The sequence below is a fragment of the Algibacter marinivivus genome (genome assembly GCF_003143755.1).
In the GTDB taxonomy this organism is placed as follows: domain Bacteria; phylum Bacteroidota; class Bacteroidia; order Flavobacteriales; family Flavobacteriaceae; genus Algibacter_B; species Algibacter_B marinivivus.
Map to the genome: position 1 here is coordinate 173,015 of NZ_QFRI01000002.1, position 115,343 is coordinate 288,357.

Below are 115,343 nucleotides of genomic sequence, written 5' to 3' on the forward strand. Positions count from 1 at the left end.
TAAAAATAATATTGAAGATGTTGAAATAAATGATGAAAGAATTACAAGAATTACATCTGTAAATTCAAAAGAGGGTCATGATTTATTAAAGGAATTAAATCCAGATATAGTTGTTATAGTTAGTCACAGAATAATTTCTAAAAAAACTTTAGATTTAACTAGAGCAAAATTTATTAATATACATGCTGGTATTACACCATTATACAGAGGTTTACATGGCGGTTATTGGTCTTTAATAAATAATGACAAAACAAATTGCGGAGTTACAGTTCACTTAGTAGACGAAGGCATTGATACTGGTGGAATTCTTTATCAAGATACTATTACAGATATTATAACTCCTAAAGATAACTTTATAAGTTATACTTATTTACAATTAGCAAAAGCATTACCTCTATTAAAAAAGGCTATTAGAGATGTGCAATCAAACAATATAAAAATACAAAAACCTAAATGCAAAATGGGTAAAGATTTATATTACCAACCCACATTTTGGTTTTATCTTTACAATAGGTGGATAAGGAATATAAAGTAATCTCAGTAAAATAAATTGAGTTGATTAATCAATTTAGATTTTATAAATTGTAGAATATATATTACCAAACGAATTTTTCATGAATAATCTAACAGAAGATTTCTTAGAATCTGTATTCTCATTTAACAAGCTTCCAGACTTTTATAAAACTTCAAATAGTAATTTCACAGAAAAATTAAATTATACTAACGCATACAATGATTTTCCTGATATAAAAAACAATCTTGTTTTAGTAAAAGATATTCCTTCATATATTTCGCTGGAAACAAAAGCTTTACCCAAAAACATTAAACACTTAAGTATAGATTACTACAAAGGTTTTGCTATTAAATTAGATGATGTTGACAACTTACAAGGCTATTTAAAAACTCGTTTTGGGAGCTCTAGTAGATACAAACTACGCAGATCTATCAAAAAATTGGAAAGTGCATTTGATATTAGTTACAAAATGTATTTTGGTGAAATTGATGATATTGAATATAGATTTGTTTTTGATGAATTCTTTGAATTATTAAAAATAAGATCTATTGAAAAAGGGATTCCAAATAATGGGAATTTAAATAGAAAAGAATATTATCAAAACTTAGTATTGCCTCTAATAAAACAAAAGAAAGCATCCTTATTTGTAATTTATAATGGAAAAAAACCAATAGATATTTGTTTAAATTTTCATGCAGATACTCTTGTTTTTCAACTCATCAGAACTTACGATATTTGCTATTCAAAATTTAATACAGGCTATATAGACTTGATGAAGCAAATAGAATGGTGTTTAGATAATAATGTTCGATTTATTACTTTTTCATATGGAGATTTCTATTGGAAAAGACGTTGGTGTAATTTTATTTATCCATATAGTTTTGATGTTTTTTATAATAAAAACTCTATAAAGTCTATAATAAAAGCACTGAAACTAATCTCAAACTTAAAGCTTAGACATAAATTACGAGAACGAGGTATAATCGATAAATTTCATGAAATAAAAGCCAAAATTGATAATAAAATCACAGCTTCAAAAGAGCCAAATGTAGAAATTAGTGATATCGATTTTAATGTAAAAATAAATGTTGGAGAAAAATTAAATTTATACGATTCAAAATATAGTATTATTCGAAAGCTTGCATTTGATTTTCTTTTTAATTTCAATGAAAAAGAAAAAGACATTAAATTTTATAATATCGAAAATAAACAAAATGAATATTTAATTATGGGGCTTAAAAATAAAATTTCAATCAGCACCAAATAAATCTTCCTTCTCTACTAATTTTTTTCATATAAAGCTGAAATGCATATACAGCAAAAAGAAAGGATAGTATCACTTCAAAGTGTTCCATATTATACCAAGAAATGAATGGCAAAAAAACTGCAATTGTAATAAATCGCCTTGAAGGAAGATAATCCTTATGAATCCAAAATAAAGATTCAAATTTCTTATTATTCGTGAAAGAAAAAAAGATTAAACACAATATTGAGATTACTAAATATATTTGAGGATGATAATCTGGTGCAACCAAATTATGTACCGTAAGCTCATCTTGATAATTAATTTCCTTTAATGATTCTGGTGTTTCTACACCAAAAATTCGTTGTCCCCAACTTATCTCTTCCATACCAACAAAAAAACATGCAGAAGCTAAAATAAAAATGTAGGTGTTTATGAAAAATATTTTCTTTCTTGATAAGCTTAAAATGAAAAAAACAGAAGCAAAAAGAAAGAAAAAGGTTGTTAAATATTCAAAAACACCATCTTCATCAAATAATGTTTGAAAAATAGTCTTTGGAAATAAAAGTCTAGTAATAATATAAATAATATAGAATGAAAATAAAACCACAATGAAAGTGATATTTCTTCTAATATAATTATTGGATAACTTCCTAAAAGACTCATTAAATAAATAAAATAATATCCCTGTCAAGAATATAATACATATAATAATAATATAGAGTCTTATTTGACTTTCAGATTTTATTTGCAAAAACATGATCAAAGTAATTAAAGTTAGTTTGCTATTAACTATTCTTAAATTATAACTATTTCTCTAAAACATAATTACCAATAACTAGTGCATCAAGTCCTGTTGAATAAAAACATCTTAAAGCGTCTTTAGGGGACTCAACTACAGGTTCCCCTTGTATATTAAAACTTGTATTCAATACTACAGGAACACCAGTTTTCTCAGCAAGTTTTTTTATTACTCCATAATACAAAGGATGATATTTTCCATCAACGGTTTGTAATCTAGCACTACCATCAACATGAGTAACTGCAGGTATTACTTTCTGCTTATCTTCATGTACATTACAAACTTTTAACATGAAAGGGGCTTCAACTTCTAAATCAAAATAATCCTTGTATGAATCAATTAAGGCAGATGGAGCAAAAGGTCTATAAGCTTCTCTATGCTTTACTTCAGCGTTAATCTTATCTTTCATATCAGGAAATGCCGGATTAGCTAGTATACTTCTACTTCCTAATGCACGTGGACCAATTTCCATAGGGCCTTGAAACCAACCTATTATTTTTCCTTCTGAGAGTAATGATGCTGCCTTTTCACAAATGTCTTCAAAATAATCTGGTTTCATCTTAGCCTCTTTAATTGTTTGCATTATCTGTTCATTACTATATTGAGTACCCAAATATGGGTTGTCATGAACAAAATTCCTAGGTTGCTCAAGTATACCATTATATAAATAATAAGCTGCTCCTATTGCTGTACCATTATCACCAGCAGCTGGCATTACATAAACATCTTTAAAAGGTGTTTCTCTAACTATACGTCCATTCATAACACTATTTAATGACACACCTCCAGAAATAACCAAATAATCTGACTTAGTTTTCTTATGTAATATTTTACACATTTCTAAAACTTTATCTTCTAAAACACGTTGAAAAGCTGCGGCAACGTTAATATGATTATCTTTAAACTCTCCTTTTGGGTCTCGAGGTTCTCCAAAAATTTTAACGAATTTATCAGAATATCTATTCTTTATTAGATGTTGGTAATTGAAATATGATAAATCTATCTTTAATTCTCCATTTTTATTTACTCTTATAATTTTATCTACTTCATCCTTGAAAACATTAGGGTCTCCCATAGGAGCTAAACCCATGGTTTTACCTTCATCATAATTAGGAATAAAACCACAAAATTGTGTAACCGTTTCATAAAAAGAGCCTAATGAATCTGGGAAAAAACTTTCCCCCATTTTTGTAACTTTATTATCAATACCATGACCCAACCATGTCGTTGCCCATTCTCCCGAACCGTCAATACCAAGAAGCGCAGCTTCCTTATAAGGGGACACATAAAAAGTACCTGCAACATGTGTCAAATGATGTTCAATAAAATGAATTTTTGGTCCTTCTCCTTTTTTAAATGTTCTGTGATACCATAATTTGAAGCGTCTTTGTTTTGCATAAGCATGCACCAAATGATGTCCAAAAAAAGGCATAAAGCTTTTTAGATGCTTAACAATATATACTACTTTTTTAAACCAATTCGTTTGTGGCTTTATTGATACAGCTATATGATCTATATCTGAATAGCTCAATCCTGAGATTTCTAGACATTTTTTTATTGCTAATTCAGGAAAAGCTTGTGTATGCTTATCTCTATTAAGCCTTTCCTCTTCAATAGCACACAAAAGTTTCCCGTCTTTTACAATACATGCCGTAGAATCATGAAAGTAATAGTTTAATCCTAAAATAATCATACTTAATTTTTAAATGATTTTAAAAGTAAATTCAAAAAATAGCTATAAATGCAATTAAAATTTAAACTATAATCTATAAAATGCTCATAAAACAAATTATCTAATTATAATTAAATTCATTACATAAAAAATCATTTACAAAAAATGACTTAAAATAATTAATTCAAGGGGGAATTTTAATACTTGTTAATTTTGAATAGTTTGCTATTACTAACTAGCATAAACATATGCTTAAACAAATATCAATGACTAAATATTAAAAACTTCTAGCTTAAATAAAAATTAAACGAATAATTGATTAAAAAACTCGTTGAACTGTAATATTAATAGATTGTTTTTTGAAAAAAGTATCTAGATCAAAATAAGATTTAATTTTTAATTTCTTTTTTAACTACGTTAATTAAATCACCAACATTTTCCATAGACATTAAATCCATCAATTTAAATTTAATATTAAAGGATTTTTCAACTTCATTCATTATTAGTAAGTGAGTAATAGATTCCCAACCATCTACATCTTTAGCAGTAGTTGAATCGTCTAACACAAAGTTTTCATGTTCAAGTATTTTAACAAATGACTTTCTTATAATTACTAAAATATCTTCTTTATTCATTTTTAACTTTTTACCAAATCTCTTAATTGCTTTCTATCTATTTTTCCATTTTTATTATGAGGAAAATTATCTACAAAAAACACCTTTTTTGGAACCATGTAATCTGTTAGCTTTTCGCTCATGTATTCCATTAATTCTTTGGCGTCAAATTTAATACTTTCTATAACAAGTACAATCTCATCATTATTACTAGAATTTTTAACATCTATTACCAAAATATTTTTTGATTTTGTAGACTCATGATTTCTAGCATGATACTCCACCTCTCCTAATTCAACTCTATAACCGCCAATTTTTACTTGAAAATCTTTTCTTCCAACATACATATAGTAGCCATTTTCATCCTTAAAACATAAGTCTCCAGTTTTATAAAACCGTTTTACTTCTCCGGATTCTGTTTTATGCATAAAAAATGACGATGTATTTAATGCTTCATTATTCCAATAACCAGGTGTTAGTTGATCTCCAGATAAACATAGTTCGCCTTCATTGTTTTCAGGAACTACATTACCTTCATTATTTAAAATAATGCATTCTACATTTTTAAAAGGCTTACCAATTGAAAGTACTCCATTATGAGATTTGTTTTCTGACTTAGCTTTATACTTATAATACGTACTACATACAGTAAATTCAGTTGGTCCGTAATGATTTAATACTGTACTGTTTGGTATACATTTCACCCATTCTTTAACAATATCTTCATATAACTTTTCACCACCAAAAATTGAATAACGAACAGATGGTGCATTAATTTCTTCAAAATAAGGTCTTAAATAATAAATAATTGATGGCACCATTTTTAAAACAGTAAGCTTATACTTTTCTAAAAGCTTATAAGTATAAAAGTATTTTATAGCATCGGATGGAACTGTATACAAGCAAGCACCAACTAAAAGTGCTGGCAAAATAGCTGTAAGAGATGCATCAAACGTTAAATCATACATTTGAAGGCACCTATCTGATGAGTTTAACTTATACTCATCATCAATATCAAGCTCTGTTATTAAAGCATTTAAATTTTTAAAACTAATAGGAATACCCTTAGGAGCACCAGTACTTCCACTAGTAAATAGTACATATGCTACGTTATTTTCATTAAACTTTATCTCCTCAAACTTGTCTGTAGTATTATCATTAATTTGGGTTGCATTAATTATTTTAAATAAAGAAAAGTTAGAATTTTCAGAAGAATCAAAAACAACTTTGACGTTTATCGAATTTAATATTTCAAGATTTCTTGTTAAAGGCGCTGAAGGACTAATAGGTATATATGCCTTACCCTCCATCCATAATGCAAACATTGTTGCATAAGTTTCTAAATCATTGTTTGCAATTAAACCAACATACTTTTCATCTGAACTTATTTGACTAACAATTGCTGAACGAATTTTAATAACACGTTCTAATAAATCTTGATATGTAAAAAAAGAATCGTTAATACAAAATGCTTGGTTTTTTGAATTTTGTTTAAAAGATTTGTGTAGGCTGTATATAAGATTCATCTGTATAAATTAGAAAAAATTACCGTCTTGATCAGTTACAACAGCATTCTGTAAATTAATATCTACATCATTATGAACTAAAGAAACTAGTTCTTTTACATCTGCATAAACTTTGAAGTATTTATTTATTATGCTATCCCCTAGTTCGCTATTTTCTGTTTGCAGTAAAGTACACTTAGAGTCTATTAAACTTTTAATCAAAACATTTAAACAATCATCATAATACGTCTTATTCGTAATAAAATATCTAATTATAAATCTATTTCCTGAAACAAACCCAGAAACAAAACCAACAATTTCATTTTTGTTTTTTATAACAAAATTAGAATTGTGTATTTTCTTTGCAATAGTACCTAACAAACATTTATAATCAGGCTCTTTACTATCTGTTAAATTATGATATTGGCTATTGCTAATTTGCCAATTTATAAATTCTTTACTCTTTGGCACAATGTCAGTACTACTATGCTTTTCAATAAAATCCCATGTATCTGTATCAATTTGTGATACGTGTTTACTAGTTATATGTTTCCCTTTTTTATTACTTTTTATATTATTTACAATAGCAACTATTCGTCTAGAAAAGCTATCTAGCAATTTCAACAATGGTTTAAAAAACTTAAGACTAGCCTTTCTGTAAATTAAAAGTTGGCTATCTAAACTAAAAATGATTATGTATCTTTTTCTTTTGGAAAACTCTGTAAAAGGTTGCTTCTTATAATAGGCTTTAGTTTTGTCTCCCAAAAACTTTATTATTGCCTGATTATTACAAGCATTTAAAGAGTGTTTTTTTATATAAGTTGATAATACTGTTTCTTTATATTTATCAGATACCCACCACCTTTGACTCCAGAAAACTTTCACTAAACTTCCATCAGCACTTTTAACTAAATCTGGAACAAAATAAATAAATGCTATAATAGTATGCTTTTCATAACCTAATACAGCTAAAACATCGTCATCATTAGCTCGAGTATTTTCGAGCATCCATTTAGCCTTATTTTTAGAAAAAGCTGGCTCATAAGTACCAGCCCAATATTTATTTTCAGCAATAGCGTCTCTAAGATTACTTTTAGTTAAAGAAATTATTTCTAGGTTGCTCATTAAACTTGGGTATATACTGTGTTAAATAACAATTGTAAATTTATATGATTATAAATTATTTTCAATTTAAAACTGGAAATAAATAAACGATCTATCAATTTCACTATCATAAAACAGAAGAATTAATAAAATCACTAATGTGTATAGAACAAACCTTACTATTCCAGATTTAAAATTAAATGGTGAGCGCTCATCTTTTCTAATTATATATTCATAAATAATAAAGCCTCCCAATAAAATTAAATAATCCTTCACCCTGTATCCCTTAGGATGCAAATAGGTTTCAAAAGAAAAATTTGTAAAAATTCTACCTATATAACTAAAAGCATCTGCTATAGATTCAGATCTAAAAAAAATCCAAGAAAATGTAACTAAAGCAAACACCATTAGTACACGAAATGCTTCAGGCAATGAGGGGAATAAAGTTTGCTCACCAATAACAGTATTTTTAAAAGATAAATTCTTTCCTAATAAAAATATAGGTATAAATGCCAAAGCATGTAAACCTCCCCAGAAAACAAAAGTCCAATTAGCCCCATGCCATAAGCCACTAATCAAGAAAACAATAGTAATATTTCTTACTGATATTAATTTTGTACTTCTAGAACCGCCCAATGGAATGTATACATAATATCTAAACCAGGTGGATAATGAAATGTGCCAACGTCTCCAAAATTCGGCTATATTCCTTGAAAAATATGGGAATTTAAAATTAGACATTAATTCAATTCCAAAAAGCTTAGCAGTACCTATTGCTATATCGGAATAACCACTAAAATCTCCATAAATTTGAAAACTAAAAAGGACAACACCTAAAATGAGTGTTGATGCAGGATACGTGTGATAATTTGCAAAAATATCATCTACAATTGGCCCTAAAGAATCTGCAATTACAATTTTTTTAAATAAACCCCATAAAATAAGTTTTAAGCCTCCTACGGATTGGTTATAATTAAAAACTCTTTTATTTGCGATTTGATGGAGTAAATTTGATGCTCGTTCTATTGGTCCTGCAACCAATTGCGGAAAGAAACTAACAAAGGCTGCAAAAGACAGAAAATCTTTAGTGGGTTTGATTTTCTTATGATAAATGTCAAATGAATATGACATGGTTTGAAACGTATAAAACGATATTCCTACTGGTAAAATAACACTAAGTGTCCATGTGCTTTTTATGTTATACCCAAGTACAGAAGACATATCTACCCAAGAATCAACAAAAAAGTTATAATATTTAAAGAAACCTAAAAGACCAACATTAAATAAAACACTAAACCATAACCATCGTTTTTTTTGAGATTTTTTATCACTTGAATGTATAGCAATACCAACAAAATAATCGACAATAGTACTTAACAGTATTAAAGAAAGAAACCTCCAATCCCACCAGCCATAGAATACATAACTAGCAATTAGCAATAAAACATTCTGAGCTTTAAGACTCTTTTTCAGAAAAACCCAATACAGCACAAATACTATAAAAAGAAATATAAAAAACTCTAAAGAATTAAATATCATACTATTTGCTTATATCAGCTAAATTAATTTTTACAAATATTAAAGAACTGGTATCTAAAAGCAAAAAATTTCTTTAAACTACCCAAATTCTAATACAACTTACATATTTAAATTATTGCTCATAAAAAAAGCCCTTAGATAAGGGCTTTTATATAAATATTATGCTTTTATTTTACATATCATTAAAGATAGAATGCATCAGACGTTTTTTATCATTGATGCTCTCCTCAAGAGAAATCATTGTTTCTGTTCTATAAACACCATCAATATCATCCAATAAGAAAATAACTTCTTTGGCATGCTCAGTACTTCTTGCTCTAATTTTACAGAAAATATTAAACTTACCAGTAGTAATATGTGCTACGGTTACATAAGGAATTTCATTAATGCGCTCTAAAACAAATTTTGTTTGTGAGGTATTGTTCAAATATACACCTACATAAGCTATAAAAGAATATCCTAGTTTTTTATAATCCAACATCAATGAAGAACCTTTAATAATACCAGCTTCTTCCATTTTTTTAACACGTACGTGAACTGTACCTGCAGAGATTAATAATTTTTTTGCAATATCAGTAAATGGAATTCTTGTGTTATCAATTAACATGTCAAGAATTTGATGATCGATTTCGTCTAATTTAATTTTTCCCATAATTAATTATTCTTAAATATGAAGCAAAATTAATACATTTTTATTAAAAATATAGCAATATTGGTATGTTTTATTTCGATAAAAGCAATATTTTTTCATTATTCAATATTACGCAAACGTTTTCGTAACCTAATTTCAACGGATTACCCGAAGCATTAAATACTTCAAATCCTTTGGCGTCAATCTCTTTATGCCCAAAAAAGTCTTTTAATTTTTCAATTTTTTCAATTTTAGGCACAAATTCAACTTTATTGCTATTTAAGCGTTCTTGAAACTGAATTCCAATATCAACAAATTCACCGTTAACTCGGGCATTTCTAATAATTATATCTAAAAAACACTTATCGTTCTCAGGAATATCCAGATATGATTTATATTGGTCTCCAATTACATCATTTTTTGATATATAATCTAATGATGTTATATATGAAGTATAAATTAACTCTCGAGTAATGTCTCTAGCATAATCATTAGCAAAATGCCCTGCCTCAAACAAAATAGTTGGTACATTTTCACTCTGAAACGTATCCCCTACACAATTCAAATTAAACGCATCATCATAAACGCCAACTTGGTTTGGAATTATAGTTTGTAATGCTTGGTTCATAACATCAATAACCTCCATAGCAATCTTCCTATTTGGTGTTATAGTACATTCTTTGTCTTGAGCTGGAGCCAGAAAAGAAACTGTAGCTGAATTACTTGTAGTACCAGCACTAAAAATAGTGCGTTGCCCATGCAAGTTGTAGCAAAAATGAGGCTTAAACGATTCAAAAACATTGCGTAACACATTGCTTTCTGGCTGTGTTAAGTCTTGAGCATCTCTATTTAAATCCACTTCATTTGCATTTATTCTTGTATAAGCTAATGCTCCATCAGGGTTTAATATTGGGATGATGAAAAGTGTACAAGCTTCTAAAATGTAATTGAGTTCTGAGTCTGAAGATAAAAAAGTATTAAAAAGATCAAATAATGCTTTAGTAGTTGTCGATTCATTTCCGTGCATTTGAGACCACATCAAAATTCTTTTGTCACCATTTCCAATTTTCAAACTATATATAGGATTACTCAAAACAGATTTACCAATAGTTTCAACACGAAAATTAACTGGCAATTTTTCAAGTAATGGCTCTATATGTTTGTTCGTAATATATCGATGTGATAAGGCATTTTCTTTATGCCTCAAAAACAATTTTTTTATATCTTCTAATTGCATGACAAATATTAATTTACAAAAGTAAACATTTACTCATTTACATCTGTAAACATTAAAATATGATGATTTGTTTACAATATTATACATAAATCTTATATAATCAACTTAACTTTTAATAAAAAATAGTAATTTGTGATTTTAAATATTTAATTGATTTAAAATCAATAATTTAATACATTTTAAATAAAGTAAAAGTACAATAAAATATAATTGTTTTAAACAATAAAATTCTGTTTTCAAGGTTATATTGTTACATTTGTAACCTAAATAAGCCACAAATCATATTTTACATTGATAAACACTGAAGATTTCATTAAAAGACTACAAAAAGTGATTGACTACTATGGTGAATCCGCCTCATCTTTTGCTGAAAAAATTGGAGTACAACGCTCTAGTATTTCGCATATTTTATCAGGGAGAAATAAACCAAGTCTCGACTTTATTTTAAAGATCCTTTCTACCTACCCTGAAGTAGATTTATATTGGTTGTTTAATGGGAAAGGAAAATTTCCTTCAACAGAAAAAACAAAAAATCACAACCAAGACACGCTTCCAATTACAAAAAACCAAGAAAAAGCTATATCAGAAATAAAAAAAGACAAAACTATAGATCGTATTGTTATTTTTTATTCAGATGGAAGTTTCAAAAACTACGACAATTAATAGCGCAGTTTCTTAAATTTGCATTTCAATTTTCTTTTATGAAGTCTTTCTTTTTTTTTATAATTCTTTGTTTAACACTAACTAGCTGTTACAAAACAACAAGAAACTGCAACGATTACAAAACTGGCACGTTTCGCTTTGACTATACAATAGACGGAATATCCAAAACCGGAAACTTTAAAAGAACTGAGCGTTATAGCATTAATTTTTATGACGGTAAAACTGATAGTTCTGAAGTAAAATGGATAAATAATTGTGAATTTGTATTGTACAAAATCAATCCTAAGTCTATTTCAGAAAAAGACCCAATTCATATGAAAATACTAACTACCACAGATAGTTCTTATGCATTTGAATACTCCAAAGCCTCTTTTAACGAAGGCGAAAAGAAAAGAAAAGAAAAAGGATTAGCTATAAAAATTGACTAATCAAAAGGATATAGAAATGATTCTAATAAGGTGAATTTTAACTGCCTATCTTCAGTTATTTCATATGCTAACAGAATTTCTCCCCAAAATTCTCCATCTGAAAAATCAGCTATTACCCATTTATGATTTAACATTTTTACAGTATTAATCAATATCTTCCTACCCTCACTTGACGCATAAGGAACTATTGGGTGCTCGCCCTTTACTTCATTCAATTTATAAAGCTCATCCTTTATAAAAGGAATCAATTCATCAATTTTATAACCATCATCCTCAAAATAACTAATAGCATCTTCATTTCTATCTAAATTAAAATGAGAAACTTCTAAAAAATTATTTTGCAATACAGAAAGAGAGTCTTTATACGTTTCAATCTCAGATTTACTCACTTCAAGCTTATTATTTAAGTCTTCAAAAATACGTTTTGAATTTACATATTGAAATAAAACCAAAAGTGCTGCAAACACAAATAAATACATAAAAATTCTTTGCTTCATTCTTATAAAATTAAATAGTTATTTTAAGTTCATCATAAGCCAAAAACACGTTTTTAGGTAATGATTTTTCTACATCTTCATGAAAACCTAACATATGACTAATATGCGTTAAATAAGCCTTTTTTGGCTTTACCTTCTCAATAAAAGCCAACGCTTCATCCAAATTAAAATGCGACTGATGTGGTTTTATTCGTAAAGCATTTACAACCAAAACTTTTACATTTTTTATTTTTTCAATTTCCTTATCAGAAACCGTTTTCATATCTGTTAAATATGCAAAATCTTTAAATCTAAAACCAAAAACTTGAAGTTTAGCATGTTTACCATTAATTGGAACAACTTCTAAATTCCCCAATTTAAAAGCGGTGTTCTTTTTTATTCGATTAGTTTTTACCTCTGGAGCACCAGGATATCTATTTTTTTTAGCAAAAACATAATCAAAACGCGTTTTTAAAGATTTAAGAACTCGTTTATGTGCATAAATAGGAACACCTCCCTGCCTAAAATAAAATGGACGTATATCATCAAAACCAACAATATGGTCTGAATGCTCATGAGTAAACAAAATCCCATCTATACGCTTCACATTCTCCCTTAGCATTTGATAACGAAAATCTGGCCCGCAATCAACAACATACGTATAACCATCCCATTCAACTAAAACAGAAACACGCAAACGTTTATCTTTAAAATCATTACTTAAACACACAGGATGATCGCTTCCAATTATCGGAATACCTTGCGATGTACCAGTACCAAGAAAAGTAATTTTCAATTGCTGAGATTTTAAACAAAAATAAGTTTATTTTTTTGTTTGCTATACATATTTGATACCTTTGTAAATACAAGACGTAACCTATACACAACATGGAAATTACCATAACTGGAGATAAAGAATTTGATGATATTCCATCATTAAAATCAAAAGCACTTCGCATAAACTTAAACGAAAATATTTACGGAACCTTTGCTGAAATTGGTGCAGGACAAGAAACTTGTCGTCATTTTTTCAGGGCTGGTGGAGCATCTGGAACTATTGCAAAAGCAATGTCTGCTTATGATAAAGACTTTAGTGACGCCATTTATGGAGCAGAAGACGACGGACGTTATGTAACCGAAGCACGTTTAAGAAAAATGCTTGCTCATGAAATGGACCTCATGGAAAATAGGTTAACTCGTGAAAAAAACCCTAACAAAATATTCTTTACTTACGCCAACACTGTTGCTACTATTGATTTTGCTAAACAATTTAAAGGTCATGGATGGGTAGGAATAAAATACCAAGTTGAAGCTGGCGCTAACTACAATGAGATTATTCTTCACGTAAGATTCAAAGAAACTGATGCTAGGTTACAACAAGAAACATTAGGTATATTAGGAACAAACTTAATTTACGGAGCATTTTACAAGTACAATGAGCCCAAAAAATTACTTCGCTATTTATATGATCATTTAGATAAAGATCAAATAGAGATTGATACTATAAATTTCTCAGGACCTGTTTTTGAAAATATAGACAACAGATTGATGAGTTTGCAATTAGTTAAAAACGGCATGACGGATGCTGTAATGTTTGGACCTGACGGAACAAACGTTCTTCCTGCTAGAATTTTTTACAAGAAAAATATTTTGGCATTACGTGGAAGCTTTAGACCAGTAACTAAAGTAAACATGGCTATGTATGAGAAATCATATAAAATGTTTATCAAAGAAAATAAAGTTGACGAAAAGAAAACCGTTGTAGTTTTTGAAATTACACTCTCTAATTTAAGAGCTGAAGGTGAAATTGACGAACAAGATTTTATAGATAGAGCAGATTTATTATGCTCTCTGGGACAATCTGTTATGATATCCAACTTTCAAGAATACTTTAAGGTAGTTGAATACTTCTCAAACTACACAAAAGCAAGAATGGGGTTAGCCATGGGAGTTAGTAATTTAGTTGATATTTTTGATGAAAAATATTATCGTCATATTAGTGGTGGTATACTTGAAGCCTTTGGAAAATTATTCTTCAAAGATTTAAAAGTATACTTATACCCTATGAAGGATCCTGAAACAGGAGAGCTTATTAACAGCGAAAACCTAAAAGTATATCCTCGTATGAAAGAATTATACAAATTCTTTAAATACAACGGAAAAGTTATAGATATTACTGATTACGATGAAAGTATTATGAGTATTTTCTCTAGAGAAATATTACAAATGATATCTGAAGGTGAAAAAGGTTGGGAAAACATGGTCCCTGATGGAACCGCCGAATTAATTAAAGATTATAGATTATTTGGCTACACTAGAAGACCTTTAACTCTGAGCAGAAATATAAAACGGAAAAAAAAGTAAATAAAATTAAAAACGGCTATTAATAATAGCCGTTTTTTTTATGCCAATATTTGTGCAGCGTGGTCTTTTGTCTTTACTTTTTCAATAACACGATCAACAATACCTTCTTCATTAATTAAAAAGGTCATTCTATGAATTCCATCATACTCTCTACCCATAAATTTCTTTGGTCCCCAAACACCAAAAGCATTAATAACAGCTTTGTCTTCATCTGCCAAAAGTGGAAAAGGAAATTCGTATTTATTTTTGAAATTAGATTGTCGCTTTGCTGAATCAGCGCTTACACCCAACAACTCATAACCTTGTTCTTGAAGGACTTCATAATTATCTCTTAAATTACAAGCCTCAACAGTACAACCTGGAGTACTTGCTTTTGGATAAAAGAACACCACTAGCTTTTTTCCTTTATAATCACTTAAAGAAATTGAGTTTCCTTGTTCATCTTTTGCTGTGAAATTAGGAACAGCATCACCTTGTTTTAATGTATTCATTTATGATTTCATTTTTATAAATTGGTCAAATGTAATTCACACAACAATAATTTTTATTACGATTAAAAATTATTAGTTATGCTCATTTCATAGTCTTAACTTTGATTTTTTATCAAAAATACAACTTATGACTAAACAAGAAAAGGTAAAATTTGTTATAAACACACTATACAAACTCTACCCGGAAATCCCTATCCCTTTAGATCATAAAGACCCTTATACTTTATTAGTAGCTGTATTACTATCTGCACAATGCACTGATGTTAGGGTGAATAAAATAACACCAATTCTTTTTGAAGTAGCAGATAACCCTTATGAAATGATTAAACTATCAGTAGACGAAATAAAACAAATCATTAAACCTTGTGGGCTTTCTCCAATGAAAAGTAAAGGTATTTACGGTTTATCAAAAATTCTTATAGAAAAACATAATGGAAAAGTTCCGCAAAGTTTTGATGCTCTAGAAGAACTACCAGCGGTGGGACACAAAACTGCCAGTGTTGTTATGTCACAAGCTTTTGGAGTACCTGCATTTCCCGTAGATACACACATTCACAGACTAATGTATCGATGGAATTTAAGTAATGGTAAAAACGTTATTCAAACCGAAAAAGATGCTAAGCGTTTATTCCCAAAGGATTTATGGAACGATTTACATTTGCAGATTATTTGGTATGGTCGTGAATACTCCCCAGCACGTGGGTGGGATTTAGAGAAAGACATTATCACTAAAACAATTGGAAGACAATCTGTTTTAAACGATTACTATAAAACAAAAAAGTCCTAATTTTAAAAAATCAGGACTTTTAGAAACTTAATTCAGAAGCGCTTCAAACTTCATTTTATTACAATTTATAACACTTAAAGCCTTAGAATAATTTAGAAGAAAATTAACCGTTTCTTCTCGCGGTTCAAGATTTTCTATGTTTTTAATAGAATTTTCAGAGTAAATTTTTGCCATGTTTTAAAGTTAAGGGTTTATTTATACCGATAACGCAACAAAATTTACTTTATTGTATTAATTAGTTAAAACAATATTATGTTTATCTATAATCTTACGTAAATTAATTAACGCATAACGCATTCTCCCTAGAGCAGTATTAATACTAACACCTGTTCTGTCTGATATTTCTTTAAAACTCATATCATTATAAATACGTAACATTAAAACTTCTTTTTGATCATCTGGAAGCTCATCTACTAAACGTCTCACATCATTTTCAACCTGTTCCTTTATAATTGTTTTTTCTGCATTTAGACTTGTATCGCTTAAAACAGAAAAAATACTAAATTCTCCTGTATTATCGAATTTAGGCATTCGGCTATTTTTCCTGAAGTAATCAATAACTAAATTATGCGAAATACGCATTACCCAAGGCAAAAATTTTCCTTCTTCATTATAAGCACCACGCTTAAGAGTACGTATTACTTTAATAAATGTGTCCTGAAAAATATCCTCAGCAACATCTCTATCGTATACTTTGGAATAAATAAAACTGTAAATTCTTTGTTTGTGTCTCTTAATTAGAGTTTCTAAAGCGCCTTCGTTTCCTTTGATGTAATTACTAACTAATGTAGCATCTGTAATAATTTCTCGTTGCATAATCTTTACTTTTAACGCACGAAGTAAGGGCTTCGTTGCTTGGGGTTATTAAGTTTAAAAGTAATTTTATGCTATAGATAGGCGTATTTTAAGTTATTATAATTTCAAATATAACAACAATCATTCCTAAAAAGCAAAGATTCATATCTTTTTTTAACAATTTATTCGACGAACGGTCATTTCAAAACCTCGATTAGTTGTCTTATCTTTGCTAGATTATTCTCTTAAAAAACCTATGAACACTACTATTTCTGAAGTAAATCCTAAAGAAAACATCATAATAAAAGGTGCAAAACTGCATAATCTTAAAAATATTGATGTTGTAATCCCTAGAAACAAGTTAGTAGTTATTACTGGGTTATCTGGATCTGGCAAGTCAAGTTTGGCTTTTGACACGCTTTATGCTGAAGGACAAAGACGCTATGTAGAAAGCTTATCAAGTTATGCTCGCCAATTTCTAGGAAGATTAAACAAACCAAAAGTTGATTACATTAAAGGCATTGCCCCTGCAATAGCTATTGAACAAAAAGTAAATTCAACAAATCCTCGATCAACAGTCGGAACAACTACAGAAATTTACGACTACTTAAAGCTATTATTTGCAAGAATTGGAAAAACCTATTCCCCAGTCTCTGGGTTAGAAGTTAAAAAAGATATCGTTTCAGATGTTATTAATTACATAAAAACATTTGCTGATGGTGAAAAAATGCTACTCCTTGCCCCTATTTATTTAGAAGAAGGACGTACTATTGAAGACAAACTAAAAACACTTCAACAACAAGGGTACGCCAGAATAAAAGTTAATAAAGATGTTTTAAGAATTGATGAAGCAACATCATTCTCTAAAAAGGATACTATTTTATTAGTTGTAGACCGAATTATAACCAAAAATGATGAAGATTTTTTTAATAGACTAGCAGACGCAGCTCAAACTGCATTCTTTGAGGGTAAAGGAGAATGCCTCATAGAAACTCTAAGCAACAACAAACAGCGTCATTTTAGTAATAACTTTGAATTAGATGGTATTACCTTTTTAGAGCCAAACGTTCATTTATTCAGTTTCAACAATCCTTATGGTGCTTGCCCTAAATGTGAAGGTTATGGTGACATAATAGGAATAGACGAAGATTTAGTTATTCCTAACACAGGTCTTTCAGTTTATGACAGCGCTATTTTTCCTTGGCGTGGAGAAAGCATGAGTTGGTACAAAGACCAATTAGTTAATAACTCTCACAAATTTGATTTTCCTATTCATAAACCATATTTTGAGTTAACAGAAGCTCAAAAAAAATTAGTTTGGACAGGTAATAAACATTTTGAAGGTTTAAATTCATTTTTTTCTGAATTAGAATCAAAAGCATACAAAATCCAAAATCGTGTTATGCTTTCGCGTTACCGCGGAAAAACTAAATGCAAAACTTGTAATGGCAAACGCTTACGAGTTGAAACTAATTATGTAAAAATAGCTGAATCTACTCTAACCGATTTGGTAGAAATGCCTCTAGATAAGCTTAACAACTTTTTTAAACAACTTGAATTAAACGATTACGATACACAAATAGCAAACCGCTTATTAAAGGAAATTAACAATAGATTATCTTTTTTATCCAATGTTGGTTTAGACTATTTAACGCTTAACAGAAAATCAAATACCTTATCAGGAGGAGAAAGTCAACGTATTAACCTAGCAACGTCTCTTGGAAGTAGCTTAGTAGGTTCTATGTATATATTAGACGAACCTAGCATTGGCTTACACCCAAAAGATACAGAGCGTTTAATATCTGTTTTAAAATCACTACGCAATTTAGGAAACACAGTTATTGTTGTAGAACATGATGAGGATATTATGAAAGCCGCAGATACCATTATAGATATTGGTCCAGAAGCAGGTACTTTTGGAGGTCATGTAGTTGCAGAAGGTACTTTTACTGATATTTTAGCCTCAGAATCCTTAACTGCTAAATACTTAAACGAAGATTTAAAAATTGAAATTCCAAAAATAAGAAGAACTTCAAAGTATCATGTAGATATTATTGGTGCACGAGAAAACAATTTAAAAAATATTGATGTTAGTTTCCCATTGGGTATGCTAACTATTGTTACTGGTGTTTCAGGAAGCGGGAAAAGCACATTAGTTAAGAAAATATTATTTCCAGCACTACAAAAAAAGCTAACAGATTTTGGAGATAAACCAGGGCAATTCTCATCACTAGAAGGCAATTTTAGCAATATCAATCATATAGAGTTTGTAGACCAAAATCCAATTGGGAGATCTTCTAGATCCAATCCTGTAACCTATATAAAGGCCTATGATGATATTCGTGCGTTGTTTTCAAAACAAAAACTGAGTAAAATCAGAAACTACCAAGCAAAACATTTTTCTTTCAATGTAGATGGTGGTCGCTGTGAAACTTGTAAAGGTGAAGGTCAAGTAACTATAGAGATGCAATTTATGGCTGATGTGCATCTAGAATGTGAAACCTGCAAAGGCAAACGCTTTAAAAAAGAAGTATTAGAAGTCACTTTTTCAGGCAAAAACATAGACGATATTCTCAACTCAACAATAGATGATGCTATTGCTTTTTTTGAAGAAACTGAGCAGGCTAAAATTAAAAACAAACTCCAACCATTACAAGATGTTGGATTAGGCTATGTTACCCTAGGTCAAAGTTCCTCAACCCTTTCTGGCGGTGAAGCGCAACGTATAAAACTAGCATCATTTTTAGGAAAAGGAAATAATAAGGAAAAGGCACTTTTTATTTTTGATGAACCAACAACCGGACTACATTTTCATGATATTCAAAAACTATTAAAGTCTTTTAATGCGCTAATTGAAAAAGGGCATTCTATTATAGTAGTTGAACATAATATAGATTTAATAAAATGTGCTGATTATATTATAGACTTAGGGCCAACTGGAGGTGAAAAAGGCGGTAATCTTGTTGCTTCTGGAACCCCAGAAGACATTATAAAAGTAAAAGCTTCTGAAACGGGAAAATATTTAGTAGAAAAATTATAAATCTTGTCTGAGGAAGAATTAAAGAATTTAAAAGAAAAAATTGCTATTAAACCTCTTGTAAAGGGAGGTTCAAATTTTGACACCAATGTACTAGTTGAAGTTTCAAGTAACAGACTTCAGTTTAAACCTACTACAGGTTATGCTTTATTTTGTGGTGCTTTCTCATTAGTTCCTGCTATATTTTTAAGTATTGGGATTTATAATTATTCAGAAAATAGGAATTTCAATTTTCTATATGACAATATTTTTACTGTTATTATCGCTTCTATCTTCTCTGTAGCAGTCTTTTTTTTACTTCGGGAATTCTTTAAACCAATAGTATTTGATAAGTCAATTAATAGGTATTATAAAGGTTTTTACAGAAATAAAGTCGAAAAATCAAAAAATAACATAGCACTTTCAAGAATTTGTGCTTTACAAATTATTGGAGAAATTGTAAAAGGTGATGACCATACTTATAAAAGCTATGAATTAAATATAGTTTTAGATGACGCTACACGCTTAAACGTAATAGACCATGGCAATCTCAAAGGCATTATTCAAGATGCTAAATGGCTCAGTGAGTTTTTAAATATTCCAATTTGGCATGCTGGCTCAAATAAAAAAGAGAAGTAGAATAACTACCTCTCTTTTTAAAATCATATCTAAGACATTCTAATTAAACTTATAACCCACTCCTATTTGGATGTTATTAAGTTTTACTGAACTTCCTCCAACACTGTTTTCTTGTAAGTTACTTAAGCCTTTATTATATCTAGCAGAAACAAGAATTTTTTCAGTAATATCATAAGTAGCACCCAAATCAAAGCCAATATTAAATGATTTAATACCATCAGGTGCATCTAATAAGAAACCAAGATTTGGTCCTGCTACAAGATTTAACTTGTCTGCAACTTCATACTTAGCTAAAATAGGGGCCTGAAGTTGATTTAAATCATCTTTAATTGCTAAAAAATTTAGCTCAGGCTGTAATTCAAACTTCTCACTTAAATTAATATCAGTAAAAAATACGCCTAAATAGAAACCAGACCTGTTGGTTCTATTTTTACTATTATTTAAATTACTGGTGGTTACTGCTTCAGATTTTGCAGCAGTAGCAGATTTAGAAGCAACAACAGATGTTGAGGACGACCTTGGATAATCAAAAACATCTGAGTTACCAACATAACCAAAACCTAAAGCGGCACAGGAACTTAATAAAATAGCGGCAAAACAAAATGAAATAAGGGTAATGAAATTTTTCATAATTTGGTTGTTTTTAGGATTAATACCTTTCAATATACTAAAAATCAAACACTTAACGAAAAATCACCGTTCAAATCAAATAATAAACTTCAAAAATCAATAAAACAGAAACGCAAACATTCCCAATATAAATGCTGTTAAAGGCGCCACAAACAATAAAAACAAAAAGGACACTACACTAGCTTTTATAAAAGTTTTAAACTTCCCTTGCTGATAAAAACGTCTAAGTGCTAAAAACAAGTAGAAAAACGTTGAAAATGCTACTAGCCAATCAATAGAATCATGGATATCTACAATAAAGTTAATTCCTATAATTAGACTAAACACGGTAAATAGAAACGAAAAATAATAAAAACTGAACACCAAATGATGCGCATACAAGCCACTTTTTCTGTAAAATAGCTTTAATAAAAACGCAAAGATTGGCAAGAGAAAAAACATGGCAATAGGTATGGTGTCATAAAATGTTTGCAGGATACTTCCACCCTTCCTTGATTTATAAAATTTTAGTGATTGTTTATAAAGTTGTCTTTTTATTAAACCAGCATCTTCATCCATTCCCATTTCTTTATAAAGTCTATCATCTGAAGCTCCTAAATCAATTAATGAATCAACAGATTTAGTGTTAAAATCAAAACTTGTCATATCATTTTTTCTAAAATCTTCTGCATTAACTAAAGAATCCATTTGCTCCTCAGATAATCCATGAATAAATTTGTTGTCTTCCAAAGCTTTTCTGATTTCTGCTCTAGCAATAGAGTCGTCTTCCTTTTTTTGAATTAATTGAGCAGCATTAATCGAATCTTTAACACCTTTATCAGTTATCGTATCAACTACAGTTTCTTTTTTTAAAGTTTGAGCTAATTTTTCATCCAAAGTTTGTACTTGACTGCGTTGAATAAATGAAAACAAAAAGAAAAACACCACAGCTATAAACAAATACATTTGTGCGGGATGTAAATACAACAGACGCTTACCTTCAATAAACTTACTTGCTAAATACCCTGGCTTAATTAACAAAGGAATAAAACTCTTAAAAAAGCGCGCATCAAAAGAAAAATAATTGCTAATGGTGTTATAAAATAACACTTTTACAGTAAGTTCATCTTTTGCCTGTTGCCCGCAATGTGGACAAAACTTAAAACTATCTTTAAACTGCTTTTCGCAATTTTTACAAGTTTCCTTTTGCTTTTTCATTTAAAATGATTGGTCTCATAAAAATATAAAAAAGATTTCACACAAGCAGATTATTATAAAACTGAAAGACAACCACTTACATCTTTGGCACGTAAATTGAAAACTAATAAACAATAGCGAAAGCCGAAAAGCTAAAGAGTAGGCAAAATGAAAATCCTAAGATTATGAAAAGAGTATTACTAGTATTTGCAAGTTTGTTGATAGGATTAACAACTGCATCCGCAACTGAATTAAACCACACCAAATCAAAAATAAAATTAGATAAAAAAACAAATTATCGCTATGCACAACCCATTATGTTCATTGAGCGTGGTGTTGAGTTTATAATTTTTCCTGACGGAAGTTTCGATTTTAACACCAATATTAATAATGGATATTATGATGATGTTTACTACAGAAGTAATTCTAGAAGAAGTAATGTAAATGTGTCTTATCGAGGACCAAATTCAAGAATCAAATACAGTTCTTCTCGTTACCCAAATAGAGGCGTTTCAATATCTCGCGATAGAGACGGAACAGTAAGGCGCATTGGGAATGTATATCTAAATTACGATAGATATGGTAGAATTACTCGTGCAGGATCAATTTTTATGAGATATGAAAGAGGAAGACATTCTCAACTATCAAGAGTTGGCGGTTTGCAAGTTGAATACAACAGATGGGGAGAAATTAAATATACTCGCGGTCAAGTAAACCGTTTTTATAACGACTATTGCAATTTTTGTGGTGTGAATTCTTGTGGTGTAACACATGATTTTAGAAAAAACAGAGGTAACGGTTATGGACACAGACATGGCAACCATAACAACCATGACGATGACTGGTTTGACAATAATAATGACTGGTACAACAACGACGATGGTGTATACGATGACAGCTATTACTACTATAAGCAAAATGGTAAAGTGAAAAAACACAAGAAGAACAAAAAATATAAAAGATAATTTTTGAAATTAGTAATTAGTCAAAAACTAAAACCTCAAAGTTATAATAGCTTTGAGGTTTTTATTATCCTTAAATCAAGTGTGCTTATATGGTAAATCCAACTGATACTCCAAAATAGGCACTATCAACTTCTCCTATTACTTCTCCGTTTGGTATTTCAATATCAGTTTTTGGTATAAAATTATATTCTAACCCAACTCTTGTTTTTCCCGACTCAAAACCTCCTCTTAAAAGTATACCAATTTTATTTTTCATGTTGCCTTCCAATACGTCTCCAGATCCGTTTCTGCGAATAGCATCAACATAACTAAATATATAATATCCTATTCCCAAACCTAAATAAGGGCTATATTTTTCATTATTTAGATAATAGTCAAAAGTTGGTGTAAACGAAATAATTGCATTATCAGATTCATTATCAATAAAGAAATTATTACTAATATTTTTAAACCTCAGAGCATTTAATGCTACCCCAAATCGCATTCCGATAGTTTTATTATCTGAAATTTCAATTTTAGGCTCAACATTAAATAATAATTCTAAATTTTCAGTATTAGAAAGTAAAAGTACTCCAGGTTCTATTCTCAGTTTTATACCCTGACTTTGCTGCGCAGTTAAATTTAACAAACTGAATAATACTATTAAAAAGGATAATATTCTTTTAAATATAGACAATGTGATACAGAAGATTTATACCTAAACGAAATTCGATTGTTTTTCTTGTAAAAATCAAATTAATCTTTTACACTCAAATGGAAGTTCAATTATTTCTTCAATAAAAACAAGGCTTTAGACCAACTCTATATTTTTTGGCACGCTGTTTGTAAATACATAATCGTAACCCTTAAAATTTACAATTATGAAAAAGATAGCATTTTTATTAGCAAGTTTACTCCTAGCAGGATTTACTGTTAATGCAGACACAAACAACGCAGAATTAAATTCTACAGCTACATATTATGGAGGCTATAGCAATTCTTTCATATTTGTAGAAGATGGTATTGAATTTTCTGTTTTCAGAGATGGTCAATTTGATTTTAATATTTTAAGAGGTAACTCTCGAATAGGTGTTAATATTAATACTCGAAATACAAATATTAGTTTTAACTCTGGTTTTGATTATAGCGCTTATGTACAGTATGATGAGTTTGGAGCTATTATCCAAATAGAAAATATTCCCATTTTTTATGATTTTTACGGACGTGTAAATCAAGTTGGCAACGTAAATATATATTATAACAACTTTGGTTATATAAACCGTATTGGTGGGTTGAATGTTTATTATAGAAACAACGTGTATTCACATTACACAGGTTTTATAAACGTATTTAACAGAGGTTATGTTTACAGACCTTGGCACCGTTTTTATAGCATACCAGCTTACGATTACTGTGTAGTGTATAATAGGCCTTATAGACAATTTTACAACCCAGTTCGCTATACATATAGAAGACCGTTTTATAACAACTATAGACCTAGAACTGCTATTGCAACTAGAAGAGGTAACACAATAAACAGAAATAGAAGTTATGCAACTGTAAATAGAAGCAAAAGAAATGTTACGCAAGTAAATAGACGTGCTACTTCTACAAGAAGATCTGTTGCAAGTAATAACACAAATTCTAGACTTAATAACAGCTCAGTTAATAAAAATACAAGAAGAGCAGCATCTCCTAATGTTAATAGAGAAGTTACTAGAAGAGAAAATACAGTTTCAAGAAGATCTAATTCTGAAAATAATTCTCAAGTAAATAATACTAGAAGAACACGTGAAAGCGTTAATAGAACTAATAATAGAACGAGTACAAGAGCTAATGAGGTAAAACGTGAACAAAAAACTAGAACGGTTCAAAAACCAAAAAGCACAAATACTCGTACATATAAAAGAAGCAGTAATAATACTAGAAATACGCAAGTAGCTCAACGTAGAACAGTTAGTAAACCAAGAACAACGCAACAACGCACCGTTTCAAGGTCTACACAAACTAGAACACCAAGAGCAACACAAAGTAGAAGTAGTTCTAGTAAAAATACAAGATCGACATCTACAAGAAGACGATCATAAAAATTTTGGTTGGTTAGTTTGGAAAGCCCTACGAGTAGTTCGCCTCAAAGCAACATCGTGGGGTTTTTCGTTTTCAATTAATTCCTATTTCAGTTTCAAATACTTCTTTATAAGTATTGATATATCTTCAGAAAAATTATACCTATATACTACATAAACATAAAGTATTGCAACAAGCAAAGACTTTAAAGCAATATTAATTATTGGGTTAAACGGAAATTCCCAAAAATAAAAGAGCAACAAACTAATTAATAAGAGTACTACTATTTTTAAAGTAGAACTTGTAAAAGGAAAGATTTTAAACTTCTTATAAACAAAGAATAGCTTAATGGTATTATACAGAAAAATAGCTATAAATGTTGCTATACCAGCTCCATTGATTCCTAAAATTGGTATAAAAATAATGTTTAAGAGTATCATGATGATTACTAAGAATACCCCTAAAACAAGTACTATTCGGTAATAATCGCTATTAAATAAAATGGCGTTATTACTACCCATTGCATTGTCGTAAAGCTTTGACATGCTTATTAAGAACACCACAATTAATCCGCCACTAAACTCTTTAGGAATAACAAGGTATAACTGATTTATATTTAACACAATCAATAAAAAGATAAAACCACCAACAATAAATAAATTTAAAGAGCTTCGTTTGTATAAATCTTCTAAAGCATCAAAATCCTTTTCATTAAGGAATTTTGCAGATAATGGTAATAAAATTTGATGCATAGAACGTTGTGGCACTGCAATTACTGTTGCTATAAAAATGGCCACATTATAATATGCAATCTCTTTAATATCAATATAATAACCAAGCATAACTTTATCCACATCTAAAAGAATTGTAGCTATAGAACCTGCTATAATAATTAAAAAAGAATATTTTAATATACTCTTTAATCCTGGAACACGTTTAAAAATAATTACTGGCAACTTAACACTAAACGCATAAACACTCATCACTAACATCCTCAAAACATATACTACCACCAAACCAATCATAAATTGCTCTAGATCTATAGCTTTAAAATACAGCAAAAACAGTAATGTCATGGTTCCTACCCTATGAAACACTTCTTTCATAAAATTTCCAAAAACGGTTTGCATTTGCACTTTTGCCCAAGCAAAAAACACCTCAAAATACGCTAAAGCTATAGCAATAATTACTGTGTGCCATAAATAACCCTTTATAATTTCATTCTTCTTTGATAGAAAGCTTGCAAACGTATCATGGCTTACGTAAATAATTAATATCAAAGGTATTATGATACAAAAAGGCAACACCAGCATAAGCGTCAAAAAACTATTTAAAGATACTCTAGTTTTAAAAGTAGAATAGAATTTCACTAACGTATTATGCATGCCAAAAGCCATCAAAGGCATAATTACATAAGCCAGAGATAACATATATCCTACCATTCCATAATAAGAATCGCTTAAAAATTCTGTGTAAAGAAATAAAGTATTAATAGCGCCTATAAAAAACCCTAAATAGGTAGAAATAATGTTTTTAAAGGATTGTGACGCTACGACTCCCATTAGATTAAGTTAGCTAGAGATTTTGTAAGTGCTTTTCTGTGATATTTTTGCAAGCCTATTGGGTGTGATTGCAAAGTGTTATTTTGAAACGCTTTATAATGTTCTAAGATAATTCTTTTTAACGATTCGTAATCTGAGTAATTAAAATAGTGTCCCGTATTGGTTTCTTTGATGATTTTTTCAACATCAGAACCATTTGGTCCAATAGCAACCATTGGTCTATTTGAAACCATGTACTCAAATAATTTTCCAGGAATAATGCATTTGGTATCTTCAGAATCTATCTCAATAAGCAAAAGTAATTGTGACTTTTTCTGGTATTTAATTGCCTCTTTATGTGAAATATAACCTAATTCATTTATATAATCACTTAAATCATAATATTTAAGTGATTTCAATACATTTTTACTTACTGAACCAATAAGATTAAGCTGAAAATCTTTTGAGAAATCAACATTTTCATTCACCAATTCATTCAAAACTCGCCAAAGTATTTCTGGATTTCGTTTTGATAATAAAGAACCTATATGCGATAATGTGAACTTAGAATCCATTTCAAAATCTACAGTAGATTCATTATCATAACCGTTTGTAATAACTTCAATTGGCTTATTAGTAATATTTTGAAACTCAGTTTTAGTTACAGAACTTGTAACTATAATTTGATCGGAAGTATTTAAAACTTGCTTTTCAAGTGATTTATGTTTTGCTTTTGAAGCTGAAGTTAATTTAAGTTGTTTATGATAACCAATGGTTGTCCATGGGTCTCTAAAATCCACTAGCCACTTTACACCTAGTTTCTGCTTTAATTGTAGCCCAATCAAATGCACACTGTGTGGCGGACCTGTAGTAATAATTTTTTCAATGCTTTCTTTTTTAATATAATCTATAAGAAAAGACACCGAAGGTTTTACCCAACCTACTCTGGCATCAGGAATAAAAAAATTTCCTCGAATATAAAGCATCAATTTTTCAATAAGAGATTGCTCTTTTTCATCTGCAATAATACCTTTACTTATGGTTTTTGACGATTTATTTGAAAAGAATCCAGCCCATTTATAGGGCTCATTTATTGGATGATTAATAATAGTAACATCTTTTGAAACTTCAGACACTAAACTATCATCTACAATAGGGTAATTAGGGTTTTTAGGAACAAAAACAATGGGCTCAACATCAAATTCTGGCAAATACTTTACAAATTTTAACCAGCGTTGTACTCCAGGACCTCCTGCTGGTGGCCAATAATACGTTATGATGAGTACTTTTTTTTTATTCATCCTTTCTTTTGAACTCATAAAACAATCCACCAATCACTAATAATCCTAATAAAATAGAACTCGCTAAAGATATTTTAATACCTGTTTTAACAACATCTGGATCAAATTTAAATTCTATAGTGTGATTCCCTGCTGGAATTTGCATGCCTCTTAAAATATAATTAACTCGTATATGATTGGTTTCTTTACCATTTATAAACGTTTTCCAACCTTTTGGATAGTAAATCTCTGAAAAGACCGCAAATCCATCTTTAGTATTGTTTGATTTGTATTTTAAATAGTTAGGTTTAACTTCTGTAAGTTTTATTGTTGCAAGTGAATCAACCTTATAACTACTCTTTAAATTAGACTTAGAAAATAAAGGCTTCATAAAAATTGCCTTATTAGCAGAATCTAGACTATCTAAAGCTTTTATTTCAGCATCAGCAGTATTTACTTCTTCTAAAGACTTTACAAACCAAGCATTTCCATTGGCGCTTTCATTTTCATAAGGAAACGGATTTCCTTTTTCATCTTGAGCTACAATATATTTTGTATTCAACATATTCAATACATTGATATTGTTTTGAGTAACATAGAAATTATACACTTCACTATAACGTCTTAACTCTGCTGCATTGTAGCCATTTAAAGAATTATGATAATACGATGGTTTTGAGGGTCCAGAAATCAAATCATAAACACGATAATGACTCTTATCATTTAAAATATACTTATCAACATCGCTTGCTTGAAAAGGTTTGCTCATTTTCGCACCAGAAACAAAATCATCGTTATTAACATAACGTCTATCAACACCAACTAAATCGAATAAGATTAAAGCAGCAAAAGCCACAATAAGCCATTTTTCTTTTAGTTTTTCTTTCAAAAAGAAATAGATAACTCCAGCAGATAATAGCACTAAAACTAAAGTCCGGATAGTATCTTGAGTGAATATTGATTTTCTATCTGTTTTTAAAGCATCAACAAAGTCCTGTCCATAATTTTGGCGGTAAAACCCGTCATTAACACCAACAAAATCAAATAAAGAGCTCTTAAAAAGAAGGAAGACTAATGCTATACCACCAGTGATGATTGTTGAATATTTCAGCGCATTAAGCTTATCTTCTTTCTGTTCAAAATCATTAAAAAGTCTTACTAACCCGAAAATAGCTAAAGCTGGAATACATAATTCTAAAATAACTTGGAAAGAGCTTACTGCTCTAAACTTGTTATATAATGGCACATAATCAATAAAAAAATCGGTTAAAAAACCTAAGTTCTTTCCGTAAGACAGTAATAACGACAAAATTGTCCCACCCAAGAGCCACCATTTCAATCGTCCTTTAACCAAAAGCAAAGCAAAAACAAATAAGAATAAAATAACCGCTCCAACATAAGCAGGCGCTTCTACAATAGGCTGTTTTCCCCAATAGGTTGGCGCACGTTTTGCTTCTTGAGCTGCTTGTGTTGTGGTTGCACCTAATTTCCTGTAGGCTTCATAAGTAGCAGACTCTTTACCTACATTTTCAGCATTACCACCTCCAGTAAATCGAGGTATAAATAAGTTAAAGGTTTCCAATATACCATAGCTATACTGTGTAATATACTCTCTATCTAAACCATCAGTAACTTCTTTTGGAGTACCATCAGGGTTTATAGTAAGTTCGCTTTTACCTCTCTTACTCTCTTTAACGTATTCATTTGTAGCTAAAAAATTAGTTGCATTTAAAGCTATTGATAAAATTACAGCTACTACCAAAACACCAATAGACTTAAAATAATGCGGGAGCATCTGTTTTCTATATGCATCAATGAAATAGGCTATTCCTAAAACAATAACTAAAAACATGAGATAGTAGGTCATTTGGAAATGATTAGCCACTAATTCAAGTCCCATAGCCACCGTAGTAAGTAAAAACCCAATAATATACCGCTTCTGAAAAACCAATAGAATTCCACTTAAAACCAAGGGCATATAAGCAATAGCATGTGCTTTACTATTATGGCCTACACCAAGTATGATTATTAAATAAGTTGAAAACCCAAAGGCCAATGCACCAAGAGCAGCCAATTTTAAATCTACCTTAAGCACTAATAAAAAAAAGTAAAAACTTAATAAATAGAGAAATAGATAATCTGCAGGTCTTGGTAAAAAGCGTAAAGCTGAATCAAGTTTTTTAACGTAATTGTGTGGATAACGTGCTCCTAATTGATAGGTTGGCATGCCTCCAAACGCACTGTTAGTCCAATAGGTCTCTTCTCCTGTTTCAGCTTTAAAATCCTTTTGCTGCTTACTCATACCAATATACTGCACAATATCGTGTTGGTATATCGCTTTCCCTTTTAAAACAGGATTAAAATAAGCTAAAGAAATTATTATAAAACCTAGTAAAACTAATACGTGAGGTAATAATTTTTTAATTGAAAATTGCATGAAACAGTTTTAAGAAAAATGATTTCGGAAATTAATCAATTTCTTCGTAATCTACATAATCCCCAACATCTTTATTTGAAGCTTTTGTGTTTGGAATTTTATCAATAGTAACTTCACCCTCTTTTTTTGGAGCTTCTTTCCTATGTTGGCTACCAAATTGACCAAACTGTTCACCAAAACGTTGTTCCGCTTTTTTTGCTGCGAATTTAATCAGAAAAGGAGCAAAAATTCTTGAAAGTACTTTAATTCCGTAGTATACTAATGCTATTATAAGTATGGTTTTTAATAAACCCATTTTTTAATTTTTATTAATAATATTAACAAAAATACAATTCTATTGGCTTAAAAAACGTTGAAGAATGATAAAAAAAGCATAAAATATCTATATTTGAAAAAGCCTTCAGTATGTTTTATTGAAGAACTAATTAAACTTATGATTATGACCCCATTTAAATCTATTTTGTTTTTACTATTAACTTTAACAACTACTCAAGTCTTTTGCCAATACACTGATGTTATAAACTCTAACAGACCCGGTGTGTCTAGAAGCGCATTTTCAGTTGGTACTAATGTTGCGCAACTTGAAGTAGGCCCTTATATTATAAAAGAAGAACGTACACCCGCAGCAGCTTACGAAGTATCAGGATTTGGAGTTGACTTTGCATTACGCTACGGATTACTACTAGAAGAACTTGAATTAAACATAGAGGGAAACTATCAAAATGACACAAAAACCTTCTCATCAAATTTTTCTTCTGAAGAAAATAGAGCTAATTTCAAGTTTTTAGCTATTGGAGCAAAATATCTGGTTTTTGACCCTTACAAGAATGCAGAAGAAGACAAGCCAAATCTTTACAGTTGGAAAGCTAATAGACAGTTTAAATGGAAATCTTTAATTCCAGCTGTTTCAGTATATGTTGGTGCTAATTATGACACAAAGCCTAATCCTTACACGTTTACAGGCATTGAAGGACTGAGTCCAAAAGTAATGATTGCTACACAAAACAATTTTGCTGGCGGTTGGGTTTTTGTAATGAACTTAATTAAAGACAGGATAGGTACAGATCAATCAGATTTTCAATACATCTTAACCTTAACACATTCTTTCAGCCCTAAGTGGGTTATTTTTGGAGAAACACAAGGTATACAAAGTGATTTTTATGCAGACAATCTTTTTAGATTTGGTGGCGCATATTTAATGGGGAAAGATTTTCAATTAGACACAGCAATTACATTTAACACTAAAGACACGCCTTCTGTTTTTAGCGTGAATCTTGGAGCTTCTTACAGATTAGATTTTCACAAAGACAAAGAAATAGATAACGGAACTTCAGCTGAAGATGAAGGTGAAAGAAGAGCTAACAAAAAAGGAAAGAATAAAAAGAAAAAGAAGAAGAAAAACGAAGACGTTACAGGTAAAAAAAACAACAAACAAAAAAAGAAAGATATCGATTTTGATTAATAAAACTAATCAAATTGCAAGCAATAGCCAATGATTAAACTTAAAGAAGTACAAACCAAAAAAGACCTAAAAAACTTCGTAAAGTTTCCTTTTAAACTCTACAAAGATTCTAAATATTGGGTTCCTCCTATCATAAATCAAGAAATAAAAACATTTAGTAAAAAAGAAAATCCAGTATTTAATGATGCAGATGCTAGACTCTTTCTTGCCTATAAAAATGGAGAAATAGTAGGAAGAATTGCATGTATAGTTAATTGGCTTGAGGTAAAAGAACAAAGTCAAAAAAAAATGCGCTTTGGATGGTTTGATTTTATTGATGATTTTGAAGTTTCACAAACTCTACTAAATGAAGTTGAAAAAATAGGTAAATCACACAACTTAGAGTATAGTGAAGGTCCGGTTGGTTTTTCAAACTTAGACAAGGTTGGTGTTATGACAGAAGGATTTGAATCTATAGCCCCAATGATAACTTGGTATAATCATGCTTATTATGTAAAACATTATGAATCCGCAGGTTATCAAGTGGAAAAATCATATTCTGAAAGTAAATTTCCTTTTGAAAATGTAAAACCAGAGTTTTTCAAAAAAGCACAAGAACTTATTAAAAGACGCTATCATCTAACCCCTTTAAAGCTAACTAAGACGGAAGAGGTTATGCCTTATGCAGATAAAATGTTTGACTTGTTTAATGAGAGTTACGCTTCCCTCTCATCTTTTGTTGCTATTAATGATGTTCAAAAAGAATATTTCAAAAAAAAGTTTATCAGCTTTGTAAACCCTGAATACATCAAATTTGTAGTTGATAAAGATGATAATATGGTAGGTTTTGCTATTGTAATGCCAGCATTTGCAAAGGCTTTACAAAAAATGAATGGTAAATTATTTCCATTTGAATTTAGGCATATTATAAATGCAAAAAAGAACAGTAAGGATGTTATCTTTTATTTAATAGGTATTCATCCAGATTATCAAAATAAAGGTGTCCATGCCGTAATATTTAACGAATACTACGAAACATTTAAAGAAAAAGGGATTGAAACGTGTTATAGAACACCTGAGCTTGAAGACAACGAAGCTATCCATAAAATATGGAAGCACTTCTCCCCAGAAGTATATAAGCGTAGAAAAACATTTAGAAAGAATATAGCATAAAAAAATCCGATTCAAAATTGAATCGGATTTTTTATATCAAATAGTAATATTTTTATTCGCCCATAGCCGCCATTAAAGCTGCTGATAAGCGCTTGTATGTTCCGTTATCTAAACGCGCTCTAATTGCATCAAAAGCATCTAGAGTTTCTTCAACATCTTGTAGAGTATGTGTAGCAGTAGGAATCATTCTTAGTAAAATTAACCCTTTAGGTATTACAGGATAAACCACTATAGAACAGAATATTCCATAATTTTCACGTAAGTCTTTCACTAAAGCCATAGCTTCTGGAATACTACCTTTTAAGTATACTGGAGTTACACAACTTTGAGTTGTACCAATATCAAACCCACGAGATTTTAATCCTGATTGTAATGCATCAACAACTGTCCATAAATTTTTCTTTAATTCAGGCATTGTTTTAAGCATCTCTAAACGCTTAAGCGCTCCAACTACAAGTTGCATTTGCAAAGATTTTGCAAACATTTGAGAACGTAAGTTGTATTTTAAATAATCAATTATTTCTTTATCTCCAGCAATAAAAGCGCCAGTACTTGCCATGGATTTAGCAAATGTTGCAAAATACACATCAATATCATCTTGAACACCTTGCTCTTCTCCTGCTCCTGCTCCAGTTGCTCCTAAAGTTCCAAAACCATGAGCATCATCGACAAATAATCTGAAATTAAATTCCTTCTTAAGCTCAACAATTTCTTTTAAACGTCCTTGTTCTCCTCGCATTCCAAAAACACCTTCAGAAATAACAAGAATTCCTCCTCCGGTTTGTTCTGCCATTTTTGTGGCACGCTCTAAGTTTTTTTCTAAACTTTCAACGTCATTATGCTTATATGTAAAACGTTTACCCATATGTAAACGTACACCATCAATAATACATGCGTGAGCATCAACATCGTAAACAATAATATCATCCTTAGCAACCAAAGCATCAATTGTAGACACCATACCTTGGTAACCAAAATTTAAAAGATAAGATGCTTCTTTACTAACAAAATCTGCTAATTCATTTTGAAGCTTTTCATGTAAGTCTGTATGACCAGACATCATTCTTGCTCCCATTGGATAAGCAGAGCCGTATTTAGCTGCAGCTTCAGCATCAACTTTACGAACTTCTGGGTGATTTGCAAGCCCTAAATAATCATTAATACTCCACGTAATAACATCCTTTCCTTGAAATTTCATGCGATTAGAAATCTCTCCTTCTAACTTAGGAAACACAAAGTAACCTTCGGCTTGGGAAGCCCATTTACCTAAAGGTCCTTTATCTTTATAAATTTTTTCGAATAAATCTTTCATTTATATAATAATCTTATTGCTATTAATTTAAGACATAACTAAAGTTGGAAATGCTTTTCAGGAAATTAACTCACATCCTTTTTGAGGATTTGAAGAAGCTCTTAATTTTTAGTTAGTTTGGTGCAAAATTAAATATTTATCTGGTTTGAACATAATTTTTAATGCTCTATTATCAACAAAACAAAAAAAGAGGTAAAATTTTAACCACAAAGTCAAATTTCACCTCTATTATATTGAGTTTTATAGTATTATTTTATGTATTGTATGTTTTCAGCAGCAGCTTCATTTATACTATCAAAGAAACCTTGATCGTTCATCCATTTATCACTATAGACTTTACTCATATACCTTGCTCCATGATCTGGATATATAACAACTACATAGTCATCTTTTTTAAACCTTCCTTCATCTCCAAGTTGCAACAAAGCCTGAGTAACAGCGCCAGAAGTGTACCCTACAAACATACCTTCAGTTTTTGCAATTAATCTAGCAGTATGAGCACTATCTTCATCTGTAACTTTAACAAACTCATCAATAACATCAAAATCTGTAGCTGTAGGTATTAAGTTTTTTCCTAAACCTTCAATTCTGTATGGATATATTTCTTTTTCATCAAACTCTCTCGTTTCATGATATTTTTTTATAACAGATCCAAAAGCATCAACACCAATAACTTTAATATCTGGGTTTTGCTCTTTTAAATATTTAGCTGTACCAGAAATAGTACCACCAGTACCACTACAAGCTACCAAATGTGTTATTTTACCTTTAGTTTGTTCCCAAATTTCAGGTCCGGTAGATTTATAATGTGCATCAATGTTTAATTGATTGAAATACTGATTTATATAAACTGAGCCTTTAATTTCGCTATGTAGTCGCTTAGCTACTTCATAATAAGATCTTGGATCATCTGCACTAACATGAGCTGGACAAACATAAACCTTTGCCCCCATTGTTTTGAGCATATCTATCTTATCCGGAGATGATTTAGAACTTACAGCTAAAACACAATCATATCCTTTAATGATACTTACCATAGCAATACTAAATCCCGTATTACCAGAAGTAGTTTCAATAATAGTATCACCAGGAGAAAGAATACCTTTTCTTTCGGCTTCTTCAATTATATAAAGTGCTATTCTATCTTTGGATGAGTGCCCAGGATTAAAAGATTCTACTTTTGCGTAAAAATCTCCTTTAAACTTAGAAGCTATTCTATTAAGTTTAACAAGCGGAGTATTGCCTACTAAATCTAATACATTATCAAATACTTGATTTCTGTGTTTCATATAAGCTTTTTATAAACCAATGATTATATCAAATATAATCATGATTTAAACCGCACAAAAATAAAACATTTTTTTTTATTAACCATGAATTCCTTCCAAATCTAGTAAAAACGCATATTCAAGAGCAACTTCTTTTAAACTTTCAAAACGCCCTGAAGCACCACCATGACCAGAATCCATATCAGTATGAAGCAATAATTTATTAGAGTCTGTCTTTAATTCTCTTAATTTTGCTACCCATTTCGCAGGCTCCCAATATTGTACTTGAGAATCGTGTAAACCTGTTGTAACAAGCATATTTGGATAATCTTTAGCTTCTACATTATCATAAGGTGAATACGATTTCATGTATTTATAATACATAATCTCGTTTGGGTTACCCCATTCATCATACTCACCAGTGGTTAAAGGGATAGAATCATCTAACATTGTAGTAACCACGTCAACAAATGGAACTGCTGCCAGAATACCTTTATAGAGTTCTGGGTTCATATTAATAATAGCACCCATAAGCAAGCCTCCTGCCGAACCTCCATAGGCATATAAATGCTGATTTGATGTGTACTTTTGCTCAATTAAATACTTTGAACAATCAATAAAATCTGTAAATGTGTTTGTTTTAGTTAAAAGCTTTCCATTCTCATACCATTCACGTCCTAAATACTCTCCACCTCTTATATGAGAAATTGCGTAAATAAAACCTCTATCCAATAAACTTAAACGAATACTAGAAAATGATGGGTCTACGGTTGATCCGTAAGAACCATAAGCATATTGAAGTAATGGATTAGAGCCATCTAGTTTGATTCCTTTTTTATAAACTAATGATATGGGAACTTTTACTCCATCTCTAGCAATTGCCCAAATACGCTTAGATTCATAATTTTCTTTTAAAAATTTTCCTCCAAGTACCTCCTGCTCCTTCTTAACCTCACTTTGTTTGGTTTTTAGGTTGTAATCAATAATTGAACTTGGTGACGTTAATGAGTTGTAACCATAACGTAACCACTCACTTTCAAAATCTGGATTGTTTCCTATAAAGGTTGTATATGTCTCAGAATCAAATAGCAAATAATAGTCATCACTTCCATCCCAACTTATAATTCTAAGTCGGTTTAATCCGTTTTCACGTTCATTAACTACCAAATAGTCTTTAAATATCTCAATATCTTCAATTAAAACAGATTTTCTATGCGCTATAACATCTTTCCAATTTTCTTTAGAAGTACTATTCTCTTGAGTTTTTGAAACTTTAAAGTTTGTAGATTCATCTATATTAGAAACAATATAGAAGCTATCATTATAATGCGCAATGTTGTATTCTAAGTCTTGAGTTCTTTCTTGAAAAACTTTAAAATTTCCATCAGGTGAATCAGCTTTTAAAATACGATACTCAGAAGATAATGTACTCGAAGATCCAATTATAAGGTATTTCTTGGATTTAGATTTATACACAAAAGTGTTAAAGGTCTCATCTTCTTCATGATAAACCTCTTCATCAGCATTAGGTTTAGAATGCAATTTATGCTTAAATATTTTATGAGAACGCAATGTAACTTCGTCCTTCATAGCATAAAACAACGTTTTGTTATCATTTGCCCAAGTAGCACTTCCAGTTGTATTTAATATTTTATCTGAATAAATTTCTCCTGTAACTAAATTTTTTATTTGGACAGTATACTGTCTTCTACTAACAGTATCTGTTGAAAAAGCTGCTAGTGTATTATCAGGACTTATTGAAATACCACCCAAATTAAAATATGAATGATTTTTTGCTAGTTCATTACAATCAAATAATATTTCTTCTTCTGCATCTAATGTTTCTTTTTTACGAACATAAATTGGATAATCTTTTCCTGATTTATATTTAGTTAAATACCAATAGCCATTTAATTTATATGGCACAGAAGTATCATCTTCTTTAATTCTTCCCTTCATTTCTTCGAATAATACTTTCTGAAAACTTTCAGTATGCTGCATCATTTGCTTTGTATGAGCGTTTTCAGCATTTAAATAATCTATTACCTCTGCATTTTCTCTATCATTTAACCAGTAATAGTTATCTATTCTAACATCGTTATGAATTTTTAATTCTTTAAAAACTTGTTTAGCTTTTGGTATTGAGGAAGTTGTTTTCAATTAAAGTGTATTTATTCTTAAAATTTAAGCCTTCAAAAATAGAAAAATTAAATAGCTTTGTATTGTAATAATTAAATTTAAAATTATGTTTGGAGATATGATGAATATGATGGGAAAGCTAAAAGAAACCCAAAAAAAAGTTGAAGAAACTAAAAAACGTTTAGATACTGTTTTAATTGATGAGGCAAGTAACGATAGCAAACTTAAAATTACATTAACAGCAAACAGAACTATAAAAGCTATTGAAATTGATACTGAACTTCTTCAAGACAAAGAACAACTAGAAGACTATCTAATAATCACTTTAAACAAAGCCATAGAAAAAGCAACAAAAGTTAATGAAGCAGAATTAGGAGCAGTTGCAAAAGAGGGCATGCCAAATATTCCAGGAATGGATTTATTTAAATGAAAATTAAAAAAAGACGTCCTTAATATATATTCAAACTAAAACTCATTTGAATAAAAAGTCTTCATTAAAAACAAGAAATACTGTGAATTTTATCGTTTTTCGATTTAAATCCTGGTTTTAAAATCAAAATTCAATTATCAAAATCTTATCAAATGTAAATAAAATCGACAAAAAGCAATTAGAGTTTCATAAATCTAATAGTTTGGTATTTAATCTAAAAAAACAGATGTCAAATGACTCTTCCGATATATTTGTATCTGTAAATTGTAAAAAACTAATTTTATATTATGAAAAATCTTACCAAACTTTTTTTATTGGCAATGCTTGTTGTATTTGCTTCGTGTCAAAATGAGACACTAACAGAGGGAGCTTCTTCAAGAGTTGAAGAAGAACTATCTATGGAAGACGAAATCTTAGTCTCTGACGGGGAAGAAGATGAAACATTTATTTTAAATAATGACCTAGAAGGTGAAATGCCAGCTCAACCGCTTACATTTTCAATGTCTAGTGCTTTAACTAGTGCTCCTGAAGCAGACCTTGAAGGATTTGAATTAAGCTTACCAGATGTTGTTAGCATTCAAACTACTGAAAAACCAACTGATGCAGCTTACTTTGCATTAGATGTTTTAAACACAAACTTAGCTGGGACAAACCTTGAGGGATGGTGTGTTGATGTTGATTTAAGCTTAGGTGTTGAAGGACCTTTAGACTTTGATGTGTACTCAAGCTACGAAGAATTACCTGCAGGTAAATTTGAAAATCCACAAAACTTTGATTTAGTTAACTATATAATGAATCAAAACTATGTTGGTAAAGCTAGTCCAAGTGGAGGTGCTTATACTTTTGGCCATGTACAATGGGCAATCTGGGAACTTATTGATGACAGAAACTGTCAATCATGTACTTATTTAACTAATCCTACTGGAGATTGGAGAGATGATGCAAGCAACATTACCAAAGGACAAGAAATTGTTGATGCTGCTCTTGCTAACGGAGAAGGCTTTACTCCTGCTGTTGGCCAAAAAATAGCTGTAGTTTTAATTCCTGAAGGAAAGCAATCTATAATCATTATGAAAGATGTTCCTGCTAAGGAAGTACCTTGTAGTGATTGTGAAGGAGAAGTTACAAAGTTAGAATTAGAATTTGACTGGGGTTGTGCTAAAAAGATTGATATTTTACAAAGAGACGAAGATACCTGCTACGGTAAATGGATATACTGTAACAGAAATGCTCAACCTGGTGAAATAATCAATATCTCTGGTGGAAATCATGATGGAACTTTTGGAAGATATATCTATATCTACATAAACAACTGTTACTACACTAAAATTAAAACTAACTGTTACTTAAAAATTGGTCCTGGGTATACTAAAGGAGTATTTAATGTAATTAGTGGTGAGAGTAGTCATGGTGGTGAATTATGTGAATATGTAAAACCAGACACAAAATGTTACAGACACTGGAATTGTTATAATTACTATAACTACTGTATATATGGCTATTATTAAAAATGACTATACATAAAATTATAAAAAAGAGAAGCAAATTTTGCTTCTCTTTTTTTTATTAAAATATATACATTTTCTATAAAGATTTCAATTCTTTAATTAGTTTCTCGTGCATAACGTTAGTATAATCTAAATGAGTAACCATTCTAAGCTTACCGCCTCCCATGCTTATAATATGAATATCTTTATTTGCTAACTGTTCAACAAACAATTTTTCATCAACATCATTATTAACTTCAAAAATCACAATATTTGTTTCAATAGGCTCCACAGATTTTATAAAAGATAATCTTTCCATCACCTCTCCTATTTCATTTGCTTTTATATGATCTTCTTTTAGTCTATCCATATTATTATCTAAAGCATATAACCCAGCAGCAGCTAAATAACCAGCTTGTCTCATATTACCTCCAAAGATTTTTCTAATTCGTAAAGCATCTTCCATAATTTTAGAATCGCCCACTAAAACAGAACCAACAGGACAACCTAAACCTTTACTTAAGCATATAGAAATTGTGTCAAAAACTTCACCATACTGTTCAGTAGTTTCATTTTTTGAAACTAATGTATTCCATAAACGTGCACCATCTAAATGAAACCCTAAATTGTTTTCATTACAAACTCCTTTTATCTTTAAAATTTCATCAAAGTCCCAACAAGCCCCACCTCCTTTATTAGTTGTATTTTCAATCTCAACTAAGCTTGTTTTACTATAATAATATGCCTCAGGGTTTATAGCCTCTTCAACTTGTTTAGCAGTAAACATACCTCTATCCCCATCAATCAGTTTACAAGATACACCACTATTAAATGAAGCACCACCAGACTCATAATTATAAATATGCGCATACTTATCACATATAACTTGATCTCCGGTGTTAGTATGTAACTTTAATGCAGTTTGGTTAGCCATAGTACCGCTAGGAAAAAACAATGCTTGGTCTTTACCAAACATTTTTGCTATTTTTTTCTCTAATTGATTAACGGTTTCATCTTCTCTAAAAACATCATCTCCAACTTTAGCCTGCATCATTGCTTCTAACATATTTTCGGATGGTTTTGTTATAGTATCACTTCTAAGGTCTATTATCATATCTTAAATTACTTAATAACAAATCTATATATTTTATTCAAAATATGTTATTTATCACATCAAATCATTATGAAAACAATTCAATTCAAAAAAATAATAAGCATAAAAATATATTTCAAATTTTAAGCATAAAGGATAAATGTGCGGATTATCTTATTTTTTTTAAATAAAAAAATTCTTAACATATATTAGCAAGTCATTATACCAACCTTAGCATTACTAAAATTCTTTAAACAAATTTAACCCATGTTTAAAAGCTTTAACATTAGAAAAAAAATTTATTATTTAAGTGATACCATTAAACGTAAAAATGTAAGTAATCATTTAAAGGAAATAAACTTTATACTAAATAATCCTGAAAGTAATAAATCTAAAATCATTCAAAAAAGCAACCTTAATAATATTTTAAATCACGCTACAAACACTACTCCATTTTACAAAAAATTCAGAAACTTTGATTCCATTTTAGATTTTCCAGTTATAAAAAAATTAGTTATTCAAGATAATTTTAATGAGTTTCAGTCTTATCCTCATAAGGATAAAAATAATTTCAAAGTATCTACAAGTGGATCAACAGGTGTTCCGTTTTTTTTATTTCAAGATGAAGTAAAAAGAAATAGAAATAAAGCCGATGTATTACATTTTTTAAAACGCAGTAATTATGAAGTTGGTCATAGACTTTTTTACTTAGGTGTCAGATTAAATCAGAAATTCTCTTTAAAATCATTAATACAAAATGTTAGTCTTATTGATATTTCTAAACTAACTGACAAAGCAATAGAAGATTTCCTTGAAAAAGTAGCAAAAGACAAAAATTCCAATAAAATACTATTAGGGCATGTCTCAGCTTTTGAAACTATATTAAAATATCTAGACAGGAAAAACAAAGATATTACCAATATCAAATTGAATTCAATCATCACTAATTCTGAGCATTTAAGTGTTGAAACAAAAACTAAATTAGAAAACTATTTTAATACTCCTGCGCTATCAAGATACTCTAGTGAAGAAGCTGGAATTATCGCACATCAAACTATTGATTCTCCTGATACTTTCGTTGTAAATCATGCAAGTTATTATATAGAAGTACTTAATTTAAATAATAATACTCCAGTAAAACCAGGTGAAATAGGAAGAATAGTACTAACAGATTTATTTAATTACGCTATGCCTTTAATTAGGTACGATACTGGAGATATAGCTAAAACTAAAGTCTGTGATAACGGTAGTATTCAATTTGAAAGTGTTGAAGGCAGAAAAATGGATTTGGTTTATGATACTCAAGGAAACGTTCTATCATCATATGTATTTAATAAAATAATTTATAAGCACTACAAAAAAATAAAACAGTACCAATTTATTCAACAAGACAAAAAAGAGTATGAAATAAAACTCAATTTACAAGAGGATAAATTTCCTTTTGAAAAAGAACTTATTAGTGAAGTAAAAGAGGATTTTGGTAAAGATGCAAATGTAAATATTACTTATGTAAATGAAATTCCACCTTTAGCATCAGGTAAAAGACGAAAAGTCATTAATAATTATAACAAAAATAATTCATTAATAAACCCTGCTTTAAGTAAACATGAAAGCATTACTTAGTAAAAATTTGGTTTTAACATAACTCTTTCATCAGCAACAATTATTTTTTTTATTTTATTAAATCAATACAGATATCTATTTTTGTTCAAAACAAATAATCTATGATTACATCAGATCAGATTAAAGATCTAAATACCCGCCTCGATAAACTTAGGCACTACCTTTGACATTGATGCAAAACTTATAGAAATACAAAACGAAGAAGAACAAACCTTCGATCCCAATTTCTGGAATGACTCCAAGGCAGCAGAAATTACAATGAAATCACTTCGTGTTAAGAAAAAATGGATTCAAGATTTTAACGACGCTAAAACTTTAGTTGAAGATCTCGAGGTTATTTATGAGTTTTTCAAAGAAGAAGAGGCTACCTTAGAAGATGTTGAAAAACGTTTTGATAAAGCATCTACACTACTTGAAGATATTGAATTTAGAAACATGCTTTCTGATGAAGGTGATAGCTTAAGTGCTGTACTTCAAATTACTGCTGGTGCTGGTGGAACCGAAAGTTGCGATTGGGCAAGTATGCTTATGCGCATGTACTTAATGTTTGCTGAAAAAAGCGGATTTAAAGTAAAAGAATTAAACTACCAAGAAGGGGATGTAGCTGGTATAAAAACGGTGACTTTAGAAATTGAAGGCGATTTTGCATTTGGGTGGTTGAAAGGAGAAAATGGTGTACATCGTTTGGTACGTATCTCTCCTTTTGATAGTAATGCGAAACGACATACAAGTTTTGCCTCAGTATATGTGTATCCACTTGTTGACGATACTATTGAAATTGAAATAAACCCTGCAGATATTGAAATTACCACCGCTCGCTCTAGCGGTGCTGGAGGGCAAAATGTAAATAAAGTTGAAACTAAAGTTCAATTAACTCATAAACCAACAGGCATACAAATTTCTTGCTCTGAAACACGTTCTCAACATGATAACAGGTCTAGAGCTATGCAAATGCTAAAGTCTCAGTTATATGAAATAGAGCTTCAAAAACAACTCTCACAACGTGAAGATATTGAAGCTGGTAAAATGAAAATTGAATGGGGAAGTCAAATAAGAAATTATGTGATGCATCCATACAAATTAGTAAAAGATGTAAGAACAGCTCATGAAACAGGAAATGTAGATGCAGTAATGGATGGAAATATAGATGCTTTCTTAAAATCTTATTTAATGATGATGGGACAACACGTTGAAGACAATAATCAATTATGAGTAAAATAGACACCATAATATTCGACCTTGGAGGCGTTTTAATCGATTGGAATCCAGAATATGTATTCTTAGATGTTTTTCATGGAAATAGAGAAAAGATGCAATGGTTTTTCGACAATATTTGCACAAATGATTGGAATGAAAACCAAGATGCAGGTTATCCTATGGCAAAAGCTACTGAAGAACGTGTAGCGCTTTTTCCTGAATACGAAAAAGAAATACGTATGTTCTACGGACGTTGGGTTGAAATGCTTGGAGATGCCATAACTGGTACAGTCAATATTTTAAAACATTTTGTAGAATCAAGTGATTATAAAGTTGTCGCATTAACAAATTGGAGTGCAGAAACCTTCCCGATTGCTTTAGAGCGCTTTGAGTTTTTACATTGGTTTGAAGGCATCATCGTTTCTGGCGAAGAAAAAACTAGAAAACCTTTTGATGAGATTTATAATTTAACTCTAGAAAGGTTTAATATAAAAGCTAAAAATTCAATTTTTATTGATGATAATCTCAGAAATATCGAAGCTGCTAACAATCTTGGTATTAACGGAATTCGTTTTGAATCACCAGAACAACTTATTCTAGAATTAAAAACTTTTAATATCCATTTATAATGATAAAAATATACCATAACAATAGATGTAGAAAATCCCGTTGTGGACTTGACATTTTAGAGCAGTCTGGTAAGGAATTTACAGTAGTAAGGTATTTAGAAGATGTACCTTCAGAAAAGGAATTAAGAGATATCATAAAGCTTTTAGATATAAAACCCATTCAATTAGTTAGAAAAAACGAAGCTATTTGGAAAGAAAACTTTAAAAATAAAGAGTTGAGTGATTCTGAAGTTATTTCAGCTATGGTAAAATACCCAAAGCTTATTGAACGTCCAATTATCATAAATGGAAATAAAGCAATTATTGGAAGGCCGCCTGAATTGATATTAGATATTTTATAATTATTTTAAACAAATTACAGTTAACATAACTTTAACCATTAGCCAGTAAACCATAGCTTAAATTTGCAGTCATAATGTCTAAAAATTATTCATGACTAAAAACAGCTACCTTCCTCTAATTTTTTACTTACTATTTGTTAGTTTAACTTTTGCACAAAGACCTGAAAGTAAAGAAGTGAAAATCTCGGGAAATGTAATTGATAAAGAGACTAAACTTCCCCTTGAATATGCAACTATTGCTTTTTTAAATAAAAGTCAAAACAAAATAATAACAGGAGGAATAACTGATGTAAAAGGTGATTTTAGCATTCCAGTACCTACTGGAATCTATGACATTACTATTGAGTATATTTCTTTTAAAACCATTACAATTTCAAACAAAAGAATAACCAAAAATGAAAATTTAGGCGTGTTTTCTTTAGAAATAAGTGCTGAATCTTTGGAGGCTGTTGAAATTATTGCAGAAAAAACCACCGTTGAAATAAAGCTTGATAAAAAAATCTATAACGTAGGTAAAGATTTAACCGTTAGCGGAGGAAATGTAAGTGATGTTCTAGATAATGTCCCTTCAGTTTCAGTTGATGCAGAAGGTAATGTAGCATTAAGAGGAAACGATAATGTACGAATACTTATAAATGGAAAACCTTCTGGTTTAGTGGGGCTAAATTCTACTGAAGCTTTAAGACAGTTACCTGCTGAAGCGATTCAAAAGGTTGAAGTTATCACTTCTCCATCTGCTAGATATGAAGCTGAAGGTACAGCTGGAATATTAAATATCATTTTACGACGCAGTAAATTACAAGGATTAAATGGTTCTATAACCTCTAATATAGGACATCCAAATTCTGCTGGAATCTCAGGAAATATAAATTATAGAACTGGTAATGTAAATATTTTTAACACCACTGCATACCGTTATACAGAAAGATTAGGGAGGTGGTATAATGATGTTAAATATTTTGATATAAATACACCAGATTTGGACGAAAAACGTAATTGGACAGATACAAGAAAAGGTATTACAACAAACACTGGTATAGAGTGGTATATTAACGATTCAGCTTCAATAACGTCTTCATTAGTATATCGAGATAATGATTCTGAAAACAACTCAATTAACAAACTCGTACAATTCAATAAAATTAATAATACGTCAAGTGAAAGTGAACGACGAGATCCAGAACAAGAGGATGATAAAACTATTCAATATGCTTTCAATTTCACAAAGAATTTTAAGGAAAGTGATCATAAATTAACTTTCGATTTTCAATATGAAGATTCTAGCGAGAATCAAAACTCATTAATTACAGTTGATGGTGTTGAAAGTGAAATGGTATCTACTCTTGAAGATCAGACTAATATTCTGTTACAGACAGATTACGTTGTACCAGTTGGAGGAATGAGTCAACTAGAATTTGGTTATCGTGGTGATTTTACAACTAGATCTACAGATTTTGAAGTCTCTATTTTTGATTCCAATTCTGGTAATTTTATAGTAAATAATAATTTGACTAATTTATTTAACTTCAAACAATATAATACTGCTGTTTATTCTCAATTTGGAAGTAAAATAAATAAATTCTCATACTTACTAGGTTTAAGAATGGAAAACACTAGAATCAATCTAGACCAACCAACAACTGGAGATTTCAATAGAAAAAAAATAAACGGTTTATTCCCTACGGTAAACATTAATTATGAATTAAGCGAAAAACAAAGTTTTAGTTTAGGGTATAATAGAAGAATTAGAAGACCAAGAGGTTTTATGCTTAACCCCTTCCCTTCTCGATCTAGTGTTACCAATGTATTTCAGGGGAATCCAGATTTAAATCCAACATTTGCAAGTACTTTTGAATTAGGGTATTTAAACAAACTAGATAAGTTAACAATCTCCTCATCTATATACTTCTCTCGTGCAACAGATATTTTGACTTTTGTTAGTAGACGTACTGGTGAATCTGTAATTGTTGATGGTGAAGAATTCCCAGTAATTGAAAGAGGCCCTGTGAATCTTGGTTCTGATAAACGCTATGGCTTTGAATTGAACTTAAATTTCAACCCTTCAAAAAAGTGGCGTATAAATACAGATTTCAACATTTTCAAATTTGAAAGAGATGGCGATTTCAATGGTGTAGATTTAAGCGCAAATAACTTAACATGGACAGCAAGATTAACTAATAAATTAACTTTGCCATATGATATAGATTGGCAAACTAATATAAATTATAGAGGTCCTAGTGAAGATGCACAAAATAATAGAAGAGGTGTTTTTTCTACCAATTTAGCATTAAGTAAGGATTTATTTAAAGAAAAAGCTTCAATAGCTTTTAATGTTAGAGATCTTTTTAATACTGCTTTTTTTAGTAATAATATTACAGCCCAAACATTTACAGCTTATCAAGAAATTCAGTTTAGAGGCGGACGTATTTTTAACTTAGCATTTACCTACAGGTTTAACCAGAAGAAAAAACGTGAGCGCCAAGGCGGATTTGATGGTGGCGGTGGTATGGATATGTAAAATGCAATCATAAAAAAAAGGAAGCTAAATAGCTTCCTTTTTTTTATCTAAAATTATGTTTAAGCTTGACGCTTAGCTTTCTTTTCTTCTCTAATTTCTTTTAATCTTTCAATTAAAGAACCTCCAATCCAATAAGGAATAACAAAGGTTAATAAAAATATCATTAGCCAAAAACCTATTGTCAAAATAGTTAAGAACGCTAAGAAACCTAAATACTGGTCAAAATCAAACATAATGGAAATTGTCTTTTATAAATACCATGCAAAGATAATGCAAAGGTATTTCTTATACAATATCAAGTTAAAAATTATTAACAGACTTTTTAACTAATCTAAATTTGGTTGTGGAGTCATCCTTAAGTAAGGCTTTATTTCATCAACTCCTTTTGTAAAAATACCCTTAGCATCTTCAGTTGAAATAGCTGGACTTATAACTACATCCTCACCATGTTTCCAATTTGCAGGTGTAGCAACTTTATGGTAAGCCGTTAATTGAAGTGAATCTATAACACGTAAAAGTTCATCAAAGTTCCTCCCAGTAGATGCTGGATAAGTTATAATCAGTTTCACTTTTTTATCATTACCAATAACAAAAACAGAACGTACCGTTAGTTTACTATCTGCATTAGGGTGAATCATATCATAAAGTTCAGAAACTTTTCTGTCTTCATCAGCAATTATAGGAAAATTAACTGTTGTGTCTTGCGTTTCATTTATATCATTTACCCAACCTTTATGAGACTCTAAACCATCAACACTAAGTGCTACTACTTTAACATTTCTCTTATCAAAATCTCCTTTATATTTTGCTACAGTTCCTAATTCAGTTGTGCAAACTGGAGTATAATCTGCAGGGTGAGAAAACAAAATCCCCCAACCATCTCCTAACCAATCATGAAAGTTAATAATCCCTTCTGTTGATTGAGCTGTAAAATTTGGAGCTTCATCTCCTAATCTAATTGTTGCCATATTAATTGTGTTTATATGATTTTAAATTTAATCCTACTAAATTAATAGATTTAAACTAATTAGAGTAATAATATCAGTTATATAATTGTTAAAAAGAAGTCATAAAAACTAACAAAAATCATAATCAAAAAAGCAGTAAATGAATTACCTTAGCAACTCAAAAATTTAAGACTTTTAAGATGAGTTACAGAATAGAAAAAGATACAATGGGCGAGGTAAAAGTACCCGCTGATAAACTTTGGGGAGCACAAACAGAACGCTCTAGAAATAACTTTAAAATTGGTCCTGCTGCGTCTATGCCATTAGAGATCGTTTATGGTTTTGCATACTTAAAAAAAGCAGCAGCTTATACAAACTGTGAACTAGGTGCATTAGCTGAGGAAAAAAGAGATTTAATAGCGCAAGTTTGTGATGAGATTTTGGAAGGCAAACACGATAATCAATTTCCATTAGTTATCTGGCAAACCGGTTCTGGTACGCAAAGTAATATGAATGTTAATGAGGTTATCGCTAACAGAGCGCATCAAATAGCTGGTAAAGTTATAGGCGAAGGTGAAAAAACAATTCAGCCAAATGATGATGTAAACAAGTCTCAGTCTTCAAACGACACCTTCCCCACTGGGATGCATATTGCCGCTTATAAAAAAGTAGTAGAAAACACAATTCCTGGTGTAAAACAATTACGAAACACACTTAACGAAAAATCGATAGCATTTAAAGATGTTGTTAAAATAGGTAGAACTCATCTAATGGATGCTACACCTATTACTTTAGGTCAAGAATTATCTGGTTATGTAGCACAATTAGATCATGGCTTAAAAGCTTTAGAAAACACATTGGCTCATTTAAGCGAATTAGCACTTGGAGGGACCGCTGTTGGAACCGGTTTAAATACACCAAAAGGTTATAGTAAACTAGTAGCAAGTTATATTGCAGAATTTACAGGACTACCTTTTGTAACTGCTCCAAATAAATTTGAAGCTTTAGCTGCACATGATGCTTTGGTTGAAACGCACGGTGCTTTAAAGCAATTAGCTGTATCATTAAATAAAATTGCCAATGATATTAGATTAATGGCATCTGGACCTCGTTCTGGTATTGGAGAAATTACCATTCCTGCTAACGAACCTGGCAGTTCTATAATGCCTGGGAAAGTTAACCCAACACAATGTGAAGCTTTAACTATGGTTTGTGCACAAGTTATGGGTAATGATGTTGCAGTTTCTGTTGGTGGTTTACAAGGACATTACGAACTAAATGTTTTTAAACCTGTTATGGCTGCTAACATATTGCAATCAGCTCAATTAATTGGGGATGCTTGTGTAAGTTTTGAAGAAAATTGTGCTGTAGGAATTGAACCAAATCAGGAAGTTATTACTAAGTTATTAAATAATTCATTAATGCTTGTAACCGCTTTAAATACAAAAATTGGATATTATAAAGCTGCTGAAATTGCTAATACAGCGCATAAAAACGGAACTACTCTAAAAGAAGAAGCTATAAATTTAGGCTATGTAACTGCTGAAGACTATGATGCTTGGGTAAAACCTGAAGTTATGGTTGGTAGCCTTAAGTAAAAACTTTTCAATATAGATTAAATAAAAAGACAGGTAAATAATTTTACCTGTCTTTTTGGTTGGTTAGCTATCAATCCTTTGTAAATTGTAATCCATAAAGGAAATCGAGTCAAATATATAACTAACTACACATATTGAAATTAACATTTGTTAAATTCTATACAAAAAACAACTTTAAATAAAAAGCAACTCAATTTTCGTTTATAAATAAGAATTATCTATTTATCCCTTTTTTCTTCTTTTTTTATTCTTCTTCTAATTCTACTCAATTGTACTGGAGTAATACTTAAATATGAAGCAATTTGATATTGTGGAATAAGTTCATCTATAGTTGGAATCTTTTTCTTTAGTGTAAGATATCTATCTTTTGCATCCATAGAAATAAGCTCCAATTGGCGCTCTTCATATCGTATATATACATGTTCTAGTATTCTGTTGTAGAGATTACTTATATTAATATCCTCCTTACAAAGATCAATAATATCAGTAAAACTCACTTCATAAACATTACACTTAGTAAGTGTTTCATATGTTAATTTGGAAGGTTGCTTTTGTATTAAAGCTGTAAGTGCGCCAACAAAACTAAATGGCATAAAAAAGTTTTTATTAAACTCTTTCCCATTTTCTGAGCTTAGATATGCTCGCATCATCCCAGATACAAGCATATATATCTTGTTGGGAACTTCACCAGGTTTAGCAATTAGCTCACCGGCGTTGAGTTTTTTGTATACCGCTATCCTCGTAAGTTTAGAAAATGTTTCTTCAGAAACGTCTAAAAACGAGTTTAGAAATACTAAGTTAGGGTTCATACTATTTAAGTTTTTAGCACATCCATAAACGATTTGGTGGCGTGTATGGTTGTGGTGTCAAAAACAGGTGCCGAAACATCTGGTTGGTTAATTAGTAATGGTATTTCTGTACACCCTAAAATAATACCTTCTGCTCCATCTTCAATTAATTTATCTATAATTTGCAAATAAACTTGTTTAGATGCATCTTTTAATAAGCCTTTAGAGAGTTCATCGTAGATTATTCGATGAACTTCATTCCTATCTTCTAAACCAGGAACAATCGTTTTTATACCAAAAGAGGTCAAAACTTTAATATAGAAATCTTTTTCCATGGTGTATTTAGTTCCTAAAAGCGCAACTGTGTTTAATTTCTTTTCTATAATTTTTTCGGCAGTGGCTTCAGCTATATGAATTACTGGAATTTTCACAACAGCTCTTATAGCATCAATAGTCAAATGCATAGTATTAGCACAAATTAGAATACACTTTGCCCCTGCAAGTTCTAAACTTTTTCCAGCATCAGCCATTATTTCATCAAGCTTATCCCATCTATTTTCCTTTTGATATTTTGATATTTCAGCAAAATTAACAGAGTTGATAATTACCTTACAGGAATGATTCTCACCAAAATGTTCAGCAGCCAATTTATTTAAAACTTCATAATACATAATTGTAGACTGTGGTGTTATCCCTCCAATTAATCCTATTGTTTCCATTATATCTAATATTTTGTACCTAAATTTATAGCTTTAATTGTATTAAACAGTATTTCATGTCAATTTTAATTACCAATATCAAAAATCTTATTCAAGTTAGAGATCAAAATGTTTTAAAAGTCTTTGGTAAAGACATGCAACAGTTACCTTCCATTAAAAATGCTTTTCTTTTAATTAAAAATGATAAAATTGTTGATTATGGATCAATGGATAATTTTAAAGATTATGCTGCAGATAAAATTATTGATGCTACTGGTAAGATTGTGTTACCAACATGGTGTGATTCTCATACACATATTGTTTATGCTGGAAATAGAGAACAAGAGTTTGTTGATAGAATAAATGGATTAAGTTATACTGAAATTGCAAGTCGTGGTGGCGGTATTTTAAACTCTGCAAAAACATTACAAAACACTACTGAAGAAGATTTATACAAACAATCAATTGAGCGAATTAAAAATGTTATGAGGCTTGGTACCGGGGCTTTAGAAATTAAATCTGGTTACGGGCTATCTGTTGAATCTGAGCTTAAAATACTTCGTGTTATTAAACGAATTAAATCTGAATTCCCTCTAGAAGTTAAAGCTACTTTTTTAGGAGCTCATGCTTTTCCTGAAGCGTATTTAAATAACAAAAAGGCTTATATAGATTTAATTATAAATGAAATGCTACCAAAAGTAGCTAATGAAAATCTAGCTGATTTTATTGATGTATTTTGTGAAGAAGGTTATTTTTCAATAGAAAACACCGAAACTATTCTTTCTGCAGGAAAAGAATATGGGTTAACACCAAAAATACATGTCAATCAGTTTAATGCTTTTGGTGGTGTAGCGCTTGGAGTAAAACACAATGCATTATCCGTTGATCATCTAGAAGAATTAAATCAAGAAGATATTGATGTATTAAAAGACAGCAAAACTATACCAGTGGCGCTTCCTTCCTGTTCTTTTTTCTTAAGTATTCCATACACGCCTGCTAGAAAAATTATTGATGCTGGTCTACCCTTAGCCCTGGCAACTGATTACAACCCAGGTTCTACACCTAGTGGTAATATGAATTTTGTAGTAAGTACAGCTTGTATAAAAATGAAAATGACTCCAGAAGAAGCTATAAATGCAGCTACCATTAATGGTGCTTATGCTATGGGTGTATCTGAAGAATATGGTAGTATTACAAAAGGTAAAAAGGCTAATATTATTATTACTAAACAAATTCCTAGCTACAATTATTTACCATATTCATTTGGAGAAAACAATATTGACACAGTTATAATTAATGGTGAAATTATTGAATAAAAAAAGCCTCAAACTTTACGTTTGAGACTTTTTGCTCTTAAGTGTTATAATTCGGTTTACTTTAAAGTAAACTCAGAGCTAGATACTAAATCTTTAGCGTTAAAAACATTTACAACATAACGCCCTTTTTCAAATTTGCTATCTCCTTTTGAAGCTACAAACTCACATATGTTAAGGCTAGCATTTTCGTAGTTAAACTTACTAATCATACTATAGTTTAAAGTTTTTTCACCAAAAGTTACTTGCTCATTTAAACCTAAAGTATTGTTTTTAGGATCTATAACCTGAACATATAATTCTTCATCACCAGCTTGCACTAAAGCATTTTTTGCTACAGTAAAACAAACTCTAATTTTATCAGCTCTACTAGCTCTTTCTGTAGGTATTAATTTTCCAGAAGTTCTTTCAATAACTCCAAATCCTTTTAAACCTACTGTATTTAATATTGCAGCATTCTCAACAACTTCAGCTAATGCATTATTTTGCACTAATAAAGAATCTGTAAATACCGCACGTTCTTCTAAACGAACACGAGTACTATCTAAAGATGTTGCTAAATAAGAATTCTCAACTCTTAACGAATCATTTTGAGCTAATAACACATCCATTTCTTTTTGAAGTGAAGCATATTTTCTTTTGTATCTCCATAAACTCTTTACATTTGTTTCAGAAATTTTTAATGAATCTATTAATCCTTGAATACGTGCTCTTGCTTCAACAAGGTTAGAATTTGCAACTTCATTTTCACCTATAGCATCATCATATTGTTTAGCCATAGCGTTTAAATCGTTCATTACTAATTGCTTCTCTTCAGTTAATTCAGTCTGCACTTTCTTGCTACTGTTGTACAAATTCATGGTATAAAACCCTGTAGCTAAAAATAAAACTAATGCAATCCCCAATCCTACTTTAAGTCCTGTGTTACTGTTGTTGTTGTCCATAATTACTTGTTTTTTAATGTTAAGGTTAATCTAAATTTTGTTTCTTTTTTAATTGTTAGTTGTAATGCTGTAAAAAAATAATGATGTATTTTTATTAATCAAAATTTATTTTACTTTTCATGGATAAACTAGTTTTATTTAACAACACTATACGTAATAAATTATTAAACAAACGCTCTGGTGAATCCAAATTCGGTCAACACGTTCAAATATTAACCGGCATTTCTAACATATACGAACAACTTGAAAATTTGGATGTTACACATGTTATTTTAGGTTTACCTGAAGATGTTGGAGTTTTTGCTAATCATGGAAGGACAGGTACAGCAAAGGCTTGGGATGCCACACTTAAAGTTTTGTTAAACATCCAAAGTAATGTCTTTACAAAAGCTAGCAACGTTTTGATTTTAGGGCAATTAGACTTTACAGAAGAAATGCAAGCCGTTTTAAAGTTAAGCCCTTCAAAGAAAAAAGATATTTTAAAAGCTAGAAAATTAGTAACCGAAATTGATGATTATACAACACATATTATTCACCAAATAATTTTGGCGGGTAAAAAACCAATTATAATTGGTGGTGGGCATAATAATGCATATGGTAATATAAAAGGTGCTTCACTAGCATTAGGAAAACCAATTAATGTAGTCAACTTTGATGCACATTCAGATTTTAGAAGTGAAGAAGGCCGCCATAGTGGTAATGGTTTTAGTTATGCTTCTGCAGAAGGGCTTTTAGCTAATTACTTTATTTTTGGCTTGCATGAAAACTACACTTCTAATAAGATTTTTAAAGTGCTAGATAATTCTAATACTATATCATACAACACATTTGATGCTTTAGAAATTAGAAAAGAACTTAAATTTAAAAAAGAATTAAAGCGTACTTCTGAACATATTTGTAATAATAGTTTTGGAATTGAAATCGATTGTGATGCTATTGAAAGCATACCAAGTAGTGCGATGACTCCTAGTGGTTTTAGCGTAAATAAAACAAGACAGTTTCTAAGCTATTTTGCAAAACAAAAAAATGCCATATATCTTCATATATGTGAAGCTGCACCTACAAAAAAAACTACTACTCAAGTTGGTAAACTTATCACCTATTTAATTACAGATTTTATAAAATCTTCATAAATAATTTGTTTGAATTAAAATAAAATATTAATTTTACATAAGTACTTATATAACTATAAATATGGATGCTTTAAGAGGTTACGGAGAATTAGGTTTAGGATCACGTTTAAAGCGTGTTAGCGAATTTATGATGAAAGAAACACAACTAGTTTATAATCATTTTAATATTGATTTCGACCCTTACTTATTTCCAATATTTAAAATAATAGCTAATAAAAACGGTGTAACCAATTCTGAAATTCAAAATTCATTAAAGTTTTCTCAACCTGCAATAACACAAGCATTAAACAAACTGAATGATAAAGGCTTGATAATTTACAAAGGTGATAAGTTAGATAAAAGAAAAAAAATAATATCCCTATCAGAAAAAGGAAAAAAAACATTAACTCAATTAAAACCTTTATGGAAAAGTATTGATGAAGTTATAAAAGAGTACACCTTGGAAAAATCATCTTCACTTATAGAACACCTTAATAGTCTTGAAAACAAATTCAATAAAAAAAGTTTTAGTAACACCATTATAGAAAACGTGAAAATGGAAGTAAAACAAGATATAGATATTGTATTATATAAAGAAGAATACGCTACACATTTTTATGATTTAAATGTAGAGTGGCTTAAAACCTATTTTTATGTTGAACCCTATGATAAAGAAGTATTAAATAATCCAGAAAAATATATTATTAATAAAGGTGGGCATATATTTTTCGCTCGTTTAAACAAACAGGTTGTAGGTACAGTTGCGCTAATGCCTATTGGTGAGGATGGACTTTACGAACTGACTAAAATGGCAGTATCTCCTAAACACAGAGGTCATAAAATAGGACAGCAACTCATGCAATTCTGCATTGATTATGCTAAGTCAATGGGATTACCTAAGTTAATTCTCTACTCTAACAGAAAATTAGAAAACGCCATTTATATTTACAGAAAATATGGTTTTATTGAATTAGAAATTGAATCGAATAGCCCTTATAAACGTAGTGATATTAAGATGGAATTAATATTTTAGCTTACTCATGAAATTAATAAAGGCAACATTAAACGATATCAAATCACTTCAAGAAATTTGTATTGAAGCCTATTCAAAAAGCTTTAAAGACCATTGGATAAAAAATGGATTTGATTTATACATTGATAACCAGTTTAATGAAACAAAATTAACTGAAGACATAACTAACCCAAATACAGATTACTATTTCATCTCCTTTGAAAGTAACAATGTTGGATTTTTAAAAATTAAATACTCCATTAATAACACTTTAAATAATGATTCTGAGCTGGTAAAAATTTATATACTACCTGAATATAAAGGTAAAGGGATTGGAAAATTAGCTTTAAATCAAATTATAAACAAGCTATGCTCTATTGGTAAAAAGACTCTAATACTAGATGTTATAGATACAAACACTAATTCTATATTCTTTTATGAAAAAATGGGATTTAAAAAAACTGGGGTTACAACTTTAGAAGAGCCCTTTTTTAGAGATGAATTAAGAGGTATGTTTGTTATGAAATTAGAATTGAGTTAATTTTGTACTGCCTTCAAAGAATCAATCTGTTTCTGTAATCTTTCAATTTCTTCAGCTTTCTTATCATCTTGAGGAACTACTTTAATAGAATCAATAGGTTGTTGAACCATATCAATAGTTTTAGTTTCTTCAACAAAATAATAACCAATCTTTTCGCTAGAACGCCATGCTTCATTAAGTTGATCATAGACGGTTTTGTTCCATTGACTTGGATGTTTAACGTCTATCCAAACCACATCACGATATTCACTATCAATCAATACTAAATCTGGAGTTGCAGAACCATCAAATTGTTTAGAATCTGTATCGCTAATTGAAGATACCGTACCCATAAAAAACATACGTTTTTTGCCAGCAATATCTTTTATGTATGGTCTAAATTCAACAGGTGTGTTAGCTGTCCAATCATATTCTTTTCTAGACTCTTTCACTTTTAAAGGCATAGCAGAAACACCAGCGTATCCTTGTTTTTTAGCAGCGTGATTGTAATAATATAACTTATCAGTACCATCAGCAGGAACAAAAACACTAAAACTTAAACTAGTACGCTCATCGCCTACTGGCTCTAACCCAAACCAATGATACAAGCCACTAAAAGCACCTGTATCGGTATCTGAAAAATCAAAATCTGTTACATAAGGCTGTTGGTTTTGATCTTTTGGCATTTCAGGAATTTTAACCGCAGTTTCCATATTCCATGGTAATGGATCACTAAATCCTCCTAAAAACTTTAAAGACTCAGCTTGTAGTCTTGATACTTTTTCAGCTAAAGTATTTTGTCTGGTTAAATATTTATGATTCCTCATATTTTCAGGACTTACATAAGTTCCCTTTCCAATGAGAATACGCTCTATATAATCGTTAAAATCATGCTCTCCGTTATCTACAACCATCACACCTCCAAAAGTTGGATAAGGAAATAGAAAACCCTTCCATTTAATTAAGCTCACTACTTGCACCCAATTTCCTGAATCGTTTTTCATATAATACGTATCGCTAGGTTCCATGGTAAACAATTGGAAAAAGTTGAAACGTTGTACTACGGCATTATAGGTGTTTCTACTAAACTTTAAAGATTCCCCAATTGAAAAGGTTACTGGAATTCTATTTTCGCTTGAAAATCTTGGGAATGGCGTTGTACTAGATACTGCAAAAACTTCCTCGGTATTATCAGTCATACCTTGCCACATGTATTTTTCAGTAGGTTGAATAGCCATGGTCCATTTATTCTCCTCTCCAATTCTAACTAAATGCGGAAGAGATACATCTTTAGTCTCTCCTACACTTTCATTAGCCATAGAAAAGACATTACGTAGCGGTTGAATACGTTCGTTTTGCGTTAACGGTAATTCAGCAATTTCTACTTTATTAAGGTGATTAAAAACATTATATGTTTTCATGTAATCATACATTTTAAAGTACCAACCAACTGTATACAATATCCCAAAGAAGACAACCAAAAGTCCCAAAATTGCTAATCGTCCTGCAGAACTTGCTGATTTTCGAAATTTCCTCAAACCAAAAAACAGTACGATACCACTAAGAAGAATTATGAAAATAAATTTCCTAAAAAATAGCAATGCAGGTTGATAATCATCTCGTAATACAAATAATGCTACAAGTAAAATTAATGAAACAATAATGGTAATTGTTTTTTGCTTTTTTCCTTTATTCCAGTAGTTTTTTATCATCTAAAATTTTATTTTTCATTTCCGCAAAAAACGGAATGACAGTTACATTAGGCCTTTATCCTTTAAACGTTGTCTAGCACTCTTCTCTTCTACTTTTGGTGCTTCTTTATCCTGCTCAACAACTTCTTCTACATCTTTAGTTTTCAAGTCTTCAATAAAGTCTTTTCCTTTTTCGATGGTATCTTGAACCATATCCTCAATGGAATCACTTTTTTCATCAATGACTTCACTAGATTTAAAAATAAAATTTGCTAAATATGTTCCTGCTATTGTTCCTACTATCATAGACGCAAAAATGGAGATTGTTGCAATATCAATAGGAATTAAAAAACGTGTTACAACTATTCCGATTAAAAACAGAAACCCAATAAAAACCAATCGTAGTAAAAATGTTTGCTGATATACAAAGCCTGTTTTGTCTTCAGGCTTCATTTGAAGCTCTTTAGAGTTAATTATTTTATTAAAAAATCGATAAAGCCCGTTACCTTTAGATTCTCTCCAATACAAAAAGATTCCGAAAAGTATAGCACCAATAAATACAATGAGTTCTAGTGTCATGATGTTTTATATGAAGTTGTTTTCTATAAAATTAGTCTATAATTATTAAATATTGTTACTAATTGTTTCAATTGCCCAGTCTTTTAATGAATCATCCCAAGTTTTAAAACTGGCATAAAACGCTTCTTTATCATACCAATACCAATATAAAACGTCTTTTTCTGAAATATTAACGAGTAACTTCCAGATTAAATCTTGATGTTTAGCATCTAATGAAGAATGCGGTTGGTGCAAGGCTTCAAAAAGTTTTTCATCAACAATATCAGCTATTTTAAATTGATTGCTCGTTTCTAATTTCTCTAAATAGCGTTCAACACTCATTACTTTTTTTCTAGCCTTAATATCAAGTTTATTTAAATAACTCTTAAATAATATAGGATCGTTTAAAATATCTTTTATTGGATGTTGAGGCTTTTTAAGATGTTGAACCATTTCAAATTTTTTGATACGTTCATAACGTTTAGTCTCAACTACTTTTTCTAAATCATATTCAATAATCACATGATCTTTGAGCTTATCCATAAGTTCAGATTGTTCAATATGATAAATCAGTACATCATAATTCGTATCCTTTATAGCCTCTTTATGCCATTCTTCATCTTCAAAAACAACTATGGGTTTTATAAAATCTCTCAACACATAAACGCCTCCAAATGCTCTTGTATAAAATGAATCAGTTTCAAATTGTAATTGATGTAAATCTAAATCGCGTTCTCTCAAATCTCCGTAAGTCTTAGCCGAATCTAAAAGCTCTTGATGCAAATTTTCATCTATAAAATTATTACCAGTATTAAACTTTTTAACAAGTTGCAACTGCTCTTTTTGAATATACCAAAGTCTATCAATCAAGTGGAAATTGATAGTCACTTTATTGTATTTTAAAACATCTAAAGGTTCATAAAAGGCATCAATGCCTTGATCGAAATCTAAACATATAGCACAATCTCTTGTGATGTCTTTAATCTTTTCGCCATGAATTTTGAAAACAAATTTCATGATATCCCTATCAAACGTATGAAAAGGCAAATACACAGGTTTACCTTTTTGAAGTGGAGAAATTATAATCCCATGCGGATTTGCTTCACCATTATTTAGATAACTATTATTTTTTTTTTCTTCAGCAACCTCAGGACTCCAACCAATACCATCAATATGAAAATTTTTAAGTTTAGTTTCTGTGAAACCAAGTTTTACTAGACATTTATTGTAACGCTCAACGAGTTTTCCACTTATTGGAATGAGTTCGCTTCTATATAATTTTGCTTGTTTTAATTTATCCATTTAATCTAATAACTTATGAATTATAGCATACTGCAACAATACAATTGTTCTTGTATCTACAATTTCTCCATTATTCAACATTTTAGTAGCTTCTTCAAAAGAAATTTCCAATACCTCAATATCTTCATGCTCTGAATCTAAACCACCACCTTCATTCACTTTCATATCACCGGTGTATTCACCAACAAAAAAGTGCATTTTCTCTGTCATTACTCCCGGCGAAGAATAGGCTTCATATACTTTTTTTACTTCTTTTAACCTATAACCAACTTCTTCTTCAGTTTCTCTAATTATACAAGCTTCAGGGTTATCTTTATCCAACATGCCTGCAGCAACTTCAACCAACATACCATCTTTATTATCATTCAAATAGGTTGGCATTCTAAATTGCTTAGTTAAAATAACAGTTTGTTTTTCCTTATTATAAAGAAGAATTCCTGCACCATCTCCTCTATCATAAACCTCGCGCATTTGGTTTACCCATTTGCCATTAGGCATCAAATAATCAAAATTGACTCTATTGAGAATATAATAGTTGTCCGAAAGTAACTTTTTCTGTATGTTTTTTATTTGCTTATCACTCATTTTCAAAAGTTCTTCTTGCTTCAGTTTCTATATTTAACTGATTTACTCTAGCATCTACTTTTCGTTTAAAGTCAGTATCGGCAATAGTTGCTACGTTATCTAAATAGCGCACAACTTCTTGTCTTCTAATCTCTGAGAAATCTAAGCCTTTCATATTACCTCTCATTAATTCTTGAAGCATATTAAATTTGGTATCATAATCTTGCTTGAAATAGATTTCTGGATTTTCAAACCAATCTTCTTCCAAATCAAAATCGGTTAATCGCAATGAAATAGCCGATTGAATATTACGAACATCACGAGATGAAAAGAACGGAAACACCGCTTGCATTTCTTTATACAAATTCGCATAAAACAAATGCTGATTTGTTTTAAAATGTTTTTCTACATTATCATAAACCTCATGAACACGAGCTTCAGTAGGTTTATCAACGTTACTCAAAATATCTCCCATATTTTTTGCTAAGCCTTGATCTTGCAGATAACTATAATTTTCTGGTCCTTGCATATTTACAAAATCTGGCATGGTGTCATCTAATTTTCGCCACCATAAATGATCTTGATCTAGAAAATCATGTTCTGTTCTTGCTCCATCAATTTTAAAACGCCCTTGTACACGAGAAATAACTGCTTTATCTAGCATTTCTGGCAAGTTTGTAAATAAACCTATAGAACTATTACCATAGTTAACCGCATAAGCGCCTTCAGTATATCTTAAAAACACACCAATAACTTCTTTCACGCCAGCCGAAACACCTTGAGCAGTTCGTTCTTGTAAATTATTTTCGGCATCATCTATAGGTGCAAAAATTAATTTTGAAGGATCTTGCATCGGTTTCATCCACTCCACCATTTTTTCAGCTGAACCCCCTTGAAATGTTGAAATTAAGGTATCTGGCATAGGGTGAAACAAAAAAGGAATATCTAAAGTATCACAATGTTCTTTTAATCTTGTAGCAATAGCTGCTATCAACATACTTTTTCCTGTTCCAGGAATACCGTATCCCATAAATACAGGCATAAAACCACCTAGTTCTTGAAACGGATTTTTCTTAGCAGTAAAATCGTAGCTTAACATACGTTCTGTTAAACGACGTGCAAAATGTTTTGCATCACGATTACCAACAATTTGTTCAAATTGAATTTTATTAAATTCTACACTTTTTGCTGTACCTTGAAATACGTTATTCCAACCTGAAACTGCAAACTCCGATTTTTCTAACTTATACGTTCTGTCTTCAATAGTTTCAGTATATTCTAAACTACTTTTTCGTAACTGAATCTCATCAATTAAAGCTTCGAAATACACTACCGTGAAATCGATAACATCTTTATCCGATTTGATAATTTCTGGATGATCTAAATACTTATCATAATAAAACAAACTGCAAGAAATTCCTTTAATAGGAGACATTAAAGATACCTCTGGAATACCTGCAAACTTTTGCTTCATAACACTTAAATCGTCTGACGCATGTGGTTTTAGATCGTGTAATATCTTATAAGCTTGAGCAAACAACATAAACGCTGTTGCAGTATGCATTTTACTTTCAAATTCTCGTTTTCCGCTACTATCTAGAGCCGATTTATTTTCATTTAAGCTAGATAATCCTGATGCATCATAATAACTGTCTTTTATCCAAATCCCAAGTGTAATCCCTTCTTGAACCGCGTATAATGTTTGATTCAAATAAATAGGAATAGCAACTGAATCTGGTAATAAACGCTTTTTTAAAGCTAAAATGGTTTTTGAAACCGAAGTGATTTCTGCCGAATCTGTTCCATTATTAGCTCTTGATAAATACAACAAGATAGATTCATCCTTTCCATCTTTATCTCTATTTTTAGCCCGAGCACCTTGCTCCCATTGTATGCTTTTCAAATATGAAGCTGCTTCATCTCGAAGCATATCTAATTCTGATAATTTTATTGGGAATGTTGAGTTGTGTTCCATGTTTTTTTTAGTATTCAGTCTCGGTCACGGTTAACAGTGATTACTAAACTCTGTTTACTCTAACTTAAACTGTTTATATTTTATAATTTAAATCGCAATACTGAAAACTGAGACTGCGACTGTAAACTCTATTTATTTTATTTTTAATTCTGCAATTTCAATAGGAGCTTTAGCCAAATTATTCATCATTTCTGGTGTTTTGTTATAGAGCAATTGAATAATACGATGTGGCGCTAAAACGTACTTCTGTTTAAAAACATCATCCCATTTTTGTAAAATTTGTTTACTAAAAAAACCACCTTCTTTAAATTCACTTTTAGAACTAACTTCATCTACGCGTAATGAAAGCGCATACGATTCTAAAGGTATTTCTTTTTTGCCAATACTTTCTAAAATAGTGTGGGTTACTTCATGCTCATCTTTTGCAAAAACGTTGTGTAAAGGCCCTAAATCTATTCGTTTAATACGTTTTGGTGATACTTTAGGGAGTTTTCTATCAATAGTATACGCCATAGCGTCTAAAGACATATCTCTGTCTGCAACGGTTTTTAAAACTGTGTAAATTTCATCTCTGTAATCGTTTATTTTATTACCATCATAATTAAAATACATGAAACAGACGAAAGGACGATTATGAGATACGTCATAAAAACTCCAACTTGTAACTAAATCTGCTTCTGCATTTTCTGGAGCTCCAAGAATTTTACCTTGCACAAATCGATTAAAAATGTATTGTTTATTTACAGACGAATAATATACTATGGATGCAGCTTGAAACAGTTTGCTTTTTTTAACTGGTTGCTTTTTTCGCATAAGCGCATCTAGAAACTCCTCTTTTAGCGTTGCTATTGGTGTTAATCTTTCAAGATATTCATCGCGTAATTCTAAATCGTTAAACAAATATCTAAACTCTAAATAATTTGGAAATCCAGAATCTGTTAAATCAACCTTCATGTTATCCTCATCATCATACATATACTTAACACGCATGGCTTCGATAGAATACAACAGTAAATCGCAATATTGTTTAAACAATTGTACCTCAATACCATTACATATTTCTTCTCTTTGAACAGCTACAATTAATTCTTTAAAAGCAAAGTCTACCATTTTATGATAGAAAACATAATGCTCTTTGGAATCGAGTATTGCAGAATCTAAAGGTGTAACTATGTGGTTGATTGACATTTTTATAATTAAAAGTGAACAATTAAAAGTTAAAAGTTCTTACTGAAAACTAGAAAGTTAATTGAATGGTGCGTTAAGGGTTGAGGCATTGTTGAAGCTCATCGCAGAGAGCGACTACCGAAAGCCTGACCCCGATTTTTTTATCGGGGTAACGCCCTAGTTATTTTAAGACAGTAAATCGTCGTCGTTTGCTTCTGGTTTTGGTTTTCCTTCTGGCTCACCATCATCTCCTGAAGGTTGGTTGGCATCAGCATTGTAATAGTCTTCAAAAATCTCTTTCATATCGATACCATAACGCTCTGCAAAATTCTTTTGGATCTCGCCATCCTTAGCACGAATTTCTTGTAAAGCCTCAGCATAACTACTATAAACGCCTTGCATTACTTTCTCGTGAACTGGAATATTATCCATCATATCTTGACGCGCTTTAGCACTTGCGGTGTGCATTGAAGCCAATGTTTCACCGATATGCTCATCGGTCTTTACGCCTAAATGCTCTAAAATAGCAGCGAATTCCTGATCGGTTCTTGCTTTTAATGCCACTACATAACCATCATAATATTTAAGACGCTCTTCTGTATCAGACTTTAACTTAGCACGGTGTGTTTGAAGATTGCTACGTAAAGAGGTTAGCACCTTAATAGTTAAATTATGCTTATGAACAAAACTATCTTTACTGGCAGCTAATGTTGTGTATGCGTTTTTAAGACCTTCAAGTTCTTCAACTTTTTGTTCAAGTTGAGTTACTTTACCTATAGCTTCTGCATATTCTGCAGATTGTTTATCGGCAATATCTTCTAACTCTTGGCGCGCTTGTTTTAGTAAAGCATATTGCTCTTCTAACTTCGCCTCTACTTCTTTTTTCTTCTCTAAAGCTTTTGTGTGGTTTTTTGAAGCTTCAACAATGGCATCTTTCAGCTTTTCTTCTACTTCTTTAATCTCTACTTCACGATTTTTTAAACGTGTAACAGCTGCTTGAGATTTATATGATAATTCGCTTAAAAGTGTTTGTACATCTGCGCTTTCTATACGCTCTTGAAACATAGCTTTAGCCTTATTATCTGCCCCTGCTCTAACTTTTTCAGCTGTTTTTAAAGCATCTTCAGCTTTTTTGATTTTGCTTTTACGCCCCCAAAGGTTATTCCACCAAGTATCTGGTTTTGCTTGCGCATCTTCTAATTCAATTTTTGCACGCTCTAATGCTTTTTGAGCATCATCAATAACTTTTTGTTCTGTTGGGTTTAATGCAGAAAATTTTTCGAATATAATTCCTACTTCATCTTGATAATCGGTTAAATCTTTAATAGCATCTAAAAGCGTTGTTCTATCTTTTTCTGCCATGTGCACCACATCATCCAAAGTGGCATTCAATATTTTTTGACGCACTTCTGGGTCATCCTCTTGAGACAATTTAGATTTCATAGTGTCAATGGCTTTCCCCCAATTAACATCTACTTTCTCTGTTTTTTCATTGGAATTGGTTTCTAATAAATCAAAATCATCAGACATGTATATTTTATGTTTTTAAGTTGAACAATTTTATGGATAAGCAATTTCGTTAAAAAATCTCAATTTTGAAACGTAAAAAGCTATTTACTTTTTAAATTTCATGATTATTACTCATTGCTCAAATTATTGGTATTATAAATTATGAAATTGTTACAGTTAATAAAAAATTTCAGACATTTTGAAAGAATGTACTATATTTGTTAATAACCAAACACCAATGATGCATTAACTATGCTACAAAACAACTTACTTACATTTCTAATAGGAATTCCTTTGATAAATCAATCAGATATAGTGACTATGCTTATTATTGTCACTGTTTTTTTTGGAATTTTACTGCTTCTAGGCATTAGAAAGTCTTATAAACTTAAAAAGGAAAATGAGCGTTTAGATGCTATGAATAAAAAGATTGCTGAAGATGAAGATAAGCCTTATCAAGATTTTACTGATGGGCATATGTATGGAGGAAATTAAGACTTAATTGTATATTAAAAACGCCCACTTTTCAGTGAGCGTCTTTCTAAAACTATCTTACTAATTTTTTGTACTTAATACGTTTCGGCATCAAATCTCCACCTAAACGTTTCTTCTTATTTTCTTCGTAATCAGAAAAACTGCCCTCAAAGAAATACACTTGAGAATCCCCTTCAAAAGCTAAAATATGTGTACATATTCTATCTAAGAACCAACGGTCGTGACTAATAACCACTGCACAACCAGCAAAGTTTTCTAAACCTTCTTCTAAAGCTCGTAAAGTATTCACATCAAGATCGTTAGTAGGCTCATCTAAAAGCAATACGTTACCTTCTTCTTTAAGTGTCATAGCTAAATGTAAACGGTTACGCTCTCCACCAGATAATAATTTAACTTTCTTATTTTGTTCACCTCCAGAAAAATTAAATCTGCTTAAATAAGCCCTAGAATTTACTTCTTTACCTCCCATCATTATCAACTCTTGCTCATCACTAAAGTTTTGCCAAATGGTTTTTTCAGGGTCAATATTAGAATGCTTTTGATCTACATAAGCTAGTTGAGCGGTATCTCCAACAACAAACTCTCCTTTATCAGGAGTCTCTTCTCCCATTATCATTCTGAAAATAGTGGTTTTACCAGCACCGTTTGGACCAATAATCCCAACAATTCCTGCTTGTGGCAAATTGAAGTTTAAGTCGTCATACAACAACTTATCATCATATCCCTTAGCAACACCTTTAGCTTCTATTACATTGGTTCCTAAACGCGGACCGTTAGGAATGTATATTTCTAATTTTTCGTCAAGTTGTTTTTGGTCTTGACTCATTAACTTATCGTAATTCTTTAAACGTGCTTTTTGTTTGGTTTGTCGTCCTTTAGCACCTTGACGTACCCAATCCAACTCACGCTCTAATGTTTTTTGACGTTTAGAAGCCGCTTTACCTTCCTGCGCCATACGTTTAGATTTTTGGTCTAACCAAGACGAGTAGTTTCCTTTCCAAGGAATCCCTTCCCCTCTATCCAACTCTAAAATCCAACCTGCTACATTATCTAAAAAGTATCTATCGTGCGTTACAGCAATTACAGTTCCTTTATATTGTGCTAAATGATGCTCTAACCAATGTACAGATTCTGCATCCAAATGGTTGGTAGGTTCATCCAATAATAAAACATCTGGTTCTTTTAAAAGCAAACGACATAAAGCCACACGACGTTTTTCTCCACCAGAAAGCACACCTATTTTCTTGTCTCCATCAGGCGTTCGTAACGCATCCATGGCAATTTCTAGTTTGGTATCTAACTCCCAAGCATTTGCAGCATCAATTTGATCTTGTAATTCCGCTTGTCTGTTCATCAACTTTTCCATCTTATCTGGATCGCTATAAACTTCCTCTAAACCAAATTGGTCGTTAATCTTATTGTATTCATCAAGAATAGCTACAGTTTCAGCAGCACCTTCACGAACCACTTCCATAACCGTTTTATCATCATCAAGCTGTGGTTCTTGCTCTAAGTACCCTACAGTGTAATCTTGAGAAAATACCACATCGCCTTGGTAATTCTTATCAACACCAGCAATAATTTTTAATAAAGTAGATTTACCAGAACCATTAAGCCCTAAAATTCCAATCTTAGCACCATAGAAAAAACTCAAGTATATATTTTTCAATACTGGCGTATTGGCACTTGGGAATGTCTTGGTTAAACCAGACATTGAGAAAATTATCTTTTTATCGTCACTCATTATTGTTAATTGTAATTATTAAGTTATTAAGCCAATTAAACACGGCCTTTTAAAGCATTAAACACCCATGCAATTGCAAAAAAGCCAATACCTACGGTTGCAAACCCCCATCCAGCAACATCATCGTATCGATAAGCTCCCATTAAAATAAGCACTACACCCATTATAATCATTAAAATGGTTGCCCATGCTAAAACTGTATTTTTATTCATCGCCATAATCTTTTCTTTTTTGGTTAGTTGAAAAGCAAATATCGTAGTTTTAAATAAAAAAAGCATCCAAAATTGGGTGCTTTTTCGCTATTAATCAACATTACCTAATGCATAGGCACTTCCACAATAATAATTTCAGATGCTTCTCGCGCCAATATTTCAGTACTTTCAATATCCCAAACACCAATAGCATCTCGCGTTTCAAGAGCCTCATTATTAATTTCAATCTCTCCTTTAACCACAAACACATAAATCCCATGATGCTCATTTTTAACAGTTAATGAAATCGATTTTCCACCATCCAAATCAGCCCTATATATATAAGCCTGTTGGCTAATTGGCAATGCGTTACCTTCCAATTTATCCTTTGGAGCAACCACCGTTTGCAACTTGTTTTTCTGATGTTCAACATCAAATTTACGTTGGTCATAATTAGGTGCAACACCCATTTCTTCTGGGATTAACCAAAGTTGTAAAAAATTAACGGCATCCGTTTTACTATCATTAAATTCCGAATGTGTTAAACCCGTTCCAGCACTCATCACTTGCACTTCTCCCACCTCAATCGCACGGGTATTCCCCATATTATCCTTGTGTGATAATGCGCCTTTTAGTGGAATAGAAATAATCTCCATATTCTGATGCGGATGCGTGCCAAACCCCATTTTAGGTTGCACCACATCGTCATTCAACACCCGCAACATGCCAAAATTATTACGCGCTGCATTCTGGTAACTTGCAAAACTAAACGTATGATACGATTTTAACCAACCATGGTTTGCAAAACCTCTAGTCTCTGCTCTGTGAATTGTTGTTTTCATTTTTTTTATGTTTTATTTGGGCGTTACCACAAGGGTCGGGCTTTATGCTATAAGTCCTCGCACCTCTCCCGATAGCTATCGGGATCGAGCTGTGGGCTATCCGCTGCAATCCCTAACGCGCCACTGTTATGTTATTACTCAATCTCTTAAATAAACCTGCAAGGTTTTTAAAACCTTGTAGGTTCAACTTCTAATTAGCAGGAAGAAATCCCATTTTCCCCATTTGATAATCGCGCATAGCCTCCATAATTTCAGTTTGCGTGTTCATCACATACGGGCCATAAGTGGTTACAGGTTCATTAAAAGGAACCCCCGAAAGAAACAATAGTTTACTAATTTCATTTCCTGCAATTGAAAACCCTTCTCCATCCTGATTAAATTGAATTAACTGATTTTCATTAAACTTCAAATGTTCAGCACCATTCACAACCACATCACCTTTTAATAAATAAATACTCGATTGATGTGAATTAGGTACTTTAATATCAAACGTTCCACCAGCTTCAACATCCAGTATAAAAGCATTTACAGAAGTTTGTGTTTTAATACGTCCGTAAACTCCATCAAGCTCTCCAGCAATAATCTGAATCTTAACTTTACCATCATCAGATTTAACCACTCTAAAATCTTCATGTTTAACATGTTGATAATTCGCTTCAATCATTTTCTTTTCCGCAGGTAAATTCAACCATAACTGAATCCCTTCCAAAGTGCCGCCTTTTTGTACAAAAGCTTTTGTTGGTGCTTCAGCATGTATAATACCTCTACCTGCCGTAGTCCATTGTACATCACCTGCTTTTACAACGCTTTCATTTCCAAGCGAATCTCTGTGTAACTGCTCGCCTTGAATCAAAAATGTTATCGGTTCAAAACCACGATGCGGATGCGGCCCTAAATCAAACGGATTATTCTGTTCAGAAATCTCATAAGGTCCGTAATGATGTAATAATATAAACGGATCTATATTGTCAATCATTCTTGCTGGTATGGGCTGCCGTAATTGAATTGGGCCCATATTCACAAAATCACTTCTACCTACTCTTTTTATTGTATTTACTTTCATAATAATTACTTTTAAATTATTTTCCATGGAAAATAATTGATTAAAAAAATACGCTATCTATTTTAGGAGATACTGAAAACAAGTTCAGTATAACAAACAAGAAGTTTGTTATCGCATTTTATCAAGCAGATTACTTAATTGTTCTGCTTCTTCTTCACTCAAATTCTTCAATAATGTTCTGTTAAAGTTATTTGGAATAGATTCTAAAAACGCCTTTCCTTCATTAGTTATAGCGATCTTAACTACACGTCTGTCGTGTTCAGAAGGGCAACGTTCTATGTATTGCTTAGCACATAATTTATCCATTAAACGCGTAGCATTTGGCGAACGCTCAATCATTCTATCTTTTATCGTTTGAACATTTAAGGGTTCATCTGCACCTTTTAATATTCTTAAAATATTATACTGCTGTGGCGAGATCCCAAAAGACTTAAAAAACTCATTCTGGTGACTCATTATCCAATTTGATGTATAAATAATGTTCAATAAAGCCTTTACTCTATTGTTATCAAATTTAGAATTTATGTCTTTTGATAAATCGCCCATATTAAAAAATTTTCAGTCTCAGTATTCAGTTATAAAGAATCTTTAAATACGTTTACTTTTTCTTTTAAAGCAGTATTCAAATCCTCATTAGTTATTTTTCCGTCTGAAAAATTATCAAAAAATGATGGAAAACTAAAATCTGCAACAATATTACCACCCATGTAAGGAAAACGTCCTTTTGCAATTTCTAAAACAGTTGCTCCTCCTCTAGCACCAGGAGAGGTTGCCATTAAAAGCATGGGGTTTTCGCTCCAAAGTTTGCCGTCTATTCTAGACATCCAATCAAAAATATTTTTAAAAACTGTAGCATAAGCACCATTATGTTCTGCTAATGATAATATTATCCCATCTGATGATTTTATATTATCTAAAAATTTCTGTGCATTATCTGGTATGCCCTTATCTTCTTCTAAATCTATACCATATACTGGCAATTCAAAATCGTTTAAATCTAAAATAGTAGTTTCAACATCTTCAACTAAACTAGCTGCATAAGTTGCTAACTGTTTATTAATTGAAACTTTACTATTACTTCCTGCAAATGCTATTATTTTTTTCATTGAATTATTTTTTTAATCATTTCCTCGAAAGAGAAAATCAAATCATTTTATTTATTTATTCTTTTGTAAAATATGTAAGATACAGCTAAAGCTATTAATGCCACTATTGCTGTCCCTTGTTGCCCATCTCCAATCATATAATGTGCAAAAAAGGCTAATACAAATGCGTAAAAGAAACCTGCATAAGCCCACTCTTTTAATGTTTTATACCCAGGCAACCATAATGCTACTAGCCCTAGTAATTTGGCTACAGCATAAGGATATATAATATATGTTGGATACCCAAAACTCTCAAAAGCACCTTTAATCATGTCGTGCTTAAAGAAATACATACTTACCGAAAACAGCATTACGGCTGTTAATATTGCAGTAGCAATATAATAGATTATTTTATTTGTTTTCATCTTGTTATTTTAAATTATGATACAAAATTAATAAAAATAAATTTATATTCCAAGGAATATATTTCCATGTTATGTATTTTTAACAAAATATTCACTTTTAATACAGGAATTGGTTTTGTAAATTCGTAACAAATAATCAATGTATGGATATCAACTTCAATAAAAACGAAGATCATAATAAACTCTTAGTCTCAGAATTACAAAAACGACTTGCTAAAGTAAGCTTAGGTGGTGGAAAATCACGTATTGAAAAACTTCACAGCAAAGGTAAAATGACAGCTAGAGAGCGTATTGATTACTTGTTGGATGCTAAATCAAAATCGATTGAAATTGCTGCTTTTGCTGGAGAAGATATGTATCAAGAGCATGGTGGATGCCCTTCAGCTGGTGTAGTTGTAAAAATGGGTTACATTAAAGGTAAGCAATGTATTGTTGTGGCAAATGATGCTACGGTTAAGGCAGGTGCATGGTTCCCCATTACAGGTAAAAAGAACCTTCGCGCACAAGAAATAGCCATAGAAAATAAATTACCTATTATATATTTAGTGGATTCTGCAGGCGTCTATTTGCCTTTACAAGATGAAATTTTCCCTGACAAAGAACATTTCGGACGCATTTTTAGAAACAATGCCATTATGAGCAGTATGGGGATTACCCAAATTGCAGCAGTTATGGGAAGCTGTGTTGCTGGTGGTGCTTACCTCCCTATTATGAGTGACGAAGCTTTAATAGTTGACAAAACAGGAAGCATTTTTTTAGCAGGAAGTTATTTGGTAAAAGCAGCTATTGGAGAAAGTATTGATAATGAAACCCTAGGCGGTGCAACAACACATTGCGAAGTTTCTGGTGTTACAGATTATAAAGCCAAAAATGATAAAGATGCTTTAGATAAAATAAAAAATATTATTGATAAAATTGGAGATTACGATAAAGCTGGTTTTAATAGAATTGATGCAAAAAAACCTTCAGAAAACCCAGAAGACATCTTTGGTATTCTTCCCAAAAGTCGCGCCGACCAATATGATATGTATGAAATTATTAAACGCTTAGTTGATAATTCGGAATACGAGGAATATAAAGCAGGCTATGGACAAACCATAATAACGTGTTACGCCCGTATTGATGGTTGGGCAGTTGGAATTGTGGCAAATCAACGTCAGATTGTAAAAACTACAGGTTCTAAAACCAAACCTACCGAAATGCAATTTGGGGGTGTGATTTACAATGATTCTGCTGATAAAGCTACGCGTTTTATTGCCAATTGCAACCAGAAAAAAATACCATTAGTATTTCTACAAGATGTAACTGGTTTTATGGTGGGTAGCAAAAGTGAACATGGTGGAATTATAAAAGATGGTGCTAAAATGGTAAATGCCGTTAGCAATTCGGTAGTACCAAAATTGACGGTTATTATTGGTAATAGTTATGGTGCTGGTAATTATGCCATGTGTGGTAAAGCTTATGATCCAAGATTAATTTTTGCATGGCCTAGTGCAGAACTAGCTGTTATGAGTGGAAATTCTGCAGCTAAAGTTTTACTTCAAATAGAAAAGGCATCACTCCAAAAACAAGGCGAGAAAATTACTCCTGAAAAAGAAGAAGAATTATTCAATAAAATAAAAGACCGTTACGATAACCAAGTATCTCCATATTATGCAGCTGCTAGAATATGGACTGATGCCGTTATTAATCCGTTAGATACTAGAACTTGGATTTCCATGGGTATTGAGGCTGCTAACCACGCTCCTATTGAAAAGCAATTTAATTTGGGGGTTTTGCAGGTTTAGTCTTTTAAAACTGAAATAATCTCTGGTAAAAGAGTTATTGCTGTTAAAACAATGGCATTATTTTTCTTTTTCTTTTTTACAGTAGAGACATTTTGAGTTTTAGCTGTATTTTGTGAATTTGGCATTCTAATCATGATGACTTTGTTTACTGCTTCTTCTTTAAAATTTTCGTTTACATAATCATATGCTAACGAGATTCCATCTGGATGAAACTCTTTAATACTTGATTTAAAATTATTAAGCGTATAAAGAATCTTTTTCAAATTTTTAATTGATTCCTCCTCTAAAGCTACGCCATTCAAACCTGAATATCCAATAATAGAAATGGAATCATCTTCAGTAAGTCTTTTTGATAATAGCTTAAATCCTTGCTTTAGAACGACTTCATCTTCTAATGAATAACCGTTTTCAGAAACTTGAATTAAAAAAATCAGATTATAGATACCAGAATCGCCTTCTTCTTTTTTCTTATAATTCTCAACTACAAAAGAAATAAGATTTTCTATTTCTACGGATTGCGTTTCAATATTCTTTTCTTGTGAAAACGTTGAGTTTGGCAGAAAATAAAAAGTGAATGCTAGAATAATAAATAATGATTTCATAATTTTTGGTTTTTAGTTTATCATAAAACTATAACCAACTACTACATTATAAAATCAATAATGAGTGAAGTGTGTTTTTGATTGAGTAAAGCCATAAAAAAAAGAGACTTCTTAAAAAAGTCTCTTATAATTATTATTTTGAGATTCCTGCTTTCACATGAATATGTTATTTAATCTCCGTACTAAAAGGAAATAATAACTGGACACCTTTTTTCTGAGACATCGCTTTTATTTCTTTTAATATTTTATAATTCTCTACACCTAACTCCTCTATTAAAATAGTCTCTTTAGTTTTTGAATTATTCAAAAATTGATTAATTAAAGCTTTTGTTAAATCATCTTCTTCAAAAATAGGAAATTCTCTTATGGAATACTCTTCAATCTCTGCGGCTTCAGCTGCATATTTTAGCGCTAAATCTAAACCTCCTAATTCATCAACCAAACCAATCTTTACAGCATCAGCCCCAGTCCATACACGACCTTGAGCAATGTCTTCTACTTGTTCTCTTGTTAACTTTCTACCTTGAGAAACACGTGTAGAAAACAACTCATAAATATCTAAAATACCTTCCTTAATATATTTACGTTGTCTATCATTTAAAGGCTCAAAAAAACTATAGGTAACTGCGTTTTGATTTGTAACCACTTGTTCTGCATTGACCCCCATATTATCTGCAAATTCTTTTCCATTTGGTAGCATTCCGAACACCCCAATGCTCCCAGTAATTGTAGTAGGTTCAGCTATAATTTTATCAGCATTTGAAGCAATATAATACCCACCAGAAGCTGCTAAATCTCCCATAGAAACAATTACGGGTTTTACTTTTTTTGTTAATTCAATTTCTCGCCAAATTAACTCACTAGCCAAAGCACTTCCTCCAGGGGAATTTATTCTTAAAACAACGGCTTTAATTTTATCATCATTTCGTGCTTTTTGCAATGATTTATTCATACTACCTTGCCCCACGGTATTCTCATCTCCTTCTCCATAAATAATATCGCCTTCGGCATATATTACTGCTATTCTATCTTTCTTGAAACTGCCAATTTTTTTCGCCGCATATTCTGAGTAATCTGCTATTTTAACAGTATTCAAATCTTTTTTAGAATCTACACCAATAGCGTGTTTCATACCACCAACATACTCATCATGGTACCCCACTTTATCAATTAAATTAGAGTTAAAGGCTAAATCTGGTGTTCTACCTAATAAACTATCTGCAATAACATTCAACTTATCTAAAGGGATGGTTCTACTTTTAGATATATCTTGCTTCATTTCATTCCAAAGCGAATTTAAATACACCGAAATTTGCTCCCTATTATTGTCACTCATTTCATTATCTATAAAAGGTTCCACAGCACTTTTGTACTTTCCTAACCTTATGACTTCCATTTTTAAACCCGTTTTTTCTTGAAAATCTTTAAAATACAGACGCTCTGAATACAAGCCTTTAAACTCCATCATACCCACCGGATTTAAATAAATAGTATCAGCCACAGAACTTAAATAGTAATCTTTCTGAGTATAAATATCGCCGTATGCAACAACAAACTTACCAGACTCTTTAAACTTTAGTAATGCACCTCTTAAAGCCTTGGTTTGAGATAAACCGGCATTTATAAAATTATTATCAATTGAAATCCCTTTTATTTTACTATCTGAAGCCGCATAATGTATAGCATCAATAATATTGAATAAGCCATTCTTTTTATTTTCATTTAAAAATGGATAATCTGAAAATTCTGTTTTACCCGCATAATCTTTTATTGGAAAATCTAGAGTCAATTCTAAAACAGAATTAGATTTCACATTAACTACTTCATCTGAATCTGACCCTAGTAATGCACCAAGAAAAATTAATCCAAAAAAACAAATAATTAGGAATACAAAAATCCCTATAACGGTTGAGAATACTCGTTTTATAAAACTCATAATATATTTTTTAATCTGTGTTGAAAATTAAGAGAATGTTGCATTATTTAAGTAAGATTAAGCGCATCTAAGGTGTTTTTACGATGAATTTTACCCGAAGATGTCTCTTTAAACTTTGATATTGCATAAACCGCTTTAGGTTTTTCGTATTTATTTAAGCATTCAAAAATTGCTTCATCAATATTCTTTTCTTCGCCTTCTAAAACCAAAATTAATTTTTCACCCAAAGCATCATCTTCTTCAGAGGCAATAAAAAATTCACCTGCAATTTTATCTTGTAGTTTACTTTCAATTTGTTCTGGAAACAACTTAATACCTCCTGAATTAACAACATTATCAAAGCGTCCTAACCACTCAAAACTAGAATCTGATATAATATTTACAATATCATTTGTTACTATTTTTTTGTCTGATAAATTTGGCGCGTCAATAACCAAGCATCCTCTATCATCTTGAGATACTTTTATTTCTGGAAGTGTTGTGAAAAAATGATCTGCATCACCTGAAAAATTATTTAATTTTTTAACAGCGATATGAGAAACCGTTTCTGTCATTCCATAAGTTTCGTAAATATTAGGCTTTTTATCTTTTATTAATTCAATAATAGCCTTAGATACACGACCTCCACCAACTATAACCGTCTTAATCTTCTTCAAGTATTTAGCAAAATTCTTAAGTTGCATTGGTGTAAACGCAGAAAAAACATAATCCTTTTCATAATCAATTAAAGGTAATGCAGCAGGCTCAACCATATCTAACTCTAAACCCAAAACGATAGCTCTTACAATCATCATTTTACCCGCAATAAAGTTTGCAGGTAAGCAGTGTAAAACTTTATCACCTGGTTTTAAATTAAAAAAATCTCCAGTAGCAATGGCAGAATTTACCATAGCTTGTTTTTTAATTTTTATTTTTTTAGGCTTACCAGTAGATCCAGATGTTTTTACAATTACATAGTCTTTATCATCTAACCAATCTAATAAAAAGTTTCCGAGTTCTTGTTGATAAGGTAATCCCTCTTTAACATAGCTATAAGCAACCTCCATGAGGTCTTCGTGATTATAACTTAAATTATCAAGTTTAAACCTTAAGTGTACATTAGTATAATTAGGAATCATATTTTAATCTAAAACTTTATAATCCTCTTTAGGAGGCTCAATTACCTCCCCAAAAAGCTTGTCTTTCCAATTTGTCCAATTATATTTTTTTGAAAGTATAAAAAGAAGAATAGGAAACACAACAAAAACTGGAACGAATATTTCCATAAGTCCCATCTCAGTTGGGTCAGACAAATCTTTTAATATAGAATCTGTTTGAAAAGCTGTCCAATCAGCAGTTACCAAAAGTGCTGTAAATAAATTATTAGCCGCATGAAAACCTAAAGCAAGTTCTAAACCATCGTCCATAAGTGTCATGATTCCTAAAAACAATCCTGTTCCTATATAATAAACCATAATAACTGGACCTAATTTATCTACTTCAGGGTTAGCAATATGCATCAAACCAAAGCCAACTGATGTAATTAATAGTGGTAACCACTTATTCTTAAAAATTACTCCAAAACCTTGCATTAAATAGCCTCTAAAAAAGTATTCTTCAAAACTAGTTTGTAATGGAATTAAAAGAATAGCTATAACCGCAAGAATTAGAAAAGGTTCTAGTTTGAAATTTAATTGATAATCATCTGGACTCATATAATAATCTAACAATACAAAACCACTAGAAACGATACCCCACAAAATGAATATAAACCAAAATCGCTTCCAATCGATTTTCTTTCTTGCCGTAGTTAAGCTAGTTATTGATTGTTTGTGCAATGTTTTAGAGGTTACAAAAACACCAATCAATCCAAAAACAAACGATAATAACATAAGTAATAGAAATAAATTACTCCCCAGAATATCAATCATTTGAGGAATATCTGTTGGCATGTTAACAGAACTATCTCCTAATATTTTTACAGCAAGACCACCTACTAAAGGAATCATTCCTATTAATTGCCACGCTATAAACACAATAACTACACCTAATATGTATCGCCATAAATCGTATAATCCTCTGTATGCTTGTTGTATATAATCCATATTATAAATTAAATTTCCATGTTTGTTGATTATTATAATGCAATTTACCATTTTTTACTTGCAAAGGACTTTCAAAATTATTTGTAAATAATTCTCCCGTCCCTAAACCTTGCGGTAAATTGCTTTCCAAATTATAAGTGTATTGCGCAATTGCATTTAAACCAATATTACTTTCCAAAGCACTTGTAATCCACCAACCTATATTTTGTTTTTTAGCAAAATTAATCCATTCATCACTTCCTTTAAAACCACCAACCAAACTCGGTTTTAAAATAATGTATTGCGGATTTATAGTTTGTAACAACTCTTGCTTTTTTGTTACATTAAAAACACCAATTAATTCTTCATCTAAGGCAATTGGCAAAGGTGTGTTTTCGCAAAGCGAAGCCATTTCTTGTATTTGTCCTTGTTTTATTGGTTGTTCAATAGAATGCAAATCTAAATCAGATAAAATATTTAATTTATCTAATGCTTCTGAAGGATGAAAAGCTCCATTTGCATCAACACGTAATTCTATATCCTTTGAAGTAAACTGATTTCTTATAGATTTAATAAGACTAATTTCTGTTTGAAAATCTATAGCGCCAATTTTCATTTTAATACAATTGAAACCTGCCTCAATTTTATCAGTAATTTGCTGTTTCATAAAAACTTCACTTCCCATCCAAACCAAACCATTGATTGGAATTGAATCTTGACTTCTAGTAAATTTAGAAGAAAATAATTCAAAAGAATCTTCGCTATTTAATGATTTAAAAGCCATTTCTAAACCAAATTGAATACTAGGGAACTCCGTCAGTTCTGTTAACAGTACTTCTAAACCTAAATCTATATTATTACAAACCCACTTAAGTTTTTCTTCATAATCAGGTCTATCATCAGCAGACAAACCTCTAAATAAACCACATTCACCAAAACCTTGTTTATTATTTGATTCTAAAACAATAAACCAAGTTTCTTTAGTTTTTAAAATGCCTCGAGATGTTCCACTAGCTTGCTTAAAGTTTAAAATATACTTGTGATAAGTAGCTTTCATATATTCATAACCTATTAAAAACTATGATGAAAGCTTAATTGCAATTGCCCCTTACCCCAATTGACCGTTTTCTGATTCATCCAACCTAATTGGAATTTCATTGCAGGCTTTAAAACATAACCAAAACCTAAATAAGTCCGATTTCTATCAAATAACTCAACCATTCTATTATCTCCAATATCGGTTTGACCATTTATAAAAAGCTCATTATATAATGCCATATAAATCGTTTTCGCAGAAATTGAATCACTATTTAAAGGTATATTTAAAAATAAATTGTAGCGGTAACGTGTTCTAAAGTCCTGATTTTCAACAAAACGCTGTTCATATCTAAAACGATGTGCTAAATGAAAACGTTTACCAAGCTTCTGAGGAAATAAAGCTTCTTGGTAAATTCTACTTTCTGAAACAGTACTACTCCCGTCTCCAAATTCTCCAGTAGTTATATTTCCATAACCTAGAGTTAAAAGCACATCTGCACTCTTTGGTTTGTATGTAATACCTGAACGAATTAAAAGCTGCTCTAAATCTCCTCCTAAATTCCAGTTTCTGTATTGTACATCTCCTTGAATACCAAACTGACTGTTTTTAAACTGATGCTTAAAAAAATACATATACCATGCACCTGTTTTGCCTTGTTCAATTTGAGCATTTATAGCATTGGAAAAGGTAAATAATAGTAGAATTAAAACAAGTTTTTTCATAAAAATTTTAGATCTATTTAATTTAAAGTTCTATTGAGTCACCTATTTCTAGTAGCATTAAATCTTTTTCTTTTTCGAAGAATTTTCGCTTAGCAACTTGATGATCGATTTCAATATAACCGAAAGTATCAAAATGATAACCCAATACTTTATCACATTCAATAAAATCACTGGCTAAAATAGCATCATCAATACCCATAGTAAAATTATCACCTATTGGTAAAATAGCTAAATCTAATTTGGTTTGAAGTGGTATTAACTTCATATCAAGAGTTAAAGCCGTATCCCCAGCTATGTAGATATTTTTATGCTCTCCTTCAATTACAAAACCACCTGGTTGTCCACCATAAGTTCCATCAGGAAAAGAGGACGTATGAATAGCATTTACGTATTTGACAGTTCCAAATTCAAAATTCCATTTTCCACCATGATTCATTGGATGTCCCTCAATACCTAACTTTCCAAAATGATTTACAATCTCGAAGTTTGAAATCACTATAGCTCCTGTACGTTTAGCTACAGCTTCTACATCTACAATATGATCTTGATGTGCATGTGTAATTAAAATATAATCTGCTTTAAGCGTACTTATGTCAATATGTGATGCTTTTTCATTTGGAGAAATAAATGGATCAACAAGAATATTAACATCTCTTATTTGAATACCTAAACTAGCATGACCGTAAAATGTAATTTTCATATTAAAATTTATTAAAAGTAAATTTACTAAAACGGTAGTAAATGTCCAATTCCCATTAATATTGCTAGCAATACAGTTGTAAGTGCTAATTTTTTTAATTCAGGATCTAGTAGTTTTGGATCTAAATTGTTGTTTACTCTCTTTATATGTAATAAAAGAGGGATATAAGTGATTATAAAAATAAAATTAAAAGGTGAAGTATAATATAGAATACCAAATAAGCTTGAGAGTATTATTGCTAACCCTACCAAAATGTTATGATACATTTTTGATTTTTGCTCTCCTAACTTAACTGCAAATGTAATTTTATTAGATTTTTCATCGGTCAATCGATCTCTCATATTATTCAAATTAAGCACAGCTGTACTTAATAATCCAATTGCAAAAGCTGGTAATAATGTAACATGGTCAATTTCCTTAGCAAATAAAACATAACAACCAATAACACTAACTAAACCAAAAAAAGTGAACACAAATAGATCTCCTAATCCTTTGTAACCATATGCATTATTGCCCATAGTGTAGCGAATTGCCGCAATTATAGACCCAATACCTAATGAAAAGAAAAAGATGGTGAGAAAAAAATGTTTTACTCCAAAGGCAGTGAAAATAAGTAAAAAGGCTAGAATTATAGATATAATAATGTTTACTTTAATGGCGCCCATTAATTCGTCAGGTGAAATATCTCCAGACTGGATAGCACGTTCTGGACCTATTCTTTCTTCATTATCTGTACCCTTTACACCATCACCATAATCATTGGCAAGGTTCGAAAGTATTTGAAAACTTAATGTTGTAAGTATTGCTAATAAAAAAACATTCCACTTAAAAGCACCATTATAGTGTGCCAAACATGCCGCTAATATTATACCCGCTATTGATAGAGGTAATGTTCTTAAACGCATTGCAGAAATCCAAATAGAAATTTTCTGCATTATGGTATCCATTTTTTATCAAAATTAGGCTTGCGTTTTTCTAAGAAAGCATTTCTACCCTCTTTAGCCTCATCAGTCATGTAAGCTAAACGAGTGGCTTCTCCAGCAAAAACTTGTTGACCAACCATACCATCATCAGTTAAATTCATAGCAAATTTTAGCATTTTAATAGATGTTGGTGATTTAGCTAAAATCTCTTGTGCCCAGTCATAAGCTGTATTTTCTAAATCTTCATGAGGAATTACTGCATTAACCATACCCATTTCATAAGCTTCTTGAGCAGAATAATTTCTACCTAAAAAAAAGATTTCTCTTGCTTTTTTCTGACCTACCATTTTAGCTAAATATGCAGAACCATAACCTCCGTCAAAACTGGTAACATCAGCATCAGTTTGTTTAAAAATAGCATGCTCTTTACTCGCTAAAGTCAAATCGCAAACTACATGCAAACTATGACCGCCACCGACAGCCCAACCAGGAACTACAGCAATTACTGCCTTTGGCATAAAACGGATTAACCTCTGAACTTCTAATATGTTCAAACGATGATAACCATCTTCCCCTACATAACCTTGATGGCCTCGAGCTTTTTGATCTCCTCCACTACAAAAGGAATAAATACCATCTTTTGTTGAAGGCCCCTCAGCAGATAACAAAACAACTCCAATATTTACATCTTCATTAGCATCATAAAAGGCATCATATAGCTCACTTGTAGTTTTTGGACGAAAAGCATTTCTAACATCTGGTCTATTAAACGCAATTCTTGCAACTCCATTACTTTTTTTATAAGTAATATCTTGATATTCTTTAACTGTTACCCATTCAGGTGTATTCATGTTAAAATTATTTTTTATTCAAAAATAAATTTATTTCATTAAATCAACTATTACATTTCGAAAACTTTTCAATTAATATTTTCACAATTTTTGGTTATTCTTTGCTAATTAAGCAAAAGTGGGATATGAATATTATACATAAATCATTTTTTTAAGTTTTTAACTTAAACATCTGAAAAAATAAAAAATAGGTATTAGTACGTATTGTAAGTAATTTATTATTTGCTAATTTTGTCATGTTATTTCAAGATATTAACATTTTATTCACAAAAATTTGTTTTTTATCGAATAAATTATGTACTTTGTCGAATATTTAATCCCAAACGCCTATGTTATTAACAATTACTTTAATTCTTTCTGGACTTGTAATAGTCAACATAATGTTTTTTAAGTACAGTCAAATTAAACCTAGAAAAACCTTTAAAAATGAAGAAAAGACTGTTGTACTAAATACAAGAAATATTATTCCTTCAAAACCTCAGGAATTAGCTCCCACAGGAAGTTAATTTTTTACTATGCAAGTGACTAAAGCCTTTTTTAAGTGTCTTAATAAGTAAGTAATTATAAAGACATTAAAAAATTCTATTTATCATGATTTACTCAGTTTTTCTAGTAGCTTCTATAACTCTAGCTCTATTTTTCCTTTTACATGTAAGTGTTAGGAATAAAAATAGATAACTATTGTATTTATTTACCAGTCAATGGTATTTAATCCTTTCTCTTCTAGTAATTTATTAGTATTTGAGAAATTTTTATTCCCAAACCAGTACCCTCTATTAGCACTCAATGGTGAAGGGTGACCAGAAGTCAACACTTTATGCTTATTAGTATCAATTAATTTTACCTTTTTCTTAGCATAACCACCCCATAATAGAAAAACAACATTACTCTTTTTATCACTGATTGTTTTTATTACAGCATCAGTAAATATTTCCCAACCTTTTTTTTGATGACTCCCAGCTTGGTGTGCTCTAACAGTAAGTGTAGCATTCAACAATAAAATACCTTGATTAGCCCAACGTAATAAATTTCCACTTTCTGGATATGGAATTCCTAAATCCGATTCTATTTCTTTAAAAATATTTATCAATGATGGTGGATGCTTAATACCATCGCTTACCGAAAAACATAGCCCATTGGCTTGACCATCTCCGTGATATGGATCTTGACCAATAATAACCACCTTACAATCATTAAAGTGACAATTATTAAACGCATTAAAAATTTGATTACCAGATGGAAAACATTTATGGTTTTTATATTCAAACTTCACAAAACTGACTAAATCTAAAAAATATGGTTTTTTAAATTCTTCTTCTAGATACGGTTTCCAACTATCATGAATATCAACATCCATATAATTATTAATTAAAAATTCTAACTAACAACTCTTTAAGCAAATCACCTTGAGGAACAGCATTAGAACCAACACCTTTACTTTTTACATCAAACTCTCTTAATGTAGAAACCACAGTACTAACTTTTCGCATTGGAAAGTTTCTAGCAGCTGTTATATAATCGTTTACAAAATAAGGATTCACTCTTAAGGCTGAAGCTACACTTCGTGGAGATTTATCATTTAAGCCATGAAAATGAAGTAATTGGGAAAAGAAACTAAACAATAAGGATACAGTTACAACCATTGGGTTATCTTTAGGATTATCAGCAAAATAGTTGACAATTTTATAGGCTTTAACAGTATTTCTTTCTCCAATGGCTTTTCTTAACTCAAAATTATTGTAGTCTTTACTAATACCAATATTTTCTTCAATATGATCCGGTGAAATTTGAGTCCCTTCAGGTAAAATAATTTGAAGCTTTTCCAACTCGTTGTTTATTTTACTTAAATCTGTCCCTAAAAACTCCACAAGCATTTGGGCAGCTTTAGGAGAAATACTATATTTTTTTGGAGAAAGCACTCGACGAATCCAATCGGCTACTTGATTTTCGTAAAGTTTTTTACTCTCATAAACAACACCCGTTTTTTTAAGTGTTTTGTATAACGCTTTACGTTTATCAATTTTTTTATACTTATAATTAACCACTAAAACCGTAGTAGGTTGGGGATTTTCGGCATAACTAGCAAGCTTTTCAATCGTTCTAGATAAATCTTGAGCTTCTTTAACAATAACTACTTGATACTCTGCCATCATAGGATAACGCTTAGCATTGCCAACTATATCCTCAATGGAAACATCTCTCCCGTACAAAACCATTTGGTTAAAACCTCGCTCCTCTTCAGCTAAAACTGTGCTCTCAATAAAATCTGAAATTTTATCAATATAATAAGGCTCTTCACCCATCAAAAAGTAAATAGGTTTTAGGTTCTTATTTTTTATATCTGTAACTAATTGTTTGACTTCGTCCAAATCGTAATAAAAATTTTTATGAAAATCACTTGAAGTGACATTATAATGATAAATTTGTGAGGTGCAAAATTTAAATTTTCCAACATATACCTTCCGATTCAAAAATAACGAAAATAAAGTTTCTATTTTTGATTCAATACGCAAAAAATTTGTGGTTTTACAACCCGAAGAATGGGTTCGTCAACATTGCATTCAATTCTTAATAAAAGAGAGAGGGTATCCAAAATCTTTAATTAATGTTGAAAAAGAATTAATTTTAAACTCTCTTAAAAAAAGATATGATATAGTAGTTTTCAATACTGATGGCAGCATCCATTTAATAGTAGAATGCAAAGCTCCAAAAATCGAGATTAAGCAAAACACATTCGATCAGATAGCACGTTATAATTTAGAGTTAAATGCTACTTATTTAATGGTAACCAACGGATTAAATCATTATTATTGTCAAATGGATTTTAAAAATAAACGTTATCAATTTTTAAAAGATATTCCAGCATATAAGCCATGAAGCTAGCCGTAGTCATATTAAATTGGAATGGAGAAAAACTGTTAGAACAATTTCTACCATCAGTTATTCAGAATTCTAAAACAGCTAAAATATATGTTGCAGATAATGCTTCTACTGATAACTCTATAACCTTCATGAAAACAAATTATCCAGAAATTACAATTATTCAAAATAATGAAAATGGAGGTTACGCAAAAGGTTATAATGATTCACTAAAATCTATAGCGGCTGATGTTTTTTGTCTTTTAAATAGTGATGTTGAAGTTACTCAAAACTGGTTAAATCCAATTATAGATACTTTTAATAAAGACGCTAACACAGCCATTATTCAACCCAAGATACTAGATTATAAAAACAAAGATTATTTTGAGTATGCAGGTGCTGGCGGTGGTTTTATAGACAAATATGGTTATCCATATTGCAGAGGTAGAATTTTTGATACTCTAGAAAATGACCAAGGACAATACAACGATACCACAGAAATTTTTTGGGCTTCAGGTGCATGTTTATTTATAAAAAACGCAGTGTTTAAAGCATTAAATGGTTTTGACGAACACTTTTTTGCACATATGGAAGAAATAGACCTGTGTTGGCGTGCAAAGAATTTAGGATACTCTGTAAAATACGTTGGAGCGTCAACAGTATTTCATGTTGGTGGGGCAACTTTAAAAAATACTAATCCGCAAAAAACGTTTTTAAATTTTAGAAATAGCCTTTTTGCAATTACAAAAAATGCCAATGGTTTTCTTCTTGGTAAATTGTTTGTTAGATTAGTTTTAGATGGTATTGCAGGTATAAAATTCTTGATTGAGCTTAAACCAAACCATCTATTAGCAGTCTTAAAAGCACACTTTAGTTATTATTATCATTTAAACAGATTGCTAAAACAAAGAAAAAATATAAAAAACAAAACAAACTACTACCAGAGAACATCCATAGTGGTTGATTATTTCGTAAATAAAAAAACCAATTACAAAAGTTTATAACTCGTTAGTAAAAGTTTTGTTAAAATGTTTAAAACCACTGATTTTTATATACTTTTGTGCAAACATTATCAAAATTAATCCTTAATTATAATCATGAGAAAAATTTTATTACTTAGTGTGTCTGCAATGCTTTTATTAAGCTCTTGTGTATCAAAAAAATTATACACAGATCTTCAAGCAAAACAAAAAGAAACTCAAGACTTACTTAATTCTGCAACAGTAAAGTTAAATTCTTGTCTAGAAGACAGAGCATCAGCAACAGCACGAGTTGAGGCTATGAAAGACCAACTAGCAGATTTAAAGAAAAACAATACAGCCTTAATAAAAAGTTCTCAAGACTTAACAGAACTAACAACCAAAGGCGCTACAAACCTTGAAAAATCTTTAGAAACTCTAAAAGAAAGAGATCTAAAAATTACACGCCTACAAGACGCCATTACAAGAAAAGATAGTGTAACATTGGCTTTAGTAACAAGCTTAAAACGAGAAGTTGGCATTAACGATCCAGATATTGAGGTTAATGTAGAAAAAGGTGTGGTATTTATCTCCATAGCAGATAAATTATTATTCCAAAGCGGAAGCTACAACGTAACATCTAAAGCAAAAGATGTGTTAGCAAAAGTTGCAAAAGTAATCAACAGCAAACCAGATTTCGAAGCCATGATTGAAGGTCATACAGATAGCCAATCATATAGCAAAGGCGTGTTGGTAGATAACTGGGATTTAAGTGTAAAACGTTCTACATCTATCATCAGAGTATTACAATCGCTAGATGTTAACCCATCACAATTAATTGCCGCAGGTCGTAGTTCTTACGTGCCACTAGCAGATAATGATACTGCAGCAAACAGAGCAAAAAACAGACGTACACGTGTTGTTATTCTTCCTAAAATCGATCAGTTTTATGATATGATTGAAAAAGAAATGAAAAACCTAGAAGCTGGTAACAACTAGTACATTTTAAAAAACATATTTAAGAAGCTCAATCTAAAGGTTGGGCTTTTTTTATACAATAATTTGGGCGTTACCCATTAAGGGGCGCGATTTCACTACTCTCCCGATTACTATCGGGATCAAACATGTCATTCAATCCCTAACTCGGGCCTAATTGCTGGCTTTGTAATTTAATCTAGAAACTGCGCTTTTTAAAAAGATGTTTATCAATAAAAAGTCCTTTGGATAATGCTTTGGAGCTGTTATAAGAATCACGTAAACAGGAACAAAACTCCTCTTATCGTTCCAAAACGGAACAAAACCGTGAATTAAATCTTATATTTATCATCATATAACAAGTAGTGCTTCATTATTACCAATCGAATATAAAGCAGTCAACATGTATGAAGAATAAATATATTCAATAAAATGCCAGAGCTAATTAAATAAGTAATCAACATGTATAAAAAATACAGAAGTTTTAAACTTCTCTTCTCATTCTTACTGGCATCTACAATAGTGCTTTCATGCACAGAACAAAAAAGTAAAAAAGCAATTAATAAGAAACCCAATATAGTGTTAATCGTTGCCGATGATTTAGGATTTGGCGATATCGGTTGTTATGGCGGAGATATTCAAACACCAAACCTTGATGAATTGTCGCGAAGAGGGATTAAATTTAGCAATTTTCATACGGCTCCCATGTGTGCCCCTACACGGGCCATGTTGCTTTCCGGAAATGACAATCATATTGCTGGAATGGGAGGCCAAGGAAATGTTACAGAAGTGTTTGGTTATGAAGGAAGGTTGACCGATCGAATTGTCACCATTCCTGCTTTGTTGAGAGACCGTGGTTATCATACATATATGGCAGGAAAATGGCACCTTGGCAAAACACCTGAATCCAATCCACATCAAAAAGGATTTGAGCACTCTTTTGTTTTACTCCAAGGTGCTGGAAATCACTACAGCAATCGAAGCGCCCTTTTTGATGGGTTATCTAGTTATACAGAGGATGGAATTTCAACACAATGGATAGAAGGCAATTATTCTACAGATTTTTATACCGATAAATTGATTGAATACATAGGTTCTGATAACAGGGATAACAAACCCTTCTTTGCTTTTGCTGCTTATACATCGCCACATTGGCCGTTGCAGGTTGATAAAAAATATTGGAAAAAGTACAAAGGCCAATATGATGATGGATATGAAAAATTACGAGAACGAAGATTGTCGAGCCTCAAAAAAGCGGGAATTATTCCAAATGATGCCACCTCTCCACCCAGTCATGAACGCGTATTGCCTTGGGATTCTTTATCGAATCAAGAGCAAAAGAAAGAAGCCAGAAAAATGGAATTGTATGCTGGTATGGTTGATAATTTAGACCACAATATTGGTAGATTGATTAAACACTTGAAAGACATAGGTGAATATGAAAACACGCTATTTGTATTCATGTCAGACAATGGCGCTGCACACAGAGACTTTATAAATGATGATAGGTTCTCGAGTTTAAAGGAATATTACAACGATGACTTTGATAACATGGGAAATGCCAATTCATATATTTCTTATGGTCCACAATGGGCGGAAGCAGGTTCTTCTCCCTTTAGATATTACAAAGACTTTGCAACCGAAGGCGGTACAAACACAACGATGATTATTTGTGGCCCAAATGTGAATAGGAAAAATGAAATTCATTATGGTTTTACAAGTCTTTTAGATATAGCACCAACTTTTTATGAGGTGGCCAACGTGACCTATCCAGTAGTCTATAACGGGAATAATGTCTATCCTCTAAAAGGAAAATCGCTCATTCCATTTGTCTCTGGAAAATCAAATAAAATTCATGATTCAACTTATGTGTTCGCACTGGAGCATTACGGCAACGCGATGCTGAGAAAAGGGAATTGGAAAATCACAAATTTCACGAGACCATTTAATATTGAAAATTTCGCCCTTTACAACCTATCAAATGATATCGGTGAGCAAATCGATCTTAAGGAATCTGAAAAAGAAAAGTATGCAGAGCTTCTAGACGAATGGATTAGATTTTCTAATGAAATTAAGATTCAAACTCCAACACCAAGACCTATCGACAAAGGGTTATAGATATTTTAAAAAACGAAAGCAACAAATACGTGTATAATTAATTGCTAGTGCTCGCCCACTTACGAAAATTCTTGCGGATTTTCTATTCAGTTTGTATTTGCTAAATTTAGTGCTTAGACAAGCAACGAAATCATACACAAACACCTTAAGCAAAATTTAAAAACAGATATGAAATTTATTAGGTATTTATTTATTACAATTTTCTTTGTTGGAATAGTTGATGAATGTTTAGCACAAGTTAAAAAAGATACTTTGACTGTATTATTTATAGGTAACAGCTACACATACTATTCTAATATGCCTCATCTTGTATCTCTAATTTCAGATAGTACTAAAATTAAATTAATAACCTCTAAAAGTACGGCAGGTGGTGCTAAATTAAGCGACCATTGGTATGGTAATAAAGGACTTAAATCAAAAGAAGCAATAAGTAGTGGGAAATATGATATTGTTGTTTTACAAGGATCAAGTAGTGAAGCTGTTAAGAAAAAGGAAGAATTTCTCAAATACTCTAAAAAGTTATCTGACCTAGTTAAAGCTTCTGGTGCAAAACCTTACTTCTATGTGCCTTGGCCACCAAAAAAAATTCCACAATTTCAAAAAGCAATAACAGAATCGCATCAACAAGCATCAAAAAAAAGTGATTGTGGACTTGTTATGGTTGGAGAAGCTTGGAAATTAGCTAAAAAATTAAGATCAGATATACAATTGTTTTTACCAGATGGTAGTCATCCAACAGATTTAGGAGCATTTTTAACGGCTTGTACCTTTGTAAACACTTTTTCAAGAGAACTGCCTAGAAATCTACCAGACAGGTTTTTTATAACTGATTCCGATGGAAAGGAAGTTATGATTTTTAGGGAAAATTCTTTAGATATTACCTTTTGTCTAAAGGTGGCTCAAAGCTTATAAAAAAATAGAGCCAAACAACGTGTATAATTAAATGCTTTAGCAAGTGCTTATTTGGAAAATTCCTTCAGAATTTTCCGCTGGCAAGTATTTGTTTACTAAATTAGTTGCTCAAACACCCAACTAACCATATACAACAACGTTGCCTATAATTTGAGAAAACGTATAATTAAAAAATATACTGATGAAAAAATTACTATTCATTCTCTTTTCAGTCTTTATGACCTCAATCATATGCGGACAGGAAAAAAGAGTTGTATCGAAAATTGATTCAACAAAAACGCCTGAATTGGTTCTAATTCAAGAACTAACTATAAAAGCGCCAATCGATTCTGTTTGGAAAGCATATACTACAAAAAAAGGCTGGGAGAATTGGGCTGTACCGCTTGCAGAAGTTGACCTAAAAGTTGGCGGTTATATCAAGACGAATTACAATGAACAAGGTAAAATTGGAGATAGCACTACAATCGTTACTCACATTATAAATTATGTACCGAAAAGACTTCTGACCCTACAATCCGAAATAGCAGATAATTTTCCTGAATTTATGAAAGATGATGCCAAGGATTTTTTTAATGTTATTTATTTTGACGAGTTAGAAGATGGAGACACCAATATTAAATCATTTGGAATTGGATATAAAAACAATCCGAAATACTTGTCATTAATGAATTATTTTATTCCAGCCAATGAAAAAACCTTAATGAATTTAATCGCTTACTTGGAAAAAAAGGACTGAAAATAAAAACTGCGGGCAACACCATTATAAAAAAGCCAGCAGGTAACAATGTATAACCAACTTCTGAATTAGTTAAAGATATTGAAAAAGCGAGCAAACTATGTTTACCAAATAATTCTGACAATGAGTTTTATCATGATAGGGTTATTTATAATAAATGTTGTCTTGACATTTTTATCAATGGTAGATAATGTGAACACTAAACAAGTGGAATTTAATAGAATTGTAAATAATGTTGTTGGATTTCCATTTAAGTAATTTAAAGACGGATTTCCTCTATTCCAATCAAATACTGATTTCTGGACATTGAAGAATCTGATGTTTCTCTTTTTTAATACTTTAATTCAATCTGTCGGAATTAATTTAATTGGAAATATAATTAAAATGAGAAAAACGAATAAATAAAATACATTGCACAAATAAGCTAAAAAAACTTCTCCAAAAAGCTCATCGCTATTCCAGTTAAAAAAATCACTTTAGCAAACATGCCCGCGTTAGAGATTGAAGCATTTGTTGAAGCTCCCAGACGCAGGAGGGAGCTACTGCCGAAAGTCCGACCCTTGTGGAAACGCCCAAATTATTTTAAAAAATCTCTAAACTCCCCTTGCCTTCTCTAACAACCACAGGATTACCTTCGGATAAATCGATTACCGTGGAGGCTTCATTATCGCCATAACCGCCATCTATAACTAAATCTACTAGATTATCCCACTTCTCAAGAATGAGTTCTGGGTCTGTGGTGTATTCTAAAACTTCGTCTTCATCATGAATAGATGTTGAAATAATAGGATTTCCAAGTTGTTTTACAATCTCTAGAGCTATAGAATTATCGGGGATTCTTATACCAACTGTCTTTTTTTTCTTGAAAGGGTTAGGTAACGATTTTGAACCTGGAAGAATAAATGTATAAGGCCCAGGAAGTGCGCGCTTTAATATTTTAAATACTGAAGTATCTATTTGTTTTACGTAATCGCTTAGATTGCTTAAGTCTTGACAGATAAAAGAAAAGTTAGACTTTTCTAGCTTAACGCCTTTAATTTGCGCTACCTTTTCTAAAGCTTTAATATTAGTGATATCGCAGCCTAAACCATAAACGGTATCGGTAGGATAAATAATTAAACCACCTTTTTTTAAAACGTCTACAACCTTATTAATCTCTTTAGGATTAGGGTTTTCTTCGTATATTTTGATAAAATCTGCCATTACCCAATTACTTCTAATTTAGCAAAACGCAATAATAATTTTTTAACCCCGCCATGTTGAAAGTTAATTTCAGCTTTCATATCTGCACCCTTGCCTTCAATTTTCATAACCTCTCCAGTACCAAAACGGATGTGCTTTACAATGTTACCAACAGCCAATTTACTATCGAATAAATTTGTGTTACCCTTAGTGCTTCCGTTTGTTTTAGCAACAGGTTTCAAATTTTTAGGCGTGGTAACTTGAAACTTCTCTGGTTCCTTTTTTGCTGTTTTACCTTTTTTAAATATAGGTTTTTTTGCCGGTTTATATCGTATTTTATTAGGTTCTACATCTCCAAAAATATCGGCATCAAGCATCGGGTTAAAACGACGTTCTTCAATTGGGGTAACAATATCTAGATACTGCTCGTCTATTTCTTCAATAAAACGACTAGGTTCTGAATCTACCAATTTACCCCAACGATAACGCGATAAAGCATAGGTTAAATAAGCTTGTTTTTCGGCACGTGTTAAGGCAACATAAAATAAACGTCGCTCCTCCTCTAGTTCGCTACGAGTATTCATACTCATAGCGCTTGGGAATAAATCTTCTTCAAGACCAACTATAAACACATATGGGAATTCTAATCCCTTTGCTAAATGTATTGTCATTAACGCCACATGGTTGCTATCTCCTTTATCTGCATCTAAATCGGTAGCCAATGCTACATCTTCTAAAAATTCTGCTAAATTACCTGTGGTATCGGCAATTTCTTTTTGCCCCTCTACAAAGTCTTTCATACCATTTAAAAGCTCTTCAATATTTTCCATTTTAGCAACACCTTCTGGCGTGCCATCTTTATTGAATTCTTTTATTAAACCAGTGGTTCTGGTAACATGTTCTGCTAACTCGAAAACATCAGCAGTTTGATTTAACACTTGAAAACTTTCTATAAGTGTTACAAAATTTTGAAGTTTAGTTTTTGTTCCTGAGTTAATCTTAACATCGGTTTTATCAATGTTTTTCATAACTTCAAAAATGGTACGTCCATAACCATTTGCAGAAACAATTAATTTATCAATTGTTGTTTGTCCTATTCCACGCGCTGGAAAATTAATGATTCGCTTTAGCGCTTCCTCATCAGCTGGATTTATAATTAATCGTAAATATGATAAGACATCTTTGATTTCTTTACGTTGATAAAATGATAAGCCGCCATAAATTCTATACGGAATATCCCGTTTACGCAAAGCATCCTCAATTGAACGTGACTGCGCATTAGTTCTATAAAGAATTGCAAAATCGCTATTATTAAGTTGCTCTTGCATTTTGGTTTCCCAAATGGTACTAGCAACATATCGTCCTTCGTCACCATCGGTTAAAGAACGATTTACTTTTATTTTTCCACCTTCATCATTGGCAGTCCAAACAATTTTATCAAGCTTCGTTTGGTTTTTATCAATGATTGAATTTGCTGCATTTACAATATTTTTTGTAGAACGGTAATTCTGTTCTAGTCGAAATACTTTCACATCGTCATAATCCTTCTGAAAATTCAAGATGTTATTAATATTTGCACCACGGAATGCATAAATACTTTGCGCATCATCACCAACAACACAGATATTTTGAAACTTATCAGACAATGCCCTCACAATTAAATACTGTGAATGGTTGGTATCTTGATACTCATCAACCAAAATGTATTTAAAACGGTTTTGATACTTTGCTAACACTTCAGGAAAACGGGTTAGCAATTCATTGGTTTTCAATAACAAATCATCAAAATCCATAGCGCCAGCCTTAAAGCAACGCTCCACATATTCTTTATATATCTCACCCATTCTTGGGCGTCTTGCCATTGCATCAGCCTCTTTAAGCTCAGGATTTTGAAAATAAGCTCTAACCGTAATTAAACTGTTTTTATATGATGAAATTCTAGAACGCACTTGCTTATACTTGTAAATATCTTTATCAAGTTGCATTTCCTTAATTATAGAAGCAATCAATCTATCAGAATCCTGAGTATCATAAATAGTAAAATTACTTGGATACCCTAATCTATCCGCCTCAATACGCAAAATTTTAGCAAACACAGAGTGAAACGTTCCCATCCACAAATTCTTAGCTTCACTAGCGCCAACAATACTAGCAATACGGTCTTTCATTTCACGTGCTGCCTTATTGGTAAACGTAAGCGACAAAATATTAAAAGGATCAATTCCCTTACTCATCATATAAGCTATACGGTATGTAAGCACACGCGTTTTACCAGAACCTGCACCAGCAATAACAATCATAGGGCCATCTACTTGAATGGTGGGCTCTAATTGTGCATCGTTTAACTGGCTTAAATACTTTTCCAAATCATCTTCAATTTTATCACGTGAAAATAACCAATGTTATGGGTTTTTCTCCTCTGAATTATTAATAATTATAAACAATTCGTACTTGTATTTAGCTTTAGTAAAATTTGAATATCTTTAAGCTTCAAAAAAATCATATTTCTATGAAAAACCTTTTTTTTCTATTACTTTTTATGAGTGCGTCTATAAGTTTTGCACAGCATAATTTAGAAAAGCAGTTTATAGATATTGAAGAGAAAGTTATTGAGTGGCGGCGTCATTTTCATCAAAACCCAGAACTATCCAATAGAGAATTTAAAACTTCAGAAAAAATTGAAAAACATCTTAAATCATTAGGATTAGAAGTAAAAACTGAAGTTGCACATACAGGTGTTGTTGCTATATTAAGAGGAGATACTAAAGGAAAAACTATTGCTCTTAGAGCAGATATTGATGCTTTACCTGTTACTGAACGAAACGATTTACCATTCAAATCAACTGTTGAAACAGAGTTTTTAGGAACTAAAACTGGTGTAGCTCATGCCTGCGGACACGATGCACACACTGCCATTTTAATGGGCGTAGCAGAAATTCTTTCAAAAAACAAAGACAAAATAAAAGGTACCGTAAAATTTATTTTTCAACCAGCTGAAGAAGGCCCACCTCCAGGAGAAGAAGGCGGATCAAAACTTATGATTAAAGAAGGTGTTTTAGAAAACCCAAAAGTTGATGCTATTTTTGGATTGCATATTCGTTCTGGTGTTGATGTTGGTCAAATACATTACAAACCCGGAGGAGCTATGGCTGCTGTAGAGCGTTTTACTATCCATGTGAAAGGAAAACAAACTCACGGTTCAGAACCTTGGTTAGGCGTTGACCCTATTCTAATTTCTGCAAAAATTATTGATGGTTTACAAACGATTATTAGTCGCGAATCTGAACTCATAAACGAAGCGGCAGTCATTAGCGTTGGAAAAATAACCAGTGGTGTTCGTTTTAATATTATTCCTGAAAGTGCTAAACTTATTGGTACGGTTAGAACATTAGACCCTGAAATGAAAAAGCACATTATGATGCGTATGGAAGAAATGACCCAAACCATAGCCAAAGCTTATGGTGGAGAGGCTATCATTACATTTGAAAACTTTACTGCTGTAACTTATAACGATCATAAGCTCGTTACAAAAATGTTACCTTCATTAGAACTTGCAGCTGGCAATGAAAACGTTACTCAAATTAAAGCGGAAACCATCGGAGAAGATTTCTCTTATTATCAAGAAAAAATACCAGGGTTTTACTTCTATTTAGGCGGGAAACCAAAAAACGTAATAGAACCTCCACTTCATCATACTCCAGATTTTATGATTGATGAAAGCGGATTACTTTTAGGCGTTAAAGCATTAACACAAATAACTTTCGATTTTTTAAATAATTAAAATGGATATAGTATTAGATTTTTTATCAAACATAGCTTGGTGGGGATGGGTTTTAATATTATTAATTGGCGTTGCTATACGTGATGTTTTCTTTCAAAAGAAACACACCATAAGCCACAACTACCCTATTGTTGGGCATTTACGCTATTGGCTAGAAAGCATTGGTCCAGAAATGCGTCAATATTTTGTAGCAAATAACCGCGAAGAACTTCCTTTTAACCGAATTGAGCGTGGTTGGATTTATGCTTCTGCAAAAAAAGAAAATAATTACGAAGGCTTCGGAACCGACAGAGATATTCACGCGCATCAACACATTTTTATAAACAATGCGATGATGCCTTATAAATTACCAGAAAACCATCCAAATAAAATTGATAAAACCTTTTTGCCTTGTGCTAAAGTTATGGGTGAATTCAATAAGCGAAAAAAACCATACAGACCAGCATCAGTTATAAACATATCTGCTATGAGTTACGGTTCACTTTCCGCAAAAGCAATAGAATCTTTAAACAAAGGCGTGAAAATAGCAGATGCATACCATAACACTGGCGAAGGTGGTTTATCACCATATCATAGTAACGGAGGCGATGTAGTATTTCATTTCGGTACAGGTTACTTTGGCGTTCGTGCAGAAGATGGTGGGTTTTCTATGGAAAAAATGGTAGAACTCGTTAATAAAAACCCATTTATTCGTGCTATAGAAGTTAAACTATCCCAAGGTGCAAAACCAGGAAAAGGCGGTGTTTTACCAGGAGCAAAAATCACTAAAGAAATAGCAGATATTAGAGGTGTAGAAGTTGGCAAAGACGTTTTATCACCGCCAAACCATAAAGCTTTTTCAAACGTCCCAGAAATGCTAGAATTTATAGAAAATATTGCCGAAGCTACAGGTTTACCTGTTGGTATTAAAGCTGCTATAGGCAAATTAGAACAGTGGGAAGAGCTTGCAGACCTCATGAAAGAAACAGGTAAAGGCCCAGATTTTATAACTGTTGATGGTGGTGAAGGTGGTACTGGCGCTGCTCCACCAAGTTTTGCAGACCACGTCTCCCTACCTTGGGTTTACGGGTTTAGCGATTTGTACAGACTCTTCAAAAACAAAGGACTAGCAGAGCGTATTGTATTTGTAGCAAGTGGTAAATTAGGGTTTCCTGCCAAAGCAGCTATGGCGTTTGCTATGGGAGCAGATTGTATAAACGTAGCCCGAGAAGCTATGATGAGTATTGGCTGTATTCAAGCGCAAATTTGCCATACAAACAAGTGCCCAACGGGAATTGCTACTCAAAGCAAATGGTTGCAAAATGGTATAGACCCTACCCTAAAATCAGAGCGTTTAGCGCAATATTTCAAAACATTTAAAAAAGAATTTATAGAAATAACTCATGCCGCAGGTTACGAGCACCCTTGCCAATTCAAAATGAGTGATATCGAAATGAATGTTGATGATCATAACCTTTCAAAAGAATTGAATAGGACTTATAATTATGAAAAAGTACATGTTCCTTTTAATGGAACTCAACATTTAAAAGATTGTTTATATTTGGGAGGACATCAAAAAAAAGATTAAAACATAAATAGCTTATGGAAATTAGCAGAGTAATAGACCTTTTTTTATTTGCAATTCCTTCATTAATCACAGGAATTATAGCTTATTATTTTTTTAAAGAACACACCAAAAACGAAGATGGTAGAAGGCGTTTTTTATTAAAAAAGGATATGCAAGTAAACGCGATGCCTTTGCGCCTTCAAGCCTACGAGCGTATGGCGCTTTTTTTAGAACGTATTTCACCTTCAAAATTATTAATTAGAATAACACCAACTTCTTCAAATAAAGAAGATTACGAATCTTTACTTATACAGAGTATTGAACAAGAGTTTGAGCATAATTTGTCACAACAAATCTACATTAGTGATAAATGTTGGAACATAGTTACCACTGCAAAAAACGCTACAATTCAACTGATTAGAAAAGCAAGTATGCTTGAAAAAACAGATACAGCAAATAAGCTAAGAGAGGTTGTTTTAACCGAAATGATGGAACGTCGCTCACCAAGTGACGCAGCGCTTTCTTTTATTAAAGAAGAAGTTTCAGACTTGTGGTAAATCTTTATCGCGCAATTCATTTGATCGCGATTGCTCACATTTCTTTTTAGCATAATAATACCCCTGTTGCCACCAGGAGGTCATCAATTTTTTATTAAAAACCAAAGAGTTTTCAGTAAGTTTGGATGGCGTATAATACAAATTAAGTTCTACATGTTTATTTTTCGCAGCTAACTTTCCAATTAAAATATCACTACGTTCCACCTGATCTAAAAGATGCCCAAACAAGTTTAACATTAAAGAAAATGGGTTTTTACCTAGCACCTTGTTATACTGCATACTTTCAGACTCCAAAATTATGGCATCAATCTCTGTGGCACCTCTTAAAATAGCTTCACGAATGGGCACTACACAACCAAAAGCACCATCAGCATATTCAAATCCATCTTTTTTTACCAAAGACATAAACGGAATATAGTTACAAGAAATCCAAATCCAATCACAAAATTCATCATAACTAAAATCCTTTATAGACTTATACTCTACAATATTTTTAGATAAATTTGAAACCGTAACAACCACATCATCTTTAGTTTCTTTTATCGCTAAGTATTCCTCATAAGTAAAATGCTTTTTCAAATAACGCCTAAGCGCTTTACTCTCACCGAAAGTTCGTTTCATTTTAATAAACTGCCAAAGCGAATTCAAAAAATCAATAGAAACAAATTCGCGTTTTCCTTTCTTTCTGACTACAAAAGGATTAACACTGAATATATTACTTTGGTTTACATTAGTAAAGACACGATGTATTTTATCAATTTTACCAGCTGCTAAGTGCGGTATTAGCAAACTTCCAGTAGAAGTCCCTAAAAACATATCATAATCGCGCCCTTCTTCTTTAATCAAATATTCAGCAACACCACCTGCATAGGCACCTTTACTTCCTCCTCCTGATATTACTAATGCTTTCATGATTAAAATTTACAAGTAAATATAAAACTTAATTTGCCTTTAAAAGTTCTTTTGCAAATTTTTTAAAGCGCCAATTATGATGATTTGTAGCTTGCTTTAAGTTTTCTTTACACTCCTCTTTACAAGCTTGAATTTGATATAAGTATTGAAATGCATTTTGGCGAACTTCAAAGCCGTATTTTGGACTAGTGTAATTCGTTAGCTCATTGAAATACGCCTTTTTATTTTCAGACCTATAATCTTCAGTAAGTAAAGCTAAAGTTAACCAAAGTATACGAACGTTTTTATCATTAAACCCCTGAATATACTTTGTTTTATCCAAATATTTTTGTCGATCTTGCGGGAAGTTTTGCCATAAATTAAATAAAGCTGCCTCAATAGTTATGAATGATTTATCATTTAAAAAGGATTCGTATTCATCCTTAAATTCAATAGGGATTTCTGTCATGGATTTTGCTACGACCTGACGTACTTTCAAATCTTTAGCAAAATTCAAAATATCTTTTGGCAATTTCCCTTTAAGCCTTCTTACAGTTTCAGATTTTAAATACTGATTATCTGTAGATTTTAAAAAGTCAAAACAGGATTCTTTTGAAACATCACAATCTAATTGTAAAAAACCTTTATATATTATTGAGGTTAGATAGAAAAAACCTTCCATCTCATTAAAATGAAGTTCAGAAGATACTAACCAATCTTTTACAAACTCACTCAAATCCACTCCACTAGCCTTTTCAACCTCTTTTATAAAATCATCCGTTTCAACATTCTTAAGCTGATACTTTTTTAAATAATTTTTAACACCTTTTTTAAAAGCATCATTCCCTACTTTTTCTCGAAGCATATGTAGCACCCAAGCACCTTTTTTATAAAAAGTTGTACTACTCGATTTTGGATTAAGCAATGATGTGCTTCCCCCTGCTTCATCTTGCTCTAATAATTCTTGAGCATATTCGTATAATCGCCAATAGTAATAATCTTCTCCAAAAATATCGCGTTCAGCCAATAATGCATAATAGGTTGCAAAACCCTCTTGCAGCCAATGATGTGTTCCTGAAGTTTCTGTAACCAAATCTCCAAACCATTGATGCGCTAACTCATGCGCATTAACGTTTACATAATTCTTATCAACAAACGCAATAGAATCAATTACAAAACTATCAGCAAAAATAGTTGTACTTGTGTTTTCCATTCCAGCATATAGAAAGTCTTTTACAGGTACCTGTTTGTAATTTTGCCAAGGAAACGGCACTCCTATTTCTTCTTCAAGAAAATCGAACATTTGCTTAGTATAACGGTATGTTGGCTCAAATTTTGAATGATCTTCAGGGTAATAATACATCTCTAAAGGAATACCACTTTTAGAATGTTTTACTATTTTGTTATATTTTCCAATAACCAATGCAACTAGATAACTAGACATGGGTTTTTCCATATCAAATTGCCATAAATCGTAAGTTGGAGTTTCTCTTTTAGAAACCATTTTTCCGTTAGAAATAACTTGATAGCCTTTAGGTGCAACACAACTTATATCAAACTCTATTTTATCATTCATATCATCAATAGACGGGAGCCAATGACTTGTGTATTTCCCTTGACCTTGCGTCCAGATTTGGTTTCGAGAATTATCATCCCAACCAATAAAATAAATGGCTTTTTTAGGAGATGCAAAAAAGAGAAAATCAAGCGTATAGCTATTTGAAGCTTCAAAATTATTGTAAATTATAAGTTTAGATCCGTCGTTTTTATACTTAACAGCATTCTTATCTAATGCCACATTTAAAAACTTCATATTTATTGCATCTAAATAAATAGAGTCGGTTTGCTTTAGAATATCAAATTTTACTTCGTAAGAATTAAAAACCGTACTATCCACTTTCATTTGATTGAATAACAGTACAGATTCTACTTTTTTAAAATCAACAATATCAGTTTGTTGCGCCGTAAGAAGATTAAAGCAAAAACATAAAATAAAAAGAATCCGATTCATGATTTTAAAGATATCAAAGATTAATCCAAAATCACAAAAAACAGTCTAAAAACTATGAAACTCAATTAAGTTAGCTTCATAATATTGCTCACCAAGATTTGATAATAAATTTCTAATTACATTACTATCTCCATCAATAGCCAAAGCAGAATACCCAATAGCATTCAATTTTCCTAAACGCAAATCTTTAATATTGATGTTTTTTGAAGCTAATGCTGATAACAAAATCAATAAAACTCCAGGAGCATTATGGTGTTTCGTTAAAATAACTTTATCACTTAAAGCTAAATTCAATTTTACACCATCCATTTCTAACAAATACACACCCTCACCATAATAATTGGGCATTGCTGCATTTTCTTGATAAGTCAAATTTGTAAAAAGACCAGCATCTGTACCATTAATAAAATCTATAGCACTTTGCACTTTCCCATTTTTATTATCAATAGATAAAAATGCAACAGCAGTACCATCATTATTAGATTTCAAACGTGCAGTTTCCACGTTTATGTCTTCTGAAGCTAATGTATTAAACAATGAAGAAATCACTCCAGGTTTATCTAAATGCTCAGAAAACAAACCATTTACAATCGTTTGTGTGTTTTTAGGAATTTCGTTAGTAACTGTGATAGATTTACCCCATTTACGAATTCGAATAGCGTTATACTCACCCATGCCTGTTGCACTTCTGTATAAATCTACAAATTCAGAAAAAGAACCTCCAAAAGAAAAATCAGGGATGATTCTTCGTTGTGTATCATCTAAACGTTGATTTAATAATTCTATACCTTTATTTAAAACGGTATACTTCACTTTTAAATCGTGGTCATCATAAATAGTACGATTTTCAGGAATTAATTTAGAATAGCTTACATAACTCTCATAACCTGCTTCTTGGATATACTCTAAACTTTCTTTATAATTTAAGCCATAATAACGCACATGATGAGTATCTGTACCAACACAAACTGGTATTTCAAGCTCATTGGCTCGTCTCAAAATACTTTGAACAGGATAAACACCAACGCCTTTAAACTTACCAGCCATATTAACATCTAAAGAGAGATTTCTATCCGCAATAAGCTCTAATAACGTTCTGAATTTATTAGCTAAAGGATGAGAACTTGTTTCAAAATTCACTAAAGCTTCAGGCATATCCACATTTAATTTTGGCAAATCAATATGACCAATAATCTGAATCATATCTCCAAAACATTCAATCATTTGCGTCATTTCATCAAAATAACCGCCCCAATACGCTTCAAGGCTCCCACGCATTTTTAATAATTCCTCAGCTTCTTCTTTTGAACCATCATAAGGCAAACCTTCTGGTGCAAAGTGCACAGAACCAATAACATAATCTGCATCTTCTGCTTGAAAAATCTTAGATCGACTCCATTGCAAACCTATATCTGGCCCCATCCATTCTAACTCAACACCATATTTAATATTAATTTTACCTTCATATTGTTTTCGAAGATTCGCAATACGTTTCGGATAATTTAAATACGATTTATTTCCACGAATAAACTTCACATTCGTCTCTCTTTCAGCAATGTAACGAAAGTTAGTAAGACGTGGCGAATGTATAATAAATGTAATACTTGGGTTTCCTGCTTCAATAGCTTTATCTATAATATCCTCTAATTTATCAATACCATGTTTTACATGATCTTGCTCAGTACCAGCATGAATACCATGTGTTTCCCAAATAAATTCATTGAGTTTTCTCATCAATTCTATTGCATTAAATTATCACTTAAGAACACCAAATTTAAGCATTGGAATAGAACTATTAGTTAAAAAAGGATGGTTTTAAATAAATTTCAAAAAGATTAATTAATTGTCGATAAAAATAATCCAAATCAAACCAGATATTATGAATTCAATAAATACAAAATTTTAATTGATTTGCTTAAATTCGCTTCTATGTCTGTAAACCTGCAAACTCCAATAGATTATTTAAAAGGCGTTGGTCCAAATCGTGCTGATTTGCTACGTAAAGAGTTAGGCATTCATACCTATCAAGATTTAATCAACTTATTCCCAAACAGGTATATTGACAGAACACAGTTTTACAAAATCAATCAATTACAAAGAAATAACGCTGATGTACAAGTTATTGGAAAAATAACCAGTTTTAAAGAAGTCGCTCAAAAACGTGGAAAACGTCTAGTTGCTAAATTTCAAGATGAAACTGGAACGATGGAATTGGTTTGGTTTCGAGGACAAAAATGGATTAGAGAAAACTTAAAGCTAAATAAAACTTACGTAGCCTTTGGGAAAACCAATTGGTTTAGCGGTAAGTTTAATATGGCGCATCCAGAGCTAGAATTAAAAGAAGAGCATGAAAAAAATCTACGTTCAGCTATGCAAGCTGTTTATCCTTCCACGGAAAAATTAAATAATAAAGGAGTTACAAATCGTGTTATTAGTAAAATCATTCAACAATTGTTTATTGAAACTAACGGGAAATTTAACGAAACACTATCTGATAACTTACGCTCAGAATTAAAATTAATCAACAAACAATCGGCACTTTTTAATGTGCATTTTCCTAAGACTCAAGAGTTACTTTCTAGAGCTCAATTTCGATTAAAATTTGAAGAATTATTTTATATTCAATTGCAATTAATCATCAAAAATTTAATTCATAAATCAAAAATAAAAGGCTTTCCTTTTAATCAAGTAGGAACACATTTTAATTCGTTTTTTAAAAATCATTTACCCTTCGAATTAACTAATGCGCAGAAACGTGTTTTGAAAGAAATTCGAGCAGATTTAGGAAGTAATGCACAAATGAATCGGCTTTTACAAGGTGATGTAGGCTCTGGCAAAACCATAGTCGCCTTCATGTCAATACTCATGGCACTTGACAATGGTTTTCAAGCATGCTTAATGGCGCCAACTGAAATTTTGTCAGTCCAACACTATAACGGATTACTTGATTGGTGTAATAAATTGAATATCAGAATTAAACTATTAACTGGTTCAACTAAAACTTCAGAACGAAGAATAATTCATGAATCTTTAGAAAATGGCGAATTGCAAATCTTAATTGGCACCCATGCCCTACTTGAAGATAAAGTGAAATTCAAAAATTTAGGGCTCGCTATTATAGACGAGCAACATCGTTTTGGAGTAAAACAAAGAAGCAAATTATGGCAAAAAAATACACTTCCCCCTCATGTTTTAGTCATGACTGCAACACCAATTCCAAGAACCTTAGCCATGTCTGTTTATGGCGATTTAGATATCTCGATAATTGATGAATTACCACCCGGTAGAAAAAGTATAAAAACAGTACATCGTTATGATAAAAACCGTTTAAATGTTTTCAAATTTATTCGTGATGAAATTGATAAAGGGCGACAAATTTATATCGTCTATCCATTAATTCAAGAAAACGAAAAAATGGATTATAAAGATTTGATGGATGGCTACGAAAGCATCTCAAGAGACTTCCCAATGCCAAAATACCAAACCTCCATAGTACACGGAAAAATGAAACCTGCCGATAAAGATTTCGAAATGCAGCGTTTCATAAAAGGCGAAACACAAATTATGGTAGCCACCACCGTTATTGAGGTTGGTGTAAACGTACCAAACGCCTCGGTTATGATTATTGAAAGCGCAGAACGTTTTGGCTTGTCCCAGTTGCACCAATTACGCGGTCGTGTTGGTCGTGGAGCAGAACAAAGTTATTGCATTTTAATGACGAGCCACAAATTAAGCGCAAACAGCAAAACTCGCTTAGAAACTATGGTTAGAACCAACGATGGCTTTGAAATTGCCGAAGTCGATTTGCATTTACGAGGTCCCGGAGATATCATGGGCACGCAACAAAGCGGCGTTTTAAACCTAAAAATTGCCGATATCATTAAAGATAATGATATTTTACAGCTAGCAAGACACCATGCAAAATCCATTTTAAAAATCGACCCATCGCTTGCACTTCCCGAAAATCAAATCTTTTTAAAAACCTACAAACAGCTTGGTAAGTACAAAAATATCTGGAATTATATTAGTTGACACTGAACACTGAAATTTAACTACTTTTACAAAAAACAGAAAACATGCTTGGTTTAAAATTAGCAACCGATCCTCGTTGGGTAAATATTGTAGAATCGAATATTGAAGAAATACTAACCGATCACGCATGGTGTGAGCAAAAAGCTGCCACCAATGCCATAACCATTATAACACTAAATTCTGAACATACTGATTTAGTTACAGATTTACTAGAATTAGCCAAGGAGGAATTAGAACACTTCCAAATGGTACACGATATTATTAAAAAACGCGGATACAAACTAGGTAGAGAACGTAAAGATAGCTACGTTAACGAGCTTTATAAATTCATAAATAAAGGCGGAAGCAGACAACAAAGTATGGTAGACAGATTGTTGTTTTCTGCCATGATTGAAGCTAGAAGTTGTGAGCGTTTTAAGCTACTTTCAAAAAGAATAAAAGATCCAGAACTTTCAAAATTTTACCACGAATTAATGATTAGCGAAGCTGGTCATTACACTACATTTATTGGGTTTGCACGCCAATATGGAAAAGATATTGATGTAGACAAACGCTGGCAAGAGCTTATAGATTTTGAAGCTGAAGTCATTCAAAATTACGGAAAGTCTGAAACTATACACGGATAAAAAGCTCAATCATTTTTAATGATTGAGCTTTAATAACTGATTGTAGTTTGATTGATATTAGATTTGATTGATGAAATATTATATAGCTCCCATTTCTGCTAAAAGCTTTTCTGAATTAGCTTTTACATTTGCAGCAGGATTTAATGATAACGATTTTTTCAAATTCTTTATTGCATTCTTCTTATCTCCCATAGTTTTATAACATTCTCCTAAACTATCGTATGAATTGGCATCTTTGGGGTTATTAGCAACATTAAGCTTAAAGAATTTTAAAGCTCTATCATAATCTTTTATGCCTAACATTTGATATCCAAGAGCATTAAGCTGATTCTTATTAGCCATACTAGCAGCTTCGTCCATTAATTTTACATACTCTTGTGTTTTTCCCATTTTATTGAGTATTTGCCCTTTTATAGCTAGGTTGTTAAATGTTTTTTGGCTATAAAAATTACCAGTAATTGCACCATCTATCCATCCTAAAGCTTCATCTAAATCTCCATAATTATTTAAAGAAAAACGCGCCATATTTTCCCAATTTTGTCTATTAAACCCTAAGTTTCCTTTGGATTTTGCTCTAAAATCATTTAAAACAATATTTGTAACATCAAAACCAACTTCAAAAGGGATTTCTTTTTTCTCCCAAATCAAAGACGCTATTGCTGATTTTTGCTTAACAGTATTGAATTCATAAGTTAGTAATTCTCTATGAGGAGCTGTTTTTGTAGTAACATCTACTCGTAATGCGTCTTTTGATTTATCATAAAAAAAACTTCCCCAAGCATTAGCATCATGAGATAAAATAATAGTTGCATTACTATCATCTTTTAATTCAACATGAAACCCATAAGTACCTGCTTTAATTGGTTTTCCTTCTACAGTTGCATCATGAGTAAATGTAATGGTAGTATTCTCGTTAGCCCCTGCTCTCCATGGCGCTTCGGTTGCAGTTCCAAAACCTAAATTATTCATTCCGTAAGGGACTAATTTTCCCCAAACTTCACGACCATTAACACTAGGCCTTGAATAAGTTATTGATACATCAGAAACACCAACACGCTGAGATACGGTTGCTTGTTGGCTGCCTCTAGGTGTGTTTAATTGCGCAAATGTGTTAAAACTCAAAGTGAGTAAAAAACAAAAAAATAATTTGGTAATGTTAGTTTTCATAAGACTGTGGTTTATTGATTGAGTTATCAAGTTATGCAGAAATTGAAATGGCAGTTGTTATCGTTTTGTTAAACAATACTTGTAAACTGTTAATTAACTTAATATTAAGAATGGGTAATAGTAAAAAATCTTCTCATATAGATTGTTTAACTTTGCACTTCTTTATTTTTAGAGTACAAGCTTAAGAATGATACATATTCACGAAAAAACATTACAAGACTTAGAGTTTCAAACGGTTTTACAACAAGTAAGCGAGCTTTGTATTACACCTCTTGGAAACGAAAAAGCGTTACAAATTTCGCCGTATAAAACACGTGAAGAATTAGAGCATGCTTTAAATTTAACAAACGAATACGTATCATCATTTTACAACGATAATCGCATTCCCAATCATGGTTTTGATACCATTACAAAAGAAATAAAGCTTCTTAATATTGAAAATACCTATTTAGAAGTTCACGGATTGAAGAAGATAGTTGCCATGTCTATAACCGTGAATACTATTGTTGTTTTTTTGAAAAAGTTTGAAGAATACTACCCTAATTTAAATCAGTTTGCTTCACATATTGAAGTCACTAAAATATTAATTGAAAAAGTTGATGGGATTGTTGACCGCTTTGGAGACATCAAAGACAATGCTTCAAATTTACTTTTTGATTTACGACAGTCCATAAACAAAATAAGAGGAAAAATAAACTCTAGTTTCAGTTCTGCTTTAAACACATACCATAATCTTGAGTATTTGGATGACATTCGAGAATCTGTGGTAGACAACAAACGTGTACTTGCAGTAAAAGCGATGTACAGACGTAAAGTTAAAGGCTCTATAATGGGCGGTAGCAAAACGGGAAGCATTGTTTATATAGAGCCAGAAACCACTTTGCAATATAGTAGAGAACTCAATAACTTAGAATACGAAGAACAAGAAGAAGTTATCCGGATTTTAAAAGAGGTTACGGATTTTATGCGTCCGTTTTTAACCTTATTAAAAGACTATCAAAATTTTTTAATTGATTTAGATGTCATTTCTGCAAAAGCGAAATACGCTAAATCTATGAATGGGATTCTTCCAAAATTTTCGGAAGATAAGAGTATGTTTTTAAGAGATGCTTATCACCCACTACTCTATTTAAATAATTTAGAAAAGAAAGAAAAAACGTTTCCGCAAACTATTGAGCTGAAACAAGACAGCAGAATTATTGTAATTTCTGGACCAAATGCTGGTGGAAAAAGTATCACACTTAAAACCGTTGGTTTATTACAAGTGATGCTACAAAGTGGTATGTTAATTCCTGTACATGAACGCAGTACCGTTTGTTTATTTGATAGAATTTTAAGTGACATAGGTGATAATCAATCCATTGAAAATCATTTAAGCACTTACAGTTACCGTTTAAAACAAATGAATTATTTCTTAAAGAAGTGTAATAAAAACACGCTCTTTTTAATTGATGAATTTGGAACTGGTAGTGATCCTGAACTTGGTGGTGCTTTGGCTGAAACCTTTTTAGAAGAGTTTTACCATCGGGAAGCTTTTGGTATTATCACAACACATTACTCCAACTTAAAGATATTGGCTAACGAGTTGCCAAATATGCTTAACGCTAATATGCTATTTGATGAGCGCACTTTAGAGCCACTTTTTAAATTGGTTATTGGGCAAGCCGGAAGTAGTTTCACATTTGAGGTGGCACAGAAAAACGGAATTCCGTATAGTTTAATTAATCGCGCTAAAAAGAAGATTGAGCGCAGTAAAGTACGCTTTGATGCTACTATTGCTAAACTTCAAAAAGAACGTTCTAGATTAGAAAAAACAGGACAATCTTTAAAACAGAACGAAAAGAAAAAACTTGAAGAAGCCGATAAGCTTGAAGAAATTAATATAAAAATCCAAAAGAAGCTAGAAAGCTACCAAGAGCTTTATGATAGCAATCAGCGCTTAATTTACCTCGGGCAAAAGTTTAATGATATTGCTGAAAAGTATTTTGACAATAAACAGAAACGTCAACTTATGGCAGAATTATTTAAACTGGTACAGATTGAAAACTCTAAACGCAAAAAAGTTTCGGCGAAACAGAAAAAGGCTATTAAGGCAAAAGAAACTCAGGTAAAGCAAGAAGCCGAAAAAAAGGTTAACGTTATTAGAAAAAAGAAAAAGGCTGAAAAGAAAAAAGCTGCTGAAGCTCCGCAAAAACCTAAACCTATTTTAAAAGTTGGCGACCGTGTACGCATGCATGATGGTAGAGCTATTGGAAGTATTGATAGTATTGAGAAAAATAAAGCTAACGTTAACTACGGCATTTTTACTACTAATGTAGCTTTGGATTTATTAGAACTTGTTGAGGCAGTTAAGAAATGATTTTCAGTCGCAGTCACAGTCACAGTTTTTAATCTGGAAAATCTATTTCTAAAAATAACAGAAAGCAACTTTTACTGATTATCTCAGGTTAGCGTTTTAAACTTACTTAGGAGGATGAACCCGCGTTAGGGATTGAAGTGGATAGCCCACAGCCTGATCCCGATAGCTATCGGGAGAAGTGCGAGGACTTGTAACGAAACATTTATGTTAATGAATTCAAAAATTTAAAATAGAAATGCATGAATAAAAGCCCGACCCCTTGTGGGTAACGCCCAAAAAAATAACAGCCAACACCAAGTTGTTGAATCACAACTTTAGGCGCTGACTGCTCTGACTATTTAATTATAAAATCTAATTTTTCCTGACTGAAACCTGAGTACATATACCGACTACGCGTTTAGAGCAATACGCTTCGTAATCTGTATCTTTTGAAATATAACCTGGACTGTATTGCCCTAGATATTTCCAAGTTAAATCCCAAACCTCAAACTGAACCTTAACATCATGGGCACCACTTGGAGGTCTTGCTGAAACTGGAGGATCGTTTTTGCTTACTTTTTTCCAATTTGAATACGAAATGGATTGAGACCCTTTTTTCTTGTACTGAAAACGGAATCTTACATCTTGCCCAATATTATTATCTAAAAAAGCATTTTTATGGCTGTACTCTTTTGTACTACAATCTTCTATTTGATAATCGGTTGTGTAGCCCATTTTTGCAAAGGTGTTATCTTTTAAGTATCTAACTGTATACCCGATTGGAACTCCTGGATTATTTCTACTATATACAGCATTTTCGCCGGTAATGATATGCTTTAATGACTCAAAACCAGTTGCAGTAACAGCCTCTGAAGCTACTTCTGCATTACCACCAATAGTAACAACTGTGATGCTGGATTTTTTAAGAACTTCATCATATTCTGAGTTTACAGAACCAGAACCACTTGCTGCTCCAGTAGCGTATTCAAGCACTAAGTCTAAATCTATAGATTTTCTCATGTCTGTAGTTTCCATTCTAAACATGATGATTCTTCCGTATGATACCGAGTTAATGTAAGCTGGTGGAGTATCAGAATTAATAGCACTATCCACTTGATTGTATGTTACATCTGTACCAAAAACACTTGCTGGAGTTGATGGCGTATCCATAGTAACCGTATAAAATACTTGTTTGTAAACCATAGCTGCAACACGTTTAGTTGTACTACTCTCATACTCTAACTGCGAAGCTACTGAGCCATTTGCCCATTCTACATTTAATCCTACATCTAAACTTAATTGTTTTGAAGAATATGATGTTTTTGCTTGATACGAAGAGTTTGAAGCATTTACGTAACCTTCTTGATATGCATTGGCATTCCACCACTCTAAAGCATCATCAATACTAGATTGTACATTTGAGTTTCTTGGGTTTTCAACTTCAATGGTTCCGTTTTCCCCCATTCCCGGTAAATCTATACGAAGTTTTACTGGTCCTCTATCTAAAGTAATAGGATCTGGCATACCATCTAGCATGCCTTGGTTACCTACTACAAGCGCCCCTGGCCATAAAATACCGTTTGTAGGTCTTAAAATGGCAACATCATTAAAGTTAGACTCCAATGTGTAGAATTTCTTCTCACAGGTTTGGTAATACCCCAAATTTACTGCTGATGTAGAAGGTGTGGTTTTGGTTAATGTGCGCTCTGAAGGTGCACCTCCTGTGTCTTTTACATTTAAAAGCGAATTGGAATCGTAACTTAAGTTAGAAATTAACTCTGAAATTTCTGCTGCTTCAGCATTCACTTTTGGTTCTGGTTCTCCTCCCCCAACTTCGTCTTTACTACATCCTAAGAATAGGATTAAAGCTGTTAGGTAGATAACTCTAAAAATGGGTTTGTTTGTTAATAGCGGTGTTTTCATAATATTATATTTTTAATGATTCAACACTCCAAATCTATACCCCAATTCAAACGAAATCTAATTTTTTAGGTGGACAAAAAGGGGACACTCCATTTTAAAAACACTAGATTTTACATAGAATCACAAAAAACAAAATGTTTAAAAATTATTCATAAATTATTGATAATCAAATATTTATAATTATTTTAATTTTTGATTTCAAATTCAAAAACATAGACAAGCCATGGACAAAGGCTTTTTGAGTAAAAATCACAACTAGCATTTCAATTGTTTTAATATATATCTTAGCAGTAGCTAATTAACAAGACAAATGAAAAAATTACTACTTCTTATAATCGCACTCGTTTTAATATCAGAAATAGCTCTTTCCCAAAACACTAAATTGATTGACAGCTTAAAAACAGAACTGGCTTCCAGAAAACAAGACGATTCTGTAAAAGTTATGATTTTAACAAGGTTGCATGAAAAATTAATGTTTTCTAAACCAGAGGAAGCAAAACAATACGCAGAAAAGGGGCTTGAGATATCCCAAAAAGTTAATTATACCAGAGGTATTGCCGTTGGGTTTATGCATCGTGCTGATTATTTTGCTAACAGATCTGAGAACGATTCTGCATTATACTATTATACTAAAGCCAAAACGTTTTTTAAAGAAGCTAATATTACACGTGGGTTAATTTTTGTAAATCACTCCCTATCTTCAATTGAAAGCTCTAATGGGAACTTAGACAAAGCTGTTGATATAGCTAATGAAAATATAGAACTTATTAAAACGCATGAAAAAGAGGGTGATGCTAAAACTAAATTTATTGGAGCGCAGTATGTCTCATTAGCAAATATTTATATAGAAAAAGCAAATTTTAAAACAGCATTAATTTATGCGCTTCAAGGACTAGAATGTTTTGAAAAAATAAACCATGAAACACGAAAAGCAGATGCGTTAAAACAAATTGGAGATATTGAAAGTGGTTTAGAAAATCATGAATCCTCTATAAAATACTTTATAGAAGCATTAGAAATATATGAGCGTTATGAAGAAACGTTCTATGTAGCCTATACACAGAATTCACTTGGAATTTCCTATCAAAATTTAAATGATTACACTTCTGCTGAAAACTATTTTAATCTAGCTGTAGAAAATGCTAAAAAAGTTGAGGATAATCTAGGTATTACCAACGCGTTGCATAACTTAGGCGAAATCAACCGTCTTCAAAATAATAATGTAGAAGCAAAAAAGATACTACAAGAGGCAAAAGTTATAGCAGAAAAGGAAAACTTAAAACTAGGGTTAGTAAATGCACTACATAGTATTTCCAAAATAGATTTCCAATCCAAAAATTACAGTTCGGCATTAAAAAATAATGTTGAAGCCATTGATTTAGCAAAATCTTTGGGAGCTATGTCGCATCTAGCAGATTTATATAAATATAGATCAACAATTTTAGAAGGGCTTAATAAAAATAATGATGCTTTAGAGTTTTTAAAGCTATACCAAACCATAAATGACAGTTTATTTACAACCAAAAAATTTCAACAAATAGAAGAGTTAAAAACCATTTATGAAACAGAGAAAAAAGAAACTGAAATAGCCTTACAACAGGAAGAAATTAAAACTTTGAATAAAGATGTAGAAATAAGCAACTTAAAAAATGGTATGTACTTGGGTGGTATGCTTACTTTTATAATTATCTCTGGTTTATTATACTTTGGATTTAAACAGCGTATTAAGAAAAACAAGATTGAACGTGAAAAGCAAGAAGCAATCTATAAACAAGAAATTGAATTTAAAAAGAAAGAATTAGCTTCTCAAACATTACATCTAGTTCAAAAAAACACGTTTATACAAGAACTAAAGGAAAACTTAGTTAAAATTAAACAATCGCCAGAACTCTTTAAAGTAGAATTTAGACGCCTAGTAATGCTTCTTAAAAAAGAAAGTGCTGAAGATAAAGATTGGGAAGTTTTTAAATCCTACTTTACTGAGGTACACAATAATTTTGACCACAAGCTGAAAAATATTTATGAAGACATTAGCGAAAAGGAAATGCGATTAGCATCCTTTTTAAGAATGAATCTTTCTACTAAAGAAATAGCATCAATGCTTAATGTATTGCCAGAAAGTGTTTTAAAATCTAAATACAGGCTTAAAAAGAAGCTAAAACTTGAAAAAGAGGTTGATCTTAATCAATTCTTAAGTACGTTGTAAAGTGGTATCTTTGCAATATGAATTTTGGAGTACCTACAAATAAAAAACTTATTCTTTTTGACGGTGTTTGCAACCTTTGCAACAGTTCTGTTTTGTATGTAATAAAACGAGATAAAAGAAACTTATTTTTGTTTGCGCCTTTACAAAGTGAAGTTGGAAAACAAATCATAGAGAAATTCAATATCGACACCAATAAAGTAGACTCTATTATACTCTATAATCCTGAAAAAGATACTATTAATTACAAAAGTAAAGCGGCTTTAAAAGTGGCTTCGCAATTGGGATTTCCAACAAATATATTATCGATTTTTCTTATTATACCTAGTTTTATTAGTAATTGGGTTTACGATTTTATTGCTCGAAACCGCTACAAATGGTATGGTAAAAAAGAGGCTTGTATGATTCCTACACCTGAGTTAAGGAGTAAGTTTTTGGATTAGTTAAAAAAGTTTATTTTTGTAAAAAAATACATATATTTAAGTCTACAAACTATATTTATATGTTTTTAAAATCAAACCTTCATAAATCAACTATTCTATTAATTATATTTATTATTCTTAGTTGCTCCACTTCAAAAAAAGTAGCAAAAGAAATAAAGTGCCCTGAAATATATGAAAACAATTTTACTCAAATTCGATTTGAAAAACTAACATCTATTTCAGAAAATGATACAACTAAAATAAATGAAATGCGATTTAAATGTGTTCATTCTGCATTTTATACACACAAAGTTATGTATGATAAATTTGGAAAATGGGACAAAGAAATATACTTAAAAAAGAATACCCATCCGATCTTAATGTGGGAGGAAGTTAATTTATTTTCAAATGGAAAAAAATATCGTGTAATCTCAAATGGAATTGAAGAATGGAAACATATCTATGCTTCCGTTATGATATTTGATAAAAATGACAATGATTTATTATCCGATACATCAGAAGAAAAAGAAATTTTAATTAAGTATTTTGGTGATTTAATAAAAAACAATGATATAGAAAAAAGAGATTTTTACGAAGTATATTGGACAACAGTAAATCCAAAACATTGGGAAAGAATAAAACATCAGAGAAATTAAAAGTGTGTTTACTTACTTCAAACTCCGTAAAATAAAATCCACCTTTTTATTAGTATTCTTATTCTCAGTATAAGAATCTGTAATGTGTTTAGAAGGCACCGCTAAACCTTTTTCGATAAGTGATTTAATTTCATTTGTATATTCCAAAGACACTTTCCCTGTTAAAAGCAAGCTCAAATCTTTGCCTTCATGATAGTAATCATAAACCTTTTTAAGCCCTGTTAAGTACAAATAATCCTTTGTAAATCCACCACCACGGTGCGCTCTAACAGTAATATAAAACGCCTCTTCGCGCTCTAAGTCATATTGGTTATGCAATAATCTAAACGTTCTAGAAAACGAGTAACCTTTAGCTAAACTATCAACCGCAATTACACGATACGCTAATTCTTTTAAACGCGTAATGGTTAAATTATTACTCATGTATTCAGAGAAAACAGCTAAACCCTCTTGCGTTTCTTCGTTATTAGGAAATCCATGAGAAAAGATTTTTAACGGATGTAACAAACCATTCATAGTGGTTACCATATGCACACCAATTTCATGATTGGTAAGAACAGCAATTTCATTATCAGAATAGGTATGATTTGTGTTTAAAACCAGAGTTTTTATATTATTCAATACCATAGCTATTGCCGAAATTTTATCCGAATGTGTTATGCTATAACTAAAATCATATTTTTTAGAGAAGTCTTTAAAAAACACCTCAGCCTCAGTGGCATTATACTTTGCTTGAAACGCAGGAATATCTTTATTCTCATCTTCAAAATGAAGAATAAATTTAGCATTCTCTACATCATTTTCAGTTGGTGTTCCAAAACAACGCAAACAGTTATAATAAAACTTCTTGCCCGTTCCAATGGTTTGTATACACTGAATTAAACCTGAATACGCATAAATAATATCTTCGTATAAATTTTTAACTTCTTCATCTTCAATAAGCTCTAACGACTGTGTAAATAAAGCACGATGCAATTTAAACCTATCAAAATTTATTTCAGGATATTTAAAAACAGGATCGGTAAGATACTTTGAAGAAAAAAATCGTGATTTTTCTTCTTCAATATTTAAAGGATTCACATAACTAAGCATTTCAACTTGCTTAACTAGTGTATCAATATTTTTATCAATGTCTAAAAGTGCTTTAGTAGCCACACTATCAATCTTCATAAACTAACTTTAATATTATCATTCTGTCTTCGCAGGAATGACAAAACGTTTTACAAACTCAAAACCTAACTAAACATCTTATATGTTTTTTCTGCGTGTTCTGGAATTCTCTTTATAAGTTCTAACTCAACAGTCTTTACAACTTCAGGAAACATAATTTGCTCATACTCATCACAATACACTTTTGCGATTTCGGTAGCCAAAACTAAGGTATTTTTAAAATTCTGCGTAATATATTTCAAGAAATATCCATTACCTTGGAACGTATCATTAATTAAAGAGGTTGATTTTATATCTTTTGGAAATTTAATTTCGGACAAACTCTGCCTCCATAATTCAATCACTTCACCAAAACGAGCGTTATCCACATTACTAGTTCCTAAATTCCACGTAGGCACTTCCCTATCCCAACGTTTCCAATTATAACTATGCATATCGTAAACGGTACAAAATCCAAATTTAGATTCTAAAGTTTGTATTAAAGCATGAACAACCTTATAAAAATTAGCATGTTTTTCGAGGCTTTTAGATGTCATAGCATCAGACAGAGGTTCTTTCCATAATTGCTTTCCCCAAGCGGTAACAAAAACTGCATCTTCTGGAGCACGGTTTAAATCATATTCAAAACGCGAATCACAACCTGCAATAACTATTGAATGCGATTGCACCATATGTTTAGTTTCTGGATCTTCTTCATACCAACGTTCATATTCGGTATGGATGCAGTTATCCCAAAGTTCTTTTCTAAATTGATGTCCATCATGAATTGCAGCACAAGCATAAGGCACGTAATCATCAATTTTTATGGTTAATGAGTAATCTAAAGCCACAGCTTCAAAACAATCACCAGATTGAATTTTTGAAATA

104 protein-coding genes (2 of these 104 running past the window's edge) are annotated in these 115,343 nt (G+C 31.4%); 42 read left to right on the forward strand and 62 right to left on the reverse strand.

The window, feature by feature from the left end; genetic code table 11:
* Together DIS18_RS09150 and DIS18_RS09155 are read left to right on the forward strand one after the other, a co-directional pair.
* Nucleotides 1–535: the 3' portion of a formyl transferase gene (locus tag DIS18_RS09150; RefSeq protein ID WP_109352777.1), read on the forward strand. Its footprint begins 245 nt before the window's first position; 535 of the gene's 780 nt are visible here — the last part of the coding sequence; the start codon falls outside the window, past its left edge; its stop codon occupies nucleotides 533–535.
* Between the two features lie 79 nt (nucleotides 536–614).
* Complete coding sequence (locus DIS18_RS09155) at nucleotides 615–1,781, forward strand: GNAT family N-acetyltransferase (protein ID WP_109352778.1); 1,167 nt, start codon at nucleotides 615–617, stop codon at nucleotides 1,779–1,781.
* Here the strand turns inward: DIS18_RS09155 and DIS18_RS09160 are convergent.
* The 8 genes from DIS18_RS09160 to DIS18_RS09195 form a co-directional block, all read right to left on the reverse strand.
* Complete coding sequence (locus DIS18_RS09160; RefSeq protein ID WP_181364023.1) at nucleotides 1,768–2,367, reverse strand: hypothetical protein; 600 nt, start codon at nucleotides 2,365–2,367, stop codon at nucleotides 1,768–1,770. The genes DIS18_RS09155 and DIS18_RS09160 overlap by 14 nt on opposite strands.
* 199 nt (nucleotides 2,368–2,566) lie before the next feature.
* Nucleotides 2,567–4,252: a carbamoyltransferase family protein gene (locus tag DIS18_RS09165; RefSeq protein ID WP_109352780.1), complete on the reverse strand. Its 1,686-nt coding sequence runs from the start codon at nucleotides 4,250–4,252 to the stop codon at nucleotides 2,567–2,569.
* 368 nt (nucleotides 4,253–4,620) lie between these two features.
* Complete coding sequence (locus tag DIS18_RS09170) at nucleotides 4,621–4,866, reverse strand: acyl carrier protein (protein ID WP_109352781.1); 246 nt, start codon at nucleotides 4,864–4,866, stop codon at nucleotides 4,621–4,623.
* A 2-nt stretch (nucleotides 4,867–4,868) separates the two neighbouring features.
* Nucleotides 4,869–6,371 (reverse strand): amino acid adenylation domain-containing protein, encoded by a 1,503-nt coding sequence (locus DIS18_RS09175; RefSeq protein WP_109352782.1) that lies wholly within the window; start codon nucleotides 6,369–6,371, stop codon nucleotides 4,869–4,871.
* Nucleotides 6,372–6,380: 9 nt separating this feature from the next.
* Nucleotides 6,381–7,475, reverse strand: a complete 1,095-nt coding sequence (locus DIS18_RS09180; protein ID WP_109352783.1) for a hypothetical protein — start codon at nucleotides 7,473–7,475, stop codon at nucleotides 6,381–6,383.
* Nucleotides 7,476–7,541: 66 nt separating this feature from the next.
* Nucleotides 7,542–8,993, reverse strand: a complete 1,452-nt coding sequence (locus tag DIS18_RS09185; protein ID WP_109352784.1) for an MBOAT family O-acyltransferase — start codon at nucleotides 8,991–8,993, stop codon at nucleotides 7,542–7,544.
* Nucleotides 8,994–9,165: 172 nt separating this feature from the next.
* On the reverse strand, nucleotides 9,166–9,645 hold the full coding sequence (locus DIS18_RS09190) for an Lrp/AsnC family transcriptional regulator (RefSeq protein ID WP_109352785.1): 480 nt from the start codon (nucleotides 9,643–9,645) through the stop codon (nucleotides 9,166–9,168).
* Nucleotides 9,646–9,715: 70 nt separating this feature from the next.
* The gene (locus DIS18_RS09195) at nucleotides 9,716–10,861 is read right to left on the reverse strand and encodes a M14 family zinc carboxypeptidase (RefSeq protein ID WP_109352786.1); all 1,146 of its coding nucleotides are present in this window, start codon (nucleotides 10,859–10,861) and stop codon (nucleotides 9,716–9,718) included.
* A gap of 291 nt (nucleotides 10,862–11,152) precedes the next feature.
* Between DIS18_RS09195 and DIS18_RS09200 the strand changes: the two genes are divergently transcribed.
* Both DIS18_RS09200 and DIS18_RS09205 read left to right on the forward strand, forming a co-directional pair.
* Nucleotides 11,153–11,524 (forward strand): helix-turn-helix domain-containing protein, encoded by a 372-nt coding sequence (locus DIS18_RS09200; protein WP_109352787.1) that lies wholly within the window; start codon nucleotides 11,153–11,155, stop codon nucleotides 11,522–11,524.
* A 38-nt stretch (nucleotides 11,525–11,562) separates the two neighbouring features.
* Nucleotides 11,563–11,952: a hypothetical protein gene (locus tag DIS18_RS09205; RefSeq protein WP_109352788.1), complete on the forward strand. Its 390-nt coding sequence runs from the start codon at nucleotides 11,563–11,565 to the stop codon at nucleotides 11,950–11,952.
* Here the strand turns inward: DIS18_RS09205 and DIS18_RS09210 are convergent.
* The gene (locus tag DIS18_RS09210; RefSeq protein WP_109352789.1) at nucleotides 11,949–12,449 is read right to left on the reverse strand and encodes a hydrolase; all 501 of its coding nucleotides are present in this window, start codon (nucleotides 12,447–12,449) and stop codon (nucleotides 11,949–11,951) included. The genes DIS18_RS09205 and DIS18_RS09210 overlap by 4 nt on opposite strands.
* 10 nt (nucleotides 12,450–12,459) lie before the next feature.
* A complete protein-coding gene (locus DIS18_RS09215) occupies nucleotides 12,460–13,224 on the reverse strand; it encodes an MBL fold metallo-hydrolase (RefSeq protein WP_109352790.1) in 765 nt (254 codons plus the stop codon).
* A gap of 92 nt (nucleotides 13,225–13,316) precedes the next feature.
* Here DIS18_RS09215 and DIS18_RS09220 point away from each other — a divergent pair, with 92 nt between their 5' ends.
* Complete coding sequence (locus DIS18_RS09220; RefSeq protein ID WP_109352791.1) at nucleotides 13,317–14,792, forward strand: nicotinate-nucleotide adenylyltransferase; 1,476 nt, start codon at nucleotides 13,317–13,319, stop codon at nucleotides 14,790–14,792.
* A 38-nt stretch (nucleotides 14,793–14,830) separates the two neighbouring features.
* Here DIS18_RS09220 and bcp read toward each other — a convergent pair whose 3' ends face one another.
* Nucleotides 14,831–15,283, reverse strand: a complete 453-nt coding sequence (bcp, locus tag DIS18_RS09225; RefSeq protein ID WP_109352792.1) for a thioredoxin-dependent thiol peroxidase — start codon at nucleotides 15,281–15,283, stop codon at nucleotides 14,831–14,833.
* Between the two features lie 127 nt (nucleotides 15,284–15,410).
* On the opposite strand from bcp, the gene DIS18_RS09230 reads away from it, so the two are divergent.
* Nucleotides 15,411–16,070 carry an endonuclease III domain-containing protein gene (locus tag DIS18_RS09230; RefSeq protein WP_109352793.1) on the forward strand — a complete coding sequence of 220 codons (660 nt, stop codon included), beginning with the start codon at nucleotides 15,411–15,413 and terminating at the stop codon, nucleotides 16,068–16,070.
* Between the two features lie 27 nt (nucleotides 16,071–16,097).
* Here DIS18_RS09230 and DIS18_RS14950 read toward each other — a convergent pair whose 3' ends face one another.
* Entirely contained in the window at nucleotides 16,098–16,244 is a 147-nt protein-coding gene (locus DIS18_RS14950; protein WP_181364024.1) for a hypothetical protein, read from the reverse strand.
* A gap of 57 nt (nucleotides 16,245–16,301) precedes the next feature.
* On the reverse strand, nucleotides 16,302–16,886 hold the full coding sequence (locus DIS18_RS09235) for an RNA polymerase sigma factor (RefSeq protein WP_109352794.1): 585 nt from the start codon (nucleotides 16,884–16,886) through the stop codon (nucleotides 16,302–16,304).
* A gap of 235 nt (nucleotides 16,887–17,121) precedes the next feature.
* On the opposite strand from DIS18_RS09235, the gene uvrA reads away from it, so the two are divergent.
* Complete coding sequence (gene uvrA, locus DIS18_RS09240; RefSeq protein WP_109352795.1) at nucleotides 17,122–19,905, forward strand: excinuclease ABC subunit UvrA; 2,784 nt, start codon at nucleotides 17,122–17,124, stop codon at nucleotides 19,903–19,905.
* 3 nt (nucleotides 19,906–19,908) lie between these two features.
* Entirely contained in the window at nucleotides 19,909–20,520 is a 612-nt protein-coding gene (locus DIS18_RS09245) for a hypothetical protein (RefSeq protein WP_109352796.1), read from the forward strand.
* Nucleotides 20,521–20,559: 39 nt separating this feature from the next.
* Here DIS18_RS09245 and DIS18_RS09250 read toward each other — a convergent pair whose 3' ends face one another.
* Both DIS18_RS09250 and DIS18_RS09255 read right to left on the reverse strand, forming a co-directional pair.
* Complete coding sequence (locus DIS18_RS09250) at nucleotides 20,560–21,150, reverse strand: outer membrane beta-barrel protein (protein ID WP_146191815.1); 591 nt, start codon at nucleotides 21,148–21,150, stop codon at nucleotides 20,560–20,562.
* 96 nt (nucleotides 21,151–21,246) lie between these two features.
* Nucleotides 21,247–22,347, reverse strand: coding sequence for a DUF3667 domain-containing protein (locus DIS18_RS09255; RefSeq protein WP_109352798.1), 1,101 nt, complete (start codon nucleotides 22,345–22,347; stop codon nucleotides 21,247–21,249).
* Between the two features lie 164 nt (nucleotides 22,348–22,511).
* On the opposite strand from DIS18_RS09255, the gene DIS18_RS09260 reads away from it, so the two are divergent.
* A complete protein-coding gene (locus DIS18_RS09260) occupies nucleotides 22,512–23,291 on the forward strand; it encodes a hypothetical protein (RefSeq protein ID WP_146191816.1) in 780 nt (259 codons plus the stop codon).
* A gap of 85 nt (nucleotides 23,292–23,376) precedes the next feature.
* Here the strand turns inward: DIS18_RS09260 and DIS18_RS09265 are convergent, their stop codons facing one another.
* Nucleotides 23,377–23,919 (reverse strand): hypothetical protein, encoded by a 543-nt coding sequence (locus DIS18_RS09265; protein ID WP_109352800.1) that lies wholly within the window; start codon nucleotides 23,917–23,919, stop codon nucleotides 23,377–23,379.
* Nucleotides 23,920–24,151: 232 nt separating this feature from the next.
* On the opposite strand from DIS18_RS09265, the gene DIS18_RS09270 reads away from it, so the two are divergent.
* The gene (locus DIS18_RS09270) at nucleotides 24,152–25,357 is read left to right on the forward strand and encodes a hypothetical protein (RefSeq protein WP_109352801.1); all 1,206 of its coding nucleotides are present in this window, start codon (nucleotides 24,152–24,154) and stop codon (nucleotides 25,355–25,357) included.
* Nucleotides 25,358–25,441: 84 nt separating this feature from the next.
* Here DIS18_RS09270 and DIS18_RS09275 read toward each other — a convergent pair whose 3' ends face one another.
* From DIS18_RS09275 to DIS18_RS09290, 4 genes are read right to left on the reverse strand one after another with little or no spacing between them, the layout of a single operon-like run.
* The gene (locus tag DIS18_RS09275) at nucleotides 25,442–26,899 is read right to left on the reverse strand and encodes a lipopolysaccharide biosynthesis protein (protein ID WP_109352802.1); all 1,458 of its coding nucleotides are present in this window, start codon (nucleotides 26,897–26,899) and stop codon (nucleotides 25,442–25,444) included.
* The gene (locus DIS18_RS09280) at nucleotides 26,899–28,179 is read right to left on the reverse strand and encodes a glycosyltransferase (RefSeq protein ID WP_181364025.1); all 1,281 of its coding nucleotides are present in this window, start codon (nucleotides 28,177–28,179) and stop codon (nucleotides 26,899–26,901) included. The genes DIS18_RS09275 and DIS18_RS09280 overlap by 1 nt, the downstream gene beginning before the upstream one ends.
* The gene (locus DIS18_RS09285) at nucleotides 28,172–30,595 is read right to left on the reverse strand and encodes a YfhO family protein (protein WP_109352804.1); all 2,424 of its coding nucleotides are present in this window, start codon (nucleotides 30,593–30,595) and stop codon (nucleotides 28,172–28,174) included. The genes DIS18_RS09280 and DIS18_RS09285 overlap by 8 nt, the downstream gene beginning before the upstream one ends.
* A 31-nt stretch (nucleotides 30,596–30,626) precedes the next feature.
* Nucleotides 30,627–30,890, reverse strand: a complete 264-nt coding sequence (locus DIS18_RS09290) for a DUF4834 family protein (protein ID WP_109352805.1) — start codon at nucleotides 30,888–30,890, stop codon at nucleotides 30,627–30,629.
* Nucleotides 30,891–31,034: 144 nt separating this feature from the next.
* Here DIS18_RS09290 and DIS18_RS09295 point away from each other — a divergent pair, with 144 nt between their 5' ends.
* Both DIS18_RS09295 and DIS18_RS09300 read left to right on the forward strand, forming a co-directional pair.
* Complete coding sequence (locus tag DIS18_RS09295; RefSeq protein WP_109352806.1) at nucleotides 31,035–32,057, forward strand: transporter; 1,023 nt, start codon at nucleotides 31,035–31,037, stop codon at nucleotides 32,055–32,057.
* A gap of 30 nt (nucleotides 32,058–32,087) precedes the next feature.
* A complete protein-coding gene (locus tag DIS18_RS09300) occupies nucleotides 32,088–33,209 on the forward strand; it encodes a GTP cyclohydrolase (RefSeq protein WP_109352807.1) in 1,122 nt (373 codons plus the stop codon).
* A 52-nt stretch (nucleotides 33,210–33,261) separates the two neighbouring features.
* On the opposite strand, the gene capB is transcribed toward DIS18_RS09300, so the two are convergent.
* The 3 genes from capB to DIS18_RS09315 form a co-directional block, all read right to left on the reverse strand.
* Nucleotides 33,262–34,521 (reverse strand): cysteate-C-fatty acyltransferase, encoded by a 1,260-nt coding sequence (gene capB, locus DIS18_RS09305; RefSeq protein WP_109352808.1) that lies wholly within the window; start codon nucleotides 34,519–34,521, stop codon nucleotides 33,262–33,264.
* A gap of 248 nt (nucleotides 34,522–34,769) precedes the next feature.
* Nucleotides 34,770–35,810, reverse strand: coding sequence for a cysteate synthase (gene capA, locus DIS18_RS09310; protein WP_109352809.1), 1,041 nt, complete (start codon nucleotides 35,808–35,810; stop codon nucleotides 34,770–34,772).
* Nucleotides 35,811–35,888: 78 nt separating this feature from the next.
* Nucleotides 35,889–37,949: a S9 family peptidase gene (locus tag DIS18_RS09315; protein ID WP_109352810.1), complete on the reverse strand. Its 2,061-nt coding sequence runs from the start codon at nucleotides 37,947–37,949 to the stop codon at nucleotides 35,889–35,891.
* 85 nt (nucleotides 37,950–38,034) lie between these two features.
* Between DIS18_RS09315 and DIS18_RS09320 the strand changes: the two genes are divergently transcribed.
* Both DIS18_RS09320 and DIS18_RS09325 read left to right on the forward strand, forming a co-directional pair.
* Nucleotides 38,035–38,358, forward strand: coding sequence for a YbaB/EbfC family nucleoid-associated protein (locus DIS18_RS09320; protein ID WP_109352811.1), 324 nt, complete (start codon nucleotides 38,035–38,037; stop codon nucleotides 38,356–38,358).
* Between the two features lie 287 nt (nucleotides 38,359–38,645).
* Entirely contained in the window at nucleotides 38,646–39,866 is a 1,221-nt protein-coding gene (locus DIS18_RS09325) for a hypothetical protein (protein ID WP_109352812.1), read from the forward strand.
* Between the two features lie 76 nt (nucleotides 39,867–39,942).
* Here the strand turns inward: DIS18_RS09325 and DIS18_RS09330 are convergent, their stop codons facing one another.
* Nucleotides 39,943–40,959, reverse strand: coding sequence for a threonine aldolase family protein (locus DIS18_RS09330; protein ID WP_109352813.1), 1,017 nt, complete (start codon nucleotides 40,957–40,959; stop codon nucleotides 39,943–39,945).
* A gap of 246 nt (nucleotides 40,960–41,205) precedes the next feature.
* On the opposite strand from DIS18_RS09330, the gene DIS18_RS09335 reads away from it, so the two are divergent.
* From DIS18_RS09335 to DIS18_RS09355, 5 genes are all read left to right on the forward strand, one after another.
* Nucleotides 41,206–42,561: a phenylacetate--CoA ligase family protein gene (locus DIS18_RS09335; RefSeq protein WP_109352814.1), complete on the forward strand. Its 1,356-nt coding sequence runs from the start codon at nucleotides 41,206–41,208 to the stop codon at nucleotides 42,559–42,561.
* Nucleotides 42,562–42,662: 101 nt separating this feature from the next.
* Nucleotides 42,663–43,773, forward strand: a protein-coding gene (gene prfB, locus DIS18_RS09340) for a peptide chain release factor 2 (protein ID WP_109352815.1) whose coding sequence is annotated in 2 segments (ribosomal slippage) — nucleotides 42,663–42,725 and nucleotides 42,727–43,773 — 1,110 coding nt in all. Because the reading frame shifts where the segments join, the coding sequence is not laid out codon by codon here.
* Nucleotides 43,770–44,387 carry an HAD family hydrolase gene (locus DIS18_RS09345; RefSeq protein ID WP_109352816.1) on the forward strand — a complete coding sequence of 206 codons (618 nt, stop codon included), beginning with the start codon at nucleotides 43,770–43,772 and terminating at the stop codon, nucleotides 44,385–44,387. The genes prfB and DIS18_RS09345 overlap by 4 nt, the downstream gene beginning before the upstream one ends.
* Entirely contained in the window at nucleotides 44,387–44,728 is a 342-nt protein-coding gene (gene arsC, locus DIS18_RS09350) for an arsenate reductase (glutaredoxin) (protein WP_109352817.1), read from the forward strand. The genes DIS18_RS09345 and arsC overlap by 1 nt, the downstream gene beginning before the upstream one ends.
* Before the next feature lie 91 nt (nucleotides 44,729–44,819).
* Nucleotides 44,820–47,246 (forward strand): TonB-dependent receptor, encoded by a 2,427-nt coding sequence (locus DIS18_RS09355; RefSeq protein ID WP_109352818.1) that lies wholly within the window; start codon nucleotides 44,820–44,822, stop codon nucleotides 47,244–47,246.
* Between the two features lie 326 nt (nucleotides 47,247–47,572).
* Here DIS18_RS09355 and DIS18_RS09360 read toward each other — a convergent pair whose 3' ends face one another.
* Entirely contained in the window at nucleotides 47,573–48,214 is a 642-nt protein-coding gene (locus DIS18_RS09360) for a peroxiredoxin (RefSeq protein WP_109352819.1), read from the reverse strand.
* 179 nt (nucleotides 48,215–48,393) lie between these two features.
* Here DIS18_RS09360 and fumC point away from each other — a divergent pair, with 179 nt between their 5' ends.
* Complete coding sequence (gene fumC, locus DIS18_RS09365) at nucleotides 48,394–49,791, forward strand: class II fumarate hydratase (protein WP_109352820.1); 1,398 nt, start codon at nucleotides 48,394–48,396, stop codon at nucleotides 49,789–49,791.
* A 218-nt stretch (nucleotides 49,792–50,009) separates the two neighbouring features.
* Here the strand turns inward: fumC and DIS18_RS09370 are convergent, their stop codons facing one another.
* Nucleotides 50,010–50,600: a Crp/Fnr family transcriptional regulator gene (locus DIS18_RS09370; protein WP_109352821.1), complete on the reverse strand. Its 591-nt coding sequence runs from the start codon at nucleotides 50,598–50,600 to the stop codon at nucleotides 50,010–50,012.
* A gap of 5 nt (nucleotides 50,601–50,605) precedes the next feature.
* Complete coding sequence (locus tag DIS18_RS09375; protein ID WP_109352822.1) at nucleotides 50,606–51,298, reverse strand: aspartate/glutamate racemase family protein; 693 nt, start codon at nucleotides 51,296–51,298, stop codon at nucleotides 50,606–50,608.
* A 56-nt stretch (nucleotides 51,299–51,354) separates the two neighbouring features.
* Between DIS18_RS09375 and hutI the strand changes: the two genes are divergently transcribed.
* Nucleotides 51,355–52,593 carry an imidazolonepropionase gene (gene hutI, locus DIS18_RS09380; RefSeq protein ID WP_109352823.1) on the forward strand — a complete coding sequence of 413 codons (1,239 nt, stop codon included), beginning with the start codon at nucleotides 51,355–51,357 and terminating at the stop codon, nucleotides 52,591–52,593.
* Between the two features lie 56 nt (nucleotides 52,594–52,649).
* On the opposite strand, the gene DIS18_RS09385 is transcribed toward hutI, so the two are convergent.
* Nucleotides 52,650–53,534 carry a chromosome partitioning protein ParA gene (locus DIS18_RS09385; protein WP_109352824.1) on the reverse strand — a complete coding sequence of 295 codons (885 nt, stop codon included), beginning with the start codon at nucleotides 53,532–53,534 and terminating at the stop codon, nucleotides 52,650–52,652.
* A gap of 119 nt (nucleotides 53,535–53,653) precedes the next feature.
* Between DIS18_RS09385 and DIS18_RS09390 the strand changes: the two genes are divergently transcribed.
* From DIS18_RS09390 to DIS18_RS09400, 3 genes are all read left to right on the forward strand, one after another.
* On the forward strand, nucleotides 53,654–54,667 hold the full coding sequence (locus DIS18_RS09390; protein ID WP_109352825.1) for a formimidoylglutamase: 1,014 nt from the start codon (nucleotides 53,654–53,656) through the stop codon (nucleotides 54,665–54,667).
* Nucleotides 54,668–54,728: 61 nt separating this feature from the next.
* Nucleotides 54,729–55,679: a bifunctional helix-turn-helix transcriptional regulator/GNAT family N-acetyltransferase gene (locus DIS18_RS15120; protein WP_109352826.1), complete on the forward strand. Its 951-nt coding sequence runs from the start codon at nucleotides 54,729–54,731 to the stop codon at nucleotides 55,677–55,679.
* 7 nt (nucleotides 55,680–55,686) lie between these two features.
* Nucleotides 55,687–56,199 (forward strand): GNAT family N-acetyltransferase, encoded by a 513-nt coding sequence (locus DIS18_RS09400; protein WP_109352827.1) that lies wholly within the window; start codon nucleotides 55,687–55,689, stop codon nucleotides 56,197–56,199.
* Here the strand turns inward: DIS18_RS09400 and DIS18_RS09405 are convergent.
* The 7 genes from DIS18_RS09405 to DIS18_RS09435 all read right to left on the reverse strand — a co-directional run bounded on the left by DIS18_RS09405 (nucleotide 56,196) and on the right by DIS18_RS09435 (nucleotide 64,965).
* Nucleotides 56,196–57,890 carry a DUF4199 domain-containing protein gene (locus tag DIS18_RS09405; protein ID WP_109352828.1) on the reverse strand — a complete coding sequence of 565 codons (1,695 nt, stop codon included), beginning with the start codon at nucleotides 57,888–57,890 and terminating at the stop codon, nucleotides 56,196–56,198. The genes DIS18_RS09400 and DIS18_RS09405 overlap by 4 nt on opposite strands.
* A 42-nt stretch (nucleotides 57,891–57,932) precedes the next feature.
* Complete coding sequence (locus DIS18_RS09410) at nucleotides 57,933–58,448, reverse strand: hypothetical protein (protein WP_109352829.1); 516 nt, start codon at nucleotides 58,446–58,448, stop codon at nucleotides 57,933–57,935.
* A 45-nt stretch (nucleotides 58,449–58,493) separates the two neighbouring features.
* Nucleotides 58,494–59,729, reverse strand: a complete 1,236-nt coding sequence (locus DIS18_RS09415; RefSeq protein ID WP_109352830.1) for a DUF6638 family protein — start codon at nucleotides 59,727–59,729, stop codon at nucleotides 58,494–58,496.
* Nucleotides 59,730–60,314 (reverse strand): NUDIX domain-containing protein, encoded by a 585-nt coding sequence (locus DIS18_RS09420; RefSeq protein ID WP_109352831.1) that lies wholly within the window; start codon nucleotides 60,312–60,314, stop codon nucleotides 59,730–59,732. It lies immediately after the preceding gene.
* Nucleotides 60,307–62,268 (reverse strand): AAA family ATPase, encoded by a 1,962-nt coding sequence (locus DIS18_RS09425; protein ID WP_109352832.1) that lies wholly within the window; start codon nucleotides 62,266–62,268, stop codon nucleotides 60,307–60,309. Before DIS18_RS09425 ends, DIS18_RS09420 begins: the two co-directional genes overlap by 8 nt.
* 132 nt (nucleotides 62,269–62,400) lie before the next feature.
* Complete coding sequence (locus DIS18_RS09430) at nucleotides 62,401–63,456, reverse strand: hypothetical protein (protein WP_109352833.1); 1,056 nt, start codon at nucleotides 63,454–63,456, stop codon at nucleotides 62,401–62,403.
* Nucleotides 63,457–63,621: 165 nt separating this feature from the next.
* Nucleotides 63,622–64,965, reverse strand: coding sequence for a microtubule-binding protein (locus DIS18_RS09435; RefSeq protein WP_109352834.1), 1,344 nt, complete (start codon nucleotides 64,963–64,965; stop codon nucleotides 63,622–63,624).
* A gap of 231 nt (nucleotides 64,966–65,196) precedes the next feature.
* Here DIS18_RS09435 and DIS18_RS09440 point away from each other — a divergent pair, with 231 nt between their 5' ends.
* Nucleotides 65,197–65,439 (forward strand): hypothetical protein, encoded by a 243-nt coding sequence (locus tag DIS18_RS09440; RefSeq protein WP_109352835.1) that lies wholly within the window; start codon nucleotides 65,197–65,199, stop codon nucleotides 65,437–65,439.
* Between the two features lie 52 nt (nucleotides 65,440–65,491).
* Here the strand turns inward: DIS18_RS09440 and ettA are convergent, their stop codons facing one another.
* The 7 genes from ettA to DIS18_RS09475 all read right to left on the reverse strand — a co-directional run bounded on the left by ettA (nucleotide 65,492) and on the right by DIS18_RS09475 (nucleotide 70,789).
* Nucleotides 65,492–67,183, reverse strand: coding sequence for an energy-dependent translational throttle protein EttA (gene ettA, locus DIS18_RS09445; protein ID WP_109352836.1), 1,692 nt, complete (start codon nucleotides 67,181–67,183; stop codon nucleotides 65,492–65,494).
* Between the two features lie 35 nt (nucleotides 67,184–67,218).
* Complete coding sequence (locus DIS18_RS09450) at nucleotides 67,219–67,401, reverse strand: CAL67264 family membrane protein (protein ID WP_042243884.1); 183 nt, start codon at nucleotides 67,399–67,401, stop codon at nucleotides 67,219–67,221.
* A 98-nt stretch (nucleotides 67,402–67,499) separates the two neighbouring features.
* Nucleotides 67,500–68,216 (reverse strand): pirin family protein, encoded by a 717-nt coding sequence (locus DIS18_RS09455; protein ID WP_109352837.1) that lies wholly within the window; start codon nucleotides 68,214–68,216, stop codon nucleotides 67,500–67,502.
* Between the two features lie 190 nt (nucleotides 68,217–68,406).
* A complete protein-coding gene (locus tag DIS18_RS09460; protein WP_109353230.1) occupies nucleotides 68,407–69,279 on the reverse strand; it encodes a pirin family protein in 873 nt (290 codons plus the stop codon).
* 108 nt (nucleotides 69,280–69,387) lie between these two features.
* Complete coding sequence (locus DIS18_RS09465) at nucleotides 69,388–69,825, reverse strand: MarR family winged helix-turn-helix transcriptional regulator (protein WP_109352838.1); 438 nt, start codon at nucleotides 69,823–69,825, stop codon at nucleotides 69,388–69,390.
* A gap of 29 nt (nucleotides 69,826–69,854) precedes the next feature.
* Nucleotides 69,855–70,385 (reverse strand): NADPH-dependent FMN reductase, encoded by a 531-nt coding sequence (locus DIS18_RS09470; RefSeq protein WP_109352839.1) that lies wholly within the window; start codon nucleotides 70,383–70,385, stop codon nucleotides 69,855–69,857.
* A 47-nt stretch (nucleotides 70,386–70,432) separates the two neighbouring features.
* Entirely contained in the window at nucleotides 70,433–70,789 is a 357-nt protein-coding gene (locus DIS18_RS09475; protein ID WP_109352840.1) for a DoxX family protein, read from the reverse strand.
* Nucleotides 70,790–70,932: 143 nt separating this feature from the next.
* On the opposite strand from DIS18_RS09475, the gene DIS18_RS09480 reads away from it, so the two are divergent.
* Entirely contained in the window at nucleotides 70,933–72,576 is a 1,644-nt protein-coding gene (locus DIS18_RS09480; RefSeq protein WP_109352841.1) for an acyl-CoA carboxylase subunit beta, read from the forward strand.
* Here DIS18_RS09480 and DIS18_RS09485 read toward each other — a convergent pair.
* From DIS18_RS09485 to DIS18_RS09525, 9 genes are all read right to left on the reverse strand, one after another.
* Nucleotides 72,573–73,178, reverse strand: coding sequence for a vWA domain-containing protein (locus DIS18_RS09485; protein ID WP_109352842.1), 606 nt, complete (start codon nucleotides 73,176–73,178; stop codon nucleotides 72,573–72,575). The genes DIS18_RS09480 and DIS18_RS09485 overlap by 4 nt on opposite strands.
* Before the next feature lie 166 nt (nucleotides 73,179–73,344).
* Complete coding sequence (sppA, locus tag DIS18_RS09490) at nucleotides 73,345–75,114, reverse strand: signal peptide peptidase SppA (RefSeq protein ID WP_109352843.1); 1,770 nt, start codon at nucleotides 75,112–75,114, stop codon at nucleotides 73,345–73,347.
* Between the two features lie 47 nt (nucleotides 75,115–75,161).
* Nucleotides 75,162–76,232, reverse strand: a complete 1,071-nt coding sequence (locus DIS18_RS09495; protein ID WP_109352844.1) for an AMP-binding protein — start codon at nucleotides 76,230–76,232, stop codon at nucleotides 75,162–75,164.
* Between the two features lie 3 nt (nucleotides 76,233–76,235).
* Entirely contained in the window at nucleotides 76,236–77,198 is a 963-nt protein-coding gene (locus DIS18_RS09500; protein WP_109353231.1) for a CPBP family intramembrane glutamic endopeptidase, read from the reverse strand.
* A 1-nt stretch (nucleotide 77,199) separates the two neighbouring features.
* Nucleotides 77,200–78,234: an o-succinylbenzoate synthase gene (locus DIS18_RS09505; protein ID WP_109352845.1), complete on the reverse strand. Its 1,035-nt coding sequence runs from the start codon at nucleotides 78,232–78,234 to the stop codon at nucleotides 77,200–77,202.
* Nucleotides 78,235–78,248: 14 nt separating this feature from the next.
* On the reverse strand, nucleotides 78,249–78,938 hold the full coding sequence (locus DIS18_RS09510; protein WP_109352846.1) for a DUF2490 domain-containing protein: 690 nt from the start codon (nucleotides 78,936–78,938) through the stop codon (nucleotides 78,249–78,251).
* A 22-nt stretch (nucleotides 78,939–78,960) separates the two neighbouring features.
* Nucleotides 78,961–79,638, reverse strand: coding sequence for a metal-dependent hydrolase (locus DIS18_RS09515; protein WP_109352847.1), 678 nt, complete (start codon nucleotides 79,636–79,638; stop codon nucleotides 78,961–78,963).
* A 26-nt stretch (nucleotides 79,639–79,664) separates the two neighbouring features.
* Nucleotides 79,665–80,573, reverse strand: a complete 909-nt coding sequence (gene menA / locus DIS18_RS09520) for a 1,4-dihydroxy-2-naphthoate octaprenyltransferase (protein WP_181364026.1) — start codon at nucleotides 80,571–80,573, stop codon at nucleotides 79,665–79,667.
* The gene (locus DIS18_RS09525; protein WP_109352849.1) at nucleotides 80,573–81,412 is read right to left on the reverse strand and encodes a 1,4-dihydroxy-2-naphthoyl-CoA synthase; all 840 of its coding nucleotides are present in this window, start codon (nucleotides 81,410–81,412) and stop codon (nucleotides 80,573–80,575) included. Before DIS18_RS09525 ends, menA begins: the two co-directional genes overlap by 1 nt.
* Nucleotides 81,413–81,741: 329 nt before the next feature.
* Between DIS18_RS09525 and DIS18_RS14955 the strand changes: the two genes are divergently transcribed.
* Nucleotides 81,742–81,918: a hypothetical protein gene (locus DIS18_RS14955; protein ID WP_181364027.1), complete on the forward strand. Its 177-nt coding sequence runs from the start codon at nucleotides 81,742–81,744 to the stop codon at nucleotides 81,916–81,918.
* Nucleotides 81,919–82,103: 185 nt separating this feature from the next.
* Here DIS18_RS14955 and ung read toward each other — a convergent pair whose 3' ends face one another.
* Nucleotides 82,104–82,769, reverse strand: coding sequence for a uracil-DNA glycosylase (gene ung, locus DIS18_RS09530; RefSeq protein ID WP_109352850.1), 666 nt, complete (start codon nucleotides 82,767–82,769; stop codon nucleotides 82,104–82,106).
* 7 nt (nucleotides 82,770–82,776) lie between these two features.
* Nucleotides 82,777–83,781: a DNA polymerase III subunit delta gene (gene holA, locus DIS18_RS09535; protein WP_109352851.1), complete on the reverse strand. Its 1,005-nt coding sequence runs from the start codon at nucleotides 83,779–83,781 to the stop codon at nucleotides 82,777–82,779.
* 61 nt (nucleotides 83,782–83,842) lie between these two features.
* Between holA and DIS18_RS09540 the strand changes: the two genes are divergently transcribed.
* The 6 genes from DIS18_RS09540 (at nucleotide 83,843) to DIS18_RS09565 (ending at nucleotide 89,971) form a co-directional block, all read left to right on the forward strand.
* Nucleotides 83,843–84,289 carry a type I restriction enzyme HsdR N-terminal domain-containing protein gene (locus DIS18_RS09540; protein ID WP_109352852.1) on the forward strand — a complete coding sequence of 149 codons (447 nt, stop codon included), beginning with the start codon at nucleotides 83,843–83,845 and terminating at the stop codon, nucleotides 84,287–84,289.
* Complete coding sequence (locus DIS18_RS09545) at nucleotides 84,286–85,275, forward strand: glycosyltransferase family 2 protein (protein WP_109352853.1); 990 nt, start codon at nucleotides 84,286–84,288, stop codon at nucleotides 85,273–85,275. Before DIS18_RS09540 ends, DIS18_RS09545 begins: the two co-directional genes overlap by 4 nt.
* Before the next feature lie 93 nt (nucleotides 85,276–85,368).
* Entirely contained in the window at nucleotides 85,369–86,229 is an 861-nt protein-coding gene (locus tag DIS18_RS09550; protein WP_109352854.1) for an OmpA/MotB family protein, read from the forward strand.
* A 438-nt stretch (nucleotides 86,230–86,667) separates the two neighbouring features.
* Nucleotides 86,668–88,323 carry an arylsulfatase gene (locus tag DIS18_RS09555; RefSeq protein ID WP_109352855.1) on the forward strand — a complete coding sequence of 552 codons (1,656 nt, stop codon included), beginning with the start codon at nucleotides 86,668–86,670 and terminating at the stop codon, nucleotides 88,321–88,323.
* Nucleotides 88,324–88,491: 168 nt separating this feature from the next.
* Nucleotides 88,492–89,235, forward strand: coding sequence for an SGNH/GDSL hydrolase family protein (locus DIS18_RS09560; RefSeq protein ID WP_109352856.1), 744 nt, complete (start codon nucleotides 88,492–88,494; stop codon nucleotides 89,233–89,235).
* A gap of 181 nt (nucleotides 89,236–89,416) precedes the next feature.
* On the forward strand, nucleotides 89,417–89,971 hold the full coding sequence (locus tag DIS18_RS09565) for an SRPBCC family protein (RefSeq protein WP_146191817.1): 555 nt from the start codon (nucleotides 89,417–89,419) through the stop codon (nucleotides 89,969–89,971).
* Nucleotides 89,972–90,553: 582 nt separating this feature from the next.
* Here the strand turns inward: DIS18_RS09565 and DIS18_RS09570 are convergent.
* Nucleotides 90,554–91,174 carry an L-threonylcarbamoyladenylate synthase gene (locus DIS18_RS09570; protein WP_109352857.1) on the reverse strand — a complete coding sequence of 207 codons (621 nt, stop codon included), beginning with the start codon at nucleotides 91,172–91,174 and terminating at the stop codon, nucleotides 90,554–90,556.
* Complete coding sequence (locus tag DIS18_RS09575) at nucleotides 91,174–93,519, reverse strand: ATP-dependent helicase (protein ID WP_109352858.1); 2,346 nt, start codon at nucleotides 93,517–93,519, stop codon at nucleotides 91,174–91,176. The genes DIS18_RS09570 and DIS18_RS09575 overlap by 1 nt, the downstream gene beginning before the upstream one ends.
* A gap of 143 nt (nucleotides 93,520–93,662) precedes the next feature.
* On the opposite strand from DIS18_RS09575, the gene DIS18_RS09580 reads away from it, so the two are divergent.
* The 3 genes from DIS18_RS09580 to DIS18_RS09590 are packed head-to-tail and all read left to right on the forward strand — an operon-like array spanning nucleotide 93,663 to nucleotide 97,037.
* The gene (locus DIS18_RS09580) at nucleotides 93,663–94,934 is read left to right on the forward strand and encodes an amidohydrolase (protein ID WP_109352859.1); all 1,272 of its coding nucleotides are present in this window, start codon (nucleotides 93,663–93,665) and stop codon (nucleotides 94,932–94,934) included.
* A 1-nt stretch (nucleotide 94,935) separates the two neighbouring features.
* Nucleotides 94,936–96,501: an FMN-binding glutamate synthase family protein gene (locus DIS18_RS09585; RefSeq protein WP_109352860.1), complete on the forward strand. Its 1,566-nt coding sequence runs from the start codon at nucleotides 94,936–94,938 to the stop codon at nucleotides 96,499–96,501.
* A gap of 14 nt (nucleotides 96,502–96,515) precedes the next feature.
* Nucleotides 96,516–97,037, forward strand: a complete 522-nt coding sequence (locus DIS18_RS09590; protein ID WP_109352861.1) for a DUF7935 family protein — start codon at nucleotides 96,516–96,518, stop codon at nucleotides 97,035–97,037.
* Here the strand turns inward: DIS18_RS09590 and DIS18_RS09595 are convergent.
* The 3 genes from DIS18_RS09595 to DIS18_RS09605 are packed head-to-tail and all read right to left on the reverse strand — an operon-like array spanning nucleotide 97,023 to nucleotide 101,673.
* Nucleotides 97,023–97,949: a patatin-like phospholipase family protein gene (locus DIS18_RS09595; protein ID WP_109352862.1), complete on the reverse strand. Its 927-nt coding sequence runs from the start codon at nucleotides 97,947–97,949 to the stop codon at nucleotides 97,023–97,025. The two genes, DIS18_RS09590 and DIS18_RS09595, sit on opposite strands and share 15 nt — an antisense overlap.
* 28 nt (nucleotides 97,950–97,977) lie before the next feature.
* A complete protein-coding gene (locus DIS18_RS09600; RefSeq protein WP_109352863.1) occupies nucleotides 97,978–99,939 on the reverse strand; it encodes a M1 family metallopeptidase in 1,962 nt (653 codons plus the stop codon).
* 45 nt (nucleotides 99,940–99,984) lie between these two features.
* Nucleotides 99,985–101,673 carry a histidinol-phosphatase HisJ family protein gene (locus tag DIS18_RS09605; protein WP_109352864.1) on the reverse strand — a complete coding sequence of 563 codons (1,689 nt, stop codon included), beginning with the start codon at nucleotides 101,671–101,673 and terminating at the stop codon, nucleotides 99,985–99,987.
* A 195-nt stretch (nucleotides 101,674–101,868) separates the two neighbouring features.
* Here DIS18_RS09605 and recG point away from each other — a divergent pair, with 195 nt between their 5' ends.
* Both recG and DIS18_RS09615 read left to right on the forward strand, forming a co-directional pair.
* Nucleotides 101,869–103,971 (forward strand): ATP-dependent DNA helicase RecG, encoded by a 2,103-nt coding sequence (gene recG / locus DIS18_RS09610; protein WP_109352865.1) that lies wholly within the window; start codon nucleotides 101,869–101,871, stop codon nucleotides 103,969–103,971.
* 44 nt (nucleotides 103,972–104,015) lie between these two features.
* Entirely contained in the window at nucleotides 104,016–104,597 is a 582-nt protein-coding gene (locus DIS18_RS09615; protein ID WP_109352866.1) for a MiaE family protein, read from the forward strand.
* A gap of 78 nt (nucleotides 104,598–104,675) precedes the next feature.
* Here DIS18_RS09615 and DIS18_RS09620 read toward each other — a convergent pair whose 3' ends face one another.
* The gene (locus tag DIS18_RS09620; RefSeq protein WP_109352867.1) at nucleotides 104,676–105,764 is read right to left on the reverse strand and encodes a DUF2911 domain-containing protein; all 1,089 of its coding nucleotides are present in this window, start codon (nucleotides 105,762–105,764) and stop codon (nucleotides 104,676–104,678) included.
* A gap of 187 nt (nucleotides 105,765–105,951) precedes the next feature.
* On the opposite strand from DIS18_RS09620, the gene DIS18_RS09625 reads away from it, so the two are divergent.
* Nucleotides 105,952–108,123: an endonuclease MutS2 gene (locus DIS18_RS09625; protein ID WP_109352868.1), complete on the forward strand. Its 2,172-nt coding sequence runs from the start codon at nucleotides 105,952–105,954 to the stop codon at nucleotides 108,121–108,123.
* 351 nt (nucleotides 108,124–108,474) lie between these two features.
* On the opposite strand, the gene DIS18_RS09630 is transcribed toward DIS18_RS09625, so the two are convergent.
* A complete protein-coding gene (locus DIS18_RS09630; protein ID WP_109352869.1) occupies nucleotides 108,475–110,025 on the reverse strand; it encodes a thiol-activated cytolysin family protein in 1,551 nt (516 codons plus the stop codon).
* 310 nt (nucleotides 110,026–110,335) lie between these two features.
* On the opposite strand from DIS18_RS09630, the gene DIS18_RS09635 reads away from it, so the two are divergent.
* From DIS18_RS09635 to DIS18_RS09645, 3 genes are read left to right on the forward strand one after another with little or no spacing between them, the layout of a single operon-like run.
* Complete coding sequence (locus tag DIS18_RS09635; RefSeq protein ID WP_109352870.1) at nucleotides 110,336–112,231, forward strand: tetratricopeptide repeat protein; 1,896 nt, start codon at nucleotides 110,336–110,338, stop codon at nucleotides 112,229–112,231.
* 17 nt (nucleotides 112,232–112,248) lie between these two features.
* The gene (locus tag DIS18_RS09640) at nucleotides 112,249–112,671 is read left to right on the forward strand and encodes a thiol-disulfide oxidoreductase DCC family protein (RefSeq protein WP_109352871.1); all 423 of its coding nucleotides are present in this window, start codon (nucleotides 112,249–112,251) and stop codon (nucleotides 112,669–112,671) included.
* Nucleotides 112,672–112,730: 59 nt separating this feature from the next.
* Complete coding sequence (locus DIS18_RS09645) at nucleotides 112,731–113,306, forward strand: hypothetical protein (RefSeq protein WP_109352872.1); 576 nt, start codon at nucleotides 112,731–112,733, stop codon at nucleotides 113,304–113,306.
* 12 nt (nucleotides 113,307–113,318) lie between these two features.
* Here the strand turns inward: DIS18_RS09645 and DIS18_RS09650 are convergent, their stop codons facing one another.
* Together DIS18_RS09650 and DIS18_RS09655 are read right to left on the reverse strand one after the other, a co-directional pair.
* Nucleotides 113,319–114,476: a peptidase MATCAP family protein gene (locus DIS18_RS09650; RefSeq protein ID WP_109352873.1), complete on the reverse strand. Its 1,158-nt coding sequence runs from the start codon at nucleotides 114,474–114,476 to the stop codon at nucleotides 113,319–113,321.
* Between the two features lie 65 nt (nucleotides 114,477–114,541).
* Nucleotides 114,542–115,343 carry the 3' portion of an N-formylglutamate amidohydrolase gene (locus DIS18_RS09655; RefSeq protein ID WP_109352874.1) on the reverse strand. It continues 26 nt past the right edge of the window, so 802 of the gene's 828 nt are visible here — the last part of the coding sequence; its start codon lies beyond the right edge, outside the window; it ends in the stop codon at nucleotides 114,542–114,544.

Bases quoted from the DNA above. Each gene is read 5' to 3' on its own strand.
- DIS18_RS09165 (WP_109352780.1), bottom strand. From the start codon at position 4,252: ATGATTATTTTAGGATTAAACTATTACTTTCATGATTCTACGGCATGT.
- DIS18_RS09250 (WP_146191815.1), bottom strand. From the start codon at position 21,150: ATGAAAAATTTCATTACCCTTATTTCATTTTGTTTTGCCGCTATTTTA.
- DIS18_RS09620 (WP_109352867.1), bottom strand. From the start codon at position 105,764: ATGAAAACTAACATTACCAAATTATTTTTTTGTTTTTTACTCACTTTG.
- DIS18_RS09455 (WP_109352837.1), bottom strand. From the start codon at position 68,216: ATGAAAACAACAATTCACAGAGCAGAGACTAGAGGTTTTGCAAACCAT.
- DIS18_RS09510 (WP_109352846.1), bottom strand. From the start codon at position 78,938: ATGAAAAAACTTGTTTTAATTCTACTATTATTTACCTTTTCCAATGCT.
- DIS18_RS09430 (WP_109352833.1), bottom strand. From the start codon at position 63,456: ATGTCAATCAACCACATAGTTACACCTTTAGATTCTGCAATACTCGAT.
- DIS18_RS09255 (WP_109352798.1), bottom strand. From the start codon at position 22,347: ATGAAAAAGCAAAAGGAAACTTGTAAAAATTGCGAAAAGCAGTTTAAA.
- DIS18_RS09515 (WP_109352847.1), bottom strand. From the start codon at position 79,638: ATGAAAATTACATTTTACGGTCATGCTAGTTTAGGTATTCAAATAAGA.
- DIS18_RS09595 (WP_109352862.1), bottom strand. From the start codon at position 97,949: ATGAAAGCATTAGTAATATCAGGAGGAGGAAGTAAAGGTGCCTATGCA.
- DIS18_RS09280 (WP_181364025.1), bottom strand. From the start codon at position 28,179: ATGAATAAAAAAAAAGTACTCATCATAACGTATTATTGGCCACCAGCA.
- DIS18_RS09415 (WP_109352830.1), bottom strand. From the start codon at position 59,729: ATGGATAAATTAAAACAAGCAAAATTATATAGAAGCGAACTCATTCCA.
- DIS18_RS09330 (WP_109352813.1), bottom strand. From the start codon at position 40,959: ATGATAATAGACCTTAGAAGTGATACTATAACAAAACCATCCGAAAAT.
- DIS18_RS09205 (WP_109352788.1), top strand. From the start codon at position 11,563: ATGAAGTCTTTCTTTTTTTTTATAATTCTTTGTTTAACACTAACTAGC.
- DIS18_RS09435 (WP_109352834.1), bottom strand. From the start codon at position 64,965: ATGTCTGATGATTTTGATTTATTAGAAACCAATTCCAATGAAAAAACA.
- DIS18_RS09320 (WP_109352811.1), top strand. From the start codon at position 38,035: ATGTTTGGAGATATGATGAATATGATGGGAAAGCTAAAAGAAACCCAA.
- DIS18_RS09230 (WP_109352793.1), top strand. From the start codon at position 15,411: ATGACTAAACAAGAAAAGGTAAAATTTGTTATAAACACACTATACAAA.
- DIS18_RS09155 (WP_109352778.1), top strand. From the start codon at position 615: ATGAATAATCTAACAGAAGATTTCTTAGAATCTGTATTCTCATTTAAC.
- DIS18_RS09190 (WP_109352785.1), bottom strand. From the start codon at position 9,645: ATGGGAAAAATTAAATTAGACGAAATCGATCATCAAATTCTTGACATG.
- DIS18_RS09630 (WP_109352869.1), bottom strand. From the start codon at position 110,025: ATGAAAACACCGCTATTAACAAACAAACCCATTTTTAGAGTTATCTAC.
- DIS18_RS09525 (WP_109352849.1), bottom strand. From the start codon at position 81,412: ATGAATACACCTGAATGGGTAACAGTTAAAGAATATCAAGATATTACT.
- menA (WP_181364026.1), bottom strand. From the start codon at position 80,573: ATGCAGAAAATTTCTATTTGGATTTCTGCAATGCGTTTAAGAACATTA.
- DIS18_RS09635 (WP_109352870.1), top strand. From the start codon at position 110,336: ATGAAAAAATTACTACTTCTTATAATCGCACTCGTTTTAATATCAGAA.
- DIS18_RS14955 (WP_181364027.1), top strand. From the start codon at position 81,742: ATGTTATTAACAATTACTTTAATTCTTTCTGGACTTGTAATAGTCAAC.
- DIS18_RS09580 (WP_109352859.1), top strand. From the start codon at position 93,663: ATGAAAAACCTTTTTTTTCTATTACTTTTTATGAGTGCGTCTATAAGT.
- DIS18_RS09405 (WP_109352828.1), bottom strand. From the start codon at position 57,890: ATGATAAAAAACTACTGGAATAAAGGAAAAAAGCAAAAAACAATTACC.
- DIS18_RS09275 (WP_109352802.1), bottom strand. From the start codon at position 26,899: ATGGGAGTCGTAGCGTCACAATCCTTTAAAAACATTATTTCTACCTAT.
- DIS18_RS09600 (WP_109352863.1), bottom strand. From the start codon at position 99,939: ATGAATCGGATTCTTTTTATTTTATGTTTTTGCTTTAATCTTCTTACG.
- bcp (WP_109352792.1), bottom strand. From the start codon at position 15,283: ATGAATACATTAAAACAAGGTGATGCTGTTCCTAATTTCACAGCAAAA.
- DIS18_RS09475 (WP_109352840.1), bottom strand. From the start codon at position 70,789: ATGAAAACAAATAAAATAATCTATTATATTGCTACTGCAATATTAACA.
- DIS18_RS09325 (WP_109352812.1), top strand. From the start codon at position 38,646: ATGAAAAATCTTACCAAACTTTTTTTATTGGCAATGCTTGTTGTATTT.
- DIS18_RS09615 (WP_109352866.1), top strand. From the start codon at position 104,016: ATGCTTGGTTTAAAATTAGCAACCGATCCTCGTTGGGTAAATATTGTA.
- DIS18_RS09175 (WP_109352782.1), bottom strand. From the start codon at position 6,371: ATGAATCTTATATACAGCCTACACAAATCTTTTAAACAAAATTCAAAA.
- DIS18_RS09345 (WP_109352816.1), top strand. From the start codon at position 43,770: ATGAGTAAAATAGACACCATAATATTCGACCTTGGAGGCGTTTTAATC.
- DIS18_RS09505 (WP_109352845.1), bottom strand. From the start codon at position 78,234: ATGAAAGCTACTTATCACAAGTATATTTTAAACTTTAAGCAAGCTAGT.
- DIS18_RS09570 (WP_109352857.1), bottom strand. From the start codon at position 91,174: ATGGCAGATTTTATCAAAATATACGAAGAAAACCCTAATCCTAAAGAG.
- DIS18_RS09285 (WP_109352804.1), bottom strand. From the start codon at position 30,595: ATGCAATTTTCAATTAAAAAATTATTACCTCACGTATTAGTTTTACTA.
- DIS18_RS09500 (WP_109353231.1), bottom strand. From the start codon at position 77,198: ATGGATTATATACAACAAGCATACAGAGGATTATACGATTTATGGCGA.
- DIS18_RS09425 (WP_109352832.1), bottom strand. From the start codon at position 62,268: ATGGAACACAACTCAACATTCCCAATAAAATTATCAGAATTAGATATG.
- recG (WP_109352865.1), top strand. From the start codon at position 101,869: ATGTCTGTAAACCTGCAAACTCCAATAGATTATTTAAAAGGCGTTGGT.
- DIS18_RS09180 (WP_109352783.1), bottom strand. From the start codon at position 7,475: ATGAGCAACCTAGAAATAATTTCTTTAACTAAAAGTAATCTTAGAGAC.
- DIS18_RS09235 (WP_109352794.1), bottom strand. From the start codon at position 16,886: ATGCAACGAGAAATTATTACAGATGCTACATTAGTTAGTAATTACATC.
- DIS18_RS09440 (WP_109352835.1), top strand. From the start codon at position 65,197: ATGCTACAAAACAACTTACTTACATTTCTAATAGGAATTCCTTTGATA.
- DIS18_RS09585 (WP_109352860.1), top strand. From the start codon at position 94,936: ATGGATATAGTATTAGATTTTTTATCAAACATAGCTTGGTGGGGATGG.
- DIS18_RS09645 (WP_109352872.1), top strand. From the start codon at position 112,731: ATGTTTTTAAAATCAAACCTTCATAAATCAACTATTCTATTAATTATA.
- DIS18_RS09260 (WP_146191816.1), top strand. From the start codon at position 22,512: ATGAAAAGAGTATTACTAGTATTTGCAAGTTTGTTGATAGGATTAACA.
- DIS18_RS09545 (WP_109352853.1), top strand. From the start codon at position 84,286: ATGAAGCTAGCCGTAGTCATATTAAATTGGAATGGAGAAAAACTGTTA.
- hutI (WP_109352823.1), top strand. From the start codon at position 51,355: ATGTCAATTTTAATTACCAATATCAAAAATCTTATTCAAGTTAGAGAT.
- DIS18_RS09420 (WP_109352831.1), bottom strand. From the start codon at position 60,314: ATGAGTGATAAGCAAATAAAAAACATACAGAAAAAGTTACTTTCGGAC.
- DIS18_RS09605 (WP_109352864.1), bottom strand. From the start codon at position 101,673: ATGAGAAAACTCAATGAATTTATTTGGGAAACACATGGTATTCATGCT.
- DIS18_RS09360 (WP_109352819.1), bottom strand. From the start codon at position 48,214: ATGGCAACAATTAGATTAGGAGATGAAGCTCCAAATTTTACAGCTCAA.
- DIS18_RS09460 (WP_109353230.1), bottom strand. From the start codon at position 69,279: ATGAAAGTAAATACAATAAAAAGAGTAGGTAGAAGTGATTTTGTGAAT.
- uvrA (WP_109352795.1), top strand. From the start codon at position 17,122: ATGAACACTACTATTTCTGAAGTAAATCCTAAAGAAAACATCATAATA.
- DIS18_RS09355 (WP_109352818.1), top strand. From the start codon at position 44,820: ATGACTAAAAACAGCTACCTTCCTCTAATTTTTTACTTACTATTTGTT.
- DIS18_RS09650 (WP_109352873.1), bottom strand. From the start codon at position 114,476: ATGAAGATTGATAGTGTGGCTACTAAAGCACTTTTAGACATTGATAAA.
- DIS18_RS09335 (WP_109352814.1), top strand. From the start codon at position 41,206: ATGTTTAAAAGCTTTAACATTAGAAAAAAAATTTATTATTTAAGTGAT.
- DIS18_RS09270 (WP_109352801.1), top strand. From the start codon at position 24,152: ATGAAAAAGATAGCATTTTTATTAGCAAGTTTACTCCTAGCAGGATTT.
- DIS18_RS09410 (WP_109352829.1), bottom strand. From the start codon at position 58,448: ATGACACTAGAACTCATTGTATTTATTGGTGCTATACTTTTCGGAATC.
- DIS18_RS09640 (WP_109352871.1), top strand. From the start codon at position 112,249: ATGAATTTTGGAGTACCTACAAATAAAAAACTTATTCTTTTTGACGGT.
- DIS18_RS09290 (WP_109352805.1), bottom strand. From the start codon at position 30,890: ATGGGTTTATTAAAAACCATACTTATAATAGCATTAGTATACTACGGA.
- DIS18_RS09185 (WP_109352784.1), bottom strand. From the start codon at position 8,993: ATGATATTTAATTCTTTAGAGTTTTTTATATTTCTTTTTATAGTATTT.
- arsC (WP_109352817.1), top strand. From the start codon at position 44,387: ATGATAAAAATATACCATAACAATAGATGTAGAAAATCCCGTTGTGGA.
- DIS18_RS09550 (WP_109352854.1), top strand. From the start codon at position 85,369: ATGAGAAAAATTTTATTACTTAGTGTGTCTGCAATGCTTTTATTAAGC.
- fumC (WP_109352820.1), top strand. From the start codon at position 48,394: ATGAGTTACAGAATAGAAAAAGATACAATGGGCGAGGTAAAAGTACCC.
- DIS18_RS09485 (WP_109352842.1), bottom strand. From the start codon at position 73,178: ATGAAATCATTATTTATTATTCTAGCATTCACTTTTTATTTTCTGCCA.
- DIS18_RS09370 (WP_109352821.1), bottom strand. From the start codon at position 50,600: ATGAACCCTAACTTAGTATTTCTAAACTCGTTTTTAGACGTTTCTGAA.
- DIS18_RS09300 (WP_109352807.1), top strand. From the start codon at position 32,088: ATGATTAAACTTAAAGAAGTACAAACCAAAAAAGACCTAAAAAACTTC.
- DIS18_RS09480 (WP_109352841.1), top strand. From the start codon at position 70,933: ATGGATATCAACTTCAATAAAAACGAAGATCATAATAAACTCTTAGTC.
- DIS18_RS09220 (WP_109352791.1), top strand. From the start codon at position 13,317: ATGGAAATTACCATAACTGGAGATAAAGAATTTGATGATATTCCATCA.
- DIS18_RS09195 (WP_109352786.1), bottom strand. From the start codon at position 10,861: ATGCAATTAGAAGATATAAAAAAATTGTTTTTGAGGCATAAAGAAAAT.
- DIS18_RS14950 (WP_181364024.1), bottom strand. From the start codon at position 16,244: ATGGCAAAAATTTACTCTGAAAATTCTATTAAAAACATAGAAAATCTT.
- DIS18_RS09625 (WP_109352868.1), top strand. From the start codon at position 105,952: ATGATACATATTCACGAAAAAACATTACAAGACTTAGAGTTTCAAACG.
- DIS18_RS15120 (WP_109352826.1), top strand. From the start codon at position 54,729: ATGGATGCTTTAAGAGGTTACGGAGAATTAGGTTTAGGATCACGTTTA.
- DIS18_RS09560 (WP_109352856.1), top strand. From the start codon at position 88,492: ATGAAATTTATTAGGTATTTATTTATTACAATTTTCTTTGTTGGAATA.
- DIS18_RS09565 (WP_146191817.1), top strand. From the start codon at position 89,417: ATGAAAAAATTACTATTCATTCTCTTTTCAGTCTTTATGACCTCAATC.
- DIS18_RS09470 (WP_109352839.1), bottom strand. From the start codon at position 70,385: ATGAAAAAAATAATAGCATTTGCAGGAAGTAATAGTAAAGTTTCAATT.
- DIS18_RS09390 (WP_109352825.1), top strand. From the start codon at position 53,654: ATGGATAAACTAGTTTTATTTAACAACACTATACGTAATAAATTATTA.
- DIS18_RS09465 (WP_109352838.1), bottom strand. From the start codon at position 69,825: ATGGGCGATTTATCAAAAGACATAAATTCTAAATTTGATAACAATAGA.
- DIS18_RS09210 (WP_109352789.1), bottom strand. From the start codon at position 12,449: ATGAAGCAAAGAATTTTTATGTATTTATTTGTGTTTGCAGCACTTTTG.
- DIS18_RS09555 (WP_109352855.1), top strand. From the start codon at position 86,668: ATGTATAAAAAATACAGAAGTTTTAAACTTCTCTTCTCATTCTTACTG.
- DIS18_RS09375 (WP_109352822.1), bottom strand. From the start codon at position 51,298: ATGGAAACAATAGGATTAATTGGAGGGATAACACCACAGTCTACAATT.
- capB (WP_109352808.1), bottom strand. From the start codon at position 34,521: ATGAAAGATTTATTCGAAAAAATTTATAAAGATAAAGGACCTTTAGGT.
- sppA (WP_109352843.1), bottom strand. From the start codon at position 75,114: ATGAGTTTTATAAAACGAGTATTCTCAACCGTTATAGGGATTTTTGTA.
- DIS18_RS09170 (WP_109352781.1), bottom strand. From the start codon at position 4,866: ATGAATAAAGAAGATATTTTAGTAATTATAAGAAAGTCATTTGTTAAA.
- DIS18_RS09450 (WP_042243884.1), bottom strand. From the start codon at position 67,401: ATGGCGATGAATAAAAATACAGTTTTAGCATGGGCAACCATTTTAATG.
- DIS18_RS09385 (WP_109352824.1), bottom strand. From the start codon at position 53,534: ATGGACAACAACAACAGTAACACAGGACTTAAAGTAGGATTGGGGATT.
- ung (WP_109352850.1), bottom strand. From the start codon at position 82,769: ATGGATGTTGATATTCATGATAGTTGGAAACCGTATCTAGAAGAAGAA.
- capA (WP_109352809.1), bottom strand. From the start codon at position 35,810: ATGAAACACAGAAATCAAGTATTTGATAATGTATTAGATTTAGTAGGC.
- DIS18_RS09590 (WP_109352861.1), top strand. From the start codon at position 96,516: ATGGAAATTAGCAGAGTAATAGACCTTTTTTTATTTGCAATTCCTTCA.
- ettA (WP_109352836.1), bottom strand. From the start codon at position 67,183: ATGAGTGACGATAAAAAGATAATTTTCTCAATGTCTGGTTTAACCAAG.
- DIS18_RS09495 (WP_109352844.1), bottom strand. From the start codon at position 76,232: ATGATTCCTAATTATACTAATGTACACTTAAGGTTTAAACTTGATAAT.
- DIS18_RS09295 (WP_109352806.1), top strand. From the start codon at position 31,035: ATGACCCCATTTAAATCTATTTTGTTTTTACTATTAACTTTAACAACT.
- DIS18_RS09400 (WP_109352827.1), top strand. From the start codon at position 55,687: ATGAAATTAATAAAGGCAACATTAAACGATATCAAATCACTTCAAGAA.